The sequence below is a fragment of the Ancylobacter sp. IITR112 genome (assembly GCF_041415945.1).
Classification (GTDB): domain Bacteria; phylum Pseudomonadota; class Alphaproteobacteria; order Rhizobiales; family Xanthobacteraceae; genus Ancylobacter.
In genome coordinates this window covers 1,301,909-1,410,485 of sequence record NZ_JBGCUS010000001.1, presented here as the reverse complement: position 1 = coordinate 1,410,485, position 108,577 = coordinate 1,301,909, and the positions used below count along the sequence as shown (strand labels likewise).

General features: G+C 67.6%; 122 protein-coding genes and 1 tRNA gene (2 of these 123 cut by a window edge). 89 read left to right on the top strand and 34 right to left on the bottom strand.

The genetic code is table 11. The features are described from left to right. The 7 genes in view from AAC979_RS06545 to soxA are tightly spaced (at most 4 nt apart) and all read left to right on the top strand, a layout consistent with a single transcriptional unit that may run on beyond the window. On the top strand, positions 1-160 hold the 3' end of the coding sequence (locus tag AAC979_RS06545) for a molybdopterin cofactor-binding domain-containing protein (protein ID WP_371346015.1). Its footprint begins 2,033 nt before the window's first position; the window shows 160 of its 2,193 coding nt (coding positions 2,034-2,193); the start codon falls outside the window, past its left edge; the stop codon is at positions 158-160. Continuing rightward, a complete protein-coding gene (locus AAC979_RS06540; RefSeq protein WP_371346014.1) occupies positions 160-474 on the top strand; it encodes a cytochrome c in 315 nt (104 codons plus the stop codon). The genes AAC979_RS06545 and AAC979_RS06540 overlap by 1 nt, the downstream gene beginning before the upstream one ends. 4 nt (positions 475-478) lie before the next feature. After that, entirely contained in the window at positions 479-1,723 is a 1,245-nt protein-coding gene (locus AAC979_RS06535; RefSeq protein WP_371346013.1) for an FCSD flavin-binding domain-containing protein, read from the top strand. Next, the gene (gene soxX / locus AAC979_RS06530; RefSeq protein ID WP_371346012.1) at positions 1,720-2,187 is read left to right on the top strand and encodes a sulfur oxidation c-type cytochrome SoxX; all 468 of its coding nucleotides are present in this window, start codon (positions 1,720-1,722) and stop codon (positions 2,185-2,187) included. The genes AAC979_RS06535 and soxX overlap by 4 nt, the downstream gene beginning before the upstream one ends. Before the next feature lie 4 nt (positions 2,188-2,191). Beyond that, entirely contained in the window at positions 2,192-2,677 is a 486-nt protein-coding gene (locus tag AAC979_RS06525; protein WP_371346011.1) for a SoxY-related AACIE arm protein, read from the top strand. Continuing rightward, positions 2,674-2,994: a thiosulfate oxidation carrier complex protein SoxZ gene (gene soxZ / locus AAC979_RS06520; protein ID WP_371346010.1), complete on the top strand. Its 321-nt coding sequence runs from the start codon at positions 2,674-2,676 to the stop codon at positions 2,992-2,994. The genes AAC979_RS06525 and soxZ overlap by 4 nt, the downstream gene beginning before the upstream one ends. Further along, positions 2,994-3,767 (top strand): sulfur oxidation c-type cytochrome SoxA, encoded by a 774-nt coding sequence (gene soxA, locus AAC979_RS06515; RefSeq protein ID WP_371346009.1) that lies wholly within the window; start codon positions 2,994-2,996, stop codon positions 3,765-3,767. The genes soxZ and soxA overlap by 1 nt, the downstream gene beginning before the upstream one ends. Before the next feature lie 15 nt (positions 3,768-3,782). Here the strand turns inward: soxA and AAC979_RS06510 are convergent, their stop codons facing one another. Then, positions 3,783-5,339: a sensor histidine kinase gene (locus AAC979_RS06510; RefSeq protein WP_371346008.1), complete on the bottom strand. Its 1,557-nt coding sequence runs from the start codon at positions 5,337-5,339 to the stop codon at positions 3,783-3,785. After that, entirely contained in the window at positions 5,336-6,055 is a 720-nt protein-coding gene (locus AAC979_RS06505) for a response regulator (protein ID WP_371346007.1), read from the bottom strand. The genes AAC979_RS06510 and AAC979_RS06505 overlap by 4 nt, the downstream gene beginning before the upstream one ends. Before the next feature lie 282 nt (positions 6,056-6,337). Between AAC979_RS06505 and AAC979_RS06500 the strand changes: the two genes are divergently transcribed. From AAC979_RS06500 to AAC979_RS06470, 7 genes are all read left to right on the top strand, one after another. Beyond that, positions 6,338-6,613: a hypothetical protein gene (locus AAC979_RS06500; protein ID WP_371346006.1), complete on the top strand. Its 276-nt coding sequence runs from the start codon at positions 6,338-6,340 to the stop codon at positions 6,611-6,613. Positions 6,614-6,781: 168 nt separating this feature from the next. Next, complete coding sequence (locus tag AAC979_RS06495) at positions 6,782-7,084, top strand: hypothetical protein (protein ID WP_371346005.1); 303 nt, start codon at positions 6,782-6,784, stop codon at positions 7,082-7,084. Between the two features lie 82 nt (positions 7,085-7,166). Next, positions 7,167-8,612, top strand: a complete 1,446-nt coding sequence (locus AAC979_RS06490) for an amidase (RefSeq protein ID WP_371346004.1) — start codon at positions 7,167-7,169, stop codon at positions 8,610-8,612. 141 nt (positions 8,613-8,753) lie between these two features. Then, positions 8,754-9,860, top strand: a complete 1,107-nt coding sequence (locus tag AAC979_RS06485; RefSeq protein WP_371346003.1) for an ABC transporter ATP-binding protein — start codon at positions 8,754-8,756, stop codon at positions 9,858-9,860. A gap of 3 nt (positions 9,861-9,863) precedes the next feature. Next, positions 9,864-10,787 (top strand): ABC transporter permease, encoded by a 924-nt coding sequence (locus AAC979_RS06480; protein WP_371346002.1) that lies wholly within the window; start codon positions 9,864-9,866, stop codon positions 10,785-10,787. Continuing rightward, positions 10,780-11,583, top strand: a complete 804-nt coding sequence (locus AAC979_RS06475) for an ABC transporter permease (protein WP_371346001.1) — start codon at positions 10,780-10,782, stop codon at positions 11,581-11,583. The genes AAC979_RS06480 and AAC979_RS06475 overlap by 8 nt, the downstream gene beginning before the upstream one ends. A gap of 41 nt (positions 11,584-11,624) precedes the next feature. Then, positions 11,625-12,659, top strand: coding sequence for an extracellular solute-binding protein (locus AAC979_RS06470; RefSeq protein WP_371346000.1), 1,035 nt, complete (start codon positions 11,625-11,627; stop codon positions 12,657-12,659). Between the two features lie 245 nt (positions 12,660-12,904). On the opposite strand, the gene AAC979_RS06465 is transcribed toward AAC979_RS06470, so the two are convergent. The 4 genes from AAC979_RS06465 to AAC979_RS06450 form a co-directional block, all read right to left on the bottom strand. Further along, positions 12,905-13,792, bottom strand: coding sequence for a proline iminopeptidase-family hydrolase (locus AAC979_RS06465; RefSeq protein ID WP_371345999.1), 888 nt, complete (start codon positions 13,790-13,792; stop codon positions 12,905-12,907). A 63-nt stretch (positions 13,793-13,855) separates the two neighbouring features. After that, positions 13,856-14,665 (bottom strand): phosphonoacetaldehyde hydrolase, encoded by an 810-nt coding sequence (gene phnX / locus AAC979_RS06460; protein ID WP_371345998.1) that lies wholly within the window; start codon positions 14,663-14,665, stop codon positions 13,856-13,858. Between the two features lie 333 nt (positions 14,666-14,998). Next, a complete protein-coding gene (locus AAC979_RS06455) occupies positions 14,999-15,691 on the bottom strand; it encodes a response regulator transcription factor (protein WP_371345997.1) in 693 nt (230 codons plus the stop codon). Then, positions 15,684-16,877 (bottom strand): sensor histidine kinase, encoded by a 1,194-nt coding sequence (locus AAC979_RS06450; RefSeq protein WP_371345996.1) that lies wholly within the window; start codon positions 16,875-16,877, stop codon positions 15,684-15,686. The genes AAC979_RS06455 and AAC979_RS06450 overlap by 8 nt, the downstream gene beginning before the upstream one ends. Before the next feature lie 540 nt (positions 16,878-17,417). Between AAC979_RS06450 and gvpA the strand changes: the two genes are divergently transcribed. From gvpA to AAC979_RS06350, 20 genes are all read left to right on the top strand, one after another. Further along, positions 17,418-17,630: a gas vesicle structural protein GvpA gene (gene gvpA / locus AAC979_RS06445; protein ID WP_018390783.1), complete on the top strand. Its 213-nt coding sequence runs from the start codon at positions 17,418-17,420 to the stop codon at positions 17,628-17,630. A gap of 228 nt (positions 17,631-17,858) precedes the next feature. Further along, complete coding sequence (locus AAC979_RS06440) at positions 17,859-18,698, top strand: hypothetical protein (RefSeq protein ID WP_371345995.1); 840 nt, start codon at positions 17,859-17,861, stop codon at positions 18,696-18,698. 100 nt (positions 18,699-18,798) lie between these two features. Beyond that, positions 18,799-19,857, top strand: a complete 1,059-nt coding sequence (gene gvpN, locus AAC979_RS06435; RefSeq protein ID WP_371345994.1) for a gas vesicle protein GvpN — start codon at positions 18,799-18,801, stop codon at positions 19,855-19,857. Next, positions 19,854-20,207 carry a hypothetical protein gene (locus tag AAC979_RS06430; RefSeq protein WP_371345993.1) on the top strand — a complete coding sequence of 118 codons (354 nt, stop codon included), beginning with the start codon at positions 19,854-19,856 and terminating at the stop codon, positions 20,205-20,207. Before gvpN ends, AAC979_RS06430 begins: the two co-directional genes overlap by 4 nt. 28 nt (positions 20,208-20,235) lie before the next feature. After that, positions 20,236-20,835, top strand: coding sequence for an Hsp20/alpha crystallin family protein (locus AAC979_RS06425; protein ID WP_371345992.1), 600 nt, complete (start codon positions 20,236-20,238; stop codon positions 20,833-20,835). A 4-nt stretch (positions 20,836-20,839) separates the two neighbouring features. Then, complete coding sequence (locus AAC979_RS06420; RefSeq protein ID WP_371345991.1) at positions 20,840-21,853, top strand: hypothetical protein; 1,014 nt, start codon at positions 20,840-20,842, stop codon at positions 21,851-21,853. Continuing rightward, the gene (locus AAC979_RS06415) at positions 21,850-22,650 is read left to right on the top strand and encodes a GvpL/GvpF family gas vesicle protein (protein WP_371345990.1); all 801 of its coding nucleotides are present in this window, start codon (positions 21,850-21,852) and stop codon (positions 22,648-22,650) included. Before AAC979_RS06420 ends, AAC979_RS06415 begins: the two co-directional genes overlap by 4 nt. Before the next feature lie 11 nt (positions 22,651-22,661). Beyond that, a complete protein-coding gene (locus tag AAC979_RS06410) occupies positions 22,662-22,913 on the top strand; it encodes a gas vesicle protein GvpG (RefSeq protein WP_371345989.1) in 252 nt (83 codons plus the stop codon). A 96-nt stretch (positions 22,914-23,009) separates the two neighbouring features. Next, on the top strand, positions 23,010-23,273 hold the full coding sequence (locus AAC979_RS06405; RefSeq protein ID WP_371345988.1) for a gas vesicle protein: 264 nt from the start codon (positions 23,010-23,012) through the stop codon (positions 23,271-23,273). 31 nt (positions 23,274-23,304) lie between these two features. Then, positions 23,305-23,646: a gas vesicle protein gene (locus AAC979_RS06400; RefSeq protein ID WP_371345987.1), complete on the top strand. Its 342-nt coding sequence runs from the start codon at positions 23,305-23,307 to the stop codon at positions 23,644-23,646. Continuing rightward, the gene (locus AAC979_RS06395) at positions 23,636-25,762 is read left to right on the top strand and encodes a CDC48 family AAA ATPase (protein ID WP_371345986.1); all 2,127 of its coding nucleotides are present in this window, start codon (positions 23,636-23,638) and stop codon (positions 25,760-25,762) included. Before AAC979_RS06400 ends, AAC979_RS06395 begins: the two co-directional genes overlap by 11 nt. Further along, the gene (locus tag AAC979_RS06390; RefSeq protein WP_371345985.1) at positions 25,759-26,772 is read left to right on the top strand and encodes a GvpL/GvpF family gas vesicle protein; all 1,014 of its coding nucleotides are present in this window, start codon (positions 25,759-25,761) and stop codon (positions 26,770-26,772) included. Before AAC979_RS06395 ends, AAC979_RS06390 begins: the two co-directional genes overlap by 4 nt. A 114-nt stretch (positions 26,773-26,886) precedes the next feature. Continuing rightward, on the top strand, positions 26,887-27,684 hold the full coding sequence (locus AAC979_RS06385) for a GvpL/GvpF family gas vesicle protein (RefSeq protein WP_371345984.1): 798 nt from the start codon (positions 26,887-26,889) through the stop codon (positions 27,682-27,684). Then, entirely contained in the window at positions 27,677-27,913 is a 237-nt protein-coding gene (locus tag AAC979_RS06380) for a gas vesicle protein (RefSeq protein WP_371345983.1), read from the top strand. Before AAC979_RS06385 ends, AAC979_RS06380 begins: the two co-directional genes overlap by 8 nt. A 10-nt stretch (positions 27,914-27,923) precedes the next feature. Continuing rightward, positions 27,924-28,619 (top strand): GvpL/GvpF family gas vesicle protein, encoded by a 696-nt coding sequence (locus AAC979_RS06375; protein ID WP_371345982.1) that lies wholly within the window; start codon positions 27,924-27,926, stop codon positions 28,617-28,619. Beyond that, positions 28,616-28,921, top strand: a complete 306-nt coding sequence (locus AAC979_RS06370; RefSeq protein WP_371345981.1) for a gas vesicle protein K — start codon at positions 28,616-28,618, stop codon at positions 28,919-28,921. Before AAC979_RS06375 ends, AAC979_RS06370 begins: the two co-directional genes overlap by 4 nt. 158 nt (positions 28,922-29,079) lie before the next feature. Then, positions 29,080-29,355, top strand: coding sequence for a metal/formaldehyde-sensitive transcriptional repressor (locus AAC979_RS06365; protein WP_371345980.1), 276 nt, complete (start codon positions 29,080-29,082; stop codon positions 29,353-29,355). An 8-nt stretch (positions 29,356-29,363) separates the two neighbouring features. Then, a complete protein-coding gene (gene dmeF / locus AAC979_RS06360; protein WP_371345979.1) occupies positions 29,364-30,317 on the top strand; it encodes a CDF family Co(II)/Ni(II) efflux transporter DmeF in 954 nt (317 codons plus the stop codon). A 146-nt stretch (positions 30,318-30,463) separates the two neighbouring features. Further along, positions 30,464-31,492: a L,D-transpeptidase family protein gene (locus AAC979_RS06355; RefSeq protein ID WP_371345978.1), complete on the top strand. Its 1,029-nt coding sequence runs from the start codon at positions 30,464-30,466 to the stop codon at positions 31,490-31,492. 68 nt (positions 31,493-31,560) lie between these two features. Further along, complete coding sequence (locus tag AAC979_RS06350) at positions 31,561-31,944, top strand: hypothetical protein (RefSeq protein ID WP_371345977.1); 384 nt, start codon at positions 31,561-31,563, stop codon at positions 31,942-31,944. A 3-nt stretch (positions 31,945-31,947) separates the two neighbouring features. Here AAC979_RS06350 and eutC read toward each other — a convergent pair whose 3' ends face one another. Continuing rightward, positions 31,948-32,751, bottom strand: a complete 804-nt coding sequence (eutC, locus tag AAC979_RS06345; protein ID WP_371349010.1) for an ethanolamine ammonia-lyase subunit EutC — start codon at positions 32,749-32,751, stop codon at positions 31,948-31,950. Between the two features lie 32 nt (positions 32,752-32,783). Next, positions 32,784-34,172 carry an ethanolamine ammonia-lyase subunit EutB gene (locus AAC979_RS06340; protein ID WP_371345976.1) on the bottom strand — a complete coding sequence of 463 codons (1,389 nt, stop codon included), beginning with the start codon at positions 34,170-34,172 and terminating at the stop codon, positions 32,784-32,786. Positions 34,173-34,344: 172 nt separating this feature from the next. Between AAC979_RS06340 and AAC979_RS06335 the strand changes: the two genes are divergently transcribed. From AAC979_RS06335 to AAC979_RS06325, 3 genes are all read left to right on the top strand, one after another. After that, on the top strand, positions 34,345-35,088 hold the full coding sequence (locus AAC979_RS06335) for an alpha/beta fold hydrolase (protein ID WP_371345975.1): 744 nt from the start codon (positions 34,345-34,347) through the stop codon (positions 35,086-35,088). A 123-nt stretch (positions 35,089-35,211) separates the two neighbouring features. Next, entirely contained in the window at positions 35,212-36,267 is a 1,056-nt protein-coding gene (speB, locus tag AAC979_RS06330) for an agmatinase (protein WP_371345974.1), read from the top strand. Further along, entirely contained in the window at positions 36,267-37,067 is an 801-nt protein-coding gene (locus tag AAC979_RS06325; RefSeq protein ID WP_371345973.1) for a carbon-nitrogen hydrolase family protein, read from the top strand. The genes speB and AAC979_RS06325 overlap by 1 nt, the downstream gene beginning before the upstream one ends. 113 nt (positions 37,068-37,180) lie before the next feature. On the opposite strand, the gene oxlT is transcribed toward AAC979_RS06325, so the two are convergent. Beyond that, on the bottom strand, positions 37,181-38,488 hold the full coding sequence (gene oxlT / locus AAC979_RS06320; RefSeq protein ID WP_371345972.1) for an oxalate/formate MFS antiporter: 1,308 nt from the start codon (positions 38,486-38,488) through the stop codon (positions 37,181-37,183). Between the two features lie 659 nt (positions 38,489-39,147). Here oxlT and AAC979_RS06315 point away from each other — a divergent pair. The 3 genes from AAC979_RS06315 (at position 39,148) to zigA (ending at position 42,172) form a co-directional block, all read left to right on the top strand. Continuing rightward, positions 39,148-39,291 carry a hypothetical protein gene (locus AAC979_RS06315; RefSeq protein WP_371345971.1) on the top strand — a complete coding sequence of 48 codons (144 nt, stop codon included), beginning with the start codon at positions 39,148-39,150 and terminating at the stop codon, positions 39,289-39,291. Between the two features lie 235 nt (positions 39,292-39,526). Then, a complete protein-coding gene (locus tag AAC979_RS06310) occupies positions 39,527-40,876 on the top strand; it encodes an MFS transporter (protein ID WP_371345970.1) in 1,350 nt (449 codons plus the stop codon). A gap of 81 nt (positions 40,877-40,957) precedes the next feature. Further along, on the top strand, positions 40,958-42,172 hold the full coding sequence (zigA, locus tag AAC979_RS06305; protein WP_371345969.1) for a zinc metallochaperone GTPase ZigA: 1,215 nt from the start codon (positions 40,958-40,960) through the stop codon (positions 42,170-42,172). Positions 42,173-42,481: 309 nt separating this feature from the next. Here zigA and AAC979_RS06300 read toward each other — a convergent pair whose 3' ends face one another. The 3 genes from AAC979_RS06300 to AAC979_RS06290 all read right to left on the bottom strand — a co-directional run bounded on the left by AAC979_RS06300 (position 42,482) and on the right by AAC979_RS06290 (position 45,020). Beyond that, a complete protein-coding gene (locus AAC979_RS06300; RefSeq protein WP_371345968.1) occupies positions 42,482-43,402 on the bottom strand; it encodes a beta-1,6-N-acetylglucosaminyltransferase in 921 nt (306 codons plus the stop codon). Next, on the bottom strand, positions 43,395-44,081 hold the full coding sequence (locus tag AAC979_RS06295; protein ID WP_371345967.1) for an FkbM family methyltransferase: 687 nt from the start codon (positions 44,079-44,081) through the stop codon (positions 43,395-43,397). The genes AAC979_RS06300 and AAC979_RS06295 overlap by 8 nt, the downstream gene beginning before the upstream one ends. A 573-nt stretch (positions 44,082-44,654) precedes the next feature. Next, positions 44,655-45,020 (bottom strand): response regulator, encoded by a 366-nt coding sequence (locus tag AAC979_RS06290; RefSeq protein WP_371345966.1) that lies wholly within the window; start codon positions 45,018-45,020, stop codon positions 44,655-44,657. Between the two features lie 302 nt (positions 45,021-45,322). Here AAC979_RS06290 and rpsU point away from each other — a divergent pair, with 302 nt between their 5' ends. The 7 genes from rpsU (at position 45,323) to AAC979_RS06255 (ending at position 48,691) form a co-directional block, all read left to right on the top strand. Next, positions 45,323-45,604, top strand: coding sequence for a 30S ribosomal protein S21 (gene rpsU, locus AAC979_RS06285; RefSeq protein WP_371345965.1), 282 nt, complete (start codon positions 45,323-45,325; stop codon positions 45,602-45,604). A gap of 184 nt (positions 45,605-45,788) precedes the next feature. Continuing rightward, positions 45,789-45,998 carry a cold-shock protein gene (locus AAC979_RS06280; RefSeq protein WP_244376800.1) on the top strand — a complete coding sequence of 70 codons (210 nt, stop codon included), beginning with the start codon at positions 45,789-45,791 and terminating at the stop codon, positions 45,996-45,998. Between the two features lie 111 nt (positions 45,999-46,109). Further along, the gene (locus AAC979_RS06275; protein WP_371345964.1) at positions 46,110-46,328 is read left to right on the top strand and encodes a hypothetical protein; all 219 of its coding nucleotides are present in this window, start codon (positions 46,110-46,112) and stop codon (positions 46,326-46,328) included. Positions 46,329-46,344: 16 nt separating this feature from the next. After that, the gene (locus AAC979_RS06270; protein WP_371345963.1) at positions 46,345-46,557 is read left to right on the top strand and encodes a hypothetical protein; all 213 of its coding nucleotides are present in this window, start codon (positions 46,345-46,347) and stop codon (positions 46,555-46,557) included. Positions 46,558-46,662: 105 nt separating this feature from the next. Beyond that, positions 46,663-46,944, top strand: a complete 282-nt coding sequence (locus AAC979_RS06265) for a PqqD family protein (RefSeq protein ID WP_371345962.1) — start codon at positions 46,663-46,665, stop codon at positions 46,942-46,944. A 14-nt stretch (positions 46,945-46,958) separates the two neighbouring features. Then, positions 46,959-47,858, top strand: coding sequence for an HPr kinase/phosphorylase (locus tag AAC979_RS06260; RefSeq protein WP_371345961.1), 900 nt, complete (start codon positions 46,959-46,961; stop codon positions 47,856-47,858). Continuing rightward, complete coding sequence (locus AAC979_RS06255) at positions 47,855-48,691, top strand: sulfotransferase domain-containing protein (protein ID WP_371345960.1); 837 nt, start codon at positions 47,855-47,857, stop codon at positions 48,689-48,691. The genes AAC979_RS06260 and AAC979_RS06255 overlap by 4 nt, the downstream gene beginning before the upstream one ends. Positions 48,692-48,796: 105 nt before the next feature. Here AAC979_RS06255 and AAC979_RS06250 read toward each other — a convergent pair whose 3' ends face one another. Both AAC979_RS06250 and AAC979_RS06245 read right to left on the bottom strand, forming a co-directional pair. Then, entirely contained in the window at positions 48,797-50,617 is a 1,821-nt protein-coding gene (locus AAC979_RS06250; RefSeq protein WP_371345959.1) for an asparagine synthetase B, read from the bottom strand. Between the two features lie 183 nt (positions 50,618-50,800). After that, complete coding sequence (locus tag AAC979_RS06245) at positions 50,801-50,959, bottom strand: hypothetical protein (protein WP_371345958.1); 159 nt, start codon at positions 50,957-50,959, stop codon at positions 50,801-50,803. Positions 50,960-50,997: 38 nt separating this feature from the next. On the opposite strand from AAC979_RS06245, the gene AAC979_RS06240 reads away from it, so the two are divergent. The 5 genes from AAC979_RS06240 (at position 50,998) to AAC979_RS06220 (ending at position 53,773) form a co-directional block, all read left to right on the top strand. Next, a complete protein-coding gene (locus tag AAC979_RS06240; RefSeq protein ID WP_371345957.1) occupies positions 50,998-51,690 on the top strand; it encodes a phage tail protein in 693 nt (230 codons plus the stop codon). A 10-nt stretch (positions 51,691-51,700) separates the two neighbouring features. Continuing rightward, positions 51,701-52,282 carry a phage tail protein gene (locus tag AAC979_RS06235; RefSeq protein WP_371345956.1) on the top strand — a complete coding sequence of 194 codons (582 nt, stop codon included), beginning with the start codon at positions 51,701-51,703 and terminating at the stop codon, positions 52,280-52,282. A 9-nt stretch (positions 52,283-52,291) separates the two neighbouring features. Then, positions 52,292-52,831 carry a phage tail protein gene (locus AAC979_RS06230; protein ID WP_371345955.1) on the top strand — a complete coding sequence of 180 codons (540 nt, stop codon included), beginning with the start codon at positions 52,292-52,294 and terminating at the stop codon, positions 52,829-52,831. Between the two features lie 8 nt (positions 52,832-52,839). Beyond that, the gene (locus AAC979_RS06225; protein WP_371345954.1) at positions 52,840-53,382 is read left to right on the top strand and encodes an N-acetyltransferase family protein; all 543 of its coding nucleotides are present in this window, start codon (positions 52,840-52,842) and stop codon (positions 53,380-53,382) included. Between the two features lie 133 nt (positions 53,383-53,515). Beyond that, entirely contained in the window at positions 53,516-53,773 is a 258-nt protein-coding gene (locus AAC979_RS06220; RefSeq protein ID WP_371345953.1) for a hypothetical protein, read from the top strand. Between the two features lie 13 nt (positions 53,774-53,786). Here AAC979_RS06220 and AAC979_RS06215 read toward each other — a convergent pair whose 3' ends face one another. Further along, positions 53,787-55,805, bottom strand: coding sequence for a sigma-54-dependent Fis family transcriptional regulator (locus AAC979_RS06215; protein WP_371345952.1), 2,019 nt, complete (start codon positions 55,803-55,805; stop codon positions 53,787-53,789). A 339-nt stretch (positions 55,806-56,144) separates the two neighbouring features. Between AAC979_RS06215 and AAC979_RS06210 the strand changes: the two genes are divergently transcribed. The 7 genes from AAC979_RS06210 (at position 56,145) to AAC979_RS06180 (ending at position 62,781) form a co-directional block, all read left to right on the top strand. Further along, complete coding sequence (locus tag AAC979_RS06210) at positions 56,145-57,233, top strand: ATP-NAD kinase family protein (RefSeq protein WP_371345951.1); 1,089 nt, start codon at positions 56,145-56,147, stop codon at positions 57,231-57,233. A gap of 64 nt (positions 57,234-57,297) precedes the next feature. After that, complete coding sequence (locus AAC979_RS06205) at positions 57,298-58,281, top strand: thiamine pyrophosphate-dependent dehydrogenase E1 component subunit alpha (RefSeq protein WP_371345950.1); 984 nt, start codon at positions 57,298-57,300, stop codon at positions 58,279-58,281. Positions 58,282-58,311: 30 nt separating this feature from the next. After that, entirely contained in the window at positions 58,312-59,334 is a 1,023-nt protein-coding gene (locus AAC979_RS06200; RefSeq protein ID WP_307017173.1) for an alpha-ketoacid dehydrogenase subunit beta, read from the top strand. A 12-nt stretch (positions 59,335-59,346) separates the two neighbouring features. Further along, complete coding sequence (locus tag AAC979_RS06195) at positions 59,347-60,456, top strand: acetoin dehydrogenase dihydrolipoyllysine-residue acetyltransferase subunit (protein ID WP_371345949.1); 1,110 nt, start codon at positions 59,347-59,349, stop codon at positions 60,454-60,456. Positions 60,457-60,513: 57 nt separating this feature from the next. After that, the gene (locus tag AAC979_RS06190; protein ID WP_371345948.1) at positions 60,514-61,311 is read left to right on the top strand and encodes a glucose 1-dehydrogenase; all 798 of its coding nucleotides are present in this window, start codon (positions 60,514-60,516) and stop codon (positions 61,309-61,311) included. Positions 61,312-61,320: 9 nt separating this feature from the next. Next, entirely contained in the window at positions 61,321-61,677 is a 357-nt protein-coding gene (locus tag AAC979_RS06185; RefSeq protein WP_371345947.1) for a carboxymuconolactone decarboxylase family protein, read from the top strand. A gap of 30 nt (positions 61,678-61,707) precedes the next feature. Further along, positions 61,708-62,781, top strand: coding sequence for a 2,3-butanediol dehydrogenase (locus AAC979_RS06180; protein WP_371345946.1), 1,074 nt, complete (start codon positions 61,708-61,710; stop codon positions 62,779-62,781). Between the two features lie 201 nt (positions 62,782-62,982). Here AAC979_RS06180 and AAC979_RS06175 read toward each other — a convergent pair whose 3' ends face one another. Then, the gene (locus tag AAC979_RS06175) at positions 62,983-63,384 is read right to left on the bottom strand and encodes a hypothetical protein (RefSeq protein ID WP_371345945.1); all 402 of its coding nucleotides are present in this window, start codon (positions 63,382-63,384) and stop codon (positions 62,983-62,985) included. Between the two features lie 112 nt (positions 63,385-63,496). On the opposite strand from AAC979_RS06175, the gene AAC979_RS06170 reads away from it, so the two are divergent. The 3 genes from AAC979_RS06170 to AAC979_RS06160 all read left to right on the top strand — a co-directional run bounded on the left by AAC979_RS06170 (position 63,497) and on the right by AAC979_RS06160 (position 65,513). Further along, the gene (locus tag AAC979_RS06170; protein ID WP_371345944.1) at positions 63,497-64,030 is read left to right on the top strand and encodes a hypothetical protein; all 534 of its coding nucleotides are present in this window, start codon (positions 63,497-63,499) and stop codon (positions 64,028-64,030) included. A 5-nt stretch (positions 64,031-64,035) separates the two neighbouring features. Beyond that, a complete protein-coding gene (locus AAC979_RS06165) occupies positions 64,036-64,281 on the top strand; it encodes a helix-turn-helix domain-containing protein (protein WP_371345943.1) in 246 nt (81 codons plus the stop codon). Between the two features lie 557 nt (positions 64,282-64,838). Continuing rightward, positions 64,839-65,513, top strand: a complete 675-nt coding sequence (locus tag AAC979_RS06160) for an SH3 domain-containing protein (protein ID WP_371345942.1) — start codon at positions 64,839-64,841, stop codon at positions 65,511-65,513. Positions 65,514-65,582: 69 nt separating this feature from the next. Here AAC979_RS06160 and AAC979_RS06155 read toward each other — a convergent pair whose 3' ends face one another. The 4 genes from AAC979_RS06155 to AAC979_RS06140 form a co-directional block, all read right to left on the bottom strand. Further along, the gene (locus tag AAC979_RS06155) at positions 65,583-66,140 is read right to left on the bottom strand and encodes a hypothetical protein (protein ID WP_371345941.1); all 558 of its coding nucleotides are present in this window, start codon (positions 66,138-66,140) and stop codon (positions 65,583-65,585) included. A gap of 84 nt (positions 66,141-66,224) precedes the next feature. Beyond that, a complete protein-coding gene (locus tag AAC979_RS06150) occupies positions 66,225-67,550 on the bottom strand; it encodes an ATP-binding protein (RefSeq protein ID WP_371345940.1) in 1,326 nt (441 codons plus the stop codon). An 11-nt stretch (positions 67,551-67,561) separates the two neighbouring features. Continuing rightward, entirely contained in the window at positions 67,562-68,281 is a 720-nt protein-coding gene (locus AAC979_RS06145) for a response regulator (RefSeq protein ID WP_371345939.1), read from the bottom strand. Positions 68,282-68,324: 43 nt separating this feature from the next. Next, complete coding sequence (locus tag AAC979_RS06140) at positions 68,325-68,480, bottom strand: hypothetical protein (RefSeq protein ID WP_371345938.1); 156 nt, start codon at positions 68,478-68,480, stop codon at positions 68,325-68,327. 61 nt (positions 68,481-68,541) lie between these two features. Between AAC979_RS06140 and AAC979_RS06135 the strand changes: the two genes are divergently transcribed. From AAC979_RS06135 to AAC979_RS06120, 4 genes are read left to right on the top strand one after another with little or no spacing between them, the layout of a single operon-like run. Then, positions 68,542-68,814, top strand: a complete 273-nt coding sequence (locus AAC979_RS06135; protein WP_371345937.1) for a hypothetical protein — start codon at positions 68,542-68,544, stop codon at positions 68,812-68,814. A gap of 34 nt (positions 68,815-68,848) precedes the next feature. Continuing rightward, positions 68,849-70,051: an efflux RND transporter periplasmic adaptor subunit gene (locus tag AAC979_RS06130; protein ID WP_371345936.1), complete on the top strand. Its 1,203-nt coding sequence runs from the start codon at positions 68,849-68,851 to the stop codon at positions 70,049-70,051. Continuing rightward, positions 70,048-71,211 (top strand): ABC transporter permease, encoded by a 1,164-nt coding sequence (locus tag AAC979_RS06125; RefSeq protein WP_371345935.1) that lies wholly within the window; start codon positions 70,048-70,050, stop codon positions 71,209-71,211. The genes AAC979_RS06130 and AAC979_RS06125 overlap by 4 nt, the downstream gene beginning before the upstream one ends. After that, complete coding sequence (locus AAC979_RS06120; protein WP_371345934.1) at positions 71,208-71,912, top strand: ABC transporter ATP-binding protein; 705 nt, start codon at positions 71,208-71,210, stop codon at positions 71,910-71,912. The genes AAC979_RS06125 and AAC979_RS06120 overlap by 4 nt, the downstream gene beginning before the upstream one ends. Positions 71,913-72,423: 511 nt before the next feature. Here the strand turns inward: AAC979_RS06120 and AAC979_RS06115 are convergent. Continuing rightward, positions 72,424-72,615, bottom strand: a complete 192-nt coding sequence (locus AAC979_RS06115; protein ID WP_371345933.1) for a hypothetical protein — start codon at positions 72,613-72,615, stop codon at positions 72,424-72,426. 95 nt (positions 72,616-72,710) lie between these two features. Here AAC979_RS06115 and AAC979_RS06110 point away from each other — a divergent pair, with 95 nt between their 5' ends. The 4 genes from AAC979_RS06110 (at position 72,711) to AAC979_RS06095 (ending at position 78,022) form a co-directional block, all read left to right on the top strand. After that, positions 72,711-74,342, top strand: a complete 1,632-nt coding sequence (locus AAC979_RS06110) for a DUF3363 domain-containing protein (RefSeq protein WP_371345932.1) — start codon at positions 72,711-72,713, stop codon at positions 74,340-74,342. A 428-nt stretch (positions 74,343-74,770) separates the two neighbouring features. Beyond that, positions 74,771-75,712 carry an aminotransferase class IV gene (locus tag AAC979_RS06105; protein ID WP_371345931.1) on the top strand — a complete coding sequence of 314 codons (942 nt, stop codon included), beginning with the start codon at positions 74,771-74,773 and terminating at the stop codon, positions 75,710-75,712. Between the two features lie 118 nt (positions 75,713-75,830). Then, the gene (locus tag AAC979_RS06100; RefSeq protein WP_371345930.1) at positions 75,831-76,823 is read left to right on the top strand and encodes a PotD/PotF family extracellular solute-binding protein; all 993 of its coding nucleotides are present in this window, start codon (positions 75,831-75,833) and stop codon (positions 76,821-76,823) included. A 63-nt stretch (positions 76,824-76,886) separates the two neighbouring features. Then, positions 76,887-78,022 (top strand): IS3 family transposase gene (locus tag AAC979_RS06095; RefSeq protein ID WP_371345425.1). Its coding sequence is split into 2 segments (ribosomal slippage): positions 76,887-77,142 and positions 77,142-78,022, totalling 1,137 coding nucleotides; the frame shifts between segments, so codons are not numbered across the junction. An 896-nt stretch (positions 78,023-78,918) separates the two neighbouring features. Here AAC979_RS06095 and AAC979_RS06090 read toward each other — a convergent pair. Next, a tRNA-Ser gene (locus AAC979_RS06090) sits at positions 78,919-79,010 on the bottom strand. A gap of 114 nt (positions 79,011-79,124) precedes the next feature. Then, positions 79,125-79,838: a glutathione S-transferase N-terminal domain-containing protein gene (locus AAC979_RS06085; RefSeq protein WP_371345929.1), complete on the bottom strand. Its 714-nt coding sequence runs from the start codon at positions 79,836-79,838 to the stop codon at positions 79,125-79,127. A 198-nt stretch (positions 79,839-80,036) separates the two neighbouring features. Between AAC979_RS06085 and AAC979_RS06080 the strand changes: the two genes are divergently transcribed. After that, positions 80,037-80,723: a hypothetical protein gene (locus AAC979_RS06080; RefSeq protein WP_371345928.1), complete on the top strand. Its 687-nt coding sequence runs from the start codon at positions 80,037-80,039 to the stop codon at positions 80,721-80,723. A 15-nt stretch (positions 80,724-80,738) separates the two neighbouring features. Here the strand turns inward: AAC979_RS06080 and AAC979_RS06075 are convergent, their stop codons facing one another. Next, positions 80,739-81,236: an N-acetyltransferase family protein gene (locus tag AAC979_RS06075; protein WP_371345927.1), complete on the bottom strand. Its 498-nt coding sequence runs from the start codon at positions 81,234-81,236 to the stop codon at positions 80,739-80,741. Next, positions 81,233-82,726, bottom strand: coding sequence for an Asp-tRNA(Asn)/Glu-tRNA(Gln) amidotransferase subunit GatB (gene gatB / locus AAC979_RS06070; protein WP_371345926.1), 1,494 nt, complete (start codon positions 82,724-82,726; stop codon positions 81,233-81,235). The genes AAC979_RS06075 and gatB overlap by 4 nt, the downstream gene beginning before the upstream one ends. Before the next feature lie 355 nt (positions 82,727-83,081). On the opposite strand from gatB, the gene AAC979_RS06065 reads away from it, so the two are divergent. The 3 genes from AAC979_RS06065 to AAC979_RS06055 all read left to right on the top strand — a co-directional run bounded on the left by AAC979_RS06065 (position 83,082) and on the right by AAC979_RS06055 (position 86,407). Further along, positions 83,082-84,776, top strand: coding sequence for an L-lactate permease (locus tag AAC979_RS06065; RefSeq protein ID WP_371345925.1), 1,695 nt, complete (start codon positions 83,082-83,084; stop codon positions 84,774-84,776). Between the two features lie 112 nt (positions 84,777-84,888). Further along, on the top strand, positions 84,889-85,182 hold the full coding sequence (locus tag AAC979_RS06060) for a DUF6455 family protein (RefSeq protein WP_371345924.1): 294 nt from the start codon (positions 84,889-84,891) through the stop codon (positions 85,180-85,182). 82 nt (positions 85,183-85,264) lie between these two features. Then, positions 85,265-86,407, top strand: coding sequence for a glycosyltransferase family 2 protein (locus AAC979_RS06055; RefSeq protein WP_371345923.1), 1,143 nt, complete (start codon positions 85,265-85,267; stop codon positions 86,405-86,407). Between the two features lie 57 nt (positions 86,408-86,464). On the opposite strand, the gene AAC979_RS06050 is transcribed toward AAC979_RS06055, so the two are convergent. From AAC979_RS06050 to AAC979_RS06030, 5 genes are all read right to left on the bottom strand, one after another. Then, positions 86,465-86,758, bottom strand: a complete 294-nt coding sequence (locus tag AAC979_RS06050) for a chorismate mutase (protein ID WP_371345922.1) — start codon at positions 86,756-86,758, stop codon at positions 86,465-86,467. 3 nt (positions 86,759-86,761) lie between these two features. Then, the gene (gene gatA / locus AAC979_RS06045) at positions 86,762-88,243 is read right to left on the bottom strand and encodes an Asp-tRNA(Asn)/Glu-tRNA(Gln) amidotransferase subunit GatA (RefSeq protein ID WP_371345921.1); all 1,482 of its coding nucleotides are present in this window, start codon (positions 88,241-88,243) and stop codon (positions 86,762-86,764) included. A 5-nt stretch (positions 88,244-88,248) separates the two neighbouring features. After that, a complete protein-coding gene (gatC, locus tag AAC979_RS06040; protein ID WP_371345920.1) occupies positions 88,249-88,536 on the bottom strand; it encodes an Asp-tRNA(Asn)/Glu-tRNA(Gln) amidotransferase subunit GatC in 288 nt (95 codons plus the stop codon). Between the two features lie 229 nt (positions 88,537-88,765). Next, the gene (locus tag AAC979_RS06035) at positions 88,766-89,068 is read right to left on the bottom strand and encodes a hypothetical protein (RefSeq protein WP_371345919.1); all 303 of its coding nucleotides are present in this window, start codon (positions 89,066-89,068) and stop codon (positions 88,766-88,768) included. A gap of 25 nt (positions 89,069-89,093) precedes the next feature. Then, positions 89,094-89,420: a hypothetical protein gene (locus AAC979_RS06030; RefSeq protein ID WP_371345918.1), complete on the bottom strand. Its 327-nt coding sequence runs from the start codon at positions 89,418-89,420 to the stop codon at positions 89,094-89,096. 177 nt (positions 89,421-89,597) lie between these two features. Here AAC979_RS06030 and AAC979_RS06025 point away from each other — a divergent pair, with 177 nt between their 5' ends. Further along, entirely contained in the window at positions 89,598-90,455 is an 858-nt protein-coding gene (locus tag AAC979_RS06025; protein WP_371345917.1) for a hypothetical protein, read from the top strand. Positions 90,456-90,636: 181 nt separating this feature from the next. Here AAC979_RS06025 and AAC979_RS06020 read toward each other — a convergent pair whose 3' ends face one another. Beyond that, on the bottom strand, positions 90,637-91,341 hold the full coding sequence (locus AAC979_RS06020) for a metal-dependent hydrolase (protein WP_371345916.1): 705 nt from the start codon (positions 91,339-91,341) through the stop codon (positions 90,637-90,639). A gap of 119 nt (positions 91,342-91,460) precedes the next feature. Here AAC979_RS06020 and ruvX point away from each other — a divergent pair, with 119 nt between their 5' ends. The 6 genes from ruvX to dprA all read left to right on the top strand — a co-directional run bounded on the left by ruvX (position 91,461) and on the right by dprA (position 97,007). After that, on the top strand, positions 91,461-91,943 hold the full coding sequence (gene ruvX, locus AAC979_RS06015) for a Holliday junction resolvase RuvX (protein ID WP_371345915.1): 483 nt from the start codon (positions 91,461-91,463) through the stop codon (positions 91,941-91,943). 22 nt (positions 91,944-91,965) lie between these two features. Continuing rightward, complete coding sequence (locus tag AAC979_RS06010) at positions 91,966-92,898, top strand: AEC family transporter (protein ID WP_371345914.1); 933 nt, start codon at positions 91,966-91,968, stop codon at positions 92,896-92,898. 71 nt (positions 92,899-92,969) lie between these two features. Then, a complete protein-coding gene (locus AAC979_RS06005) occupies positions 92,970-93,923 on the top strand; it encodes an aspartate carbamoyltransferase catalytic subunit (protein ID WP_371345913.1) in 954 nt (317 codons plus the stop codon). After that, positions 93,916-95,223, top strand: a complete 1,308-nt coding sequence (locus tag AAC979_RS06000) for a dihydroorotase (protein ID WP_371345912.1) — start codon at positions 93,916-93,918, stop codon at positions 95,221-95,223. The genes AAC979_RS06005 and AAC979_RS06000 overlap by 8 nt, the downstream gene beginning before the upstream one ends. Positions 95,224-95,285: 62 nt before the next feature. Continuing rightward, on the top strand, positions 95,286-95,891 hold the full coding sequence (gene plsY, locus AAC979_RS05995; RefSeq protein ID WP_371345911.1) for a glycerol-3-phosphate 1-O-acyltransferase PlsY: 606 nt from the start codon (positions 95,286-95,288) through the stop codon (positions 95,889-95,891). Positions 95,892-95,894: 3 nt separating this feature from the next. Further along, positions 95,895-97,007: a DNA-processing protein DprA gene (dprA, locus tag AAC979_RS05990; protein ID WP_371345910.1), complete on the top strand. Its 1,113-nt coding sequence runs from the start codon at positions 95,895-95,897 to the stop codon at positions 97,005-97,007. Between the two features lie 155 nt (positions 97,008-97,162). Here dprA and AAC979_RS05985 read toward each other — a convergent pair whose 3' ends face one another. Continuing rightward, on the bottom strand, positions 97,163-97,378 hold the full coding sequence (locus AAC979_RS05985; protein WP_371345909.1) for a hypothetical protein: 216 nt from the start codon (positions 97,376-97,378) through the stop codon (positions 97,163-97,165). A 276-nt stretch (positions 97,379-97,654) separates the two neighbouring features. On the opposite strand from AAC979_RS05985, the gene topA reads away from it, so the two are divergent. Continuing rightward, the gene (topA, locus tag AAC979_RS05980; protein ID WP_371345908.1) at positions 97,655-100,315 is read left to right on the top strand and encodes a type I DNA topoisomerase; all 2,661 of its coding nucleotides are present in this window, start codon (positions 97,655-97,657) and stop codon (positions 100,313-100,315) included. Between the two features lie 10 nt (positions 100,316-100,325). Here the strand turns inward: topA and AAC979_RS05975 are convergent, their stop codons facing one another. Next, complete coding sequence (locus tag AAC979_RS05975) at positions 100,326-101,804, bottom strand: MDR family MFS transporter (RefSeq protein ID WP_371345907.1); 1,479 nt, start codon at positions 101,802-101,804, stop codon at positions 100,326-100,328. 267 nt (positions 101,805-102,071) lie between these two features. Here AAC979_RS05975 and rnr point away from each other — a divergent pair, with 267 nt between their 5' ends. From rnr to rpmG, 5 genes are all read left to right on the top strand, one after another. After that, entirely contained in the window at positions 102,072-104,315 is a 2,244-nt protein-coding gene (gene rnr, locus AAC979_RS05970; protein ID WP_371349009.1) for a ribonuclease R, read from the top strand. 65 nt (positions 104,316-104,380) lie between these two features. Next, on the top strand, positions 104,381-104,830 hold the full coding sequence (locus AAC979_RS05965; protein ID WP_371345906.1) for a DUF983 domain-containing protein: 450 nt from the start codon (positions 104,381-104,383) through the stop codon (positions 104,828-104,830). Positions 104,831-104,939: 109 nt separating this feature from the next. Next, positions 104,940-105,680, top strand: coding sequence for an NUDIX hydrolase (locus AAC979_RS05960; RefSeq protein WP_371345905.1), 741 nt, complete (start codon positions 104,940-104,942; stop codon positions 105,678-105,680). Between the two features lie 117 nt (positions 105,681-105,797). Continuing rightward, complete coding sequence (locus AAC979_RS05955) at positions 105,798-106,958, top strand: MFS transporter (protein ID WP_371345904.1); 1,161 nt, start codon at positions 105,798-105,800, stop codon at positions 106,956-106,958. Positions 106,959-107,089: 131 nt separating this feature from the next. Then, complete coding sequence (rpmG, locus tag AAC979_RS05950) at positions 107,090-107,257, top strand: 50S ribosomal protein L33 (protein WP_018390658.1); 168 nt, start codon at positions 107,090-107,092, stop codon at positions 107,255-107,257. 405 nt (positions 107,258-107,662) lie between these two features. Here the strand turns inward: rpmG and AAC979_RS05945 are convergent, their stop codons facing one another. Beyond that, positions 107,663-108,034 carry a response regulator gene (locus AAC979_RS05945; protein ID WP_371345903.1) on the bottom strand — a complete coding sequence of 124 codons (372 nt, stop codon included), beginning with the start codon at positions 108,032-108,034 and terminating at the stop codon, positions 107,663-107,665. A 103-nt stretch (positions 108,035-108,137) separates the two neighbouring features. Here AAC979_RS05945 and AAC979_RS05940 point away from each other — a divergent pair, with 103 nt between their 5' ends. Both AAC979_RS05940 and AAC979_RS05935 read left to right on the top strand, forming a co-directional pair. Then, the gene (locus AAC979_RS05940) at positions 108,138-108,440 is read left to right on the top strand and encodes a DUF3572 domain-containing protein (protein ID WP_371345902.1); all 303 of its coding nucleotides are present in this window, start codon (positions 108,138-108,140) and stop codon (positions 108,438-108,440) included. Positions 108,441-108,458: 18 nt separating this feature from the next. Next, positions 108,459-108,577, top strand: partial view of a DNA polymerase IV gene (locus AAC979_RS05935; RefSeq protein WP_371345901.1) — the 5' portion only. It continues 1,252 nt past the right edge of the window; 119 of the gene's 1,371 nt are visible here — the first part of the coding sequence; its start codon is at positions 108,459-108,461; its stop codon lies off the right edge, out of view.

The following is a 108,577-nucleotide window of genomic DNA, read 5'->3' as shown; positions in this document are numbered from 1 at the left end:
GCCGGCCGTGGAGACCATCATGCTGCCTTCCGGCGGCTTCTGGGGCGGGGTGGGCGAGCCTACCATCGCGGTCGCCGCGCCGGCGGTGCTCAACGCCCTGTTCGCGGCCACCGGCAAGCGCTACCGCACCATGCCGCTGAAGAACCACGAGCTGGCCTGATGCGGCGGGCTCATGTGATATTGCCGGCGCTGGCGCTGCTCCATGCAGCGCCAGCGGCTGCCGCGCCGCCGCCCGGGGCGGCGTCCTGCACCGGCTGCCATCCGCGCAGCGCCACCAATGGACCCGTGCCGAGCCTGGACGGGCAGCCGGCCGGCCAGATCGTCGCGGCAATGTTGGCGTTCCGTTCCGGCGAGCGGCCCTCCACCGTCATGACGCGCATCGCCAAGGGTTTCACCGATGAGGAAACACGGGCCATTGCCGAATACTTTGCCGCCCATTTCGCCGCAGCCGGCAACGCCCCGGCTCAGCCGTAGGCGGGTGCTTGCCGCCTTCGCGGCGGGAGCCTGCGCCCTCGCCTGCCCGGCCGTGCGGGCGCAGGCGGCGCCGCGGGTGGTGGTGATCGGCGGCGGCTTCGGCGGCGCCAGCCTTGCCCGCACGCTCAAGCGCGAGGATCCGGGCATTGCGGTCGCGCTGGTCGAGCCGAACGGACACTACACTGCCTGCCCGCTCAGCAATGCCGTGATCGCCGGGCTGCGCGACATGGCGCAACAGCATTTCGGCTATGCCGGGCTGGCGGCGGAGGGCATCACCCATGTGCCGCAACGGGCGGTGCGGATCGAGGCGGAACAGCGGCGCGTCGTCCTCGCCGACGAGGTGCGGCTCAGCTATGACCGGCTCGTCGTCGCGCCGGGTATCGACCTCAACGTCGACGCCCTGCCCGGCTATGACAACGCGGCGGCCGAACTGATGCCGCATGCCTGGAAGGCCGGCGAGCAGACGCGGCTGCTGCGCCGGCAATTGGAGGCGATGGAGGATGGCGGGCTGGTGGTCATCGCCGCGCCGGCCAATCCGTTCCGCTGCCCGCCGGGACCTTATGAACGCGCCAGCCTGATCGCCCATTATCTCAAGGCGCACAAGCCGCGCTCGAAAATCCTGATCCTCGATTCCAAGGACGCTTTCTCCAAGCAGCGCCTGTTCGAGGCCGGCTGGGCGGCGCTCTATCCCGGCATGATCGAATGGGTCGGCCTGTCCTTCGGCGGCCGGGTGACAGAAGTCGACGCGGCGACCCGCACCTTGCGCACCGAGTTCGGCGAGCATCGCGCGGCGGTGGCCAATGTCATCCCGCCGCAGCGGGCCGGCGCCATCGCGGCGCTGGCCGGCGTCGCCGACCGCACCGGCTGGTGCCCGATCGACCCCGTCACCTTCGAATCCCGCCTGGTGCCGCATGTCCATGTCATCGGCGATGCCGCGATTGGCGGGGCGATGCCGAAATCCGCCTTCACCGCCAATGCTCAGGCGAAGGCCGGCGCCAGCGCAATCATCGCCTTGCTGCGCGGGCGCGAACCCGCGGAGCCAAAGCTGATCAACACCTGCTACAGCCTGCTGGCGCCGGATTACGGCATCTCGATCGCCGGCGTGTACACGCCGCAGAACGGCCTTCTCGCCGAGGTGGAAGGCGCCGGCGGCACCTCGCCGCTCGACGCGCCGGCGGGGGTGCGGGCCGAGGAAGCCGCCTATGGCGAGGCGTGGTTCGCCACCATCACCGGCGAGGCGTTCGGGTGAGCCCGGCGCGGGCATTCGGCATGGGCGCGCTGGCGCTCCTCGCCGCGCCCGCTCCGGCCGCGCGGGCGCAGACGCAGGAGGCGGGTTTCGTGCCCTATGTCGTCCGCGGCGACGCCATCGTCGCGCCGCTCGGCGGCGTGCGCGGCGACCCGGCGCGGGGGCGGGAGCTGATCGGCGAGCGTCACCGCAGCCTGTGCATCCTCTGCCACGCGGTCCCCGATGGCGCGCCCGCCTTGCAGGGCACGCTGGCGCCCGGCCTCGCCGGCATCGGCGCGCGGCTCACCGAGGGGCAGATCCGCCTGCGCGTTGTCGACATGAAGCGGCTCAACCCGGAAAGCATCATGCCGAGCTATCACGCCCCCTCCGCCGGCGCCCGGATCGCTCCCGCCTGGCAGGGCCGGCCGGTGCTCGGCGCGGCGGAGATCGAACATCTCGTCGCCTATCTCGTGACCTTGAAGGAGTGAGCCGATGACCGCGCCTCACCATGACGCACCCTGCCCCGCGCCAGTCCTCGGCCGCCGCGCGGTGCTCGCGGCCGGCGTCGGGCTCGTGGTGATGAGCCTGCCGCTGCGCGCGCTCGCGCGCCCTTCGCTCAGCGAGGCGGTCGCCGGCTTTACCGGCGGGAAGCCGGTCGAGGCCGGTCGCGTCACTCTTACCGTGCCGCCGCTGGTGGAGAACGGCAATGCGGTCGGCGTCACGGTGGAGGTGGACAGCCCGATGAGCCCGGCCGACCATGTCCGCCGCATCGGCCTGTTCAACGAGAAGAACCCGCAGGCCGATATCGCGGTGTTCCATCTCGGCCCGCGCAATGGTCGCGCCCGCCTCGCCACCCGCATCCGTCTCGCCACCTCCCAGACCGTTGTCGCCGTCGCGGAACTGAGCGACGGCACCTACTGGTCGAGCGAGGCCAGCGTCATCGTCACCCTCGCCGCCTGCATCGAGGATCTGTCATGAGCCGTTCCCTGATCAGCGTGCCGAAGACGGCGAAGACGGGCGAGGTCGTCGACATCCGCGCCATGACCGCCCACCCCATGGAAACCGGCCACCGCATGGGGCCGAACGGCGTGGCGATCCCGCGCAACATCCTCACCCGCCTCACCTGCAGCTATAATGGCGAGGAGGTCTTCGCCGCCGATTTCTTCCCCGCCATCTCGGCCAATCCGTTCGTGTCGTTCAGCCTGGTCGCGACCGAAAGCGGCACTCTCACCTTCGAATGGACCGGCGACGGTGGCCAGAGCGAGACCGCCAGCGCCGAGATCGTGGTGAGCTGATGCCGCGCCCGGCTGCGGGACTCCTCGCCCTCGCCCTGCTCACCGCCCCCGCCGCGGCGCAGGACATCCCGCCCGCCGAGCGTCGCTCCGGGCGCGACTTCATGGCGCCGGCGACGCAGGCCATGCAGGCGGACGACACCAGCAATCCCGGCATGCTCTGGGTGCTGCAGGGCGAGGCGCTGTGGCAGGAGAAGACCGGCGCGGCCGGCCGGTCCTGCGCCGATTGCCACGGCGCGCCGGCAAGCCTGCGCGGCGTCGCCGCCCGCTATCCCGCCTTCGACACGGCCAGCGGCCGGCCGATCGACCTCGCCGGCCGCATCAATCAATGCCGCAGCGTCCGCCAGCGTGCACCCGCGCTTGAGCGCGAGAGCGACGACCTGCTCGCCCTCACCACCTTGGTCGCGCATCAGTCGCGCGGCCTGCCCATCACGCCGCCGGACGATCCGCGCCTCGCGCCCGCCCGTGACGAGGGCCGGCGGATCTTCACCACCCGCCTCGGCCAGCTCGACCTGTCCTGCGCCAATTGCCATGACCAGAACTGGCAGGGGCGTCTCGCCGGCAGCGCGGTGACACAGGCGCACCCGACCGGCTACCCTCTCTACCGGCTGGAATGGCAGGGCGTGGGCTCGCTGCAGCGCCGCCTGCGCAACTGCATGGTCGGCGTGCGGGCCGACCCCTTCGCGCCGGGTTCAGCCGAGTTCATCGCGCTGGAACTCTATCTCATGCAGCGCGCCGCCGGCATGGCGCTGGAGACCCCCGCCATTCGCCCCTGAGACGGCGCGGACGCCTCATTCCGCCGGCGTCCGGGCCAGGCCGGCAGATCCCGCCCGCGCCGGGGCCCGCCCCGGCCCCTTCGCCTCCGCGCCCGGCAGCGCGGCATGGGGCAGGCTGATGGTGGCGCGCAGGCCATGGCCGGTATTGGCGAGGATGATGTCGCCGCCATGATGGCGCACCATGTTGCGCGAGATGGACAGCCCGAGCCCGATGCCGCCGGTCTCGCGGTTGCGCGAATGCTCCATGCGGAAGAACGGCTCGAACACCTTTTCGGCGATGTCGGGCGGAATGCCCGGCCCGTCATCCTCGATCACGATCTCGATCGCCTGCGGCGTGGCGTTCAGGCGGACGCGGGCGCGCTCGCCATAGCGCACCGCGTTCTCCACGAGATTGCGCACCGCCCTTTTGAGCGCATCAGGCCGGCAGCGATAGCTGATCTTCGGCCCCTCGGCGCAGTCCACATCATGGCCGAGTTCCACCAGGTCGTCGCACAGGCTGCCCACCAGCGCGGTGAGGTCGACATTGCGCGTGACCTCCTCGGTCGCCTGCTCGCGCGAGAAGGCCAGCGTCGCCTCGGTCATGGCGCGCAGCTCGTCCAGCGTGTCGAGCATCTTCTCGCGCGTCTCGTCATCGGCGACGAATTCCGCCCGCAGCCGCAGCGAGGTGATCGGCGTGCGCAGGTCATGGCCGATCGCCGCCAGCAGGCGGGTGCGGTCCTCGACAAAGCGCTGCAGCCGCGACTGCATCAGGTTGAACGCCACCGCGGTGTGGCGCAGATCGTCCGGGCCCTTTTCCTCCAGCGGCGGCACGCTTTCGCCTCGGCCCAGCGCTTCCGCCGCCGCCGCCAGCCGCCGCATCGGCTTGGTCATGGTGCGGGCGATGAAGGCCGCGCAGAGCGAGAGCACGAGAGCCGTCACCGCCAGCGAGATGAGCGAGCGGGCGCTCCACATGCTGTTCGCCATCTTCTTCGAGAAGGCGCTGTTGAGCCAGGAGCCGTCTTTCAGTTGCACCGCGAGGCCCATGCCGCCGGCATCGCCCCAATACATGAACTTGGCCGCCCGCGAGAGCGGCCAGGCATGGGCGGGAAGCTCCAGCCAGGTGGTGTAGGGCGCGCCCGCCGCCGCCGGCGTGGCGGCGGTGCCGGCCGTGCTCACCGGCTGCGGCGCGAGCAGCGGCGCGGGCGGGGCCGCCGCCTGCCGCGCGCCAGCCTCCGCGCTCCCGGATTCCGTGCCGGCGAGATTGGCGAGCGTCGGCAGCGGCTCGGCGAGGCGCTGCTTGGCCTCGCGGCGCCAGCCATCGACATCGCCGGGAAAGCTCGGCGTCACCCAGAAGCGTGTATAGCTGGTGCCGCTGGCCTGCAGGATGTCCGCCTGCACCCCGGGCGGGGTGGTCTCCAGCACCTGCGCCACCGAGGCGCTGCGGCTGAGGAATTCGGCCTTGGCCGCGCGCAGCAGCACGCCGCCCATCTCGTCGGTGAACAGCAGGAAGCTGATGCCCTGCGAAATCGCGAGCGCCATCAGCACCACCGCGACGAAGCGGGCCGTGAGGCTGCGATTCCATATCCCGATCATTGGCCCTCGACCTCCGCCGAGAAGCTGTAGCCGCCGCCCCAATGCGTCTTGATCAGCACGGGCGATTTCGGATCGGTCTCGATCTTCTTGCGCAGCCGGCTCACCTGATTGTCGATGGCGCGGTCGAAGGGCTCGGCGCTGCGGCCGACGGTGAGATCGAGCAACTGGTCGCGGCTCAGAACCAGCCCGGCATGATCGAGAAACACGCTCAGCAGCCGGAACTCCGCCGTGCTCAGCGGCACGGTGAGGCCGTCCTGGTCGATCAGTTCGCGCCGGCCGACATTGAGCGCCCAGCGGTCGAAGCGCAGCTCTTTCGCCTTAAGCTGGCCGCGCTGCGGCGGCAGACTCTGCACCCGGCGCAGCACCGCCTTTATGCGGGCGAGCAGTTCGCGCGGGTTGAACGGCTTGGAGAGATAATCGTCGGCGCCGAGTTCGAGCCCGACGATGCGGTCGGTCTCCTCCGCCATGGCGGTCAGCATGATGATGGGCAGTTGCGTCGATTCACGCAGATAGCGGCAGAGCGACAGCCCGTCCTCGCCCGGCATCATGACATCGAGCACCACCAGATCGAAGGCGTTGCGCTCCATCAGCCGGCGGAACGCGGCCGCGTTTTCCGCCAGCGAGGTGCGGTAGCCGTGGCGGTGCAGATATTTGCCGACGAGATCGCGAATATCGCGATGATCGTCGACGATGGCGATGTGCGGTACGGCGTCCATAGGCATGCTCCACGCCTTTTACATACTGCCATCGTGCTTTCCGCGCTGGGAAAAATTGTAACAAAGCGTATAGCCGGGTTCCGGTTGCGACAGGCAGAGACAATCCGGCCGCTTGGCTGAAGAATATCTGCGACAACTTCCCCCTATCTTGGCTTCATCGGACGACGGCAACCCCGCGCCGCGCCGGACAGATGAGTAAAGCGAATTATTCGCGATCTTTAACGTCGTTCCAAAGCCTTCCGGCGGCGCCGGAAGCACGACAGCCAAACAGGAGAGACTATCATGACCGCTTTCAACTGGAAGATGCTCTGCACCGCGACCATCCTTTCCCTGTCGGCCGCCGGCCTGGTCAATACCGCTGTGGCGGATGGCCGCGACGCGCAGGAAAAGGCCGGCTATGACGCCGCCGTGCGCAGCGCCGGCGAGGCCCGTGCCAATGGCGGGTACGATGCCCGCATCGTCGAGGGCCGCAACGCCTATGTCGGCACCCCCTCGACGCAGAATGTCGAGCCCTACATCCAGCGTTCGATCGAGCAGAACGCCCGTTCAACCCGCTGACGAGCTTCCATCACCAGTTGCATGGGCGCGGACCGTCGGGTCCGCGCCCTTCCGCGCATGCGCACATCTGTCGCGCCCCGCCAACAGATGCGCACCCACCCCTTGCCGGCGAGTCCGGGCCTCCTACATCTGCCGCGCGGGCCGCAAATGGCCGCTTGGGGAATGAGTATGTCGTCGCGTCATCTTCGCCTTGATCCGGAAACCGTCCGCCTGCTCGACCGCTGTATCGCCCAGGCCCAGGACGCCGCCACACGGCTCAACCGCGACGGGGTCGACGAGGTCATGCGGATGCGCCTCGCCTCGGCCCTGATGGAGGCGATCGGCCTGGGCGAACGGGACGAGACGAAGCTCGTCGCCTTCGCGCTGCAGGTGCTGCCGGCCTATCGCGAGCGGCTGGCCAGAGACGGCGCGCCTCTCCCGGAAGTTGCGGCCGGTCATCGCGCCGGGCCCGCCGCGCCGCCCCTGCGCTAGCGACGGCGCGGAGCGCCGGCCCCTTGCGCGTCGCCGGGCCGGGGGGTGATACATGCCTCCCCCTCGGAAGCGGACACGCCTCATGGATATCAGCGAACTCTACGATTCGAGCGACGCCGTCGCCCTGGCCGAACATGTCGCCCGGCGCGACGTGACCCCCGGCGAATTGCTGGACGAGGCGCTGGCGCGCGTCGCCGCCCGCAATCCCCGGATCAACGCCGTGACGATGCTGCGCGAGGACGTGGCGCGCCGGCTGATCGAGGAGGGACTGCCGGAAGGGCCGCTGCGCGGCGTGCCATTCCTGCTCAAGGATCTCGGCGCCGAGGCGGTGGATTTCCCCTCCAATAATGGCTCGCGCCTCTTCGCCGATACGCGCTACGGCCAGGATTCGGCGATCTATGCCCGGCTGCGCGCCGCCGGCCTTGTCACCTTCGGCCGCACCACCTCGCCGGAAGGCGGTGTCGGCCCGACCACCGAGGCGGCGGTCTATGGCGGGCCGACGCGCAATCCGTGGAATCTCGACCATACGCCCGGCGGCTCCTCCGGCGGCGCGGCGGCGGCGGTGGCCGCGGGCATCCTGCCGGCGGCGCATGGGTCGGATGGCGGCGGCTCGGTGCGGATTCCCGCCTCCTCCTGCGGGCTGTTCGGCTTCAAGGCGACCCGCGCCCGTACCCCGGACGGACCCTATGTCGGCGAAGGCTGGGCCGGCATGGCGATCGACGGCTTCCTCACCCGTTCGGTGCGCGACACGGCGGCGCTGCTCGACATCACCCAGGGCCCGGACCTCGGCGCCCCCTATGTCGCCCCGCCGCTGGAAGCCTCCTTCACCACGGCGCTGGCGCGGCGCGACGGGCCGTTCACCATCGCCTTCACCCTCACTACCCTCACTGGCGCTCCCATCGCACCGGAATGCCGGGCGGCGGTGGAGGCGGCGGCGCGGCTGCTGGAGAGCCTCGGCCATCATCTGGTGGAGGCGCGCCCCGAGGCCGATACCGCCGGCATGATGGAGGCCTGGACCAAGATTGTCGGCTGCGGCACGGCGCTGACGGTGGAAAGCGCGGTTCGCCGGCGCGGCCGTCCGCTGGGCGACGACGAGATCGAAAGCGTCGCCCGTTCGGCGGTGGAGTATGCGCGCGGCATCAGCGGCGCCGATTATCTCAACGCGGTCAACAAGGTGCACGCTTATGGCCGGGAAATGGCCGCGTTCTTCCAGCGCGCCGACTTCCTGCTGACCGCCACCCTGGCCGAGCCGCCGGCCAAGCTCGGGCGCTTCGACCATGCCGGCCGCGACTATCTCGCCTACCGCATGGGGCCGGACGGGGTGTTCGCCTATTCGCCCTTCACCGCCGCCTTCAACGCTTCCGGCCAGCCCGCCGCCTCGCTGCCGCTGCACTGGACGGCGGACGGGCTGCCGGTCGGTATCCACCTCGCCGCTCCCTTCGGCCACGACGAAGCCCTCCTCGGCCTCTGCGCCCGCCTCGAGGAAGCCTCTCCCTGGGCCGGTCGCCGCCCGCCGATTGCCTGTTAACAGGACCGGCCAAAAATTTGATCACATTGCACCGGCCCCGCTTGCCGGATGCCGAACCCTCACTTAGGCTGGCGGCGAATGACACCTAGCTTGGTGTGTTCGCCGCCCTCCACGGGGCCTGTATCTAGCAACGGGTGAATAATGCCGGAGCCTGCCGCTGTACCGGACGCCCGCATCGCTGTCGAATGCACGGGTATCGTCAAGCAATTTGGCGAGGGTCCGCGCGCCCTTCGGGCACTCGACAATGTTTCGGTCGCTATTCGCGAAAATGAATTCTTTACATTGCTAGGGCCTTCCGGCTGCGGCAAGACGACCTTGCTGCGGATGATCGCCGGGTTCGAATACCCAACCGAAGGGTCGATCCGGCTGCATGGCGAGGACATTGCTGGCCTGCCGCCGTTCAAGCGGCCCATCAATACGGTGTTCCAGAGCTATGCGCTCTTCCCGCACCTCACCGTGTCGGAGAACGTGGCGTTCGGGCTGCAGATGCTTGGGCGGCCCAAGGCGGCGATAGAGGCGCGCGTGGCCGAGATGCTCAAGCTCGTCCATATGGAGGAGCTGGCGCGGCGCCGCACCGACCAGATTTCCGGCGGCCAGGCCCAGCGCGTCGCCCTCGCCCGTGCACTTGCCCCGGCTCCCAAGGTGCTGCTGCTGGACGAGCCGCTCTCCGCGCTCGACTACAAGCTGCGCAAGGAGATGCAGATCGAGCTCAAGCGCATGCAGAGCGAGACCGGCATCACCTTCATCTTCGTCACCCACGACCAGGAAGAAGCGCTCACCATGTCCGACCGCATCGCGGTCATGTCGAAGGGCCGGGTGCTGCAGATCGGCACGCCCTGGGACATTTACGACAAGCCGGCCGAGCGCTTCGTCGCCGACTTCATCGGCGAGACCAATTTCCTTCCCGCCGCCATGGTCGGTATCGAGGCCGGGCTGGCGCGGGTGCGGCTGCCCTCCGGCATCGAGATTTCCGCCAGCCTCGCCGAGGATTACCGGCCGGCCGGCGACGCCACCATCGTGGTGCGGCCGGAACATGCGCGCCTCGTCGCCAGCGGCGGGCACCTCGCCGGCGTGGTTGAGAATGTCGTCTATTTCGGCACGGACACGCATATTCATGTGAAGCTAGACCAGGGCCTCAGCTTCATGGTGCGCCAGCAGAATTCGCGCAGCCAGTCCTGCGGCGCCAGTGTCGGCGAACGGGTTGGCATCGACATCGCGCCGGACGCGGCGCAAGTGCTGCGGGACTGAGCCATGGCGAGCGCGGCCGAGATCGCCCGACGCGACGAACAGTCGAAAACCCGCACCCGCTGGCTGCTTTCGGCGCCGGCCCTGTTCATCGTGTTCATCGCCGCCATCGGCCCGCTCTTCGTCATGCTGGCCTATTCCTTCATGGCCAAGGGCGATTATGGCGATGTGAAGCCGGACCAGTTCTCGCTCGACGGCTGGTTCTCGGTGTTCCTTCAGCGCGATATTTTCGACGACACCATCACCCTCGCCGACGCACATCTGTCGATTCTGTGGCGTTCGGTGCGGCTGTCGATCATCACCACGCTGGCGACGCTGGCGCTCGGCTTTCCCACCGCCTATTTCATCGCCACGCGCCCGCGCCAGACCCGCGAGGTCTGGGTGTTCCTCATCACCATCCCGTTCTGGACCAATCTGCTGATCCGTACCTTCGCCATGCAGCAGGTGATCCGCAATGAGGGCGTGCTGAACACGCTGCTGATGTGGCTCGGCGTGATCAACGAGCCGATCCCGATCATGTACACGGACTGGGCCATCCTGTTCGGCATGGTCTATGTCTACCTGCCGCTGATGGTGCTGCCGCTCTATGCCAGTATGGAAAAGCTCGATTTTCGCCTGGTCGAGGCCGGCTACGACCTCTATGCCGGCCGGCTCGCCGTGCTCCGGCGCATCATCCTGCCGCTGGTGAAGCCCGGCATCGTCGCCGGCTCCATCCTCGTCTTCATCCCCTCGCTCGGCGCCTATGTCATTCCGCGTGTGCTCGGCGGCGGCAAGAATCTGATGCTCGCCAATCTTATCGAGCTGCAGTTCGGCGCCGGTCGCAACTGGCCGCTCGGCGCGGCCCTGTCGATCGCGCTGATGCTGCTGGTTCTGGTCGCCATGCTGGTTTATGTGCGCAACGCGACACGCTCGGGATCCGGCCATGGCTAGGGCACGCTTCGACATACGTTCGCAGCCGGGCTTCGGCATCGTCGCGCTGTTCACCTTCGCCCTGCTCTACCTGCCGATCGTCACGCTGGTGGCCTACGCCTTCAACGCCAGCGACTCGCTGTCGGACTGGGGCGGATTCTCGCTGCGCTGGTTCTACGAGGCGGCGGAGAACAGGTCTGTGCAGGATGCGGCCTGGCGCTCGCTCATCATCGCCCTGAGCGCGGCGAGCATGGCGACCATAGCCGCCACCATGGCCGCCATCGCCACCACGCGCACCGCGCCCTATCGCGGCCTGTCGTTCAAATACGCCTTCATCAACCTGCCGCTGATGGTGCCGGAAATCGTCACCGCGGTGGCGCTGCTCATCGTCTTCGCCAAGGTCAAGGTGTGGACCGGCTATAACGGGCTTGGCTATCTCATCCTGGCCCACACCGCCTTCTGCATCCCCTTCGCCTATCTGCCCATCCGGGCGCGGCTGGAAGGGATGGACGAATCGCTGGAGCGCGCGGCGGCGGATCTCTACGCCCCGCCCTGGCAGGTGTTCCGGCGGGTGACGCTGCCGCTGCTGCGGCCCGGCATCATCGCCGGCTTCATGCTGGCTTTCGTCATCTCGCTGGACGATGTGGTGATCTCCGAATTCGTCAAGTCAGGCGGACAGGACACGCTGCCGACCTACATGCTGGGCCAGTTGCGCCGCGCCGTGACGCCGGAGATCAACGCCATCGCCGCCGCCTTCCTGGTGCTGTCGGTTGCTCTGGTAACCGTGTTCTTCTTTATCAACCGCAAGAAGTCCTAACCCGACACGCCTGAACCAAACGGACCGGACGGAGTGGAACCATGACACTGAAATCGACGACGCTGGCGGCGGCGCTCGCCCTTCTCGTCAGCGCGGGCGCGGCCTGCGCCGAAGGGCAGCTCAACATTTATAACTGGGGCGACTATACCAGCCCCGAACTGATCAAGAAGTTCGAGGAGACCCATAAGGTCAAGGTGACCGTCACCGACTACGATTCCAATGACACCGCGCTGGCCAAGATCCGCGCGGGCGGCCATGGCTTCGACATCGTGGTGCCCTCCGCCAATTACATGCCGATCTGGATCAAGGAAGGGCTGCTGCTGGAAGCCCGCCCCGACCAGATGCCGAATTTCAAGAATGTCGATGAGCGCTGGGTGAATGTGCCGTGGGATCCGGGCCGGCACTATTCGGTGCCGTGGCAGTGGGGCCTCAGCGGCATCGGCGTCAACACCAAGGTCTATGGCGGCGACATCAACACCTCGGCGATCTTCCTCGATCCGCCGAAGGAACTGGTCGGCAAGATCAATGTCGAGCCGGAAATGAATGACGTGCTCTACGCTACCATCAAATATCTCGGAGGCGACTGGTGCACCACCGACAAGGCGCTGCTGAAGCAGGTGCGCGACAAGCTGCTGGAAGCCAAGCCGAAATGGCTGGCGATGGACTATTCCGTCACCGAGAAGCTGCCCTCGGGCGATTATGCCGGCGTCTACTACTGGAACGGCGCCATCCTGCGCGCGCGGCTGAAGAACCCGGATGTCGCCTTCGGCTATCCCAAGGAAGGCTATCCGCTGTTCATGGACAGCGTGGCGATCCTCAAGGACGCCAAGAATCCCGAGAACGCCAAGGCGTTCATGAACTTCATCATGGAGCCGGAAAACGCCGCGATGATCTCGGCCTTCGCCAAATACGCGAACGGCATCAAGGGTTCGGAAGCCTTCTTCCCCGCCGACATGAAGGGTGCACCGGAACTCAACGTGCCGCCGCAGTTCGAGAAGGCCGGCCAGTTCCTGGAAACCTGCTCGCCGGAGGTCTCCCAGCTCTATGCCCGCATCTGGACCGACATCAACAAGTAAGACCGGCGGTCACCAAACGAGGGGGAGGGCCAGCCGGCCCTCCCCTTTTCGAGCGGGCGTCAACGACAGCGTTTTCGAACGAAACAGACACCAGTTCGCGTGAAGACAACGCGATGAAACAAAGAATTAGATCATGTCATTGTTTACGTGAAACAGTGCCATGATGTAGAGCACGAAATGCTCTAACTCTGTGATTATACGCAATTCCTGCCGCAAAACCGCTACGCACTTTTGCGGAAATGGCTCTAGCCTGCAGTGCGGGCGAGAAAATCCAGCAGCGGCGGGTAATAGCCGGCCGGATTCTCGTAGAACGGCATGTGGCTCGCATTGGCGACCACGTTGATGCCGGCATCGGGCAGCGCGTGTTTCATCCGCATCGCGCAGGCCGGGGTGAGTTCGTCGCGCTCGCCCACCACGATGAAGCTGGGAACGGTGATGCGCGGCAGGTCCGGAATGCGGTTCCAGTCCTTGAGATTGCCGATATAGAGAAACTCATTAGGCCCCTGCATGGTCATGTAGGGGCCCATGTTCCAGTCGCCGAGCGAGCGCAGCACCGGCGCCGGCCATTCCGGCAGGCGGCAGACATGGCGGTAGTTCAGCAGGGTGATCGCCGCCTGATATTCAGGGTGATCGAACGTGCCGGCGGCCTCGTGCTTCTGCATCATCGCCACCGTTTCCGGCCCCAGCGCGGCGCGCAGCTTTTCCAGCTCGCTCGCCAGATGCGGCATGTCGGCGACCGTGTCGGCGAGAATGAGGCTCTTCAACGCCTCGGGATAGGTCAGCGCATAGTCGATGGCGAGCCAGCCGCCCCAGCTATGGCCGAGCAGATGCACCTTGCCGAGCCCCAGCGCGGTGCGCACCGCCTCGGTTTCCTCGACATAGCGCGCGATGGTCCACAATGCCGGATCGGTCGGCCGGTCCGAGGCGCCAGTGCCCAGTTGGTCGAAGGCGACCACGCGGTAGCCATGGTCGATCAGGCAGGAATGCGCCTCGCGCAGATAGTCGCAGGGCAGGCCCGGCCCGCCATTGAGCAGGAACACCGTCTCCTCGCCCTCGCCGAAGAGATAGGCGACGACACGGTGCGTGCCGACCTGTATGTCCCGCCGCTCCCGCGGCTCGATCTCCCGCCACATATGCTCCATCCCTCCTCTGCACCGGTCACGCCATGCCCCCGCCGGGCCCGCCGGCACGGCTCCTCAGGGCATCTCGCCGCGCGCGAGGCGGCCATTGATGGCGGCCAGCACCGGCAGCAGGTCGGCGACGCCGTCGATCACATAATGCGCCCCGGCGGCGGTGAGTTTGTCGGCCGCGGCCGCGCGCCGCGCCGCGAATTCGGCCGGCGACAGCGCCTCGGTATCGGCTTTGGACAGGCCGAACACATTGCCGGTCACAGCGACGCCCACCGTCCAGGCGCCGCCATTCAGCCCCTCCGCGATACCGACCTCGGTGTCGTCGACCTTGACCACGGCGGAGGGCGGGTAGACCTGCAGCTCGGTGAGCACCTTCCAAATCAGGAAGGGTGTCGGCCGCCCGTCCGGCACATCCCCGGTGCAGGCCATGGCGTCAGCGACGAAGCCCTGCGCGGCGGCAATCGGCGTGATCCGGGCCATAATCTCGCGGGTGTAGCCGGTGGTGCTGCCGATCTTCAGCCCCTGCGCCCGCAGCGCCGCCGCCGTCTCGGCCGCACCGGGGATGAGGTCGGCATAGTCCGCCGCGACCGCGATATTCTTCGGCACGAACACCTCATAGACCGCGTCGATATCCCCCTCGCCCGGCGCATGGCCATGCACGCGCTCCCATTCGGCGGCGATGCGCGGCATGGCCAGCAGCGCGGCGACATGCGGGCGCTTGGCCATGCCCATCGGCACCCGCGCCTCGTCGATGCTGATCGCGACATCGAAAGCGGCGAAGGCGTCGACAAAGGCGCCCATCGGCGCCAGTGAGCCGAAGTCGACAACGGTGCCGGCCCAGTCGAAGACGACGGCCTTGAGGCGGGAAAGTGACATGGCGTTGATCCAGTTGGAGGCATCCGGCGCCGCCTACAGGTCGGACGGTGCGCGCGTAACGCTATCCCGCCGTTTCATGTCGCGCGCAAGACCGTGCCGCCGGCACCCTGGGCGGCACCAACGCACGTCTGGATCATCTCACCGCTTCCGCGAAACGGTGAAGAGAGCGCTCCAATTTTTTCATCGCGTTTTCTCCACGCGAACCGCTATCCACTCAGAGCAATTCCCGCAAAAGTGCATGGCGGTTTTGCGATAGGAATTGCGTATGATCAGAGGGCTAGAGCAATTCCGGTGAATGTGAATTCACCGGAAATGCTCTAGCTCCAAAGCGCTCTACCGGGGTTTGCGCAGCAGCGGACAACCATATTCAGCCCCGCCCCGCCCGCCATGGTCGCGCGAACAGCGCATCGGGTTGTAGGTCGCCTTCGGGCAGGAACTCACCATGCGCACCAGTTCGACCGGCGATTGCACGCCCATCTTGTGCAGCAGGTTGATGCGATGCCCCTCGACGGCCTTGACACTGAGGCTCAGCGCATGCGCCGCCACCTTGTTGGGCTGGCCGCGCAGCATGCATTGCAGCACCGAATATTCGCGCTCCGTCAGCGTCGCCAGCTTGGCGCGGATGTTGTCGCAGATCAGTTCGCAGGAATAGTTCTGCGAGTCCCAGCGTATCCAGTGCTGCACCAGTTGAAGCAGGACCGTGTCGTTGACCGGCTTCTCCAGGAAGTCGCGCGCGCCCGCATGCAGCGCCCTCACCGCCATCACCACATCCGCATGGCCGCTGATCATCACCACCGGCATGGTCCAGCCGATCCGCCCGACCTGTTCCAGCACGTCGATGCCGTTGATGCCGGGCAGCCGCACATCGAGCAGCAGGCAGGAAGGCCGGCTGACATGGGCGAGTTCCAGAAAGGGCTGGGGATGCTGAAACAGCTCGGTTCGCAGGCCGACGGACCGGAAAAGCGCCGCGAGAGAAGCATTGAGACCGGGATCGTCGTCGACGATGTAAACCGCCGCCTCACGCATCGGTCATCTCGTCGTCGCCACGGCACGGCAGGCGAATGGTGAAGCGGCTGCCCTCCCCGGCCTCCGCTGCCGCCTCGATGCTACCGCCGAGGCGCTGGGCCAGCGTGCGGGCGATGGACAGGCCCAGGCCGGAACCATTGACCTTGGTGGTGATGAAGGGCTCGAATATCCGCTCCCCGAGTTCCGCCGGCAGGCCGATGCCGGTGTCGCGCACATCGACCCGGACCTTTGTGGTGCCCTCGCGCAGCGTGCGTATGTCGAGCCGGCGCCGGCCGAGGGGCTGGCTCCCCATCGCCTGTATGGCGTTGGTGACCAGATTGAGGATGATCTGCTGAAGAATGATCTGGTCGCCTCGCACCGCTGGCAGTTCCGTTGCCAGATGCAGCCTGAAGTCGATGCACTGTTCGCGCATCGCCGGCTCGGCGAAACCGAGCACTACTTTCACCGCCGCATTGACACAGGCATCGCTGGAGGGTTGCGGCGCGCCCTTGAGGAAGGAGCGCAGGCTCTTGACCACGTCGCCCGCGCGGGCCGCCTCGGCGCCGATGTTGATCAGCACCTCGTCCAGTTCGCCGGCCCGCACCGACCGGCCGTTCAGGGAACGGCGGGCAGCCCCGGCGAAATTGACGATGGCGCCCAGCGGCTGGTTGATCTCATGTGCCAGCGCCATCGCCATCTCGCCGAGCGCGGCCTGGCGATCGGCACGCAACAGCTCTTCCACCAGAACCTCGGTCGCGCGCTGGGAGCTCCGCCACGAGGTCTCGTCGATGAAGGCCAGCGCCCGCAGTGCGCCTTGACCCTCGCCCTCAATGGCGAAGCGCCGGACGCGGAGGTCCTGCGGCGGCCGGCCGGGCGCGCCTCGCACGAGATCGACATCGTCGGCTTGGCCGGGTGCCTCCGCCAGCAGCGCCGCAATGTCGACGGGCGCAAAGGAGAGGCGGGCCAGCACAGCCTGCGCCGAGCGCCCGACCACCTGGGCGCGGGCCAGCCCGAACAGCCGGCAAAAAGCGATGTTGGCCGACCGTATGGCGCCGCGCCGGAAACTGATCACCGCTTCCGGGAAATTGGCCAGCACCGCGTCGACCGCACTATCCTGCGTCAGCCTTCTCGCCCGCAATCGCCCATGGCATTTCGCCGGAGAAGAGGCTGAGTCCACTTCTCCGCTGCGTAGTACATAAGCTTTCATTTCAATTTTCCCAATAAACTCTCGCCCCCGAGACCGTTTATCGCTAGACGTTTGGGTAATTAAGATGACCGATCAGCCAATTCGGTACAACTGCATTCGAATTTATGCAAATGATTCTTTAGCGCATGCGACATGATGGCAGGGCGAATACCGTGAAATGAGGGAAAGTCGGGTCACATCGCGAGTGGCGGGGGCAGTTTAACCACCCTCCGTCGGTGTGGAATACGGCTGCGAGGCCGCAGAGTACTACCTAATGATACCACCTCCTGTTGCAGGCGAAAGCGGTTCTTGGTCGGTTGCACATGGCGTTCCCCCACTGCCGGCAAGGTTTTCCCTAAGCAGGTAGGGGATCACCCTCAGCGGTATTCTGCTCTCCCGCCGAAACGGCCGGGTTTGCCGCATGAGACAGCGGGATCAGGCGCCTTTCGTTCCGGGGGGTGTCCATCGCAGTGTGGCGCCGCTCGAAGGCTCCGTTGGAAGCTCTGCGGAGCTCGTTCGGACATTCGGGGAATATCCAGCTTTCATTCTGAGGAGGTTCAAATGGCCGTAGAGAAGATCAACGCCTCGAGCAGCCTGGCCGAAGTCGTGGATCGCATCCTCGACAAGGGCGTGGTGGTCGATGCCTGGGTGCGCGTTTCGCTGGTCGGTATCGAACTGCTGGCCGTCGAGGCCCGCGTCGTCGTCGCCGGCGTCGACACCTACCTGAAGTACGCCGAGGCCGTCGGGCTCACCGCGAGCGCCCAGGCGGCGTGAGGCGCGGCCGGGCGGACGCCTTCGCCCCGCTCGGCACCGCCTCCCGGACTGGACCTGCCTGCCGACGGGGCTCGTCGCCGGCAGGATCCGCAAGCCGGGCACCGATCAGCTTGCCCGCCGGGCTGATCGGTGACTTCGGCACTCTCCGCCGGCCGACATGGCCGCAGCGCCGTTCGCTGCCCGGCGGCGATGACAGCAACCGTCAACGAGGGCAAGGAGCATCCGAGCATGTCTTTGGCTGGCCAGATTTCAGATACCGTCGCGACCCTTGCCGCCACGCGCGACGCGCGCCACGGGGCGCTCGGTCGCATTCGCAAGGATACCGCCCGCCACCTCAGCGAGGCCCAGGCCGCGCGGCGGCGGATGGCCTCGGAACAGCAGCAGCGCCTCGACGAGGCCCTGCGCAGCATCAAGCTGGGCACCGCCATTCTGCTCGGCGAGGCGGATGAGCGGATTGACCGCTACCGCAAGGCCCGCGCCCAGGAAGCCGCGCGGCTCGACCGCGCCCTCGCCGATGGCTTCGCCGCGCTGCGTGGCACCACGCGCAAATGGCTCGGCACCCAGTCCGCGCTGCGCGGCGCGGAGGCTGCCAAGGCGCTGCGCCAGCGCCAGCAGGACCGTGCCGCCCTCGGCCGCGAGGTGCAGGAACTGACGGCGGACAATCTCGCCTTCCTGGCGGCGCTCACCAAGGACCGCCAGCAGGCCGCCAGCCTGTGGCTCGGGCGCGCCTCGTCGGTCGTCGCCGCGAGCACCCCTGTTAAGGCCGAGCCTCCCAAGGTCGAGCCGGCAAAGGCCGAAACTGAGAAGACCGCGGCCCCGACGGAAGTCGTGGCGGCCGTCGAGGAGCCGGCCAAGCCCGTACCGGCAGCCGCCGTCCCCGCCGAACCGGCCAAGGCTGAGATCGCCAAGAGCGAAACCGCCAAGGCCGAGCCGGTCAAGGTCGAAACCGCCAAGGTTGAACCCGCCAAGGTCGAACCCGCCAAGGTCGATGTCGCGAAGGCTGACACCGGCAAGTCGGGCGGTTCCAAGCCGGCGGGCGACAAGGGCCCCTCCGCCAAGTCCATGTGACCGGCCCGGGGCGATCAAGAGCGAGCGCCGGCGTCGTCACCACGCCGGCGCCGGGTCACTGGCGGCAATGGCGCGTTCGGCAAGGACAAGGAGTTTCGGCATGGTTGAGGCCACATCGAAGGAGCCGATTTCGGTTCTTCCCGGGTTTGGGGCGGGAGAAGGTTCGGGCCAGCCAAAGGCCGGCGGACGCTCCGCCCCATCCGCGCTGACTCCACGGCCGCGCAGCGGGTTCGTCGAGACCGAACAGGTGCGTGACCTCACCCGGCGCGGGCTTGCCTTCCTCAATGCCGGCTACCCCCTGCATTTCCGCGGGCCTGCGGGCACCGGCAAGACCACATTGGCGCTTCATGTGGCGGCGCAGATGGGCCGGCCGGTCATCATCATCACCGGCGACAACGAACTCGGCACCGCCGATCTCGTCGGCTCGCAGCGCGGCTATCATTACCGCAAGGTGGTGGACCAGTTCATTCACAACGTCACCAAGCTGGAAGAGACGGCCAACCAGCACTGGACCGACCACCGGCTGACCACCGCCTGCCGCGAGGGCTTCACGCTGGTCTATGACGAGTTCACCCGCTCGCGGCCCGAGACCCACAACGTGCTGCTCGGCGTGTTCGAGGAACGGATGCTGTTCCTCCCCGCCCAGGCGCGCGAGGAATGCTACATCAAGGTTCACCCCGAGTTCCGGGCGATCTTCACCAGCAACCCGCAGGAATATGCCGGCGTGCATGCGAGCCAGGACGCGCTCGCCGACCGCCTCGCCACCATCGACGTGGACTATCCCGACCGGGCGATGGAACTGGCGGTCGCCGCCGCCCGCACCGGACTGCCCGAGAAGAGCGCCGCCCGGATCATTGATCTGGTACGGGCGTTCCGGGCTTCCGGCGACTACCAGCAGACGCCGACCTTGCGCGCCAGCCTGATGATCGCCCGGGTGGCGGCGCAGGAGGGCTTTGAGGTGTCGGTCGACGATCCCCGCTTCGTTCAGCTCTGCTCCGACGCGCTGGAATCGCGCATCTTCTCCGGCCAGCGCGCCGAGACGGAGGCGCGCGACCAGCGGCGCGCCGCGCTCTACGCGCTGATCCAGACGCATTGCCCCTCCCTGGCCCGCCCGGGCCGCGCCGGCGCCAAGCCCGCAGCGCAGGGGACGCCGGCATGAACAGCGACAAGAAAACCGCCCGCACACGCGGCCTGCGCGACGTGGCGACGGTGCAGACCCGGCTGACCCGCTCCGCCCCGGCCAACCGGACGCAGGCGGTCAGCCGATTCGCGCGGCTGGAGAACGAACGCACCCGCCTGCTGCGCGAGTTGGAAGCGTGGAGCGCCCGGCAGGCCGAGGCCGAGCGGATGCTGGCGAAGGTGGATGAGGAACTCGCCTCGATGCGGGTGCTTCTCCTCGACGCTCCGCCCTCCCCGCAGCCCCAGACGCCGGCACCGCGCCGGTCCCGGCAAAGACAGAAGCCCGCCGCCGCCCCGGCGGCGCCGTCGCATGCGCTCATCGAATACTAGGTCTCAGGCCCAGCAGAGGGACGCCACCATGACCGGCCAGGACGACAGCAGGGACGGCAGCAAGGACGAGGGGGGCCAGGACGCCGGCGGCAAGGATGGGGCCGCGCACCGTAAGCCGGGCGCCCGGCCGGAAGGCGCGCCGCGTTCCGAGGCGATGGCCGATCTCGGCGCTGCCTTTCGCGGCCTTGGCGGGCTGGTCGAAATGCTCGGCTCGCTGGTGGAGAAGGCCGAAGAGGTTCAGCGCGAAGGCGAGTTCAGGGTCAAGGGCCTCGGCGATCAGGCCCGTGGCGTCTATGGCTTCAGCCTGCGCACCGGGATTGGCGGCGTTCCGCAGGTGCGGCGCTTCGGCAATCTCAACCCGACCGCCAAGGGTCCGGTGGTCGAGGATGTGCGCGAGCCGCTGGTCGATGTGTTTGACGAGGACGAGCAGGTGATCGTCACCGCCGAAATACCGGGCGTGGCGGAAAGCGAAATCTCGCTGTCGCTGGACGGCGACCGGCTCGCTCTGGCGACGACCGGCCGGCATCTCTACGCCAAGACGGTGACGCTGCCCGCCCCCGTCGACCCGGCCTCGCTGGAGCGCAGCCACCGCAACGGCATCCTCCAGGTCAAGCTGCGGAAGGTCTGAGCCGATGAGCGGTGTCGCGGAGGGCATCGGCACGTTCCATGTCGGGAGCACCCGCATCCGGGTCGTCACCGACTGCGCGGTCGACATATCGACCGTGGTGCAGGCGGAGGAACGTGTCGTGCGCCGTCTTGCGGAGCAGGGCGTGTGGCCGCACGGGACGGTGACGCTGTTCGTGCTCGACGATCTGGCGCCGCTGGTCGGGCAGTTGGCGCGCACGCAGCGTCTGCTGGCCGACGATCTGATGCGGCTGCCGCAGCGGCCGATGGTCAATCTCTACGATCCGCGTCACGCCGATGAGTGCTTCGTCTTCGTCAACCGGCCGATCATGGTGGCGGAAGGCTTCTGGGACGATGGCCTCGCCGCCGAGGCGCTGCTGGCGCATGAGCATGCCCATCCGCTGTCGGAGGCCCCGGCGACGACGGCGGCGCGCGTGCTGACGGTGGAAGCCGACGGGCCGGCGGCGCTGGCCCCGCTGGCGGCGGAACTCGGCCGCACGCTGTCGACCGGCGCGGTGACGGAACTGCTCGCCAACGGCTTCTGCATCGCCCATGGCTTCGCCGATGCGCTGCGCCACCTCGACCGCATCACCCTGGCGCGGGCGGTGAACAACCTGCCGCAGCGTGCCGAGCTGGAACGGCGGGCGGACGCCGCGCTGGCCGCGGGGACGCTGCCGAAGGACCAGCTCCGCCCGCTGCTGCGCCTCGCCGACGCGCAGATCGCGCTCCCCTTCGCTCTGGAGGTGGCGCCCTTCGTCCAGGCCGGCCGGTCGACGGAGGCGGCCGAACTGGATGGGCTGCTGGTCGACGGGCTGATGGCGCGCATGGCGGGCGAAATCACCGGCATTTACCGCGATCTGCACGCCTGTTTTCTCCACCTGCGGCCGGAATGGAGCGGCGAGGCCATTGCAGCCTGGTGCACCCGCATCCTGCGGCGCCTGTCCGACTTCCTTTCCGCCGGCGGCACGCCGCTGAGCCTGCGGCTGGCCGCTGTGCCGCTCAACGCTGAAAGCCCGCCATGAGCGCCACTCTCTCCGCCCCCGGCACCGCCCAATCCGCCGACGCAGCGACCGGCGACGGCAAATATCTCTATGGCATCATCGAGGCGCCGGCACCGGACAGCTTCGATGTCCCGGCGATCGGCGGGCGCGGTGACGAGGTGCACACGATCACCCTCGGCCGGCTGGCGGCGGTGGTGAGCAACTCACCGCGCATCGAATATGACAATAGCCGGCGCAACATGCTCGCCCATACACGGGTGCTGGAAACAGTGATGGCGCGGCATACGCTGCTTCCCGTCTGCTTCGGCACGGTGGGCTCGGATGCGGAGACGATCGTCGAGAAGATCCTGCGGGCGCGCCGGGACGAGCTCGCCGGCCTGCTCGGCCAGATGCACGGGCGGATGGAGCTCGGGCTGAAAGTATCGTGGCGCGAGGAGACGATCTTCGACGAGGTGCTGGCGGAAAATCCCGCCATTCGCCGGCTGCGCGATTCGCTGGTCGGCCGCTCGCCGGAACAGAGCCATTACGAGCGTGTCCAGCTCGGCGAACTGATCGGCCAGGCGCTGCAGCGCAAGCGGCAGGAGGACGAGGAGCGCATTCTGGAGCGGGTGCGCCCCTTCGTGCACAAGACGCGCCTCAACAAGGTGATCGGCGACCGGATGATCGTCAACGCCGCCTTTCTGGTCGACGAGGCGGTCGAAGCCCGGCTCGATGCCGCCATCCGCGCCATGGATGAGGAGTGGGGCCACCGGCTCACCTTCAAATATGTCGGCCCGGTACCGCCCTACAATTTCGTGACCATCACCATTCACTGGTAGGGGCAATCACCATGGGCGTACTGACCGATGTCGTGTTCGCGCCGGCCGTGGGGCCGCTCAAGGGCGTGCTCTGGCTCGCCCGCCTCATCGCCGACCAGGCCGAACGCACCCTCTATGACGAGAGCAATATCCGCGCCGCGCTGCTGGATCTCGAACAGCGGCTGGAAGCCGGCGCGATCGACGAGGACACCTATGAGGCGCAGGAAACCGTCCTGCTGCAGCGGCTCAAGATCGCCCGGGAACGCATGCGCAGCGGGCTCTAGCGACCCAGCCGTCCGCGTGGGGCGCCGCTCCGCCGGGCGCGGCGATCCACGGCACAGGCGACACAAGCGGTTTGGCCGCGGAGCAGGAGACGAGGCATGGCGACGACATTGGAACTGATCCGCAAGGTGAAGACGCAGGTTCAGGAACTGACGGGCTTTTCCGCCGACAGCGTCTCCGAATTCAATGCCACCGACGGAGGCTGGGAGATGACGGTCAACCTGCTGGAACTGAAGCGCATCCCCTCCTCCACCGACCTGCTGGCTGCCTACCGCATCACGCTCGATCCGGACGGCAATGTGACCAGCTATCACCGTATGCGCCGCTATCTGCGCGACCAGGTGATGGAGGACGCGCCGTGAGCCGCTGCGGCGCCGGCCGGAGTGCACCGGAATGAACGAACAGCGCATGGAGCATTCCCTCCAGGCCGTCGGACTGGCGGATATTCTCGAGCGCGTGCTGGACAAGGGCATCGTGATCGCGGGCGACATCACCATTTCGCTGGTCGAGGTGGAACTGCTCAACATCCGCCTGCGGCTGGTGGTCGCCTCCGTCGACCGGGCGATGTCGATGGGCATCAACTGGTGGCAGAGCGACCCGCATCTCAATTCCCAGGCGCGCCAGCTTGCGGAGGAGAACCGGCTGCTGCGCGAGCGGCTGGACCGGCTTGAAGCCAGCGTCCTGCCGCCGGGCGAGGAAGCGGTCGCGGCGCCGGGAGACCATCATGGCCGATGACCCTGCCGCCGCCAGTTTTCGCGTCTGCGAGGCCCCGACCCGCGATGTCGGCCGGGGACTGGTCCGTCTCGATCCCGAAGACATGGCACGGCTGGGCGTGGAGACGGGCGACGTGGTGTCCATCATCGGCCGCCGCACCACCGTCGCCCGGGTGATGCCGGCCCATGCCGGCATGCGGCGCCAGAACCTGGTGCAGATGGACGGGCTCGCCCGCGTCAATGCCGGCGCGAGCCTCGACGAGCAGGTCACGCTGCACCCGGCCCTTGTGGCGCCGGCGCGCGCCGTCAGCCTGACGCAGGTTGGCAGCGGCGCCCGCGCGCCGGATACGCGCACCTTGCGGCGCCTGCTCGACGGCATTCCCATGCTGGCCGGCGACCGGGTCCGCGCCTCGCTGATCGGAGCCCAGACCCGCGAATTCACCGTCGAAAGCTCCGATCCGCCGGGCCCGGTGATGATCGGCCCGGACACCCAGCTTCGCTGCCTCGTCAGCGGCAGCGAAGGCAACGCGGTCACCTATGAGGATGTCGGCGGGCTCTCCAACGAGGTGCGCCGCATCCGCGAGATGATCGAACTGCCGCTGAAGCACCCGGAAGTGTTCCAGCATCTCGGCATCGACCCGCCCAAGGGGGTGCTGCTGTGCGGCCCGCCCGGCACCGGCAAGACGCTGATCGCCCGCGCCGTGGCGCGCGAGGCCAATGTCCATTTCATCCATGTCAACGGCCCCGAGATCATCGACAAGATGTACGGAGCCAGCGAGGCGCAGCTACGCCGCCTGTTCGACGAGGCGGAGAAGAACGCCCCGTCGATCATCTTCGTCGACGAGCTCGACGCCATCGCTCCCAAGCGCGAGGAGATGAGCGGCGACCGCCAGGTCGAGCGCCGCGTCGTCGCCCAGCTTCTGGGACTGATGGACGGGCTGCAGTCGCGCGGCCAGGTCATCGTCATCGCCGCCACCAATATTCCCAACGCCATCGACCCCGCCCTGCGCCGGCCGGGCCGGTTCGACCGCGAGATCCTGGTCGGTGTGCCGGATGAGGGCGGGCGCCGCGAGATACTGGAGATCCACACGCGCGGCATGCCGCTGGCCGGGGATGTCGACCTCGCCCGTCTCGCCTTCCGCACGCCGGGCTTCGTCGGTGCCGACCTCGCGGCGCTGTGCCGGGAAGCGGCGATGAGCGCCCTGCGCCGGCTGATCCCCGACATAAATTTCGCCGATGGCCGCGTCCCGGACGAAAAGCTCGCCGCGCTGGTGGTCACGGCGGAGGATTTCATCGCCGCCCAGGCCGGCACCCAGCCGAGCGCGCTGCGCGAGATCGTCACCCAGCCCTCGCACAAGCGATGGTCGGATGTGGGCGGGCTCGACGCCATCAAGCAATTGCTGGTCGAGGCAGTGCAATGGCCGACCCGCCATGGCGCGCTCTACGCCGCGGCCGGCATCCAGCCGCCCAAGGGCATCCTGTTCTATGGCGCTCCCGGCACCGGCAAGACGCTGCTCGCCAAGGCGCTGGCCGGCGAGAGCGGCGCCAATTTCATCGCGGTGAAGGGCCCGCAGCTCCTGTCCATGTGGGCCGGCGAATCCGAGCGCGGCGTGCGCGAGGTGTTCCGCAAGGCGCGCCAGACCGCGCCCTGCATCATCTTCTTTGACGAGATCGACACGCTCACCCCCAATCGCGGCGGCACTGGCGGCGCCCTCACCGACCGCGTGGTGGCGCAGTTGCTGACCGAAATCGACGGTGTCGAAGAGCTGCGCGGCGTCACCGTGCTCGCCGCCACCAACCGGCTCGACCAGATCGACGCCGCGCTGCTGCGGCCCGGGCGCTTCGACTTTCTGGTCGAGTTCCACGCGCCGGACCATACCAGCCGCCGGGCCATCCTCGACGTTCACGCCGGGCGCATGCCGCTCGCGCCGGATGTCGACCTCGACGCGCTCGCGGGAGCGACCGAGGGCATGGTGGGCGCCGAGATCGAGGCGCTGTGCCGGCAGGCCGGCGTCGCCGCCATCCGCGCGCTGGTGACGACAGGTTCGGGCTCCGCCCCCGAGCCCGCCAGCCTCGCGGTGACGGCGGAGCATTTCACCGGCGCGCTATTGGCCATGAAGCGGGAGCCCGCGGCATGAACGGTCTTCTCGTTTTCGCCGTCGTGCCGGCCCACCGGCTCGACCCGGCCCTGCTCGACGAGGGCGAAGGGCTGCCGCCGGGGCTGCGCGCCATCGCCGCCGGCGCGCTCGCCGCCGTGGTCGGTGCGGCACCGGAAGGCGGGCTGAAAGGGCGGGAGCGCAGCGCGCTGCTGCCGTGGCTGCTGGCGAGCCAGAAGGTGATGGAGCGGCTGCTGGCGCGGGCGCCGGTGCTTCCGGTCGCCCTGGGCACGGTGATCGAGGATGAAAGCCGCGTGCGCCATCTGCTGGAAGCGGGCGGCGCCGTGCTGGCAGGGGGCCTGCAGGAGGTGGGCGACAGCATCGAGATGAGCCTGTCCGTCACCTGGCAGCTCGACACGGTGGTGGCGCGGCTGCTTCCCGGCGTCTCCGCCGAGCTGGTGCGCGCGGCGGCGGAGGGGGGTGAGAGCGAGCGCAAGGCGCTGGGCGCCCTCCTCGCCGGGCTCGTCGCGGCCGAACGGAGCCGGCTGCGGAGCCGGGTGATCGACCGGCTGCGCCGGGCGACACGGGATATCACGGTGCGCGAACCGGCCGATCCCGCTGGCGTGGTCGAAATGGCGCTGCTGGTCGATCGGGCGGCGGAGGCGGAACTGGGCGCGGCGCTGGAGTCGCTCGACGCCGACGGCGCCGGCGCCCTCACCTTCCGCCTCGTCGGCCCCCTGCCGCCCTACAGCTTCGCCTCGGTGCAGGTTGATCTCGCCCCGAGAGCGCGTGTCGCCGAGGCGCGCACGATGCTCGGCGTGCCGGCTGGCGCGGACGCCGCGACGGTACGCGCGGCCTATCGCCGGGCCGCGCGCGAGACACATCCCGATCTGGTGCCCATGGGGGGTGCGGGACGCGACGATGCCGAGCCGGGGGGCGGATCGGACACGGAAGCGACGCGCTTCATCGCGCTGTCCGAGGCGTTGCGTGTGCTGGAGAGCGAAGGCGCGCCGGTGTCGCTGCGCCGGCAGGAGACGCTCCCGCTCGACTGACGGGCCGTCGCCCGACGGCAGCGGCCGGGCGAGCAGAAAGAGAGCCGTCGCAAGCGGCCGCAGCAGGCGCGGAGTGACGACGAAGGGCCTTGCGAAGGCGCGAAGGGGGCAAGCATGCTCTATGTCTATGCCATCACGGCCGACCACACGGCGGAGGCCGAACGCTTTCTGCCGCCGGAAGGCATCCTGCCCGGCATATCGGTCGCGCAACTCCCGGCGGCGGCGCTCGGCGAACCCGCGTTGGCGGATTGCAGCCTGGCGGTGCTGGCGAGCGCGGTGCCGGAGAACGTCTTCGGCCAGGAGCCGCTGCGCGCGCATCTTGCCGATGCCACCTGGAGCCGCGCCTGCGTGCTCGCCCATCAGCACGTCGTATCGGCGCTGCTGCCGGTGGCGACCGTGCTGCCGCTGAAATTCTGCACCCTGTTCGCGTCGCCCGTGTCCGTGGCCAAGGCGCTGCTGGCGCGGCGGGAGGAGCTGGAGGCAAGCGTCGCCCGGCTGCGCGGCGCCCGGGAATGGGGGGTGAAGCTGTTCCTCGACCCTGCCCCGCGCACCGCCCGCACCGCCGAACCGATCGGGGCAGGTGCGGGTCTGGCGTTCTTCCGCCGCAAGAAGGAGGAACAGGAAGCCCGCGCCGCCGCCGAGGCCGCGCTCGACCACTGCGTCAGCCTCAGCCATCAACGTCTCGCCGCCGGGGCACGGGCGGCGGTCGCAAATCCGCTGCAGCCGCCGGAGCTGCACGGGCAGGCCGCGACGATGGCGCTCAACGGCGCCTACCTCGTCGCGACGGAGGACGACGCGGCATGGCGGGCCAGTCTGGCGGAACTGGAGCGGGCGCATGCCCATCTGGGCGCCCGCTACGTGCTGACCGGCCCCTGGGCGCCCTATCATTTCACTGGAGGCGGGCTTGTCTGAACTTCCCCCCATGCCGTCGCGCCATTCCGGCGAGATCGCCGTCGCCGATCTGCTCGATCGCGCCCTGCACAAGGGGCTGGTGATCTGGGGCGAGGCGACGATCTCGGTGGCCGGCATCGATCTGGTCTATCTCGGCCTCAAGCTGCTTCTCACCTCGACCGATACGGTCAATCGGATGCGCGAGGCGGCCCTTTCTCCGCCGGACGCGCGGGACCTTAACGCCGATTAGGGCAACGCCCATGCTGTACCTCTACGCCATCCTCGAATCTCCGCCGCCGAAGATACCGCTTCCGCCGGGCATTGGCGGGGCGGCACCGTTCTTTGAGGAAACCAACGGCCTCGCCTGCGCCGCGAGCGAAGCGGCGGATGCGACGGTGGCGCCGGAGCCCTCGCAGATATGGCGTCATCAGGAGGTGGTGGCCGCGCTGTCGGACGGGCGGCCGGTGCTTCCGCTGCGCTTCGGGACGGTGGTGGAGGACAGCGCCGCCTGCCTGCGCCTGCTGGCGCGCTATCACACCGAGTTGCGGGCCCAGATCGACCGGGTGCGGCACTGCGTCGAATTTGCGCTGCGCGTGGCCGGTCTGGCCGAAGGGGACGATCCCAGCCCGGTGCCCGCCGCCGGAGCGCCCGGGCTCGGTCCCGGCGCCTCGCATCTGCGCACGCTGGTCCGGCGCGAGCGTGGCTGGCCACCGTCCAGCGCCGCCTTCCCGCATGACGCCCTGGCCGCCCATGCCCGCTCCCGGCTGCTGTGGGCGCGCTCGCCCTCGCAGCCGGACCTGCGCGCTTCCTTCCTCGTCCCGCGCGGCAGCGCCTCGGCCTTTCTCGATGATGTCACCGCGCTGCAGCGCCTGCGGCCGGATCTCGGCATCACCGTCACCGGCCCGTGGCCGCCCTATTCCTTTTCCGATCCCGATCTGTCCGGAGGCCCCGAATGACCGCGCCCCTGTCCGCCGAAGCCCTGGAGAAGGCGCTGCGCGGCCGGATCGACATCGACCCGGAGAAAGTCGAGCAGGGCCTCGTCAAGCTGGTGCTGATGCTGGTGGAGACGCTGCGCCAGGTTATCGAGCGGCAGGCGATCCGTCGGGTGGAGGGTGGCACGTTGTCCGAGGACGAAACCGAGCGCCTCGGGCTCGCCTTGCTGCGGCTGGAAGAAAAGATGGCCGAGTTGCGCCAGCATTTCGGCCTTGAGGATGCCGACCTCGACCTGAAACTGCAGCTTCCGCTCAGCGAGCTTTAGGCTGCCCGCCAACAGTGCCGCCGACAGTGCCGTCGAACCGGCCGGCGGTGGCAGCGCCGTGCCGCCTGACGCTCATGCCGAGGCTGCCGGCAGAGCCCTACGCATGAGGGCGAGGCGCCTCTTGCACGCCCGCGCCCCATAGGGTACCCCCCTATCCTATGTCGCACCTATCCACACCCAATCCCGCCCTGCTCGCCCGCGTCCAGCGCATTGCCGGGCAGGTGGCCGCCATCGAGCGCAGCCTTGCCGGCGGCGCCGATTGCGCCGACCTGCTTCATCTCGTGGCGGCCACCAAAGGGGCGATCAGCGGCCTGATGGAGAAGATCGTCGAGGAGCATCTCCATGCCCATGTCGCCGATCCGGATCTCACCCCCGCCGCCCGGGCCGAGGGCGCGCGCGACCTGATGGACGCCATCCGCCGCTACACCCGCTAGGTGCCGCCATGAACCCGCCGCCGGACATTTCGACCTTCACCCATCCCCATGATTTCCTAAGCGCCGGCCATGACGAGAATTCGCGGCGCACCCGCCTCGTCGTGCTGCTGACGGCGGTGATGATGGTCGGAGAGATCGCCGCCGGGTTCACCACCGGCTCCATGGCCCTGCTGGCCGACGGGTTTCACATGGCGACCCATGCCGGCGCGCTCGGCATCGCCGCCCTCGCCTATGGCTATGCGCGCCGGCATGCGGCGGATGCCCGCTACAGTTTCGGCACCGGCAAGGTCGGCGACCTCGCCGGATTCGCCTCGGCGGCGATCCTCGCCATCGTCGCCGCCGTTATGGCGTTCGAATCGCTGCTGCGGCTTTACCAGCCGGAGGAGGTGGCGTTCGGCGAGGCCACGCTGGTGGCGGTGCTGGGGCTGATCGTCAATCTGGTCAGCGCCTTCCTGCTCGGCGGCGGCCACGCTCACGCACACGGTCACTCTCATGGCCATGCGCACGACCACGATCACCCGCATCATCACGCGGTCGGCGGCGGCGACAATAATCTGCGCGGCGCCTATCTGCATGTGCTGGCCGACGCGCTGACTTCGGTACTGGCCATCATCGCCCTGATCGCCGGCGGCAGCCTGGGCTGGGTGTGGCTCGATCCCGCCATGGGCGTCATCGGCGGGCTGGTGATCGCCCGCTGGGCGTGGAACCTGATGCGCGACACCGCCTCGGTGCTACTCGACGAGACCGATGCCGGCCTCGCCGCCGAGGTGACGCAGGCGGTCGAAGGTCCGGGCGATGCCCGCATCTGCGATCTGCATGTCTGGCGTGTCGGCCCGCAGGCGCATGCCGCCATCGTCAGCGTGATCGCCCCGCCGGGCGTATCCGGCGAAGCCATCCGCGCGCGGCTGGCGCCGGTGCATGAGCTGCAGCATGTGACGGTGGAGTGCCGCCCGCCGGCCTGAGCCGGTCGGCCACAGCGTCGCGACGGCCTGGCGGACTAACGTTCTGGAAACCATAAACGCGTTAATCCGACCGCATCGGCGGTGGAAAGCCGCGCTGCAGCGCCGCTGCCGTCGAACCGCCTTGTTGCCCCGCTAGCCGAGCTGCCATGAACCTGTTGCGCACCGTCTTTCTGCTCGGTTTCGCCCTCCTTCTCGCCGGCTGCGCGAGCATGGACGGCGACGATCGCGGCTCGATTCCCATTCCGCAGAAGCTGATGCAGGAGATGGCGGCCAAGGGCATGACGCCCGACGACCCGATCATGGTGCGCATCTACAAGCAGGAGAGCGAGCTGGAGGTGTGGAAGCGCACCCGCTCCGGCCGCTACGCGCTGCTCAAGACCTATCCGCTGTGCCGCTGGTCGGGCAAGCTCGGGCCGAAGACTCGCGAGGGCGACCGGCAGGCGCCGGAAGGCTTCTACACCGTCACGCGCGGCCAGTTGAATCCGCGCTCGCAATATTACCTCTCCTTCAATCTCGGCTACCCCAACGCGCTGGAACAGGCGCTCGGCTACAGTGGTAGCGCGCTGATGGTGCACGGCGCCTGCACCTCCGCCGGCTGCTACGCCATGACCAATGACGGCGTCGGCGAGGTCTATGCGCTGGCGCGCGACGCGCTCGCCGCCGGCCAGCCGGGCTTCCAGGTGCAGTCCCTGCCCTTCCGCATGACGCCAGCCAATCTTGCCCGGCACCGCGGCAATCCGAACATGCCTTATTGGCGCAATCTGAAGGAAGGCACGGACCTGTTCGCCGTCACCCGCGTGCCGCCGAATGTCGCGGCCTGTGGCGGGCGCTACCGTTTCACCCCGGGCAATGAGCCGGCGCCGGTGGTGGCGAATCCGCTCGCCCCCTGCCCGCCGCTGGCGCCCGATGCGGCTCTGATCGCTGCCGCCAGCAAGCAGGCGCAGGACGAGCAGGCCGTCGCCGCGCTCGCCGCCACCCGCCCGCCGGCCGAAGCGTCCTATGTCGATGGCGGCATGCATGCGAGCTTCCGCGACATTCTGCGCCGCTCGGGCCCGCAGAAGCTGGCGGCGATGACCTCGGGCGGCAAGGTCCCGGTCAGCGAGCCCACCGCCGCCCTCGCCGATCCCTATCCCGGCTCCGCGCCGGAGGTGGAAGAGGGCGACAGCGCCAACTGAGCGCCGCCGTCTTCCCCCTGCCGCCGCTTTGCGGCAGATAGGCGTCTCATCCATTTGCATGAGGCGACATGGCGACCCGAATGACCCCGAACGAGATGCTGGCCACCGCCCGCCATCTCAAGCGCCTGCCCTTCACCGAGGCGGAACTCGCGCTCATCCGCTCCGGCACGCCGGCCGTGGCGCCGAAGCTGTCGGCGAAATACGAGCCTGCCGAGGGTCTGTACTATCTCGCCGCGCCCTCGCTCCATATGGAGTTCGTGGTGGTGAAGGAGGTACGGCTGCGCCTGCCCTTCCTCACCCTGCCGCGCTACGTGATCCTTATGGGGTTCGAGCATGGAGAGACATGGGAAATCGGGCCGACGGTGAAGCGCCTGCGCGCCGTGCCCTACATCTTCCAGCGCATGGCGGCGACCGATAGCTGGCTCGACAGCGAATACGGCCGCAAGAAATAGCGCTCAGCCGATCCGTGGTCGCGGCGGCTGCCCGTCCACCAGCAGAAGGTCGCTCTCGTCCTTCAGCGTCACGCCGGTGAGGCGCCGCGCCAGCGCCTCCTTGAGCAGCCAGGCCAGCTTGAAGGCGGCGTGTTCGTGCGAGAGCCCCTCGCCGCGCACATTGGAAATGCAGTTGCGTTCGGCATCCGAGCGGCCGGCGCGCGGGGCGAAGGTGAGGTAGAGGCCGAGACTGTCCGGCGAGGACAGGCCCGGCCGCTCGCCGATCAGCACCACGCAGGCGCTGGCGTTGAGCGCCTCGCCGACCTCGTCGCCGAGCGCCACCCGCGCCTGGCTGGCGACGCAGACCGGCGCGAGGCTCCATCCCGCCTCCGCGATCCGCGCTTTGAACGCCGCGAGGAACGGCACCGCCTGCGCGTGAATGGCGGTAGAAGACAGGCCGTCCGCCACCACGAGGGCGAGGTCGACCGGCGCGCCCGCCCGCGCCGCCAGCCGCGCCCGGCTCTCATCCGACAGCCGCCGGCCGAGATCGGGGCGGCGCAGATAGGCGTCGCGCGCCGGGGCGGCGGAGGTCACTTCCACCGTCTCGAAGCCAAGCCCCGCGATTTCCCTCGCCATGCGTGCGGCCTCGAAGGGAAGATGCACCGCATCGCGCGCCTGCGCATGGGCCAGCGCGAAGCGCAGCACCTCGCGGGTCGGCAGGCCGGTGCCCGCGCGCCCGAGGGCAATGCGCGCCGGGGTGACGCCGGCAAGCCGCCGCCAGCCATCCTCGATCACCGTCTCCTCGATCACCGTCTCCTCGATCGGCATATCGGCCGGCGCGGCCGCGTCCCGGGCCTCGCTCATGCCGCGAGATCCTTGGCGGCGGCGAGCAGCGGGTGCGGGCCGTGCTGCCGGCGCAGCCTTCCGTTCGGCTCGGTGATGCCCATGCGCTGCAGCCACGCCTCGAATTCCGGCGCCCGCTTCAGCCCCAGCACCTCGCGCAGATAGAGCTGGTCGTGAAACGAAGTGGACTGGTAGTTCAGCATCACGTCGTCCGAGCCGGGAATACCCATGATATAGGTGACGCCCGCCGCGCCGAGCAGCGTCATCAGCGTGTCCATGTCGTCCTGGTCGGCCTCGGCATGGTTGGTGTAGCAGACATCGCAGCCGAGCGGCACGCCCATCAGCTTGCCGCAGAAATGATCCTCCAGCCCGGCGCGGATGATCTGCTTGCCGTCATAGAGATATTCCGGCCCGATGAAGCCGACCACCGTGTTCACCAGAAGCGGCTTGAACGGCCGGCACACCGCATAGGCGCGCGCTTCCAGCGTCTGCTGGTCGACGCCGTGATGGGCGTTGGCGGACAGCGCCGAGCCCTGCCCGGTCTCGAAATACATCACATTGTCGCCGAGCGTGCCGCGATTGAGCGACAGCGCCGCCTCGCGCCCCTCCGCCAGCGTGGCGAGGTCGATGCCGAAGGAGGCGTTGGCCTTCTGCGTGCCCGCCACCGACTGGAACACCAGATCGACCGGCACGCCGCGATTGATCACCTCGGTGGAGGTGGTGACATGGGTGAGCACGCAGGCCTGCGTGGGTATCTCGAAGCGCTGGATGATGCCGTCGATCAACTTCAGCAGTTCGCTCAGCACAGGCACGCTGTCGGAGGCCGGATTGATGCCGATCACCGCATCGCCGCAGCCATAGAGCAGCCCGTCGAGGATGGAGGCGGTGACGCCCGCCGGGTCGTCGGTCGGATGGTTGGGCTGCAGCCGCACCGCCATGGTGCCGGGCAGGCCGATCGTGTTGCGGAACCGCGTCACCACCCGGCACTTCTTGGCAACCGCGATCAGGTCCTGGTTGCGCATCAGCTTGGACACTGCCGCCGCCATTTCCGGCGTCACCGCCGGCGCCAGCGCGGCCAAAACCTCGCTGGTGGCGCCATCCGACAGCAGGAAATCGCGGAACGCGCCCACCGTCATATGCGCGATCGGGCGGAACGCGGCGGCATCATGGGTGTCGATGATGAGGCGGGTAACCTCGTCCTCCTCATAAGGCACCAGCACCTCGGTGAGGAAGGTGGCGAGCGGCACATCGGCGAGGCACATGCGCGCGGCGACATTCTCCTCCGCCGTGGCGGCGGCGATGCCGGCCAGCATGTCGCCGGAGCGCGGCGGCGTCGCCTTCGCCATCAAGTCCTTCAGATCCGCGAAGGCGTAGCTGTGCGATCCGGCAGTGGTGCGATAGGCCATGGGCAGAATCCCTGCGGCGCCCTGCTCAACGCGGCGCCATGGTGAAAATGTACCCGCTCGCCACCGGGCGGCAAGGGCCACCTCGCCCGCTCCCTCCCCGGCCTGGCATGCCAGGCTGGACGCGGCCCGCGCCGGTCGTTACCACGCGCCGGAAATTCTCGGAGGAAACGCCATGGCAACCTTCATTCTCATCCACGGCTCCTGGCATTGGGGCGGCTGCTTCCAGAAGGTGGCGAACCTGCTCGGCGCCGCCGGCCATGCGGTGATCGCACCCGATCTCGCCAGCCACGGCTTCGACCCCACCCCCACCGCCGCCGTCACCGATCTATCGGTCTATGCCGCCCCGGTGCGGGCGGCGCTGGAAGCGATCGAGGGCAAGGCGATCCTCGTCGGCCATTCCGTCGGCGGCGCCACCTGCACCTGGCTCGGCGAAGAGATGCCGGAGCGCATCGAGGCGCTGGTCTATCTCACCGGCTTCATGGCGCCCAACGGCAAGAGCGCGCGCGACTTCGTGATGACGCCGACCTATCTCAAGGACCCGGCGATCGTGGAGACGCAGGGCATGCTGCGGCTGGGCAAGGACGGGCTCGGCCTCGACCTGTCGCGACGCGACCTCATCGCCCGTTCGCTCTATTCGGACTGCAGCGCGCATGACATCGACCGCGCGCTGCCCAATCTCGTGCGCCTCACCCCGCACGCCCCCTTCGCGACGGTCTCGACCATCACCCCGCATCGGTTCGGCCGCCTGCGCCGCCATTACATCGAGTGCCTGCAGGATCGCGGCCTGCCCCTCGCCGTGCAGCGGGAGATGCAGGCGGCGGTGCCGGGGGCGAAGGTGCATGCGCTCGACACCGGCCATTCGCCCTTCTTCAGCGCGCCGGAGGCGGTGGCGGAGCTGCTATTGAACATCCGCTGAGCCCGCCGGGCCACACCCGGCCCGCATCCGGCGGGGAAAGGCGCGTGCCCCCTTTCCCCCCGGCGCCGGCAGCCGCTAGCCTGAGCGGACTTCCAGAAGCCACAAGGCTCACAAGAGGCACGAATGTCCGATCAGGAAAAGCTCGCCGCGCTGCGGGCGAAATATGCCGGCGTTGGCGGCGGCGTCGTCTATGACGAAACCTTCAAGCGCGTCGCCGAACTGCAGTTCAAGGATGGCGAGAAGCGCGTCTGGCCCTGGGCCGGCGCCGCCACCCTGCTCGACGCGCCCTACCGCCCGGACGCGCAGGAGCACGCCGATTTCGCAGGTCTCGACATGGCGCTGATCGGCGTGCCGATGGATCTCGGCGTCACCAACCGCGCCGGCGCCCGCCTCGGCCCGCGCGCGGTCCGCGCCATCGAGCGGGTCGGGCCTTATGAGCATGTGCTGAACATGGTTCCCGCCGCCGAGGTGAAGGTGGCGGACATTGGCGACGTGCCGTTCCGCTCGCGCTTCAGCCTCGATTCCTGCCATGAGGATATTGAGGCCTTCTACAGGAAGATCGTCGCCGCCGGGGTGATTCCGCTCTCGGTCGGGGGCGATCATTCGATCACCGGCTCGATCCTGCGCGCCTTGGGTGAGAAGCGCCCGGTCGGCATGCTGCACATCGACGCCCATTGCGACACGTCCGGCACCTATGAGGGCGCCAAGTTCCATCATGGCGGCCCGTTCCGCAACGCGGTGCTCGACGGCGTTCTGGACCCCCAACGCACCATCCAGATCGGCATTCGCGGCGGCGCCGAATTCCTGTGGGAGTTCTCTTATGAAAGCGGGATGACGGTCATCCACGCCGAGGAGGTCACCGGCATGGGCGTGCCCGCCATCATTGCCAAGGCGAAAGCGGTGCTGGGCGACGGGCCGGTCTATGTCTCCTTCGATGTCGACAGCCTCGACCCCGCCTTCGCCCCCGGCACCGGCACGCCGGAGATCGGCGGCCTCACCTCGCGCGAGGTGCTGGAACTGCTGCGCGGCCTCAACGGGCTCGACGTGATCGGCGGCGACGTGGTGGAGATCGCCCCGCAATATGACGCCACCTCCAACACCGCCCATGCGGCGGCGCAGGTGCTGTTCGAAATCTTCTGCATGTCGGTGACGGCGCACAAGGCGCGCAAGGGGGCGTAATGCGTCTGGCTCTGCTGCAGACCGCGGGCGATCCCTTCAACGCGCCCGCCGCCAATCTCGCCCGGCTCGACGCCGCCGCCGCGCAGGCCGCGGCGGGCGGGGCGGACCTCCTTCTGGCGCCGGAGATGTTCCTCACCGGCTACAATATCGGCCACGAGGCGGCGCAGGCGACGGCCGAACCGGCCGACGGCCCCAGCGCCCGGCGCGCCGCGGCCATCGCCCGCGCCCATAATATCGGCCTGTGCTACGGCTATCCCGAGCGCGGGGCGGACGGCGCGGTCTATAATTCCTGCCTGCTGCTGGACAAGGATGGCGGCACGCTGCTCAATTTCCGCAAGACACATCTGTTCGGCGATCTCGACCGGGCGATGTTCGCGCCCGGCGAGGGCACGGCGGAACTGGTGCGCTTCGCCGGCTACAGTATCGGCATGCTGATCTGCTACGACGTGGAATTCCCCGAAGCGGTGCGGGCTCTCGCCCTGGCCGGCGCCGACCTCGTTCTGGTGCCGACCGCCAATATGAAGCCCTATGACGCCGTCTCGCTCTATGTCGTGCCGGCCCGCGCCTTCGAGAATGAGCTCTTCATCGCCTATGCCAATCGCTGCGGCGTCGAGGGCGAACTCGACTATATGGGCCTGAGCTGCGTTGGTGATCCCATGGGCGGCAATCTGGTTTTGGCGGGCGATGGCGAGGAACTCGTCTTCGCCGATCTCGATCCGGCGCGGCTCAACGAGGCCCGCCGTCTCAGCACCCATCTCGGCGACCGGCGGCCGGAAGTCTACGGGCGGTCGAGCCGTTAGGCGCATCCCGGCCGACGGCGAAACGGTCGCGCCGGGATCGCTCTCCCTTCACACAACAATCCCGGAGCGGCCCAGGGGCCGTCCGGGATGACGTTCGTTCTTGCCTGTCAGCGTCAGTGCGCCGGTTGCTCACGGCCGACCGCGACCGGCGCCGCTTCCGCCTCCACCGCGCTGCGGGCGATCAGCCGGGCCCGTAGAGGCTTCAGCACGAACAGGGCCAGCAGCGCGGCCGTGGCGTTGAGCCCGACCGCGATGGCGAACACCGCGTACCAGCCATAGATCGAGGCCACCACACTGGCGAGCGGCACCAGCAACGCCGCCGTGCCCTTGGCGGTGTAGAGCATGCCGGCATTGGTCGCGGCGAATTTCGAGCCGAACGTGTCGCCGCAGGTCGCGGGAAACAGCGAGTAGATCTCGCCGAACACGCCGAAGAAGCAGGCCGTGGCGACCACGAACACCACCGGGTTAGACCCGTGGAACACCATCACCAGCAGCATCGCCGCCGCCGTGCCGAAGGCGATGAACATGGTGTTCTCGCGGCCGATGCGGTCGGAGACATAGCCGAAGATCGGGCGGCCGAAGCCGTCGAAGATGCGGTCGAGCGAGATGGCGAGCGTCAGCGCGGCGGCCGAGATACCGAAGATGCTCACCGGCGTATCGGCGACGCCGAGGTCATGCGCGATGGGGCCGATCTGCGCCGCCGCCATCAGGCCGCCGGAGGCCACCATGACGAACATGAGGTAGAGCAGCCAGAACACCGGCTTGCCGAGCGTCTGCGACGGCGGATAGTCGACCTTGCTCTGCGGAATGCGCAGCGCCTTCTTCGGCGGCGCGATCTTGAACGCCGGGGGGTAGAGGAACTGGGCCGCGATCAGCACGACCAGCCCCTGCCCGAGACCGAACCAGAAGAACGCCGTCTGGTAGCCATGCGCGGCGATGGTATTGGCGATCGGCACCACGGTGAGCGCGGCGCCGGCGCCAAAGCCGGCCGCCGTCGCCCCGGCGGCGAGGCCGCGCCGATAGGGGAACCATTTCAGCGCATTGCCGACGCAGGTGCCATAGACCGAGCCCGCGCCGATGCCGCCGCACACGGCGCCGACATAGAGCATGGTGAGCGAGCCGGCATAGGAATTGATCACCCAGGCCAGCGCGATCATCACCGCGCCAAAGCTCAGCACCACGCGCGGGCCGTAGCGGTCGACGAACCAGGCCTCGACCGGCACCAGCCAGGTTTCGGTCAGCACGAACAGCGTGAACGCGGTCTGGATCGCCGCTCGGCCCCAGCCATGCGCCTGGTCGATCGGATCGACGAACAGGGTCCAGCCATATTGAAGATTGGCGATCATCGCCATGCAGAGAATGCCGCAGCCGAGCTGGAACCAGGGCTCCCACGGCCGAACCGCCGTCGTCTTGCTGTCCATTGACGTTTCCTCAACCTGATGAATGCCGCGCAGCTCTTCGCGGCTGCTTCGTGCCTGCCGGTTCGGTCGGCCGCGCCGCCCTCGCCGCCTTCCGGCGCAAGAGCCGCTGCGTCATCCCCAAGATAAACGCGCGCGATCGACTGTTACCGAACGTAATCTCTTGACGCACGGTCACTAACATCGGCGTCAGCGCACGCTGTCATGAGATTGATATGATAGATATCATTCTCACAACTGGATTCAACATGAAATATACCAAGGTATATTGACGTAACGCCAAGGAGTGAAACAGTGACAACACGATCAATAACACGCAAATAAAGATGGAATACGCGAAACGTCGCGCCGGCTCAGCCAGGATGACGACCGAAGAGCCACGCCGTCGCCCGGGCATAACCGCCTCTCTGCCGTAACGTCTTCGTGCTGTAAGGCCGGCTTTCTTCAGCCGATCCGCTGGCGCCGGGCCGTGGGGCGCGCCTTCCGCCAGGACTTCGCGGCCGACGCCGCAGAGGAAGGCCGCGCCGCCGCCCGTCCCGGCGGAGGCGTGCTCCGGCGGAGGCGTGAACCTGCGGCGCGGAACCGGAGGGCGGGCTGCCGCGTTCCGTTACCGCCCCGCCTGTCGGTCCCTTGCCGGCAGGGCGGGACCAACGGGGAAAATCATGAACCGAACTGTGCTGATCGTCGCCGTCATCGTGCTCGCCTGCGTGGCCGGCTTCTTCGCCTATCGCGCCTATGAGCGCGACCAGAACTCGCTGCAGATCGAAGTCGGGCCGCAGGGCGTGAAGGTCGACCCGCCGGGCTGAGCCGCCCGCCCACGGGGCGCATGGCACCTCTGCCGGCGCCCCGCCGCTTTTCACCGGCCGATGCTCCCGATCATTTCCCCGTTTCGCGGAAACAGCGAAATGATCCAATTGTCCGTTTGTCACGTTTTCTTCACGCGAACCGGTCCACTTCGCCCGAAAACGCTCTACAAGCGCCTCCGACATCCCCCCAGCCGCGCCGGTCCCGGCGCTTCACGCTGCCGTTCGGAGTGCCGTCATGTCGTCCACCCTTGCCGCCGGGCCCGCCGGCGCGGTCGCCAATCCCCGCTCGCGCGTCATTCTCGCCAGCCTGATCGGTACCACCATCGAGTTCTATGATTTCTACGTTTACGCCACGGCGGCGGTGCTGGTGTTTCCGCACCTGTTTTTCCCGGCCGGCAACGAGACGACGGCGCTGCTTGCCTCCTTCGCCATTTTCGGCGCCGCCATGGTGGCGCGCCCGCTCGGGGCGATCTTCTTCGGCCATCTCGGCGACAGGCGCGGGCGCAAGGTGACGCTGGTCGGCGCCCTGCTCACCATGGGCGTCGCCACCTTCCTCATCGGCCTGCTGCCCACCTTCCACCAGGCCGGCTGGTTCGCCCCGGCGCTGCTGGTGGTGATGCGCCTCGCCCAGGGCTTCGCCATTGGCGGGGAATGGAGCGGCGCCGCGCTGGTGGCAACGGAGAACGCGCCGCCCGGCAAGCGTGCGGTCTATGGCACCTTCCCCCAGCTCGGCGCGCCGCTCGGCTTCATCCTCGCCAACGGGCTGTTCCTCATCATCGCCGCGCTGATGCCCTCGGAGGACCCGACGCGCCCGTCCGACGCCTTCCTCGACTGGGGCTGGCGCATCCCCTTCCTGTTCTCCATCGTCATGGTGGCGGTCGGGCTGTGGGTGCGGCTGCACCTCGTGGAAAGCACTGCCTTCACCAAGACGGTAAGCGCCGGCAAGGTGCACAAGCTGCCGCTCGCCTCAGTGTTCCGCACGCATTTCCGCCAATTGGTGCTCGGCACCTTCTACATGCTGGCGACCTATGTGCTGTTTTACCTGATGACCACTTTCTCGCTGAGCTATGGCCGCGCCGGCACCGGCGCGTCCCTGCCCGGCCTCGGTTATGACTACACCACCTTCGTGCTGATGATGATCATCGGCGTGGTGTTCTTCGGCGTCTTCACCATGGTGTCGGGCCCGTGGGCGGAGCGCTGGGGCCGCCGCCGCACGCTCATCGGGGTGACGCTGGCCATCATGGTGTTCGGCCTTCTCTGGGTGCCGATGCTCGCCGGCGGCACGTTCGGGGTGATGGCGTGGCTCATCCTCGGCTTCAGCCTGATGGGCATGACCTTCGGCCCGATGGGGGCGCTCCTGCCGGAGCTGTTCCCGGCCAATATGCGCTACACCGGCTCGGGCATCGCCTACAACGTCTCCTCCATCCTCGGCGCGGCAGTCGCGCCCTTTATCGCCGTCACGCTATGGGCGTGGGGCGGCGGCAGCCCGTTCTGGGTCGGCGTCTATCTCACCGCGATGGCGAGCCTGACCTTGCTGGCGCTGCTGCTCGGTAAAGAGACGCGCGATATCGACATCGAGGCGTAGACCCACGCCTCGACCGGGCTTGCTCCGCAGCGCTCCACATGCAAATGATACATTGTATCAGTTTGTATGTGGAGCCTAGCCATGTCCGACACCCGCCTTCCGGTCACGGTCCTTTCCGGCTTTCTCGGCGCCGGCAAGACCACCCTGCTCAATCATGTGCTGGCGAATCGCGAGGGGATGCGCGTCGCGGTGATCGTCAACGACATGTCGGAGGTGAACATCGACGCCGAGCTGGTGCGGGCGGGCGACGCCAATCTCTCGCACACGCAGGAAAAGCTGGTCGAAATGACCAATGGCTGCATCTGCTGCACCCTGCGCGACGATCTCCTCGCCGAGGTGAAGCGCCTCGCCGACGAAGGCCGGTTCGATTATCTCCTCATCGAATCGACCGGCATCGCCGAGCCGCTCCCCGTCGCCGCCACCTTCGAGTTCCGCGACGAGGATGGCTTCTCACTCTCGGATGTCGCCCGGCTCGACACCATGGTGACGGTGGTGGACGCGGCGAACCTCCTGAGGGATTTCGGCTCGCGCGACTTCCTGCGCGACCGGGGCGAGGTCGCCGGCGACGAGGACAGCCGCACGCTGGTCGACCTGCTCACCGACCAGATCGAATTTGCCGATGTGATCGTGCTCAACAAGGTGTCCGATGTCGCGCCCGCCCGCCGCAAGGAGGTTCGCGCCGTGGTCAAGGCGCTGAATCCGGACGCGCTGATCATCGAAACCGATCAGGCGAATGTGCCGCTGAAGCACATCCTCGGCACCGGCCGCTTCGATTTCGAGCGGGCGCATGAGCACCCGACCTGGTTCAAGGAGCTGAACGGCTTCAAGGACCATGTGCCGGAAACCGAGGAATACGGCATCTCCAGCTTCGTCTACCGCGCCCGCCGGCCGTTCCACCCCGAGAAATTCAACGCCTTCCTCGCCCGCACCTGGCCGGGGCTGGTGCGCGCCAAGGGCCTGTTCTGGCTGGCGACCCGCCCGCGCCGCGTCGGCGAGATGTCGCTTGCCGGCGCCATCTGCCGCACCGGCTCCATCGGCCAATGGTGGGCGGCGATCCCGACCGAGCACTGGCCGACACAGCCCGACTGGCGCTCCTGGCTGCGCCAGCACTGGACGCCCGGCTATGGCGACCGGCGGCAGGAACTCGTGTTCATCGGCGTCAATCTGGATGAGGCCGCCATCCGCGCGGCGCTGGACGACTGCCTCGTCGGCCCGCTGCGGCCGACCCTGTTCGATCCCGAACCGCTCAAGCATCTGCCGGACCCCTTCCCGGCCTGGGAGCGCGTGCCGGCCTGACCCGGCCGACTCACTGCGGCCCCGCCAGCAGCCCTTGCATCGAGCGGGCGATGGCGGCGGGGCTTTAACAAATGCCGTCTTGGTTGTTCCAAATCTCAGATCAATCATGCGCGGCGCGCGCGCCGCGTTGCACCTAAAGCAACCCGGAATGCCGCCGGTCGAGGATCGAAGGGCGTTTCCCGGCGCCGTGCAACTCAAGCGTGGTGCGGATGGAATGCGCGCCCGCCTTGCGGACCGGTCAGCCATCGTTGGCGTCCGCGGAACCGCAAGGGTATCGGCAGCCACATTCCTATTCACCCAAGAAACAACCTAACTCTGTTGAACACGATTCCCCGATAAGGACTCTCCAATTTTAATAATTATATTTATATCTACTTTTTCATCAAATTTTCGAGCAAACATATAATCATCCGACAGCCCCATAAGAAAATCATAATCCTCAATTTTAAATGTCTTAGGCGAATTTCCTATCCCATTCCTCCAGTCGATAAATCTCAGATTTCTATTTTCATTATCAACCACTATGTTTTTCTCTGACTGTATCCTTTTTATTTCTGTCTGCAAAAATACCTCATCACAAGCCAACGTTAGCCAGTACTTATTAAAAATATAACTCCGCGCTCTCACCAGCATTTTCGCGGTGGCATCAGTTATAGAAAAAAGCGCAGATCCAAGATAATGAAAATCATCGCTTCTCTTAAGTCGAAAAAACTTCTGCAATTTAGCGAACGCATGATTCGCGTATCTAAGAAACCTGCTTCTTCTATAATTTTTAAGTGCGGTAAATATATGAAAGTAATTCGCCTTATAATCAGCAAAATTTCGCGCGTGATCTTTTATTTCCACAAACTCCACGCCACAATTATTCTGAAAAAATGCGTGGATTGCATCTTGATTCTTTATTGGAAGATCAGCCCCTTGCAAAAAATGATAGTATTCGTAGTCCCCCTTCATGATCGCTGCATCTAGGAGATTCAATGTCACTTTTATTTGACTATGATGCCCCCACCTAACTGAAATGCGCTCGATAAAATATAAATTCGAAAAAATTGGAATAGATAAAAATTCCGAACCATCAAAATTATCTGAATCCGCGTCTATATGTATAAATATGTCATTACGAGGGTCATCAATTATCTTGATTGCCGCCCTTACACATGAATAGTTATCATGCGCAGCAATAAGATAAGCATGCCTCTTCATGCCTCCTTCCTCCAGAACGTCAGCCATTAAACAAATTAAGCTTATCTATTGAGCTGTTCATATGTCTCCTGTTGTGCATAAAGCAGTTTAATTCAAGCAAACTATTTATATCCGTTCGATTCACGACGGACAAATTGTAAAGAGCAAATCCAGCAGACTCGTAAACATCAAGAGACTCCCTGTAGTCTGGCATATTCTTATACAATGGAAATACAGACAGCTCACTTTGGAGACCAAATATCCTACTCATACACCCAGCAGCGCCCTTAAAAACCTCAACATCGAAGCCTTGTGTATCCATTTTCAAAAAAATTCGCGATCCGTCATTTATTTTTCCTATTTTATTAATGATTTCATCAAGCCTTACAATTTCAACACTTTCAGTTTCATACTTAACTTTATTCACCACCGGCTCCAACAAGGAGCTCATGACGGTCAGCTTTGGAATATTAATTGATCTTGTTTCGTTTAAACTGCCGAGCGCGACGTTATAACCGATCCAGTTGGAGTCATTCTTAAATGCCGCCTCTAAATTACTAAATTCTCGAGCTAACGGCTCAAATGATACTATAAGCCCTTTGTAACCGATCGCCCGCAATTCTTTAGCATATTGTCCCTGGTTGGCACCGACATCGAGTACGCAGTTAATTTTAAGATCAAAAATAAGATCTCTTAAATAAATTAGCTCAACCGTTCTGGAGATCATGCTTTGTGGTAGTCTTAAACCCTTAGAAATGGACCTAAGGGTGAGATATTTTGTAATTTTCCTGATCATAATAGGCACACTTGTCCTTCTGAGCGACCCGATTTGCCTCAATCACCCGAGCATAATCCTGATGCATTCAAACGCAGCATGAAACTATGAGTTGATGTTCGAGGTGGCCCGTTACTCAAACTCGCCAGGCAACATTGCATTCGCACGCCGACGATACCCCGCTGTCGTTCTCGTTTCCAGCTGTCGCCGGCACGGAAGTCAAAGCTGCCTGTGATAGGGGCGTGATGCGGATATGCTGGATGCCCGACCTCCGCTGCCCCCCTTGCCGAACAGCCTGGCGATATAGCCGGCCCATTGTCGGTCATCACCCGCTCGACACGGCTCGACCAAGTGGCGTCATTCGCGCATTCCGATGCTGGTTGTTGATCCTCGTGCCCTGCGATCGGTCGGGTCGCACAGCCACCTTCGGGCGCTCGCGGGCGATCAACAACATCTCCAGAAGACACAGCCAAGCACACCCCGCCCCCCGGGGGCCTTGGCACATCCCGGCCTGACCCGGCCGACTCACTGCGGCCCCGCCAGCAGCCCTTGCATCGAGCGGGCGATGGCGGCGGGGCTGTAGGGCTTGGCGACGAACAGGCTTCCATCGGGCATGTCCGCCGCGTCGGCGAGGCGGTTGCCTGACGTAACGATGATCCGCACCGGCGGCCAGCGCTTGCGCACGGCGGCCGAGAGTTTCAGCCCGTCCATGCTGCCGGGCATGTCGATATCGGTGAACACCAGCCGGATGCCGGGGACGGATTCCAGTACCGCCAGCGCCTGGTCGGCATTGGCGGCTTCGTGCACGTCGAAGCCCTGCTCGGCCAGATAGTCGGCGATGTCGAAGCGCACCAGGGCCTCGTCCTCCACCACCAGCACTGCGATTGACATAGTCTCGACCCCGGTACCCCCAAGGGCATAGTGCCTTGGTGAGCGGCAACGCGGCATGGCTAAAAATGATCCCATCGCCGCCGTACCACATTTTCGTGACACGGCGGCCCGCCTGCCGGCGCCGAGACTGGGGCGATGATCGCGCTTGTCGGGCCGGGTCCGATGGGGCTATGTAGGCTGATTCAATCCCGCGCCCCTTCGGGGCCGCGTGTTCCCGCGCCCGTCGTTCCACGACAGGCGACCGCGCCGGTTCTCCCGAACCGCCCAACCAGCAGCCCCGGCTGCATGTGATCGGACAAGAATTGCAGGTCCTCGTTCGCGACAACAATGTCGAACAAGCCATGCGCGTGCTGAAGAAGAAGATGCAGCGCGAAGGCATCTTCCGCGAGATGAAAGCCCGCCGCTCCTATGAGAAGCCGTCCGAGCGCCGCGTGCGCGAGGATGCCGAGGCGGTGCGCCGCAGCAAGAAGGCCGCGCGCAAGCAGGCGATCCGCGAGGGTCTCATCGCCGCCCCGAAGAAGAAGCCGATCGTCGGCCGCGGCGCCCCCCGCCCCGGCGCTCCGGCCGCTCCGGCTGCCGAGTAAAAATAGATCGGCCGGGGGTTGTGAGATGTCCACAACCCCGGTACGATAAGATATCGATCTTGGACGTTGAACTTTGTTTTGCGCAGTCTTGCGCCGTAGCGAACTTCCTCTCAAATCGATGTCAACCTGATGCGTGCGCCCCGGCGCACCATCAAATCTCTATGTCGACTGAAAGGATTTAGTCATGGCGACAGGTACTGTGAAGTGGTTCAACGGCCAGAAGGGCTTTGGTTTCATTCAGCCGGACAATGGCGGCCCGGATGTGTTCGTGCACATCTCGGCGGTTGAGCGCGCGGGCATGATGGGCCTCAATGAGGGCCAGAAGATCTCCTACGAGCTCGAGACCGACCGCCGCAGCGGCAAGAGCTCGGCCGGCAGCCTCAAGGCTGCGTGACGAGACGGCTTCCGGTCGGCGACCACGGATGTACTGGCGCGGACCGTTGAGGCGAACGTGGGAAGGCCGGGGCGACCCGGCCTTTTTCGCGTTTACACTGGGACGTTGATCATGCCGAGAAAAGCCCCGGAATCCCCCTTCGTCCCCAAGCTGTCGCAATCCGAGAGCAAGGCCGAGACGGTCTCGCGTATCGCCATGTCGATGATCGAGAGCGATACGCTGGCCCGCGACGCCAAGATCGCCCGGCTGCGTGCCGCGCGCCTCGCCCAGGAAGCCGCTGCCGACGCCGCGCCCGCCGCCAAACCCGCCCGCCGCCTCCCCAAGCGTTAGCCTGCTGAAAGCCGCCATGCCCGCCGCCGCCACCGATTCCCTCGCCACCAAGCTGAAGACCCTGCGCAACCGGCTGCTGGCCGAGCAGCGCGAGCTCATCACCCGCGCCGCCGACATCGACGCCCTCCCCTCCGACAAGACGCTGCAGAAGATCGCCACGCTGGAAGTGGCGATCGGCGCGGTGGAATCGCTGATGGACGAGGAGAATGGCGTCCAGCGGACGGCATAAAGACACGGTCGCCTGACCTTAGGTCGCCTATCTCGGGTGGCGACTGGACGCTGTTCACGCCGAGGTTTAAACCTAGACGCCGGGAAAGCAATCCAGGCGGGCTCCATGGTTGTTTCGGCGGCATCCGAAGTCGTTCGACGTTCACACCCGCTGGCGGCCGATGTCGGCGACACGCAGGTTCTGCTCGATATCGAGCAGGGCCTGTATTTCGGGCTTAACGCCATCGCTTCCAGCATCTGGCGGCGGCTGGAACAGCCGGTGCGCGTCGACGCGCTCTGCCGCGCCCTGGAGGCCGATTACGCGGCCGATGCCGGGCGGCTGGAAGCCGATGTGCTCGCCTTTCTGGCGCAGCTCGAAGCGCAGAACCTCATCGACGTGCGCGGCTGACGGGGCTCGCCTCCATGACCGACGGTCTTCTGTGCGGCTGGCGCATCGTCTCCGAACTCCCCCTGCCCGAACTCGTCGCCTGGGAGGGCGAGGACCGCCCCGCCGATCTCACCGTCCGCCTCGGCGCCGTCGACGATCTGCCGGGAATGCGGGAGATCAGCCCACTGCTCCATATAGGGGAGGATGGCTGCATTCGGCTCGACGTGCCCGCCCTGGCGCGATTCCGCGTCGATCCCACGGGCGAAATCGTCATCGCGCCGGAGCCGGCAGCGGACGAGGCGGATCTGCGCCTGTTCCTTCTCGGCTCCGTGCTCGGCATTGTCTGCCACCAGCGCGCCCTGCTGCCGTTGCATGCGTCCAGCGTCGAGATCGACGGCGGCGCGGTGGCGTTCTGCGGGGCCTCGGGGATGGGCAAGTCGACGCTGGCGCTGCACTTCACCCGGCGCGGCCACGCGCTGGTGGCAGATGATGTGTGCGTGGTCGAAGGGGGGTCGCCGGCCCGGGTGCGGCCGGCCTTCCCCCGGCTGAAGCTCTGGCGCGACGCGCTCGAGGGCGTGGATCTTTCGACGGAAGGGCTGGAGCGCAACCGGCGCAGGCTGGACAAGTTCCACCTCCCGGCCCCGCATTCCGCCGCCCGGCACACATTGCCGCTCAAGGCCATCTTTCTGCTCCGGCGGCCCGAGTATGGCGGGGAGGAGCGGATCGAACGTCTCGCGGGCCCGCTCGACATCCTCGCCGAGCTGGAGACCGAGACCTACCGTCCGCAGGTGGGCCGCGCGCTCGGGCGGGACGCCACTCTGTTCCGGCTTCGCGCCCTGGTGGCGGGGGGAACGCCGGTCTATCGGCTGATGCGCCAGCGCGAGGCGCCGCCGGAGCGCTGGCTCGATGCCATCGTCGCGACGGTGCGGGGATGAGCGGCCTCACCCTCCTCGCCTCCTACCCGAAATCGGGCAATACCTGGCTGCGCGCCTTTCTCACCAGCCACCGCCGGCGCGGACAGGCCATTGACGTGAATCGCGACCTCGCGCGGATCATGAATCTGACATCGCGTCAGTTGCAGGATCGTCATGCCGGCCTCGAACATGAGGATCTGACGCCGGAACAGGTCGCCCTCCTGCGCCCTCTTACCAGCCGATGCATCGCGCGGGACCGGCCCGGCCTCTACAAGACGCATGATTCCCATCTCGTGCCGCCCGGCGCGCGCGAGCCGGCCGTTCCGGCGGATGTGATCGACCGCGTGGTCTATATCGTGCGCGACCCGCGCGACGTGGCAGTCTCCGCCGCGCATCATTTCGGACAGCCGCTGGCGACCAGCGTCGCGAACATCGCCGACCCCACCCGTATCCTCGGCCGGTCGGAGACGGGGCTGAACGACAATGTCGAGCATTTCGTCTCCTCCTGGAGCGCGCATGCGGCGAGCTGGATCGACGCCGAGGCGGTGAACCGGCTGGTCCTGCGCTATGAGGATCTCGTGGCCCAGCCGGACCAAGGCTTCGCACGCCTGTGCCGCTTCCTCGATCTCGACGACACGCCGGACGCGGTGGCGCGGTCACTGAACGCCAGCGCCTTCGCCACGCTGGCGGCGCAGGAGGCCCGCGCCGGCTTTCGTGAGCGGCTCGCGCGCGCCAGCGCCCCGTTCTTCCGCTCCGGCCGCGCCGGGGACTGGCGCCGCGCGCTGCCGCCCGCGCTTGCCGGGCGCATCGCCGAGACGCAGGGACCGATGATGGCCCGCCTCGGTTATCTCTGATCCCTGCCCAGATGCGTTTTCGAGCGATGTGGATACCGGTCGGCGTGAGAACACGCCCCGAAACAACCAATTAGATCACTGTTTCCGTGAAACAGCGAAATGAGTCTAGAAATTGCCGCCCTCGACGCGGCGGATGAAGCGGCCGGCGGTGAGAGCCCGGCTGAAGGCGCAGAGATAATCGACATTCGTCCGCTCGCTGTGGTCATCGCTGCCCGGCCAGGCGTCGAGCAGAGCGTCCATGCGGTCGAGATCGAGGCATTCGCGCGCCGTGTCACTGCCGCGCAGCCGCGCCACCTCATCCCGCAGCCCGGGCAGGGCCTCTTGGAAGCCCACGCGCCAGTCGGCGGCCTGCAGACCCTTGCGCCGCTCATCGAGGATGGTATCGGGCACGAGGCCGCGCATCGCCCGCCGGATCAGCGAGCGTGGCACGCCGCCGCGCGCGAACTGTTCCTCGGGAATGGAAAGACAGAGTTCGACCACGCGCCGATCGCTGGTCGGGTCGCGCACATCGAGGCCGAACAGACGGCGCGTCGTCATGGCGTGGTGGCCACGATGATCGCTGCGGTCCAGTACGGCGAGGCGCAAGCGACGGCCGTCGCCGCGCGCCGCGTTGCGCAGGCTGCCCGCCATCTCGACCGCACGCTCCTCGAGGCCCGAGCGCCGCAGGAAGGCAGGGTGTATGGCGGTATAGTCGAACAGCCCCACCGGATTCTGCCCCAGTGCCGCGCGCAGGCGCCGGCTGAGCCGTGGCGGCAGCAACGAGTCGGCGGCTTCGCCGGCGAGGCCCAGCCAGGAGCGCCCCCCGCCGCGCCGCAGATCGGCGATCGTGCGCCAGGTGCCGCCAATATCGGCCCGGCGCAGATGGCCCGCCAGCCTCTCGCCGCCGGAATAGCTGATGGTCATGTTTCCCATCGCGCCCACCAGCAGCACGGCGAGCCGCCGCCGCTTCGCCTCGCGGTGAATGGCGTCGATCCACACCGCGTTGGTCGCGTTCAGCACCGGCCAGTCGCTGGCCATGTCGCGCCGGTCCAGCGCGTCGAGCAGCGGCTCGTCATCATTGTCGATCCGCACATGGGTGATGTTGGGGTAGAGCGCCGCGACCTCGGCGGCATAGGGCCATTCATCGGTGAAGCGGTTGCGGCGGGCGGGCTGCGGGTGTCGCGGGGCGGCGGTGAAGGAGGTCAGTTCCCGCCCCTCCGTCGCCAGGTGCCCCGCCGCCAGCGCGGTGACGCTGGAGCTGTCCAGCCCGCCCGACAGATTGCTGCCGATGCGCTCGCCCGGTCGGATGCGGGCGCGCACCGCCTCGGTCAGCGCCGCGCGCAGCGCTTCCTCATAGTCCTCGTCGCGCGGCAGATGCAGCGCCGGCACATCCTCCGGTCGCCACCAGCGTTCCAGCGTGAAGCTGCCGCCCGCCCAGCGCACGCAATGGCCCGGCGGCACACGGTTGATGCCGCGAAAGAAGGTACGCAGCGGCTCGCGCGGCAGCATGCAGAGCCAGGCGGCCATCTGGTCGCGGTCGATCTCGCGCGGCATTTCAGGACAGGCGAACAGGCCGCGCTGCTCGGTGGCGAACAGCAATTGCCCCCGCTCCGCCCAGAAGAACAGGGTGCGCAAGGCACCGGGATCGGTGGCGAGGTAGAAGACGCGCGCGGCGCGGTCCCACACCGCGCAGGCATAATCGCCGATCAGATGGGTGAAGCAGTCCGCCCCCCAGCGGTGAAAGGCCGCGAGCAGCACGCCCCCCACATCGCCGGGCGGCAGGCCGAGCCGCCTTTCCAGTTCCGGCTGATTGTCCAGCCGCCCGTCAAAGGCGATGGCGGCCCGTGCATCGCTGAGACACAATGCGCCGTCGCCGGCACGCAGAACGACCTCGTCGCCCTGCCAGCCCGCGACCCGGCCGGTCGCCTGCTGCAGCGCCCGCGCCATGCGCTCCGCCAGTGGTGGGGCGGGATGTCCGACGCCGCAAAAGCCCATTCAGCCGTGCCCTACTGCCCATAATGGCAGCATTACACCGCCAGGCACCGGAATCGAAAGATCTGAAGCCGTCATTACGCGCCGAAACGGGCCAGCCTTCAACCGCTCCGGGCCGCGAGCGCCGCCCCCACATCTTCAGGAAGACTGGCCGTCCTCGGTCGTGGCCGAATTCTCCACCTCGGCCGCGGCGAGTGGCCTGATGTCGAGCGTCGGCACTTCCCAGGGTCGTTTGCCGAGCGCGAGCGGACCCGCCTCTGCATCGTCGACCAACGCGCCCGCCTCACCCTTGTCCATACCGCCCCCCAGGCCGTGCTTTACAACCTGAGGCAAGAATGAGGCGGACCAGCAACCGCGTCAACGCCCCGGCGCAGCATCCTCGCTCGAACAAAGCGCTTTACATCTTAAGCGAGCGCATTCTAACATCAATGCAACCTATAGATGTTCTGCTTCGTGCAGGCTGGGAGGCGTGGCTCATGGACAGCGGATACACCGGGGAGATTCGCCTGTTCCCCTATGATCGTATTCCGGAGGGATGGCTTGCTGCGGATGGACGGCAGATGCCCGTCAACAGGTATACGGCTCTGTTCGCCCTGCTGGGCGATGTCTATGGCGGCGACGGCAAAACCACTTTTGCGCTCCCGGATCTGCGGGGTCGCGTGGCCATCGGCCGGGGCAAGGATGTCGAGGGAAACGATTATCCGATCGGGTTACAGGGCGGTCTGGAAACCGTCACGCTGACGGTCGGCCAGCTTCCCATTCACAACCACCGTTTCCAGGCCAGCGCAGCCATCGGCACGGCCAAGAGGAGCGGCAAGGCGAAGGGAGCCCACATCGCCAGCGTGGGCCTCGATGACGATGGCAAGAAGCGCTTCCTGTACAAGAATGACGGAACACCCAACGTCCAGTTGCATCCGGGATCGCTCACGGCAGCCGGCGGCAGCCAGCCCCACACCAACATGCAGCCCTCTGCCGTCATGCATTACTGCATCTGCATCAGCGGCATTTTCCCCCCACGCGGCGATTAAGGGCAGATAAATGGACGCATATCTTGGAGAACTCCGGATTTTCGCCGGCGATTACGCACCGCGCGGCTGGGCCTTCTGCCATGGCCAGACGCTGCCCATTAGCCAGAATCAGGCATTGTATGCGCTGCTGGGAACGATATGGGGAGGTGACGGGATCAACAGTTTCGCGCTTCCCGATCTGCGGGGACGTCTCGTCGTCGGCAGCGGTCACGGCCCCGGTCTCACCGCGCGCACGCTCGGCGAGGTCGTGGGCGAGTCAACCGTCCTTCTCGGCAAGCAACAGCTGCCGGCTCACACCCATCATCTGGCCGCCAGTGACCAGAACGCCACCTCCGACACGCCGACGAACGAGAGCGCCCTATTCGCAACCGCCTTTTCGCCCGATGCCGCCAGCGACAAGGAGGGCCTGCCCTATCTGAATGATACCAGCTATGTCGATCCCCAGGATGGAAAGACGAAGCAGCGCGAACCGCAAGTGCTCGCCATCGACACTGTCACGGAAGCGGGCGGCGCATCTCCTCACAACAATGCAATGCCCACCCTTTCCATCAACTACATCATAGCGCTTACCGGCAATTTCCCCTCACAGTGAGGCGACGACATGGAACCGTTCACCGGTGAGATCCGGCTATTTTCCATCGCCAATTATGTTCCCCAATATTGGAAGGAATGCGATGGCAGCCTTCTGCCCGTGGCAGAGTATCAGGCTCTCTTCAACATTATCGGCATCACTTATGGGGGCGACGGCGTCAACACCTTCGCTGTGCCGGATCTTCGCGGACGCGCGATACTCGGCTCCAGCAAGCAGGTTCCGCTGGGGGCCGTCTCCGGCGCATCCGCCCACACGCTCACATCGAGCGAGATGCCCTATCATCATCACGACGTGAACGTCTATGTCTCGCCGGACGACACCAAACTGACTTCGACTCCCGCACCGAACGCATTTCTCAGTCGCTACGATGTGAAGAACAGCGGTAATGTCGCGGAGCACTTCGTCGAGCCGAGTGTGCCGCTGGATGTCAAGCTTTCTTACCATACCATCGGCACGGAGGGCGGCTCGCAGCCGCATGAGAACCGCCAGCCCTTCCTGGCGCTGCGCTACGCCATCGCCCTTTTTGGCATCTATCCTGAAAAATCCTGACGGATTCAATGTCCCTGCAGCCCTGTCATAGCGTCACGATACCACGAGCCTCACCGCCCGGCGGCTTCGCCCTGCGCCCCGAGACGCCGGCGGACACCCCCTTCCTCGCCGCGCTGTTCGCCAGCGTGCGCGGGCCGGAATTCGCGGGCAATGGCTGGCCGGAGGAGGCGTTACGCGCTTTCCTCGCCGATCAGTTCCGCCTGCAGACCCTGCATTATGCCCGCTACCATGCCGGCGCCGCCTTTTTCATCGTCGAGCGCCGCGGCACGCCGGTCGGCCGGTTCTGCCTGCACCGGGGTGAGCGCGATCACCGCATCGTCGACATCAGCCTGCTCGCCGAGGCGCGCAACCAGGGCATGGGCGGCGCGCTGCTCGACTGGGCCTGCGCCGAAGCGGCCGCCCTCGGCCGCAGCGTCTCGCTGCAGGTCGAGGCGCACAACCCCGCTTGCCGTCTCTATGCCCGCAAGGGCTTCGTCCCAACGGACGAGACCGGTCCCTTCTGGCAGATGACCCGCGCCGCGCCGGCCGCCGTTTCGGCCGGAATGCTCTAATTCTTTGTTTTGTCGCGTCTTCACGCGAACCGGTATCCACGTCGCGCGAAAACGCTCTAGGAACGGCCCCTCCCCCCGGCTATAGCGGGCGGATGCACTCTTCCCCAGCGTCATCTCTCGCGGAGCCCTCGGCATGATCGACCTGTTCGCCCTGGTCTCCGGCTTCGCCATCCTCTGCGCCTCCGGCCTCATCGCCTTCACGGCGCGCCGGCTGCTGCCGGCCGTGCTGGCGATCGCGGTTCTGGCGGTGCTGGCGGCCGTGACGGCGGTGCATCTCGGCCTGTTCGCATCGGTGACGCCGCTGCTGGTGATCTATGCCAATGGCGCGCTGATGGGCGGGCTGTGCGGCGCGCTCTATGCCCGCAAGCGCGCCGAGGAGCGCCGGTCCTGAGCGGCCGGCGCGCTCAGGACATCTGGCTCGCCCCCTGCCGCAGCGTGACGAGGCCGTAGCGGCGCATGCGCCGGTGCACCGTGGTGCGGTCGAGCCCGAGGTCACGCGCGGCGGCGGAGACGTTCCAGCCATGGGCGGCCAGCGCGGCGATCAGTTCCTCGCGCCCGCCGGAAGGTCCGTTCAGCGCACAGGGGCGCTCGGGCGACCACAGACTCGGCCCGGCCGGCGCCCAGGGTGCCCCCGTCGCCCGCGGCGCCGCCGGGGCGGTGGCACCGGAGGCGCCTGCCTGCAGCCGGTCCGGCAGGTCATCGAGGCCGATCAGCCCGGTTTCCGCCACCGCGCAGGCATAGTCGAGCGTGTTGGCGAGTTCGCGGATATTGCCCGGCCAGTCATGAGCTGTCAGCGCCGCCATCGCCGCATCCGAAAGGCTGAAGCGCGCCCCGCTGGCATGGCAGCGGCCGGCGATCAGCCGCGCCACCAGCCAGTCGAGATCGCGCCGCTCGCGCAGCGGCGGCAGCACCAGCACCGCGCCGGACAGGCGGAAATAAAGGTCTTCGCGGAAGCGTCCGGCCTTCACCTCGGCCACGAGGTCGCGATGGCTGGCGGCGATGACGCGGATATTCACCGGCACCGGTCTGGAGCGCCCGAGCGGCGTCACCTCGCGCTCCGCCAGCACGCGCAGCAGGCGGGTTTGCAGCGGCAGCGGCATGTCGCCGATCTCGTCGAGGAACAGCGTGCCGCCATCGGCTTCCAGCACCAGCCCCTTCTTGCCGCGCGCCGCGGCGCCGGTGAAGGCGCCGGCCTCGTAGCCGAAGAGTTCGCCTTCCACCAGCGATTCCGGCAGCGCGGCGCAATTGACAGGCACGAAGGGTCGCGCGGCGCGGGCGCTGGCAGCGTGGATCGCCTTGGCAAGATATTCCTTGCCCGAGCCGGTCTCGCCGCTGATCAGGAGGCTCATCTGGGTGTTCACCAGCTTGGCCGCCCGCGTCGCCACCAGCCGCATCGCCGGGTCGTCGCGGAACAGTCCGGCGAGCGGCGCCGGCAAAGCGGGCGCCGGCGGCTCCAGCACCGGCCGCCCCGGTCGGCTGGGCGGGGCCAGCGTCGCGGCAAAAAGCGGCGTGCCGGAATGGGCGAGCCGCACCAGCCGCTGCCCCGCCGGCAGTGCGTGAGTGTAGCGCGGCAGGTCGTCCAGCTCCAATTCGAAGAACTCGCCGAGCCGCCGCCCCACCAGCCCACGCGGAGCGCCCGCCCCCTCCGCCCCGGCCTCGCGCAGCAGCAACTGACGGGCGGCGTTGTTGAAGCCGAGCAGCCGGCCCGAACCGTCCACCGCCAGCACATAGCTCGGCTCGACATCGACGAATTCGGGCGAGGCGGCGAGTTTGATGATCCATTCCCGCCGGAAGCGGTTCACCAGATTGGCCGTCTCGATCTTGTTGGCGACGCCCTTGACGAATTGCAGCGCGAGGAACTGGCTCTCCTTCGGCTCCGGCGAGCGCAGGGCGGAGATATCGAGCACGGCCGCCAGCGCGCCGGAAGGGTCATAGACCGGGGCCGCCGTGCAGGTGAGCGGAATATGGGTGGCGTCGAAATGGTCGGTCTGGTGCACCACCAGCGCCTCACCGGTGTGGATGCAGGTGCCCACCGCGCAGGTGCCGGCATGCTGCTCGTTCCAGTCGGCGCCGAGATAGAGCCCGGCGCGCATCAAATTGTTGTCGAAGGTCGGGTCGCCGATGAAATCCACCGTGATGCCCTTGGCGTCGGTCAGCAGCAGCACATAGCCGAGCCCGGCCACCTGCCGGTACAGCGTCTCCACCCCGAAGCGCGCGGTATGGGTAAACTCCTCCATCGCGTCCTGATGCTCGCGCAACCGCGTCGGAGTGAGGATGCAGGGTTGGCGCAGCACTTCCGGATCGAGCTGGTGCTCGCTGACGCAGCGGCGCCAGGAATCCTGGATCACCGCGTCGCGGCGGGTCGTCGCCCCGCTGGCGGCGCGCACGAGCTCGTCGATATGAGCGGCCTGTTCCCGTCTCATCGGCGTCCTCCCGGAATGTTGGCGCCGGAACGTGCCGGCATCGGGATGTGACCTCCCGTTTGCCGGCAGTGTCATCCCCTTGGCGGACGGGCGCAAGCGCCGGCGTCGCGCCGGCCATCACGAAGTGCACGCGGCGCCACACCTGTGGCAGCCGCCGCCACAGATGCGGCGCCCGTGCCGCACCGCTCCGCACAGGCGCGCGGCACCGATCTTCAATACAATCAATGCGTTAGCGCTTTAACCCCACTTGGCCCGCCACTTGCGGAGAGACACGGCACGAACGAGGCCCGCCGGCAAAGGTGAGGCCCGCAGGGACGAACGCCACGGGAAGGACGCCGGATGACGTCATCGACGCCGCCGAAGGTCGGCATCATCGCCAATCCGATCTCGGCGCGGGACATTCGCCGCGTCGTCGCCAGCGCCAACAGCGTGCAGGTCGCCGACCGCGCCAACATCGTGCTGCGGGCGCTGGCCGCGCTCGCCGCCTGCGGCATCGAGGAGGTGATGATGATGCCCGAGCGCGGCGGCATCGCCACCCATGTGCGGCGCGGCATGGAGCGCTCCAACGCGCAGGGCGAGGCGCGCTTTCCCCGGCTGACCCATCTCGCCATGCCGGTCACCGGCACGGTGGACGACACACGCCGCGCCGCGCGGATGATGCGCGAGGCCGGCGACATCGCCGCCATCATCGTGCTGGGCGGCGACGGCACCCACCGCGCCGTGGTGGCGGAATGCGGGCAGGTGCCCATCGCCGGCATCTCCACCGGCACCAACAACGCCTTTCCCGAGCACCGCGAACCCACCATCACCGGGCTCGCCACCGGCCTCGCCGCCATGGGGCTTGTGCCGGCCGCCCTCGCCTTCGCCGCCAACAAGCTGATCGAGGTCCGCATCGACGGCGGCGCGCCGGACATCGCGCTGGTCGATGTCGCCCTCGTCACCGACCGCTTCGTCGGCGCCCGCGCGCTGTGGCGGGCGGAGACGTTCCGCGAGCTTTATGTCGCCTTCGCCGACCCGGAAGTGATCGGCATGGCCGCCATTGCCGGGCTGATCGAGCCGGTGAGCCGCCGCGAGCCGGGCGGGCTCGCCCTCACCCTTGCCCCGGCGGCGACGGCTCCGATGGTGGTGCACGCGCCCATCGCGCCCGGCCTCGTCACGCCCGTCGGCGTGGAGAGCTGGCGCCGCATGCCGTCGGGGACCGTGTTCTCACCCGATATCGCCGCCGGCTCGGTGGCGCTCGACGGCGAGCGGGAACTGTTCTTCGACGGGCATCAGGAGGTGACGATCTGCCTGCGCGACGCCGCCTTCCGCACCGTCGATGTCGCCGCCGTCATGGGCTTCGCCGCCCGCGAGAAGCTGCTGCTGCGCCACGCTGTCCCGGCCACGCACCCTGCCCCGCACCATGCCCCTCTGCTGGCGGGCGCCTGACGCCCGCACGCTCCGACAATAACCGCCGGCAACGCCCGGCATCCCAAGGAGGAATGACGACGCCATGACCAACAATCCCTTTCCCCTCTCCCGGGACGAGTTGCTGACCGCCTACCGCACCATGCGCACCATCCGCGATTTCGAGGAGCGGCTGCATGTGGAGTTCGCCAAGGGCGACATTCCCGGCTTCGTCCACCTCTATGCCGGCGAGGAAGCCTGCGCGACCGGCATCATGATGCACCTCACCGACATTGACCGCATCGCCTCCACCCATCGCGGCCATGGCCACTGCATCGCCAAGGGCGTCGATGTGCATGAGATGATGGGCGAGATCTACGGCAAGGCGACGGGCTGCTGCCGGGGCAAGGGCGGCTCCATGCACATTGCCGACCTGTCCAAGGGCATGATGGGCGCCAACGGCATTCTCGGCGCCGGCGCGCCGCTGATCTGCGGCGCCGGCCTCGCCGCCAAGTTCCGCGGCGATGGCGGGGTCGGCCTCACCTTCTTCGGCGACGGCGCGGCCAATCAGGGCACCGTGCTGGAGAGCATGAACCTCGCCGCCATCTGGAACCTGCCGGTCGTTTTCGTGGTCGAGAACAATGGCTATGCGGAATCGACCTCGGTCGAATACGCCACCGCCGTCGATTCCTATGTCGACCGCGCCGCCGGCTTCGGCCTGCCCGGCGTGACGGTGGACGGCACCGATTTCTTCGCCGTCTATGAGGCGGCGGGCGAGATCATCAAGCGCGCCCGTGAGGGCGGCGGGCCGGCGCTGCTGGAGTGCAAGACCGTGCGCTTCTTCGGCCATTTCGAGGGCGACGCCCAGACCTACAAGGCCAAGGGCGAGAACGACCACAACCGCACCCACCGCGACTGCCTGAAGCTGTTCGGCGCCCGCGTCACCGCCGCCGGGGTGGTGAGCGAGGCCGACCTCGCCCTCATCGACCGCGAAGTGGCGGCGCTGATCAACGATGCGGTGGAGACCGCCAAGGGCGCGCCGCTGCCCGGCGCCCGCGACCTCACCACCGACGTCTATGTCGCCTACTGAGCACAACAACCAAGAACCGGAGGAAAACCCATGGCCCGCATGATCAGCTACAAGCAGGCGATCAACGAGGCGCTCGACCTCGAAATGCGCCGCGATCCCACCGTCATCCTGCTCGGCGAAGATATCGTCGGCGGCGCCGGCGCGCCCGGCGAGATGGATGCCTGGGGCGGCGTGCTCGGCGTCACCAAGGGGCTGCACGCCAAGCACGGCAACCGGCTGATGGACACCCCGCTGTCGGAGAGCGCCTATATCGGCGCCGCCATCGGTGCCGCCGCCTGCGGCATGCGCCCGGTGGCGGAACTCATGTTCCTCGACTTCATGGGCGTGTGCTTCGACCAGATCTTCAACCAGGCCGCCAAGTTCAAATACATGTTCGGCGGCAAGGCGAAGACCCCGGTGGTCATCCGCGCCATGGTCGGCGCCGGCTTCCGCGCCGCCGCCCAGCACTCGCAGATGCTCACCCCGCTGTTCACCCATATTCCGGGCCTGAAGGTGGTGTGCCCGTCCAACGCCTATGACGCCAAGGGCCTCTTGATCCAGGCGATCCGCGACGACGACCCGGTGATCTTCTGCGAGCACAAGGCGTTGTACGGCTCCGAGGCCGACGTGCCGGAGGAGAGCTACGCCATCCCCTTCGGCGAGGCCAACATCGTCCGCGACGGCCGGGACGTGACCCTCGTCGGCTACGGCCTCACCGTCCCGCGCGCCCTCACTGCGGCCGACACACTCGCCCGTTCCGGCGTCTCGGCGGAGGTGATCGACCTGCGCACCCTCTCGCCCATCGACTGGGACACGGTGATCGAGAGCGTGGAGAACACCGGCCGTCTTGTGGTGATAGACGAGGCCAATCCGCGCTGCTCCATCGCCACCGATGTCGCCGCCTATGTCGCGCAGAACGCCTTCGGCGCGCTGAAGGCGGCGCCGCAGATGGTCACCGCGCCGCACACGCCGGTGCCGTTCTCACCCGTGCTGGAAGACCTCTACATCCCCTCGGCCGACGCCATCGTCGCGGCGGTCCACAAGACCACCGGCCCCGTGAAGTCGGCGGCGTAAGGAGCCTTCTCGATGAATGAACGCATCAAGCCGATCGTCATGCCCAAATGGGGCCTGTCGATGTCGGAAGGCAAGGTGACCGGCTGGCTCAAGCCCGCCGGTTCTCCGGTCGCGCCGGGCGACGAGATCGTCGAGGTGGAAACCGACAAGATCGCCGGCGTGGTCGAGGCGCATGAAACCGGCACGCTGCGCCGGGTGATCGGCGAGCCGGACACGATCTATCCGGTCAAGGCGCTGATCGGCGTCATCGCCGATGACGAGGTGCCGGACGCCGAGATCGACGCCTATGTCGCGGAATATGCGACGCAGGCGGCGGCCGAGGCGGCGGAAGAAGAAGCCCCGCGCACCCACTTCATCGACACCCCGGCCGGGCGCCTGCGCTACGCCAAGCGCGGCGAGGGAGCCGAAAACGTCATCCTCATCCACGGCTTTGGCGGCGATCTCGACAATTGGCTGTTCAACATCGACGCGCTGGCGGAGGCCGCCACCGTCTACGCGCTGGACCTGCCCGGCCACGGGCAATCCGACAAGAAGCTGGGCGCCCCCTCGCTCGGCGGCCTGTCCGCCGCGCTTCTCGGCTTCATGGACGCGCTCGACATTCCGCGCGCCCATCTCGTCGGCCATTCCATGGGCGGCGCGATTGCCGCCCGCACGGCGCTGGACGCGCCCGAGCGCGTCGCCTCGGTGACGCTGATCGGCTCGGCCGGCCTCGGGCCTGAGATCAATGCCGGCTACACCGACGGCTTCGTGCAGGCGAGTTCCCGCCGCGACCTCAAGCCCGTGCTGGAACAGCTTTTCCACGACCCGGACACGGTCACGCGGCAACTGGTCGACGACCTCCTGAAATACAAGCGCCTCGACGGGGTGGCGGAAGCGCTCACCGCCCTTTCCGCCGCGCTGTTCGCCGGCGGAAGGCAGGCCGAGCAGGTGGCGGAGGCGCTCGCCGCCACCGACATGCCGGCGCTGGTGATTTTCGGCGCCAGCGACAGGATCATCCCCGCCGCCCATGCCGACGCCCTCGCCGGGGGGGCAACGGTGGAGGTGATCCCCGAGGCCGGCCATATGGTGCAGATGGAAAAAGCCGCGCGGGTCAATGAACTGATCCTCGCCCACATCGCCTGACGCCCGCCCGTTTCAACCCCGAACGCCGCCGCGCACGCGGAGGGCGAAGGAGGAATCATGTCCAAACTCAGCGACAAGAGCATCGTCATCACCGGCGCCACCGGCGGCATCGGCGCCGCCATCGCCCGGGCGCTCGCCGCCGACGGTGCCGCCATCACCGTCGCCGATCTCGCGCAGGAGGCCGCCGACCGGCTGGCGGGCGAGATCACGGCGGCCGGCGGCAAGGCCATCGGCGTGGCGGTGGATGTGCGCCAGCGCGCGCAGGTCCGCGCCATGCTGGACAAGGCGGCGGGGGCCTTCGGCCGCGTCGACGTGCTGTTCAACAATGCCGGCGTCGCCCAGACCCGCCCCTTCCTCGACATCACCGAGGAAGACTGGCGCTTCGTCACCGATGTCAACGCGCTCGGCGTGCTGATCGGCATGCAGGAGGCAGTGAAGACGTTCCGCCGACAGGCAGAGGCCGGCCACCCCGGCGGCAAGATCATCAATACCGCCTCCATCGCCGCCAAGCAGGGCTATGAGCCGCTGGCGCATTACTGCGCCTCCAAATTCGCCGTGGTGGCGATGACACAGGCGGCGGCGCGCGCCTTCGGCAAGGAGGGCATCACCGCCAATTGCTTCTGCCCCGGCGTTGTCGCCACCCCGATGTGGGACGTGATCGACAAGGGTTTTCGCGATAACGGGCTGACACAGAAGGAGAACGAAGCCTTCGACAGCTTCGCCGCCACCGCCGTGCTCGGGCGCGCCTCGCAGCCGGCGGACCTTGTGGGCGTCGCCCGCTACCTCGCCTCGTCCGATTCCGACTTCATGACCGGCCAGTCCCTGATGGTGGACGGCGGCATGGTCTTCATCTGAGGAACGGCCATGGCCGGCAATGAAAACATCCACGACCAGCTCAAGGACATGAACCGGCGCTTCGGCGCGCTGGCCAAGGCGGCGCCCGGCCCGATGGGCGCCTTCCGCACGCTGATGGGCGAGGCCTCGCGCCCCGGCGCGCTCAGCGCGGCGACAAAGGAACTGATCGCCGTCGCCCTCGCCGTGCATCAGGGCTGCGCCGACTGCATCCTGTTCCACGTCGCCAATGCCGCCAGCCACGGTGCCCGCCGCGAGGAGCTCATCGAGGTGCTCGCCGTCGCGCTGGAAATGGGCGGCGGGCCCTCCGCCGTCTATGCCAGCCGGGCGCTGGAAGCCTTCGACGCCCTCGCCCCCGGCAAAGCCTGACGTCCCTTTTCCCGCTTTGAGGACACTCCCATGAAAGCCGCCCGCTTCCACGGCAAGCGCGATGTGCGCATCGAGAATGTGCCGGAGCCCGACCGCGCCCGGCTCGGCCCGCGCGACGTGCTGGTCAAGAACCGCTTCTGCGGCATCTGCGGCACCGATCTGCACGAATATGCCGCCGGCCCGATCTTCATCCCCACCGCGCCGCATCCCTACACCGGCGCCAAGCTGCCGCAGACGCTGGGCCATGAATATGGCGGCACCGTCGTCGCCATCGGCGCCGAGGTGACGAATGTGAAGCCCGGCGACCGCGTCTCGATCCAGCCGCTGGTCTCGCCACGCGACGATCATTACGGAAAGCGCGGCCTCTACCAGCTCTCCGACAAGCTCGGCATCATCGGCCTCATGTGGCCCTGGGGCGGCATGGCGGAATATTCCGTTGTCAATGATTACAACGTCTTCGCCATGCCAGATAACGTAACAGACGAGCAGGCGGCGCTCATCGAGCCCACCGCCGTCGTCGTCTATGCCGCCGAGCGCGGCGGAGTGCGGCCGGGCTCCTCCGTGCTCGTCACCGGCGCCGGGCCGATCGGCCAATTGCAGGTTCTCGCCGCGCGGGCCGCGGGCGCGACGACGATCTTCCTGTCCGACACCAATGACAACCGGCTGGCCATGGCCCGCGCGGTCCTGCCCGACGTGATCACCCTCAACCCGAAAACCGACAAGGTGGTCGAGGCGATCCGCGACCAGACGGAGGGCCACGTCGGGGTGGATGTGGCGCTGGAATGCGTCGGCGCGGAAGCCGCCACCGCCACCTGCATCGAGGCGGTGCGGCGCCAGGGCGTGGTGGTGCAGGTGGGTCTGCATGTCGGCAAGCCGGCGGTGGACGGCTTCACCCTCACCTTCAAGGACATCGATCTGCGCGGCTCGTGGTGCTACTCGACCCTGATGTGGCCGCGCGTCGCCGCGCTCATCGGCTCCGGCCTGCTGCCGGCGGAAAAGGTCGTCACAAGCCGCGTCCGGCTGGACGATGTGGTGGCGGAGGGCTTCGAGGCCTTGCTGAGCCCCGCCGGCACCGAGCTGAAAATCCTGATCGACCTCGCCTGAACACGCGACCTTCCGGCGCGGCGGCAGCCGCGCCCGCGCAGCCGCGACAGCGAGCGAGCCGAGCCTGCTCTCGGCCCGCTCGGCATCATTCCGGCGCCCTCCAGCCCGACGACGCGGCGGAGCGGGACGTGGTGAAACCGGCGCGCGGGGATGTGCGCGCGCCTCCCGCGCCCGCCGCGCGGGAGGCTCCTCGTCCATCCCCTAATGGCAGCCCGCACGGCCCAGCATGTCGTCAACCAGGATGGGAGTCGCAGCGGTTTGGCTCCATCTGCCCTTGTCGATGCGGGACAAGGCGGCGAGCGCGGCCGCGCTGGACATGCCGAGCGGCCGGGCACAGGTGAGACCGATGGCGGCACGGCGCCCGGCTTCAGCCACCAGCACGCCGGTGGCCTCGCCGACGCCGGCGAGATAGGCCGTCGCTGCGTTCCGCGCGGCATTGTCGTTGGGCGCGCGCTGAATCAGGTCGACGACCTGGGCGATCGAGATCGCGCCGGTCGATGTCGAAGGGATGGATGTCGTGGGGGTGGACCTCGTGGGGGTGGCATAAGCGGGCAGGCAGACGCCTAGCGCGAGCGCCAGCAGAGCGGCGGGCAGAGGGTTCATGGTCAGGCTCCATTATCGCAAAACAATAATTTTTCCTTTGCCGCGCCGTGTTATTATTGTCAAACAATAATTTTCGCGTCATAACTCCCGCCAGACCGCAGGGAGAACGACCATGAAGAGCCACAGCGTCGCAACCCTATGGGGGTCGTCGGCGGCCCTGGCACTGTCGCCGCGGGCCCGCTTCGCTTTCAGCGCGCTGGCAGCGGTGGCGCTGGGGCTGGCGGTTCTGCTGCCGACCCTCGCGATCGGCTATTGGCTGGCCGGGCCGCATCCCGCCATGCCCGGCGCCGCCCTGCCATGGGTCGGCATCGCCACCGCAATGCTGCATCTCGCGCCGCTGAGCTGGGGCTTGATACGGTTGCGCATCTGCCTCGCCCAGTTCGCGTCCGGCCACCCCTTCGCCGCCGAGGGCATTGCCGGTCTGCGCGACTTCGCGCTGGGTACCGGCGTCAGCGCCTTGATGAAGCCTCTGTCGGGCCTGCTGTTCACGCTGGCGCTGGGCTGGCAGGGTGGCCCGAAGCGGATCACCATCGACATAAGCTCCGATGTGATGATCCTTGCGCTTTTTGCCGGCGTGGTCGCTTCACTGGCCTGGGCGATGGAAAGAGCCGCTCTGCTTGCCGAAGAAAACAGCCAGTTCGTCTGATCGCCATGCCCATCACCGTGACCCTCGCTGCCGTACTCGCCCGGCGCAACGTCAAGTCGAAGCAGCTTGCCGAGCGGATAGGCATCACCGAAGCGAATCTCAGCCTGCTGCGGCAAGGCAAGGTCAAAGGCATCCGGTTCGACACATTGGAGGCCATCTGCCGCCAACTCGACTGCCAGCCGGGCGATATTCTCACCTATGCGGCCGACAGCGAAACGACCGCAGCGCCGGAGCCGGCGGCCGAAGACTGACACTCTCCGGCGCTGTTCGGCCGACGGGCTCAGAGACGGCGGAAGCAACGCCAAGCGGCGAAAAATGGGAATGGCGGGCCGCGAGCGACCAAGTAGAGAACTATGCGTACGCTATAGCGCTATGACGTATAATGTCCCGTCGAGTCCGTTCGCCTGATGGGGCTGAATATGCGAAACCGCCCCCTCGGTGCGTCCGCCGTCAAAGAAAAGGTCCGGTCTCCTCCGGTCTCTGCCGCAAATGCTGTGTCCATGATGCCCGCGTGTCCGCGCCGAAGGCCCGTTTCGGCGGATGGGATGGCAGACGCCAACGGCCTTCGCGGCCCCGTCCCGCGGCGGTAGCAGACCCGCCGCACCGTGTAGGTTGCGCGTCTTCCCAGGAGGCTCAGCCCGCCCGAGAGGGCAAATCCAACCGTCTAGAGGCATGGCCACCCCGCTCGCGCCGCTTTCGCTGTCACAAACTGAAACAGGGGCGAGACATGCGGGCCAGGTCAGGCGCCTATGGAGGTCGGCGGACAAACAGACGCCCGCCTCCGGGCGGCTCGCATCGGGGTTCCGCCATGCTCAGAACGTTTCTCTTCGCTGCCGCGCTCACCGTCGTCACCGTATCGGCGGCCAGCGCCGCGACCACTTCTGTCGCCGTCACCAATGTCAATCTGCGCGCCGGCCCGTCGACGGTCTATCCCGCCATAACCGTGGTGCCGACGGGCGCCGCCATCACCACCTTCGGCTGCGTTGCCGGCTATAGCTGGTGCGACATCGGCTTCGGACCTTATCGCGGCTGGGTGGCGGCGCATTACATCCAAGTGGTCTATCGCGGAGCGCCGGTCGTGCTGACCGCACCTCTGGCGCCGACGGTAGGCATTACCGTGGTGTCGTTCAACCGCGCCTATTGGGACCGCTACTATGTCGCCTATCCCTGGCACAGGCACTGGGCGGCCTATCCGCCCTATGTCGCGCCGCGGGTCACTTCGGCCAGTCGCTCGGTCACCTGCGCGGGCGGCGCCTGCGTCGGCGTTCGTGGCGCCACGGGGGTCTATGGCGGCTCGACCGCCCAGACCCGCCTCTGCACCGGCGGGGCGTGCACCTCGACCCGCGTCACGGAAGGCCCCAATGGCGGCATGGCGGCGCGCACACGAAACTGCGCCGCCGGACAGGGCTGCACGACCAATCGCGCGGTCGTCGGCCCGGGCGGCGGTGTGCACACCGGTTCGCGCAGCTTCCAGCGCTGGTGATCGGGCGTCACTCGATAAAGGAAGGCCGGAAGCCTGCGCTCCCGGCCCTTTTCATTCCGGCTCGATCTGTCACAGCGGCATGCCAGGCCCCTCGCTGCGGCGCCATTCCAGGAAATGGGCGATCCGCTCTACCAGCCTCTCCTGCATCTGCTTGGCCATGCTCATCTGTTCGGGCGTCAGCGCTGCCTTGAGTGTGGAGACCGCGTCCTGCAATGCACGGGCCTTTTCCGCCCGCTCGATGGCGGCGTTGGCGATGTCTTGCGCGAGGTCGAAGGCCTGTGCCTCGGCGCGCTTCTCCTCGTCCGTCCAGCGCCCGAGCCTCTCGCCCGAGGGCAGAAGAGCGATGAGCGCCGTTGTATAGCCGCGCCAGGCATCCATCTGGTCGGTCCGGATGCCGAGCGCGGTCTCCTGTGCCGAGAGCAGCAGGCCGGCAATGAGCCGAACGGCGGTCGGATCGAAGGCCGGCCCCGGTTCGCTCGCGAAGGGCTCCTGCTCGCATGCCCAGGGCCCGATGGGTCCGGTCAGGTCCTGCGCGCTCCCGAGCGTGGGTATGGTGGCGGCGAGGCCGAGGACGGCCGCTCCACCGGCGATTCGTGTGGTCAGCCTGATCGGGAATGTGGCTTTCATGGCATCCGGTCCTTTGCCGTTGATGAGGCGGCAAGGGTGAGTGGCAAAGGTATCGCCGCTCGAACCGCGACATGTCGATTTGTATCAGCCCGCGGGTTCCGCCCGCGGCAGCCGGACCCGGACGGCGAGCCCCCCGCGCCGGCTGGTGTCCAGCGCGACACTGCCACCATGCCGCTCGACCAGCCGGCGGACGATGGTCAGGCCGAGCCCCGTGCCGCCGCTGTCGCGGTTACGCGAGCCGTCCAGCCGGTGGAACGGCTCGAAGACGCGCTCGCGCTCGGCGGCGGGGATGCCGGGGCCTGCATCCTCTATGACCAGAACGACACGCGCACCGTCCGCCTCGATGCCGGCGAAGGCGCGCTCGCCATAGCGCAGCGCATTGCCGACGAGATTGGCGATGACGCGCCCGAGCGCCTTGTCGCCCATCGCAACCCATGCCGGGCCGTCCGGCATGTCGAGGACGAGGCGCGCGTCGTTCTGCTCGGTAGCATAGCGGCGCAGCGCGGCCGCGACGTCGGCGGAGGCCGGCTCTGTCGGGACGAACGACTCCTGCGCGAAGTCGAGCGTGTCTTCCACCAGCGACTGCATGGCTTCGACATCGGCGATGGCGCCGGCGCGGTGGCGACTCTCCGGCAACATCTCCACTCGCAGGCGCAGGCGGGTCAGGTAGGTGCGCAAGTCATGAGAAATCGCGCCGAGTGTCAGCGTACGGTTGCGCACCAAAGCGGCGATACGCTCCTGCATCGCGTTCACCGCGCGGATCAGCTTGCGCAGTTCCGGCGCGCCGTGCTCGGCTATCGTGACCGGGGCGATGTTCTCGCCGACCCTGTCGACCTCGCGGGCGAGGCGGGTGATCGGCCGCATCTCGCGCGCGACTGCGGCAAGCGCGGCCAGAGCGACAAGCACACCGAACAGGCCGGCGAAGAAGCCGATCGGCACGCCGAGCAGCCGGACGGTGACGCGGTCCTGGATATCGAGCCAGAGATAGCCGCCCCCGGCCAGTCCGACGTAGACGCTAAGCATGTCGCCGCGCCCGTCTTCGCTGGGCCCGTCGAGGCGCACGACCACGTGCCGCCCCGGCGCACCGCGCAGCGCCAGGGCCGTTCGGATGGAACGCTCGATACGTCCGATGCCTTTCGTGGGGTCGAGATCATCGGGTAGAGCGGGAATGATCGTCGCGGTGCGGCCATTCTCGCTGAAGGCCTCCAGCAAAGCAGGCCGGAGATCGGCCGGAACCTTGTCGACCAGTAGGACCATGGACGCGATCTGCCGCGGCAGCGAAGGCGGCGCCTCGCCGAGTGTGCGGCGCCCCTCGCCCGCGCCGAAATAGAAGGCCAGCGCCACCAGCTGGATGGCGAACAGCGCCACCGCGACAATCAGGATGATGCGGGCGAGCAGGCCGAGACGCATGGCGATCCGCCTCAGACCTCGTGCACATCGGCCGAGAACAGGTAGCCGACATTGCGCACGGTGGTGATAGGCTGCTCGGCCTCGCCGAGGCCGCGGGCCAGCTTGCTGCGCAGCCGCGAGACGGTGACGTCGATGGTTCGGTCGAACGGGTCGCCACCGGCGCGCCCGCGCGTCCAGTCCAGCAACTGGTCGCGCGAGAGCACGCGGCCGGGCCGTTCGAGGAAACAGGTCAGCAGGTCGAACTCGGCGGTGGTGAGATTCACCCGCTGCCCGCTCTCGTCCGCCACCGTACGTGCGTCGAGATCGGCGATGAGCCCCGCAAAACGCCGCCGCCGCCGCTCCGGCAAGCCCGCGGATAACGGACCGCTGGCTCGACGCAGCAGGGCGCGGATGCGCGCCAGCAATTCGCGCGGGTTGAACGGCTTGCCGAGATAATCGTCGGCGCCAATCTCCAGCCCGACGATGCGGTCGATGTCGTCATGCTTGGCCGTAAGCATGAGGATCGGCACCCGGCTTCTGGTCCTGAGCCGCCGGCAGATCGACAGCCCGTCCTCGCCGGGCAGCATGATGTCGAGGATGACGAGGTCGGGCACGCCGCGCGCCAGCGCCCGGTCCATCAGGCCGCCGCTTCCGACCGCCTCGACGTCATAGCCCTCGCCGCCGAGGAAATCGACGAGCAGGCTGCGAATGTCGCGGTCGTCCTCGACCAGAAGCACTCTTGCGGCGGTCATGGCGTTGGCATGACATCGAGGAGGGACCCGCGCAAGCCGGGCGTCAGGCGCCGATACAAACTGCAATAAAAATCCCGGGCGCCGAGACACGGCCGCAAAACGCCTCGGCGATGATCTTCACCGCCGCCGGATGCGCCGCATCCGTTCCCGGCGGCGCAGCGGGCACGTGCCTGCTCGCCATGGAACCCGTCAGGGTCATCCGCCCCCCGGCCGGACGGGCTCCATGGTCCTGCCCCCAAATCCCTAAAGGAGCCGACAATATGGATCGTGCGTTCTTCCGTCGCGCCGGCCTCGTGCTGGCTTTCGCCACCCTGCTCGGCGCCGCCTTTTCCGGAGCCGCCTCGGCACAGAATCTCTCGCGCGCGCAGATGCAGGCTGTGCGTGCCGCCTGCGAGGCGGATATCCGCGCCACCTGCCCCGGCGTGCAGCCGGGCGGCGGGCGCATCCTCCAGTGCATCAAGGCTAATCCCGACAAGATTTCCCAGCCCTGCAAGGACGCTCTGGTCGCTGCCAAGGCCGCGTCCGCCCAGTGACCGTGCCTGTCGCACCGCCTTCGGATGTCCTGCGATGAACGTCCAGCCCGGCCTTGACCCGTTCCTGTCGCTTGAGCCGCCGCTGCCGCGCCCGCGTCGTCGCCATGGGCTTCGGTTAGCCGTCCTCGCGGCGGTGGTTCTGGGGATCGGATTTGTCGGCCTGCGCTATTTCTATCCGCATGCGGTCGAGGGTGAGGTTCTGCGCCCAGGCATGCTGGATGTGGAGCTTCAGGGGCCCGGCACGTTGTCGGCCTTGATCGAGGCCAGTGTCGGCAGCCGCATCCAGGCCCGCATCGAGGAACTCGCCGTTGACCGGAACAACGTGGTCGACAAGGGCGAGATACTCGCCCGCCTCGCCTTTGATGACCTCCGCGGTGAACTCGACGCCGCCGAAGCGAGCGCCCATGCCGCCGAGCGCGGGGTGGGCGCCGCGCATGCCGAGCGCGACCACGCCGTCGCAACGCTGGAAAAAGCGCGCGCGACGCATGAACGGCAGGTCGCGCTGCTCGCCAACGGCGTCGCCAGCGAAGCCGGGCTGGAAGACGCGCTCGCCGCCCGCCGTCAAGCCGAAGCCGACCTCGCGCGCGCGGGTCGCGCCATCGAGCAGGCCGAGGCGGAGCGCGATGCCGCAACGGCGCGCATCGCGGTCGCCCGCGCGCAACTCGACGATAGTGTTCTGCGCGCGCCGATTTCCGGTGTGGTGGTTTCGCGCACGCGCCATGTCGGCGAGATGCTGACGCCGGGCAGCGAACTGCTGCACCTCGTCGATCCGGGCAGCCTCGTGCTGACCGCGCGGCTAGACGAGAGCGCCATATCCGCTGTTCAGCCGGGACAAGCCGCGCAGGTCACCTTTTCCCGCGCTGAGAGCCCGGTTCCCGGCCATGTCCTCAGGCTCGCACGCGAGGTCGACCAGGAGACGAGGGAATTCGAGATCGATATCGCGCTCGATACGCTTCCGGCCAACTGGGCGATCGGCCAGCGCGCCATGGCGCGCATCATCATCGAGCGGCGCGGCCCTGTGCTGACCGTGCCAACGTCGTTTCTTGTCTGGCGCGACGGGCGCCCAGGCGTGTGGGTCGCGTCCCGCGGCCGCGCGCGATGGTGCGAGGTAAAGCTGGGCGAGGCCGGCGCGCGGCGCGTCGAGATCCAGCACGGCCTCGACGCCGGCCAGAGCATCCTGAAGCCCGGCGACTTCTACCCGTTCATGCGCGTACGCCTGGCCGGAGCTGCCACGTGAATCTGGCGCTGAAAGATACGCTCCACGCCCCGACGCGCTTCGTGCTTACCGCGGTCGGCGTCGCCTTCCTCGTCATGGCGGTGATCGGCATGACCGGCCTCTATCGCGGCATCGTCGAAGATGCGCTCCTCATCATCGACCGGATCGATGCCGATCTCTGGGTCGTGCAAGGCGAGCGCGCCGGGCCTTTCGCCGAAGGGTCCGCCGTGGCCACCGACATGGACCGGCGGGTGGAGGGCGTGCCGGGTGTCGCGGATGTGCGGCGCTTCACCCAGTTCAGTCAGCAGTTCAGCTTCGCCGGTGCCCCACGCCGCGCCACCGTGACGGGCGTCGACGTGCCCCGCGACGATGGGCGCTGGTTGCCGCTGGCCGAAGGCCGCTGGCTTGGCGGCAGCCGCTATGAGGCCGTGGCAGATGCGAGCACCAAGCTGAAGGTCGGCGACCGGATACAGCTCGCGCGCGACGTCTATACGGTCGTTGGCCTCACGCGGCAGATGGTCGATTCGGCCGGCGACGGACTGCTTTTCGTCGGGATCAATGACGCGGCCGTCATCGCGCGACGCCGGACATCGGAAGAAATCCATCTGGCGCGCGCCGCCGGGACCGGCGCTGGCGCCGTGAGCGCCGATGCAAGCTCGGTGGCGCAGGACAGCAAGATCTCCGCTGTGCTCGTCCGGCTCGATCGCGCCGCCGACACCGCACGCGTGATCGCCGCCATTCAGCGCTGGGGCGACGTGCGGGTCATGACCACGGGCGAGCAGCGTGACCTGATGCTCAATGCCCGACTCTGGAAGCTGCGCCTCCAGATCCTGACCTTCACCGGGATGATACTCGTCATCACCGCCATCGTGGTGTCGCTCATCGTCTACACCATGACCCTCGAGAAGCTGCACGAGATCGCGCTGCTCAAGCTTATGGGCGCGCGCGAGAGCGTGGTGGTCAGCCTCATCGGCCAGCAGGCCGCGCTGATCGGCATCGCCGGCTACGCGCTCGCCGTCGTCCTGGCCTGGATGATCTTCCCGCTCTTCCCGCGCCGCGTGGTGATGCTGCCGCTCGATCTCGCGCAGATCGCGCTCGCGCTGGCCCTGGTCTGCCTCACCGCGGCGTGGATTGGCATCGCCCGCGCCTCTCGGGTCGGGGCGCGGGAGGTGCTGTCGTGAGCGGTGTGCCTGTGCTTTCAGTGCGCGCGCTTTCGCGGCACTATGCGACCGGCGGAGATGTTGTGCGCGCGCTCGACGGCGTGTCACTCGACATTGCCGCCGGCGAGCTGGTCGGCATCTTCGGGCCCAGCGGGTCGGGCAAGAGCACGTTCCTCATGCTGGCGGGGCTTCTGGAGAATCCGACCTCCGGCGAGGTCTGGCTGGCGGGCGAGCGGGTCTCCCATGCCGATGCCGACCTCGACGCGCTGCGAGAGATTCGCCGCAAGCGCATCGGCTTCGTGTTCCAGAAGGCGAATCTGATTCCCTTCCTGTCGGCCGTGGAAAATGTCGCGCTGAGCCTCGAACTCGCCGACGTCGCCCCTGCCGACGCCCGCGCCCATGGAAGGCGCCTGCTCGCCGCGCTCGATCTCGCGCATCGCGCCGACAGCCCTCCCGCGAAGCTATCGGGTGGCGAGCAGCAGCGCGTGGCGGTGGCGCGGGCGCTTGCCAATACGCCGCCGCTCATCCTCGCCGACGAGCCCACGGCGGCGCTGGACCGCGTACGCGGCCGTCACGTGATGGAGATCTTCCGCCGCATCGCCGGCATGCGGGGAGCCGCCGTGGTGGTCATCACGCATGATCCGCGCGCGACCGACCTGTTCGACCGCATCATTCACTTCGAGGACGGGCGGATATGTGCGGGGACGGTGGAGCGGTACTGATGCTCGACACGCCGTTCATTGCGCCCAGTACTGAGACGCCAGCCACGGACCGACCGGGTGGTAAAGATAGCAAAACGTCCGTCGTTTCAACCGATTGGCAGAAAATAGCCGAGATGATGGACGAAACCAGCTGCACGGGCGTGAAACCGCATCGACGGCGGCAGGCGCGGCGTGCCGCCGGAGTCGGGGTGGAGCCGACACGTCCTTGGCGTCGTCGCTGTCCAGCGCTCTCCTAACCGAATAACGCAGTGGCGGCGGGGGTGTCGAGAAGCGGGCAGCCGCTGGCTATGACGTGCGATAGGCGCCTGCTGCCGATACACGTATTAGCCAAAGTCACCTTGGGTCCACAGACATGTCGTCCGCGAGGCTAACGGGGGCGTTTGGGCGGCAATCTCGCAAATTATCGCAAACGGCATAAAATCCGGCGAGAAATGGCGGGCCGCGAGCGATCAAGAAGAGAACTATGTGTTCGCCATGGCCGTATGACGCAAGCTGACCCAACGATCGTGAGCTAGTGGCGCAACCTCCGCCGGACACCTGCTTCCGTGTCGTGCCGGTTCGCCTCCCATTCATAGGTCTTCGCCATCTCCATCAGCAGCGAAGACGAAAGCATCGGGTGCGAGAACTGCAAGGCATCGGCCCAGCCACGATACCTTGCGGCAAGCTCGCGCTCTTGCTCGCCGCCCTGGCCTCGCGAATGCATGCCCCGCAGATTGTACGCATCTGCGCTATCTGCAGCGCGACGGGGTTACGCCCGACCGGCAGAAGGGGCGCTGCTATTCGGCATTCGAGGATGAGGTGGACGGCAAGGCGTTCCTGGAGCGCGGCCGCGAAGACCGCCACCAGTTCCGGTTCATCGTCGCGCCGGAAGACGGATTGGAGCTCGGCGACCTCAAAGGCTTCACCCGCGAGCTCATGGAGCAGATGGAGAGCGATCTCGGCACAAAGCTCGATTGGATCGCGGTCGATCACCACAACACCGGTCATCCCCACACTCATGTGCTGGTGCGCGGCGTCACCGATGAAGGACGTAACCTCACCATCGCGGGCGACTATATCGCCCATGGCATACGCCACAGAGCCAGCGACATCGTTACCCGAGAGCTCGGTCCGCAGAGCGAGATCGAGCTGCAGCAGAAGCTGGCCTCCGAGGTCGAGGCCGAGCGCCTTACCCGGCTGGATCGTCTCTTGATCCAGGAGCAGGAGCGCGAGGGTTTTGTCGATCTCTTCACCAGCGGCAACCGGCTGGTCGAAGAGAACCGTGACGTTCTCATCGGCCGGCTGCGCAAGCTGGAGGGCTATGGTCTCGCCACGGAGGAGTTCCCCGGTGAGTGGATCGTCGCGTCACGTACCGAAGCGACCCTCAACGAGATGGAAGCCCGCAACGAAGTCATCCGCTCCATGCACCAGGCCATAGAAGACAACGGCCTCGGGGACGAGCGCGGCACCAGCCAGTTTGTTCGGCATGGGCAGGACCCGGAGCAGACGCTCACCGGCCGGGTGCTGGGCAAGGGACTGGCCGGCGACGGTCTGAGCGAAACCACCTATCTCGTGGTCGATGGCATCGACGCGCGCGTCCACCATGTCGAATTCCCGGATGCGGTTAAGCTCGACGGCGTCCAGCGCGGCATGATCGTCGAGGTCACGCCGCCAATCATCCAGCCGCGCATCGTCGATCTCAACATCCTTGAGAACGCCAATGCCCAAGGCATTTACAGACCGAGCACACACCTTGCCCGCATCCGCGACAAGTTCATCGAACAGGGTAATGACCCTGAGGCTTATATCCGCTCCCACGTCAGGCGACTGGAGAGCCTACGGCGCGCGGGCCATGTTGAGCGCGTTCATGCAGAGCACTGGACCATCCCGAAGGATCTCGCCGAGCGGGGGCTCGCCTATGACCGCTCGCTTGTCGGCGAAGGTCCCAACATTCGCATCACCTCGCAGCTCTCGCTCGACCGGCAGATCGGCGCTGAGGGCGTCACCTGGCTTGACCGCGAGATCGTCGCGCCCACACCGCGCTCACCCGACGGCTTCGGCAGGGATGTAAGCCTCGCCATTGATCAACGACGGAACACCCTCGTCGACATGGGGCTCGCAACGCGACAGCCCGGAGGTGGCATTGAGGCACCCGACCTGCTCAACCGTCTTGGGCGCCGCGAGTTGGAGCGTGTCGCTGCCGACATCGCGAAATCTACGGGCTTGGCCTACCAGCCCTCCACACGCGGCGAGTATGTCTCCGGCACCGTCACCCGCCAGCTTCAGCTGGTCTCCGGCCGCTTCGTCATGCTGGAGGACGGGCTCGGCTTCCAGCTAGTGCCCTGGCAGCCCGTTCTCGATAAGCAGATCGGCAGGCACCTCTCCGGCGTCAGGCGCGGCGATGGCGGGATTGAATGGGATCTAGGCCGGCAGAGGGGGCTGGGGTTGTGAGGGCCCATCACACAGCGTGACACTTAACGGTCAACTACTGACAGTGCCTCACAGCCATGATGTTGTAGCTCGGAAGCCGCTCACATCAGGGTAAGAAACCCTGATGCCGCTCGAGCGGATGAAGGCTTGTCTCGCAAAGTTTCCCGATCTCATCCACGTCGCTCTCGGTCACAATAGGCGGCGGTGAGAAGCTCAGCATGTCGCCCATTCAGCGGGCCACGCGGCCGTTGCCAGAGGCTATACGGTAGAAGATCCGGACATATTTCCCGCATCCGTTGCGCTAACGGGTATCTGATTGAGAGAGGTAGCCAGACGGATCATTTGCAAATTGGCTCTGCGGTTTTCCCCGAAAGCGGCTCTTTTTGACGGGGCCATTTCCAGGAAAGCTCCTCCCGCCCGCCTGGCGCGGGTTTGTGCAGGAGGAAAATATGAGCGACCCGAGCCTCGATTACTCGAAAGGCGCCGCGTACATGAATGGCATCTACGTGCCGATCGCCGAGGCCAGGATTCCAGTTGGGGATTGGGGCTTCACCCATTCGGACGTCACGTATGACGTGGTTCATGTAACCGATGGCGGGTTCTTCCGGCTGGAAGACCACCTCGACCGTTTTCATCGTTCGTTGGAAGGCTACCGTCTCGATCCCGGCGTCACCCGCGACGATATGCGCACCATCCTTGGCAAGGTGGTGGCGCTGAGCGGTCTGAAGGACGCCTTCGTCGCGATGCTCTCCACGCGCGGCGTACCGCGGGTCTACGGCTCGCGCGATCCGGACGACTGCGACAACACCTTCATCGCCTATGCGGTGCCGTGGATCGACGTCATCAAGCCGGAGGTGCAGGAGCGCGGCGCTCACCTGCTCGTGGCACAGGTTCCCCGCATCTCGCAGAACTCGCTCGATCCCACCCTCAAGAACTATATGTGGCGGGACTTCACCCGCGGCATGTTCGAGGCCAAGGACAAGGGCTTCGACACGGCTATCCTGCTCGACAGCGAGGGCTACCTGACCGAGGGCGCCGGCTTCAACGTCTTCATCGTCAAGGACAACAAGGTCATCACCCCCGATCGCGGCGCGCTGCGCGGCATCACCCGACTCGCCGTCCTCGACCTGTGCCCCGAGCTCGGGCTTGAGCCGATCGTTGGCCCGATCACCTTCGAAGACCTGATGGACGCCGACGAGGTGTTCACCACTACCACCGCCGGTGGCGTGATGCCCTGCGCCCGGGTCAACGAGCGCATCTATGGCAATGACCGGCCGGGGCCGATCAGCGCTAAGCTGAAGGAGACCTATTGGCGCAAGCACAAGGAGGGCTGGCACATGACGCCGGTCAACTATGCCGACGCCGACAACCCCTTCAAGGTCGCGGCCTGACACCGCCTCCCTGTGTCGGCTCAAGGGCGGCGTTCAGACTGCCCTGAGGGGGAAACGCACAAGGCAAGGGCCCCGCAAGGACCGATCGCACCGATTTCAAAAACCAGAGGGCGTGGCCATGACCAAATCGACGTTCAATTCTTCCGACGCTCCGGCACTGTCAGTCGCGTCCGTCAACCGCCGTACCGTGTTGAAGACACTCGCGGCGGGCACGGCCGGCGCGCTTGCCGCGCCTTACATCCGGCCCGCTTCGGCCGCCCCCACCCAGCTGCGCGCGCTGATGTGGGAAGTCTATGCGGTTCCCGATATCGTCGGTGCCTTCGAAGAGAAGCACAAGATCAAGTTTTCCCCGACCTTCTTCGACGGCAATTCCGAGGCCTACAACAAGCTGCGCGTCGGCGGCACTCGCGACTTCGATTTGGTGCAGGCCGACGGCTTCTGGCCGGGCCTGTACTTCCGCGAAAAACTGATCCGTGACATCGACTACGCCAAGATCCCCAACACCGCCAATGTCTACCCGGTGTTCAAGCCGGATCGGTTCAAGCTGCTGACCGACGAAGCCAGCGGCAAGCACTTCGGTGTCACCTGGTGCTGGGGCAGCTACGGCACCACCTACAGCACCGCTGACGTTCCGAAGGAGAAGGTCGAGAGCATCGAGGTGTTGTTCGATCCCGCCTTTGCCGGACGGCTTGCGACCAGCGCCCGGTTCGAGGAGAACATCGCGCTGACCGGCATCCTGGCGGCGACCCGCATGGGCACCAAGGACAAGCCGCGCCCCGACGGCAAGCCCTTCAACCCCTATGTCCTCACCGATGAAGAACTGGCGGAGGTCGAGAAGCTGCTTATCCAGCAGAAGTCGCTGCTGCTCACGCGCTACCAAGACAACACCACCCTGCAGCAGTTGCTGGAAAGCGGGGCGATCGTCGCCGCGCCGGAATTCGCGCAGGTCTATCGCATCCTCGTGCAGAAAAAGGAGAAGGGCGACATCTCCGCCGACTTCGCGCATCAGCTCGTGCCCAAGGAGGGCGGCCTCGGCTGGGTCGATACCTGGCTCGTGACATCGGGCGTGACCGATCCGGCGGCGCTCGATCTCTGCTATGACTTCATGTGAGGTGGTCCCCGAAATCCGGACAGGGAGTTAAGCTTGGTTCGGCCTGACGGAAGGACGAGCCCGATGACCGGGAAGAGGAAGCGATATTCATCGGATTTCAAGGCGAAGGTGGCCCTGGAGGCACTGCGCGGGGAACAGACGGTGGCCCAGTTGGCGGCGAAGCATGGTCTCCACCAGACCATGATCAACGCTTGGAAGAAGCAGGCCATCGAGGGGATGGCCGCAGTGTTCTCCGGCAAGGCGGAAGCGGCCGACGCCGCCCGCGAGAGCGAGATCGACCAGCTCCATGCCAAGATCGGCCAACTGGTGGTGGAACGGGATTTTTTGCGTCGGGCCTCCGGGCGATGAGCGTGGGGGCAAAACGCGACATGATCGAACCGGATCACCCCCGACTACCGATCACGCGCCAGTGCGCCCTGGTCGGCATCAGCCGGTCGGCTTTCTACGGCGGGCCGCGGATCGAAAGCCCCGAGACTCTTGCCATTATGCGGGCGATCGACGGCCAGTTTCTCGAGACGCCGTGGTACGGCTCGCGGCAAATGGTGCGCCATCTGCGCCGGCAGGGGCACGAGGTTGGGCGCAAGCGTGTGCGGCGCCTCATGGCCCGCATGGGGCTGGCCACCATCTACCAGCGGCCGAAGACCACGGTGCGCCACCCGCAGCACCGCATCTTCCCCTATCTCTTGCGCACCATGGCGATCGAGGAGCCCGACCAGGTCTGGTGCGCCGACATCACTTACATCCCGATGCGGCGCGGATTCCTGTATCTGGTCGCCATCATGGACTGGCACAGCCGCAGGGTTCTCTCCTGGCGGCTCTCCAACACCATGGAGGCCGACTTCTGCATCGAGGCACTGGAGGAGGCCTTGTCCCGGTTCGGGCGGCCGAGCATCTTCAACACCGACCAGGGAAGCCAGTTCACCAGCCCGCGCTTCGCAAAGGTGCTGCTGGACGCTGGCGTGCGGATCTCCATGGATGGCCGCGGCCGGTGGATGGACAACGTGTTCATCGAGCGCCTCTGGCGGTCCCTGAAATACGAGTGCATCTACCTCAACGCCTTCGAGACCGGGTCCGAGGCCCGCGCCGGGATCGGCCGATGGATCACCTACTACAACCGCACGAGGCCCCACTCGGCTCTCGGCGGCAGAACGCCGGAGGAGGTCCACATGGCCTGCGACGGCATCAACAAGGCGGCGTGACACACACCAGAACCAAGCTTAGCGAAGCCGCCAAAATGTCCGGCGAATGGGGACCACCTCACTTCTCAAATTCAACGACAAACTGACCTATCAAAATGTAGTAGTCGTCAAAGTTTATATTTTCATGCCTGTGCATGTAGCGACCCACCAAGTTGGGAGCGTCACTCCCCCTCCACGACCCCGCCTGCGTGCCGCTGAAAGGCCACTGCATCGGCCCTGTCAGCAAAGCATATGAGCACCTCCCGCACACCCTTCCTCGTGCGCCCCACGCTCCGCACGGCATGTGAGCGATAGAACCCCGCGCCCCGCATATGGTCGTGGTTCACCTCTGCCTCGGGGAACACCACGCGCCACGGATGCTCCCTGAGGATCATGCCGGGGCTCAGCTCACCCTTCCGGCGCATCCTTCGTCCACCGCGAAGGACGCCCCCTCACATAGCCCCAAGACGCCTCCTTGCGGGCCTCTTCAAGCGCCGCCTCTAGGAACTGCTGGCCTATCAGAAGCGCGCGTATGGCCGCCCTAGGGTCGCCTGAGCAGGCTGCTATCACCTCGTCTACGTCCGCCTCGGTGATGTCGAAGGTGGGCGCCTCCGGGGGCGTCAGGTTGGTTTTCGGGGGCGGTGTCGGGTTTCGTCTGCATAGCCGTCTCTCCTCGTGCCCCGGATCGAAGCATGAGAACGAAAAGAGAACAAGCTGCGGTGTGGAAAACGGACAGAGGCCCGGCGACTCGCTTGTGTGCCATCAAGAGAGAGCCGCGACGCCACGCCGCACTCGATGCCCTGCACCTCAAGCGCGAACGTGTGGGGTAGAGCGTGTGGGGTAACGTGTGGGGCAACCCAAGCTGGCGTAACTGCCAATCTATTGATTTTACTTGCTTATTTCACTTGAAAAATAGATGGCGGAGACGGAGGGATTCGAACCCTCGAGGCCCTTTTGGGGGCCTGCTCATTTAGCAAACGAGTGCCTTCAGCCTCTCGGCCACGTCTCCAGCCGGCCTCGCGGGGCGCCTTGGCGCGCCGCAGGTTCGGGCCGGCGACCTGTCTAGGTTTCCACCGCCCCCCGGTCAAGGCCGAATACGCATCTGGTCCACTGCCGGCTTCATTCAGCCGGCCGGGCGCTGGCCGAACAGCACGCTTTGCGCCTGCGCGTCGGTGGCAAAGTCGATCTTCGCGCGGTCCTCGGCGTTCAGCGCCAGGCCCCGCTTCACCGCCGGCCGCGCCAGCACCCGCTCCAGCCAGCCGGCGACATGCGGGAATTCCTTGATGTCCTGCCCCTGCCGCTCCCACAGCTTGGCCCAGCCGATGCAGGCAATGTCGGCGATGGAATAGTCGCCGGCGAGGAAGGGCCGATCGGCGAGGCGCCGGTCCATCACCCCATAGAGCCGGTGCACCTCCTTGGTGTAGCGCTCGATGGCGTAGGGGATCTTCTCCGGCGCATAGATGCGGAAATGGTGCGCCTGCCCGGCCATCGGTCCCAGCCCGGCCATCTGCCAGAACAGCCACTGCTCCACCTCCACCCGGCCGCGCTCATCGGCGGGGTAGAACAGCCCGGTCTTGCGGCCGAGATATTGCAGGATGGCCCCCGATTCGAAGACCGAGATCGGCGCGCCGCCCGGCCCTTCGGGGTCGAGAATCGCCGGCATCTTGTTGTTGGGCGAGAGCGCGAGGAATTCCGGCTTGAACTGCTCGCCCCGGCCGATATTGACCGGGATCACCTCATAGGGGAGCCCGCATTCCTCCAGCATGATGGAAATCTTCCAGCCATTGGGCGTCGGCCAGTAATGAAGCTGGATCGGGCGGGACTGAGGCTGGGACATGGCGCGCTCCCCTTCGCCCTCCACGGGGCGGACACCCTCAGAACTAGAGCCGCGCCCGGGGGCTGGCAAGCGGAAGGCGCGGCGCGGGCGGGCGCGGCTATCGCGGCCGCACGGCCGCCCTGCTCGCCTCGCCCGGCGGAAGCGGCTAGTTTCACCCCGCCCGGCGCCCCGCGCCCCCCACTGAGCGAGACCGTGCGCGTGAAACCTGTCGTCCTGCTCAGCCTGCTCGGCACGCTCATTCTCGCCGGCCCGTTCGCCGGCCTGGCGCGCGGGCAGGCCCCCGCGCCGCCCTCGCCGGCGAAGATCTGCGCCGAGCGCTGGAATGCGCTCAAGGCCAGCGGCCAGACCGGGGAACAGTCCTTCCGCGATTTCTCCGCCCAGTGCCTGAAGGACGCGGGCGCGGCCGGGCCGGGCGAGTCGACGCCGACACAGGAGCCGGCACCCCGGCGCAGTACCACCCCCACCGGCGCCTCGGCCGCCGCCGCCCAGCCCTCGATGAAGCAGTGCGCCGATCTGTGGAACGAGATGAAGGCGAAGAACCAGACCGGCACCCAGACCTATCGCGACTTCGCGCAGGACTGCCTCGCCGGCACCGGCGTGCTGGACGGCGCGCCGGCGCCGCCGCCGCCCGCCCCCGCCGCGAATGCGACGCCGCCAAACGCCGCCCCCCCGAACGCCGCGCCGCCGAAAAGCTCCGTGCCCTCGGTGCCCCGCCCCGTGGCGACGCCCGCGCCCGATCCCGCGCCCTCGCTCACCCGCCCGCCGGACGAGAATGACCGCGCGGCGGTCAATCGCTGCAACAGCGAGTGGCAGGCCTACAAGGCGCGGCACAACCTCACCGGCGCCAAGGCGTGGCACGTGTTCATGGCCCGCTGCCTGCCGTGAGGCGGCCCGCCCGGCTCAGGGCCCGGCGAGGTCGATCTTGAAGCCGTCGAGCCGCTTCTCGAAGCCGGCGCGCTCATAGAAGCGGTGCGCGTCGAGCCGCTGCTTGTTGGAGGCGAGCTGCAGCGAGCCCGCGCCCCGGCGCCGAGCCTCGGCGATGGCGAACTCCATCATCGCCGCGCCGACGCCCCGTCCGCGCACTTCCGGGTCCACCTGCACCGCCTCGGCATGGGCGAGCAGCATGCCGTGGCGCAGCAGCGCGCGGAAGAAGACGAGCTGGAAAGTGCCGACCACCCGCCCGTCCAGCCGCGCGACATAGAGCGTGGCGCGCGGATCGGCGGCGATCTCGTCGAAAGCGCGCGCGTAATCGGCGAAATCGGCGGGGTCGGCGCTGTCGCGCACCCCTAGCAGGGTCTCGCGGGCGAGAATGGCGACGATCGCCGGCAGGTCGGCGCGGGCGGCGGGTTCGATGAGGACGGCGCCCGCCTCGGGAGCGTCGGACGCCGCGGCGCTCATATGCCGAGCTTGCCCTTCAGCAGGTCGTTCACCACCTGCGGCGCCGCCTTGCCACCGGTCTGCTTCATCACCTGGCCGACGAACCAGCCGAGCATGGTCGGCTTGGCCTGCACCTGCGCCACCTTGTCCGGGTTGGCCGCGATGATGGCGTCCACCGCCGCCTCGATGGCGCCGGTGTCGGTCACCTGCTTCATGCCGCGGGTCTCGACGATGGCGCGGGGATCGCCATCCTTTTCTTCAGTGATGATGATCGCCAGCACGTCCTTGGCGATCTTGCCGGAAATGGTGCCGTCGGCGATCAGGTCGACCAGCCCGGCGATCTGCGCCGGGGTGATGTGGGTCTCGTGCACCGAGAGGCCGGAGGCGTTGGCGAAGGCGGAAACGTCGCCCATCACCCAGTTGGCCACCGCCTTGGCGTCGCGCGCCGTGCCGCCATGGGCCACCGCCGCCTCGTAATAGGCCGCCGTCTCCTTCTCGGCGACAAGCACGTCGGCGTCATAGGCGGAAAGCCCATAGTCGGCGACGAAGCGGGCCTTCTTCTCGTCGGGGAGTTCCGGCAGATGCGCCTTCAACTCGGCGACGAAGGCGTCGTCAAATTCCAGCGGCAACAGGTCCGGGTCGGGGAAGTAGCGGTAGTCATGCGCCTCCTCCTTGGAGCGCATGGAGCGCGTCTCGCCCCGGTTGGGGTCGAACAGCCGGGTTTCCTGGTCGATCTTGCCGCCATCCTCCAGAATGCCGATCTGACGGCGCGCCTCGGTCTCGATCGCCTGGCCGATGAAACGGATGGAGTTGACGTTCTTGATCTCGCAGCGCGTGCCGAAATCATCGCCCGGCTTGCGCACCGAGACATTCACGTCCGCGCGTAGCGAACCCTTCTCCATGTCGCCGTCGCACGTGCCGAGATAGCGCAGAATGGTGCGCAGCTTGGTCACATAGGCCTTGGCTTCCTCGGAGGAGCGCAGGTCCGGCTTGGAGACGATCTCCATCAAGGCGACGCCGGAACGGTTGAGGTCGACCAGGGAGAGGGTGGGATGCTGGTCGTGGATCGACTTGCCCGCGTCCTGTTCCAGATGCAGGCGCTCGATGCCGACCTCGATCGGCCCGTCGGCGGTGTCGACCAGCACCACGCCCTCGCCGACGATCGGGCTCTTATACTGGCTGATCTGGTAGCCCTGCGGCAGGTCCGGGTAGAAGTAGTTCTTGCGGTCGAACACCGAGCGGTTGTTGATCTGCGCCTTCAGGCCGAGCCCGGTGCGCACCGCCTGCTTCACGCATTCGGCGTTGATGACCGGCAGCATGCCCGGCATCGCCGCATCGACCAGCGAGACATGGCTGTTGGGCTCGCCGCCGAACTCGGTGGAGGAGCCGGAGAACAGCTTGGAGTTCGACGTGACCTGCGCATGGATTTCCATGCCGATCACCACCTCCCAGTCGCCGGTGGCACCCTTGATCAGCTTCTTCGGGTCGGCGGGGCGGGCATGCATGTTCATCGGGCGGACCTGTTCTGGCGTGCGCAGGCACGAAAGCGCGGGAGTGACGTTTCCCTACCCCGCCCCCGCCGGTCCTGACAACCATTTCGCGCGCGGCGCCCCGCGCGAAGGGCCCGGGGCGGGCGCGCCCCCGCCTGGCCAGCCCCGCCTGCCAGCGGCCGGATGGCGCCGGTGCTAGACCATTGGACAAGGCGACACGCCATTTTGTCTCGCGTATTCATCGGCCCAATGCGAAGCTGGTCAGAAGATATTACCAACTCGCAGGCTCTCGGGAGGAGCGTCCACAGCAATCAACGTCGCCGCTCCGCCCGGGCTCCAGGCGGAACAGGCCGGCGACGCAGGAGGAAACAACGGGATGTCGACAGGTCTGCTCGCCTTCCTTGCCTTTTTGCCGATCCTATCGGCCGGGGTCTTGCTCATCGGCTTCCGCATCCCCGCGCGCATCGTCATGCCGATCACCTATGTGATGGCGGTGGCGATCGCCCTCATGTTCTGGGGCGTCAGCGCCAACCGCGTCATGGCCTCGACCCTGCAGGGACTGCTGCAGACCGCCGGGCTCTTGTGGATCATCTTCGGCGCCATCCTGCTGCTCAACACGCTGAAGCATTCCGGCGCCATCTCCACCATCCGCGCCGGCTTCACCTCCATCAGCCCGGACCGCCGCGTGCAGGTGATCCTCATCGCCTGGCTGTTCGGCTCCTTCATTGAAGGCGCCTCCGGCTTCGGCACCCCGGCGGCGGTGGCCGCGCCGCTGATGGTGGCGGTCGGCTTCCCCGCCATGGCGGCGGTGGTGTTCGGCATGATGATCCAGTCGACGCCGGTGTCCTTCGGCGCGGTCGGCACCCCGCTGATCGTCGGCGTGCAGACCGGGCTCGACCAGGCGGCGATCACCACCCAGCTCACCCAGGCCGGCTCGACCTGGGCGACCTTCTTCCATCTCATCACCACGGAAGTCGCGATCATCCACGCCATTTGCGGCACGCTGATGCCGCTGTTCCTCATCATGGTGATGACCCGCTTCTTCGGCCGCAACAAATCCTGGACCGAGGGCCTTTCCGCCCTGCCCTTCGCGCTGCTCGGCGCCTTCGCCATGACGGTGCCCTATGTGCTGGCGGCGACCTTCCTCGGCGCGGAATTCCCCTCGCTGCTCGGCGGCCTCATCGGCCTCGCCATCATGACGCTGGCGGCGCGCTCGGGCTTCCTGGTGCCGAAGACGGCGTGGGACTTCGCGCCGGCCTCGGAATGGCCGAAGGAGTGGTTCGGCCAGCTCGACATCACCCTCGACAGCCTCGCCAAGCGCACCATCCCGCTGGCGCTGGCCTGGGCGCCCTATGTGCTGCTGGCGCTGGTGCTGGTGGTCAGCCGCATGGTGCCGGCGGTCGGCGCGTCGCTGAAGTCGGCGACGGTGGCGTTCTCAGGCATTCTCGGCGAGCGCGGCATCAATGGCGACTTCCCGCTGCTGTTCTCGCCGGGCGGGCTGCTGGTCATCATCTGCCTGCTCACCGTGCTGCTGCACCGCATGTCGTTCGCCGGCTTCGCCGCCGCGGTGCGCGAGAGCAGCGGCACGCTGATCGGCGCCGGCTTCGTGCTGATCTTCACCGTGCCCATGGTGCGGGTGATGATCAATTCCGGCGTCAACGCCAATGATCTCGACAGCATGCCCGTGCTGGTCGCCGAATGGGTGTCGCAGCAGGTGGGCGGGATCTACCCGTTCTTCGCCCCGACCATCGGCGCGCTCGGCGCCTTCCTCGCCGGTTCGAACACAGTCAGCAACCTCATGCTGAGCCAGTTCCAGTTCTCGGTGGCGCAGGGGCTGGGCATTTCCTCGGTGCTGATGGTGGCGGGCCAGTCGGTCGGCGCGGCCGCCGGCAACATGATCGCCATCCACAATGTCGTCGCCGCCTCGGCGACCGTCGGCCTCTTGGGCCGCGAGGGCGCGACGCTGCGCATCACCATCCTGCCGACGATCTACTATCTCATCGTCGCCGGCACGCTGCTGCTGCTCGGCTTCTATGTGTTCGGCCTCACCGACCCGCTGGTCGGCCGCTGACCGCCTCTGCCGGGGCCGCCTGCGCGCGGCTCCGGCACCCATCCTTGCGCCAGATCAAGGCCGGCTGGCGCGCGGGCCGGCACGCTCATCCTTCGCTGCGAGGGAGAGAGCCATGGAAGTCGATACGATAGACGAGCGCCTCGCGCTGTTCCGCGCCATGGCCGGCCATGCCGGCGTCGACCTCGCCGCGCTGGCCGCCACCGTGCCGCAGGAGGTGCGGGCCGCCGCCCAGCGCTGCCTCGGCTGCCGCGATTCGGAAGCCTGCCACCACTGGTTCGCCGAGCAGGCCGCCGCCCCCGCCGCCGACGCACCCGTTCCCGGCTTCTGCCGCAACGCCGCCCAGTTCGCCGACTGGCACGCGCTCGCGCCCGCCGAGGACGAGCCGCAGTCCGTGCCTCCCGCCTGAGCCGGCCGGCCCGTCGACCGCGCGGCGTGGCTTTGCTATCCTGACGGCGTCGGCCCTGTCGTCGTCGCCCGAGGTTCCAAGAGTGCGTATTGCGTCCATCTCGCTGGTCAAGGACGAAGCCGACATCATCGAAGGGTTCGTCCGCCACAATCTGCACTTCGTCGACCGGATGTTCATTGTCGACGACCATTCCAACGACCATACCAGCGAGATCCTGCGCCGCCTGGCGGCGGAAACCCCGGCGGTCGTGCTCGTCGACGATGGCTGGACCGGCGCCTTCCACCAGAGCCGCCGCACCACCGCGCTACTGCGGCAGGCCGCCGGCCTCGGCGACTGGGACTTCATCGTCCCGCTCGACGCCGACGAGCTGATCTGCGCTCCGGACCGCGAGAGCTTCGAGGCGAGTCTCGCCGCAGTTCCGCATGGCGTCGCCGCCGGCGTCGGCGCGCTGTTCTATTGCTGGGCGCCGGGCGACGACATGACGATCCGCGACCCGCTGACCCGCCTCACCACCGCGCTGGAGCCGCCGGCCGGGCACATCTTCAAGGCCATCGCCCCCGCCGCCCTGTTCGCCGATCCCGACCTCACCTATGTCGAGGGCAATCACGCCCTCACCGTCAGCGGCGGGCGCGTGCCGGTGCAGCGGCTGGCGGGGGTGGAGCTCGCCCATTTCGCCGTGCGCTCACCCGACCAGATCGTCAGCAAATGCCTCAAGCATTATGTCGGCTGGCGCAGCCGCAGCGACTACAAGGAGCACATGGCCTGCCAGGCGGTGGCGGCGGTCAATGCGCTGAAGCAGGAAAGCGGCTTCGCCGTCGCGGCCGATGCGGGGGTCGTGCGCGCCTATCTGCCGCCCGCCATGGCGGCCAACAGCCGGCACCGCCCCTTCATCGAGCGGCGCGGTACGCTGAAATGGCCGGAACTCGCCACTCCCCAGCCCTATGCGGAACTGGCCGGCCTGCTCGACGGCCTGATCGACCGCGCCGCGCTGAGCGACCAGATCGTCGCCGGCGCCACGGCGGCGGGCGGGGAGATGTCGGTGGCGACGCTGCGCGCGCTGATGGACGAGCGCAACGCGCTGGAGGCCGAGCTGACGCGGCTGCGCAATTCCAGTTCAGCGCTGACCCGCAGCTACATGAAGCTGCTGCGCCAGCGCTTCACCGCCTCGCTGCGCAAGCGCCGCATGAGCGGCCGGGCGCTGCTGCGACGCCTGTTCGCGGCTTAGGACCCGCTCGCCACTTGGTACCGGGGGAGCGGCCTCCCCCGCCGCGGCACAGCCGGGTCAGCCCAGCCGCTCATTCTCATAGGCGATCACCCAGTCGATAAGCTGCCGCCACAGCTTTTCCACCAGTTCGGGCGGCACGCCGCGGGTCTCGGCATGGCCACTGACCTTGTCGATCACGTCTTCCACCCGCTCGGGCAGGAAGGCGGCGAGACCTTCCGCCTTCTTCACCGCAATGACCTGTTCCACCACTTCGAGGCGCCGGGCGAGCAGCGCGACCATCTCCCGGTCGATGGCGTCGATCTCGGCGCGGAAGGGGGCGAGGGAGCGCTCGCTGGCGGGCAGGTGCGGCATGGCTCACTCCCACCAGCGGTCGTTGACCTCGAAGCGGCCCGCCGCCTCCTCGATCACCTGGCCGAGCGCGAACAGCGCTTCCTCGCCGAAGGGCCGGCCGATGAGCTGCAGGCCGAGCGGCAGCCCCTCGGAGGAGAGCCCGGCCGGCACGGCGATGCCCGGCAGGCCGGCCATGTTCAGCGTCACCGTGAACACGTCCTGCAGATACATCTCCACCGGATCGGCACCGGATTTCTCGCCGATGCCGAAGGCCGGCGACGGGGTGGCCGGGGCCAGCACGGCGTCGATGCCGTCGGTGAAGGCGGTCTCGAAGTCGCGCTTGATCAGGGTGCGGACCTTCTGCGCCTTGAGGTAATAGGCATCGTAATAGCCGGCGGAGAGCACATAGGTGCCGATCATGATGCGCCGGCGCACTTCCGCGCCGAAGCCGCTGGCGCGGGTCTTCTCATACATCTCGACAATGTCGCGGCCGGGCACGCGCTCGCCATAGCGCACGCCGTCATAGCGCGCGAGGTTGGAGGACGCCTCCGCCAGCGCGACGATGTAATAGGAGGGCAGCGCGTATTTGGTGTGCGGCAGGCTGATGTCGACGATCTCCGCGCCGGCATCGCGCAGCATGTCGGCGCCCTTGTCCCACAGCGCCACGATTTCCGGCGACATGCCGTCGACCCGGTATTCGCGGGGAATGCCGATGCGCTTGCCCTTCACCGAGGCGCCCACCGCCGCCTCATAGTCCGGCACCGGCAGGTCGACGCTGGTGGAATCCTTCGCGTCATGCCCGGCCATGGAGCGCAGCAGCAGCGCCGCGTCGTTCACCGAGCGGGCGATCGGCCCTGCCTGGTCGAGCGAGGAGGCATAGGCGACGATGCCCCAGCGCGAGCAGCGGCCATAGGTCGGCTTGATGCCCACCGTGCCGGTGAACGCCGCCGGCTGGCGGATCGAGCCGCCGGTGTCGGTGCCGGCCGCACCGGCGCACAGATGCGCCGCCACCGCCGCCGCCGAACCGCCGGAGGAACCGCCCGGCACCAGCTTCTGTGTCGAGCCGCTGCGCCGCCACGGGTTCACCGTCGGGCCGAAGGCGCTCGATTCGGTGGACGAGCCCATGGCGAACTCGTCCTGGTTCAGCTTGCCCAGCAGCACCGCGCCATCCGCCCACAGGCGGGAGGTGACGGTCGATTCATAGGGCGGCACGAAATTCTTCAGGATGTTGGAGCCGGCGGTGGTGCGCACCCCGTCCACGGCGTAATTGTCCTTCACGCCGAGGGGAATGCCCTCCAGCGGGCCGGCCTCGCCGGCGGCGTAGCGCGCATCGCTGGCCTTGGCCCTCTCCAGCGCCTGTTCCGGCGTGGTCAGCACATAGGCATTCAGCGCGCCCGCCGCCTCGATGGCGTTGAGATAGGCCCGGGTCAGTTCGGTGGCGGTGAAATGCCCCTCGCCCAGCCCTTCGCGGGCGGCGGTGAGCGACAGGCGGGTGAGATCGGTCATCGTGCTCACTCCACCACTTTCGGAACGGCGAAGAAGCCATCCTCGGCCGCCGGGGCGTTGGCGAGCACGCGCTCGGCATAGAAGCCGTCGCTCACCACATCGGCGCGCAGCGGCAGGGTCATCGGGATCACGCTGGTCATCGGCTCGACGCCGTCGGTGTCGACCTCGCCGAGCTGTTCCACGAAGGCGAGGATGGCGTTGAGCTCGCCCTGCAGGTGGGCCACCTCGTCCTCTGTCACGGCGATGCGCGCGAGATGCGCCACCCGCCGGACCGTCGCCTGATCGACCGACATCCGAAATCCCAATCCACTGAAACCGATGCGCGCCCTATAGCAGGCGCGCCCGGCGCCCCGCAACGCGCCGCGCGCCGCGCGTCCGATTTCGCGCGGGATTCGCCCGGCGCGGCGGGCACCGTTCGGACCGCCGAAAGAAACAGCTCGCCAAAAGAAAAGGCCCGCCGGAACCGGCGGGCCGTGTCGCGAGATCCGGGTCCGGCCGCCAGGGCGCGGCCGGGGCGAGGGATCAGGAGCGCGCCTGCTCCAGGCACTGCGCCGCCGCCTGGGCATTGGAGCGGGCATTGCCGCGGTCGATCTGGCCGGACATGGCGAGCGACTTGGTGGTGTCGGTGACGATGGTGCGGATGTCGCCGCTGTCGCCGGCGGCCATCACGGCGGAATAGATCGCCTTGCCGTCCGGGGTCAGCGAGGCGGCGCAGGCATTGCCCGCGGCCTGATCGGCATGGGCCACGCCGCCGGCGAGCGAGAGCAGCGCGGCGGCAGCCGCGAACGAAAGAAGATTCTTGCGACCAAAAGTTGCGAGATTCATGACAGTCTCCATGGTATGCAAATGACTATCGCACGCCGGCTCGGTTGACGCCGCCATTGACGTTGACACCGGGACCCGGACGGGCGACGGCGCGGGCATTGACATTCGGCCCGGCGGTGCAGCCGACGGGATAGCCGGGGCGCGTGCAGGCGACGGCCGCGCGCGCCGCCGGCGCGGCATAGGGAGTCGGACGAACCACGCATCCCACCGGAATACCCGGTGAGGTGCAGTAGATCACGGCTGCGTCGGCGGGGGCGGGGGCGCCCACAGCGAGAGCGACCAGCAACCCGCCGCAGAAGGCAGCCGGCACAAGGCGGCGCGCAGGCGGGATGAAGCGAGAGGGGAGGCTCATTGATCACATCCTGTTCAGGATCTCGCTGAGAGACCCGGATGGTAAATTGAGCGATTTGAGCCGACCCGCAATGTCGATTATTGGTCGCAACGTAAGGTCCACGGGGAAAGAATGGGTGCGCGTGATTCCGCTCTGCTTCGCATCGACAATGATCTCTCCACCCGATGGGAGGCACTGATGCCCGGTGAGGCCCAGGAGCGCGCGCGGCTGCGCGCGCGGCCGGATTTCCCGTGGATCGCCCGGCAGGCGGCGATCAGCCTGAGCGACGCCTATCGCGGCAATCTTCTGCTCACCCGGCTGCTCAATGACCGCGGCCGATTCGTGCTCGCTTTGCTCATTCTCGACATGCATCTGGAGCAGCCGGACTCCCCCGGCCTCACCACCGGGCGGCTGAAGGCGGAAGCGGTGGCGCTCGACGTGTGCAGCCCCGGCCGTGTCAGCGCCATTCTGGCCGCTTTCCGCGTGTTCGGCATGATCGCTCCCGCGCCCGACACGGACGGGCGCCGCCGGCGGCTGGTGGTGACCGACAAGCTGATGGCGATCCATCGCGAACGCTGGCGGACCATGCTGAAAACCCTGGCCCTCGTCATGCCGGAAGACGGCGAGCGTGGCCTGCGCCATCTCGATGATCCGGTCTTCATCACCCCCTTCGTCCACACCCTGCTGGAACCGCTGCGCGGCGGCTGGCGCCCGGCCATGGACATTCCGGCCATCGGCCATTTCGCCGAGCGCGATGGCGGGCTGCTGATCGCCCTCGCTTTGTTCGGGGTCGGGCTGAACGGCCAGCCGGTGTCGATTTCGCAGCTTGCGCGCTCCTTCCGCATTTCCCGCTCGCATGTCGTCGGTATCGTGCAGGAGGCCACCGGGCTGGGGCTGGTGCGCCGAGTGGACGAAGCGGGCGAGCGCGGGCCGGGCGTGCTGCCCGAACCCGCGCTGATCGACGCCATGGAAGAGTTCATCGCCGTCGCGCTGGTGCGCCAGATGGTGGCGGTGCGCGCGGGCATCGCCGCCCTCAACGCCCGCGCCGCCGCCTAGAGCAATTCCCGCAAAGCTGCATAGCGGTTTTGCGAAGGGAATTGCGTATAATCAGAGGGTTAGATCATGTCACCGTTTCACCGAAACAGTGACATGATCTCGGTCTTTGTCGGGTCGCGTTTTCCTCGCGCAAACCGGTATCGTCTTCGCTCGAAAGCGCTCTGACGCGGCGCCGTGCGGTTCAGCCGCGCGACATCTCCACCGCCACGCCCTTCTCCGGGACCACCACCGTCGCCTCCTCGCCCACCAGCGAGACGAAGCGCTCGGCGCCCGGCTCCAGCAGCCCGAAGGTGGCGTAATGCGCGGGAATGATGGTGAGCCCGCCGAGATAGCGCGACACCGCCACCGCAGCGAGTTCCGGCCCCATGGTGAAGCGGTCGCCGATCGGCACGATCACCACATCCGGCCTGTGCAGCTCGGCAATGAGGCCCATGTCGGAGAAGATGTCGGTGTCGCCCATGTGCCAGACGGTCGGCTCGCCCGGCGCCTTGACGATGATCCCGTTGGCATTGCCGAGATAGACCGTGCGCCCGTCTTCCATCATACCGGAGGAATGGTCGGCCCGCACCATGGAGACGGTGAAGCCGTCCTGATGGATCGTGCCGCCGGTGTTCATCGGCTCCAGCTTGGCGACGCCCTGATGGCCGAGCCAGCCGGCGAGGTCCGCGTTCGCCACCACGGTCGCCTCATTGGCGCGGGCGATCGCCACCGTGTCGCCGACATGGTCGCCATGGCCATGGGTCAGCAGCACATGCGACACGCCCGCCGTGGCCGCGCCGAAGTCGCCTGAAAACGCGGGATTGCCGGTCAGGAAGGGGTCGATCAGAACCGAGGTGCCGGCGAAATCGAGTCGAAACGCCGCGTGGCCGAACCAGGTGATCTTCATCGCCGTGCCTCTTTCATTGCAGGGGAGCGCGGGGAAGATAGGGCAGGAACCCGCTCGCACAAGCCCGGGCCACCCGCCGCGATGGCGCGGCGCGCGCGGCCATGCTAGGCGATGCCGCCATGGCCGCCCCGATCCTCAGCATCACCGACGCCGCCCCGCTGCTACCGCCCCGTGGCGGGCTGATCGGGCTCGACCTCGGCACCAAGACCATCGGCGTCGCCTCGTCCGATCCCGACCGGCGCCTCGCCGCCCCGGTGGAGACCATCGCCCGCAAGCAGTTCACGCCGGATGCCGCGCGGATTCTCTCGCTTGGTGCCGCGCGCGGCGCGGTCGGCTTCGTGCTCGGCCTGCCGGTCAACATGGACGGCAGCGAGGGCCCGCGCGCGCAATCCTCCCGCGCCTTCGCCCGCAATCTCGCCCGGCTGACCGAGCTGCCGATCATCCTGTGGGATGAGCGCCTCTCCACCGCCGCCGTCGAGCGCGACATGATCGCCATGGATATGAGCCGTGCCCGCCGCGCCGAAGTGGTGGACCAGCAGGCCGCCGCCTTCATCCTGCAGGGGGCGCTGGACCGGCTGCGCTTCCTCGCCGGTCCGGGCTGAACGGTTCAGGGGAGCCGGCCGAATGTCCGCTGTGCTCGGCGCGCTGGTGCCGGTGTTCCTCATCATCGCGCTCGGCGCGGTGCTCAAGCGCCGGCTGCTGCCCGAGGCCTCGCACTGGATCGCGCTGGAACGGCTGACCTATTTCATCCTGTTCCCGGCGCTGCTGGTGGTCAGCATCGCCCGGGCCAATCTGAGCGAAGTCGCGGTAGTCGAGGTGTCGACCGCGCTGCTCGGCGCAATCGCCCTGGCCGGCCTCGGCCTCAGCCTCGCCCGCCCGGCGCTGTGCCGCGCCTTCCATCTGCCGGGGCCCGGCTATACCTCGGTGTTCCAGGGCGCGCTGCGCTGGAACACCTATATCGCCCTCGCCGTCTCCGGCGCCCTCGCCGGCCCGCGCGGGCTCGCGGTGGCGGCGGTGGGGCTGGCGGTGATGATCCCGGTGCTCAACACACTCAGCGTCATCGTGCTGGCGCGCCATGGCGAGAATCCCGCCACCAGCAACCGGCTGCTGCTGCAGCAGATCCTGCGCAATCCCTTCATCTGGTCCTGCGCGGCGGGGGCGGCGATCAACGCGCTGCACCTCCCTGTGCCGCCGGTGCTGCTGACCTTCGGCGACATTCTCGGCCGCTCCTCGCTGGCGCTCGGCCTGCTGGTGGTCGGCGCCGGGCTGCGACTGGAGGATCTGCGCCGCCCCCGCGCCGCCACCTGGTTCACCTGCCTCGTCAAGCTCGCCGTGCTGCCCGCCCTCGCGGTGGGAATCGGCGTCGCGCTCGGCCTGCGCGAGGTCGACCTGCTGATCGTCGCGGTGGGCGCGGCCGTGCCCTCCGCGCCGAATGGCTATGTACTGGCGCGGCAGATGGGCGGCGACGCGCCGCTGCTGGCGGAAATCCTCACCGTCGAGACGGTTCTCGCCGCCATCAGCATGCCGCTGGTCATCGCCGCCGTCGCACTTCTCTGAGGGGAAATCCGCGCGCGGGCGCTAAACTTCTTGCCGTCCGCCCTCGCGGCCTCTATCCAGCCGACTTCGATATGACATCGAACCCGACCGCCAGCTTCACCCTCCCGCGCCGCGACCTTCTCGGCATTGAGGGCCTGTCTCCGCAGGAGATCATCGGCCTTCTCGACCTCGCGGAAGAATTCGTGCTGCTCAACCGCCAGGTCGAGAAGAAGCGCGCAACCCTGCGCGGGCGCACGCAGATCAACCTGTTCTTCGAGGCCTCGACCCGCACCCAGGCCTCGTTCGAAATCGCCGGCAAGCGCCTCGGCGCCGATGTGATGAACATGTCGGTCTCCACCTCCTCGGTGAAGAAGGGCGAAACGCTCATCGACACCGCCGCGACGCTCAACGCCATGCACCCGGATGTGCTGATCGTCCGCCACAGCGCCTCGGGCGCGGTGGAACTGCTCGCCCGCAAGGTCGACTGCGCCGTGGTCAACGCCGGCGACGGCGCGCATGAGCACCCGACGCAAGCACTGCTCGACGCGCTCACCATCCGCCGCAACAAGGGCCGCATCGAAGGGCTCACCGTCGCCATTTGCGGCGACATCACCCATTCGCGCGTCGCCCGTTCCAACATGCTGCTGCTGCAGGCGCTGGGCGCGCAGGTGCGCGTCATCGCCCCGCCGACCCTGCTGCCCAAGGACATCGACCGCTTCGGCGTCACCGTCTATGGCGACATGCGCGAGGGGCTGGCGGATGTGGACATCGTGATGATGCTGCGCCTCCAGCGCGAACGCATGAACGGCTCCTATGTGCCCTCAGTGAAAGAATATTTCCATTTCTGGGGGCTGGACGAGGCCAAGCTGCGCTATGCTAGGCCCGACGCGCTGGTGATGCATCCCGGCCCGATGAATCGCGGCGTCGAGATCGATTCGGCGGTGGCCGACGGCGCGCAGTCGCTCATCCGCGAACAGGTCGAGATGGGCGTCGCCGTTCGCATGGCCGTGCTCGACGCTCTCTCGCGGAATCTCCCCAATGCATGAGCCCCGCCCCGCTCCCCACCCGACCCTGCTCGCCAAGGCGCGCATCCTCGATCCCTCGCGCGACCTCGACATTCACGGCGACATCCTCGTCGCCGACGGCGTGATCAAGGACATCGCGCCCAACCTCGCCGACGGCCTGCCGCCCGACACCGAGATCGTCGATTGCCGCCGGCTGGTCGCCGTGCCGGGCCTTGTCGACATGCGCGCCTTCATCGGCGAGCCGGGGGCCGAGCACCGCGAGACGCTGGCCTCCGCCAGCCAGGCGGCGGCGGCGGGCGGCGTCACCACCATCATCTGCCAGCCTGACACCGACCCGGTCATCGACGATCCCGCCATTGTCGACTTCATCCTGCGCCGGGCGCGCGACACCGCCATCGTCCATGTCCACCCCATGGCCGCCCTCACCAAGGGGCTGGAAGGGCGGGAAATGACGGAGATCGGCCTGCTCGGCGCCGCCGGGGCGGTCGCCTTCACCGACGGCACCCGCTCCATCGGCTCGGCGCAGGTGCTGCGCCGGGCGCTGACCTATGGCCGCGATTTCGGCGCGCTCATCGTCCACCACACCCAGGATGCGAGCCTCGCCGGCGAAGGCGTTATGAATGAAGGCGAACTTGCCTCGCGCCTCGGCCTCGCCGGCCTGTCGAAAGCGGCGGAAACCATCGTGTTCGAGCGCGATGTGCGGCTCGCCGCCATCACCGGCGGGCGCTACCACGCCGCCTCGCTCACCTGCGCCGATTCGCTCGACGTGCTGCGCCGGGCGAAAGACGCGGGCATCGACGTCACCGCCTCGGCCTCGATCAACCATCTCACGCTCAATGAGCGCGACGTGGTCGGCTACCGCACCTTCTTCAAGCTGACCCCGCCGCTGCGGGCGGAGGATGACCGCGTCGCGCTGGTCGAGGCGGTGGCGGAGGGGCTGATCGACATCATCGTCTCCGACCACAACCCGCAGGATGTGGAGGTGAAGCGCCTGCCCTTCTCCGAAGCCGCTTTCGGCGCGGTGGGGCTGGAGACCATGCTCGCCGCCGGCCTGCGCCTCGTCACCGCGGGCGCGCTCGACCTGATGACGCTGATCCGCGCCATGTCGACCCGGCCGGCGGAACGCCTCGGCCTGCCGGCCGGCACGCTGCGCCCCGGCGCGCGGGCGGATATCGCGCTGCTCGCGCTGGACGAAGCGTGGATCCTCGACCCGCTCACCCTCAAGTCGCGCTGCCGCAACACCCCCTTCGACGAAGCCCGGTTCGAGGGCCGGGTGGTGCGCACGCTGGTCGCCGGCCGCACGGTCTATGAATATGTGTGACCGGGCCGGCGGCGCGCCGCGCGGCCCTGTGCAACCGCCCGGAAGTCTGTAAGGTCGCAGGCATGAACGCATCCCTGCCCGCTCTGTCGAACATCGCCGCGCTGCTGCTGGGCTATGTGCTCGGCTCGATCCCGTTCGGCCTCCTCCTCACCCGGATGGCCGGCACGCAGGATATTCGCAGCATCGGCTCCGGCAATATCGGCGCCACCAATGTGCTGCGCACCGGCCGCAAGGGCCTCGCCGCCGCGACACTGCTGGGCGACGCGCTGAAGGGCACCGTGGCCGTGCTGCTGGCGCTGGCATGGCTCGGGCCCGAGGCGGCACTGGTGGCGGCGCTGGGCGCCTTTCTCGGCCATCTCTTCCCGGTCTGGCTCGGTTTCAAGGGCGGCAAGGGCGTCGCCACCTTTCTCGGCGTCACGCTGGCGCTGGCCTGGCCGGCGGCGCTGGTGTTCGCGGCCGCCTGGCTCGGCGTCGCCTTTCTCACCCGCTATTCCTCCCTCGCCGCGCTGGTGGCCAGCGTCGCCACCGCGCTTTCGGCCTTCTTCCTCGCCTCGACCCCTGTCGGCCTGCTGCTGAGCCTGCTCGCCGCGCTGCTGTGGTTCATGCACCGCGCCAATATACGCCGCCTTCTCGACGGCACCGAAGGGCGGATCGGCAAGAAGGGATAGCGCGTGAGCGGGCGCGGCGTTCATCTCGATCACGAACAGCGCCGCGACTGGCTCCGCCTCATCCGCACCGAGCATGTCGGCCCCCGCTCCTTTCGCGGGCTGATCAACCGCTTCGGCGGCGCCGCCGCCGCGCTCGAGGCGCTGCCCGAGCTCGCCCGTCGCGGCGGCGGGCTGCTCGCCCCGCGCGTGCCCTCGATCGCCGAGGCCGAGGCCGAGATGGCGGCGCTGGCGCGGCTCGGCGGCCGCTTCATCGCGCTGGGCGAGCCGGACTATCCCGCCCTGCTGCGCGCCATCGACGACGCCCCGCCGCTGCTCGCTTTGCGCGGCCGGGCGGAACTGCTGGCCCGCCCCACCGTCGCCATTGTCGGCGCCCGCGACGCTTCCGGCGCCGGGCGCACCATCACCCAGCGCCTCGCGCGCGGCCTCGGCGCGGCGGGCTGGGTCGTGGCCTCGGGTCTGGCGCGCGGCATCGACGCCGCCGCCCATGAGGCGAGCCTTGCCACCGGCACCATCGCCGTCATCGCCGGCGGGCATGACCGGCCCTATCCGCGCGAGAACGAACCGCTGCTGGCGCGCATCGCCGAGACCGGCGCGGTGCTGTCGGAAATGCCGATGGGCTGGGAGCCGCGCGCCCGCGATTTTCCCCGCCGCAACCGGCTGGTGTCGGGCCTCTCGCTGGGTGTCGTGGTGGTGGAGGCGGCCGAGCGCTCCGGCTCGCTCATCACCGCCCGCCTCGCCGCCGAACAGGGGCGCGAGGTGCTGGCGGTGCCCGGCTCGCCGCTCGATCCGCGCGCTGGCGGAACCAATGCGCTGATCAAGCAGGGCGCCGCGTTGGTCACGGGGGCGGAAGATGTGCTGGAAGCCCTCGCCGCCCTGCGTGACCGCCCGCCGGCGCTCGATATGGAGGAAGACACGCCGGGCATGGAAGCCGCCGAGCCGAGCGACGATATGCGCGCGCGCCTGCTCGCCTTGCTCGGGCCCTCGCCGCTGCCGGTGGACGAATTGGTCGCGCTCTCGGCCGCCACGGTCAGCGAGGTGCAGATCCTGCTGCTGGAGCTGGAACTGGCGGGCCGGCTGGAGCGCCACCGCGACGGCAGCGTCTCGCTGCTCGCCTGAGCGCGGCGGACCGCGCCACGGATCAGTCTCTAAGTTATGGATAGAGAACGTTTTAACGATCTGATTGCGGTGCAATCAGATCGGAACGTGCTCTAGCTCTCTGATTATACGCAATTCCTGTCGCAAAACCGCCCTGCACCTTTGCGGGAATTGCTCTAGGGCGCCTCGACCGAGCGCGCACCCCGCCGCCAGCGGCGCGGTTCGCTCTCCCGGCTCGCCACATCGCGCGCCTCCATGCAGGCCATTTCGAGCAGATAGCTCAGAATTTCCAGCCTGTTGCGCGCGGCGAGCGTCGCGAGTTCCTCGGTCAGGCTGGCGATATAGTCCGCCGCTTCCCTCACCGGCGTTCGCTCGGGATCATCGTCGGTCACGTCGGGGCGTCCGTTGCTGATGGCGGCGGAAACGAGCGTATCACAGCGCTGGCGCTTGTCACGCCAAATGCGTGTATCTGAGCAAGTTACACAACCTAACCGCGCAGCCCTCCGCCGCCCCGCGGCGGCCGGCATCCGCATGAGCGCAAACACCGCGAGCACGCGCTCGGCGTCCCCTTGCGCGGCACGGTGCGTGCTTGGCATTTGACACACCGGGGCCTCTACCCCATTTTCCCGGCCTCCCGGGCTGGACCCCTCAACGGACGTGGCGCGCACATGCAGGTCGTCATCGTCGAATCGCCTGCCAAGGCGAAGACGATCAACAAATATCTCGGATCGGGCTACGAGGTCTTCGCCTCGTATGGGCACGTACGCGACCTTCCGGCGAAGGATGGCTCGGTCAACCCGGAAGACGATTTCCGCATGCTGTGGGATGTCGATCCCAAGGCGCAGAAGCGGCTGTCCGACATTGCCCGCGCGGTGAAGGAGGCGGACGGCCTCATCCTCGCCACCGACCCGGATCGCGAAGGCGAGGCGATTTCCTGGCACGTGCTGGAAGTGCTGAAGGAAAAGCGTGCGCTCAAGGCCCAGCCGGTCTCCCGCGTCGTGTTCAACGCCATCACCAAGCAGGCGGTGCTGGACGCGATGAAGCACCCTCGCGTCATCGACGCCGCGCTGGTCGATGCCTATCTCGCCCGCCGCGCGCTGGATTATCTCGTCGGCTTCACCCTCTCGCCGGTGCTGTGGCGCAAGCTGCCCGGCGCCCGTTCGGCCGGGAGGGTGCAGTCGGTGGCGCTGCGCCTCGTCTGCGACCGCGAGCGCGAGATCGAAACCTTCGTCAAGCGCGAATACTGGTCGATCGCCGCCCAGTTGGCGACGCCGCGGCAGGAGAGCTTCGAGGCCCGCCTCGTCGGCGCCGATGGCAAGAAGATCACCCGTCTGGATGTCGGCACCGAGGCCGAGGCGGCCGATTTCCGCGCCGCGCTGGAAAAGGCGGATTTCAAGGTGCGCTCGGTCGAGGCCAAGCCGGCGCGGCGCAACCCCTCCCCGCCCTTCACCACCTCGACGCTGCAGCAGGAAGCGAGCCGCAAGCTCGGCTTCGCCCCGGCCATCACCATGCGCATCGCCCAGCGGCTCTATGAGGGCATTGATGTCGGCGGCGAGACGGTCGGCCTCATCACCTATATGCGGACCGACGGCGTCGACATGGCGCCGGAAGCGGTGGCTGGCGCCCGCTCGGTGATCGCCCGCGACTATGGCGATCGCTACGTCCCGTCCGCCCCGCGCAAATATTCCGCCAAGGCGAAGAACGCGCAGGAAGCGCATGAGGCGATCCGTCCGACTGACCTGTCGCGCCGGCCGAAGGACGTGATCCGCCAGTTGGAGCCCGACCAGGCCAAGCTCTATGAGCTGATCTGGCTGCGCACCATCGCCAGCCAGATGGAATCGGCCGAGCTGGAACGCACCACCGTCGATATCGACGCCAAGGCCGGCGGCCGGGCGCTGGAGCTGCGCGCCACCGGCACCGTCATCAAGTTCGACGGCTTCCTCACCCTCTACCGCGAGGGCAGCGACGACGACGAGGACGACGAGGAGAGCCGCCGCCTGCCGTCCATGGCAGCGGGCGAAGCGCTTGCCAACAAGGGCATCAAGGCCGACCAGCACTTCACCGAGCCGCCGCCGCGCTATTCCGAGGCGTCGCTGGTCAAGCGCATGGAAGAACTGGGCATCGGCCGGCCCTCGACCTATGCCTCCGTGCTCGCCGTGCTGCGCGACCGCGAATATGTGAAGCTCGACAAGCGCCGTCTGGTGCCCGAGGACAAGGGGCGTCTCGTCACCGCCTTCCTGGAAAGCTTCTTCGACCGCTATGTCGAATATGACTTCACGGCCGATCTTGAGGAGAAGCTCGACCGCATTTCCAATGGTGAGCTGCAGTGGAAGGACGTGCTGCGGGACTTCTGGCGCGACTTCATGGCCGCCGTTGGCGAGACCAAGGAGCTGCGCGTCTCCGATGTCATCTCCGCGCTCGACGGCATGCTCACCGCCCACATCTTCCCGCCCAAGGAAGACGGTTCGGACCCGCGCATCTGCCCGACCTGCGGCACCGGCCGGCTGTCGCTGAAGGTGGGCAAATTCGGCGCCTTCATCGGCTGCTCGAACTATCCCGAGTGCAAATACACCCGCCCGCTCGCGGCGCAGGGCGCGGACGAGGCCAATGGCGGCGACGCCAACGGCACCCGCGTGCTCGGCACCGATCCGGTGAGCGGGCTGGAAGTGACCATCCGCGCCGGCCGCTTCGGCACCTATCTCCAGCTCGGCGAGGGCAAGGACGGCGAGAAGCCCAAGCGCTCCAGCCTGCCCAAGGGCCTTGCGCCCGCCGATGTCGATCTCGACACCGCGCTGGCGCTGCTGTCCCTGCCGCGCGAGATCGGCCTTCATCCCGAGACCGGCGAGCCGATCCTCGCCGGCATTGGCCGCTTCGGCCCCTATGTCCAGACCGGCAAGACCTACGCCAATATCGAGCCGGGCGACGACATCCTCGCCATCGGCCTCAACCGGGCGGTGGCGCTGATCGCCGACAAGCAGAGCAAGGGCCCCGGCCGGCGCGGCGCGGTCGGCGGGCGCGAGCTGGGCGAGCATCCCACCCTCGGCGGGGCGATCACCGTGCGCCCGGGCCGCTTCGGCGCCTATGTCAACCATGGCAAGGTGAACGCCACCCTGCCCAAGGACATGGACCCGGAAGCGGTGACGCTGGAACAGGCGGTGGAGCTCATCACCGCCAAGGCCGGCTCCGCCCCGGCCAAGCCGGCGCGCCGCGCGGCGGCGAAACCCGCATCCGAGAAGGCACCGGCGAAGAAGACCGCCACCACCAAGAAGCCGGCAGCGAAAAAGGCTCCCGCGAAAAAGGCGGCGGCGAAGAAGACGGCGGCCGGCTGAGCGCCGGCGCCTATTCCGGCAGCGGCGCGGGGGGATGGCCGGAGCGCAGCGGGCGCTCCTCCATCGCCAGCATGGCGAGCAGCGACACGCCGAGCGCGCCCGCCGCCGCCACGAACACAAAGCGGAAGGCCCCGGCGAGCGGCGCCACCTGCGCGCGGCCTTCCAAGAGCCGCTCCAGCAGCGCGCTGCTCTCAAGGCCGGACAGGCCGATGACGATGGCGCCGAAGCCGGCGGTGAGCACCGCGCTGCCCAGCGAGCGGAACAGGTTCACCACCCCGGTCGCCGTGCCCATCTGCGGCAGCGGCACGGCGTTCTGCACCGCCACCGTGGTCACCGGCAGCACGGTGCCGAGCCCCATGCCGGTAATGGCCATGGCCACCCCGACCACCGCGATCGGCAGGCCGAGCGGCCACAGCGCCAGCGCGCCGAGCGCGGCGATGCCGGCGAGCAGGCCGAGGATCGGCAGCCGCTTGTAATGGGCGATGTGGCCCATCACCCGCCCGGCACCGGTCGCCCCCACCACCACGCCGGCCATGAGCGGGATCAGCGCCAGCCCGGATTCGGAAGCGGTGAGCCCCATCACCCCTTCGAGATAGAGCGGCATCTGGATCGAGAGGCCCACCAGCGTGCCCATGGCGAGGGCGGCGGCGGGCACGCCCGTGCGCACCACCTTGTTGGACAGCACGGCGAGCGGCACCAGCGGCTCGGCCGCGGTGGCGACCCTCATGGCGAAGCCGACCCAGAGCAGCACCGCCAGCGCCAGCAGGCCGAGAATGGGCAGCGAGAACCAGCGGAACTCGGTGCCGCCCCAGCTCAGCGCCATCAGCAGCGCCACCGTGCCGGCGCACATGAGGAAGGCGCCGAGAATATCGAGCCGGTGCGGGTGATGATGCGCCGGCAGGCGCCGCAGCGAGCGGTCGCTCATCAGCGCCGCGATGAGGCCGAGCGGCACGTTGATCCAGAAGATCAGCGACCAGTGCAGATGTTCGGCGAAGAAGCCGCCGAGGATCGGCCCGGCAATGCTCGACGTGATGAAGACGATGGCGAAATAGCCCTGGTAGCGCCCGCGTTCACGCGGGGCGATGAGCAGGCCGATAATGGTCTGCGCCAGCGCGATCAGCCCGCCGCCGCCCAGCCCCTGCACGGCGCGCGCCACGATCAGCCATGGCATGTTCTGCGCCGTCGCGCACAGCACCGAGCCGATGAGGAAGGTGCCGATGGAAGCCAGCAGCACCGGGCGCGGCCCGTGAATATCGGCGAACTTGCCGACCAGCGGCGTGATCGCCGTGCCGGTGAGCAGATAGGCCGTCACCACCCAGGTGAGGTTTTCCAGATCGCCGAAGCTACCGCCAATGGTCGGCAGAGCGGTGGCGATGATGGTCTGGTCGAGGGCGCTAAGGAACATCGCCACCATCACGCCGGTGACGATGACGCGAATCTCACTATGGGACAGCGACGCTTCGGTCGCCTCCGGCGTGCGGGCATCCATGATACGAATCCAGATCGGCGGCAGCGACGCGCCGGGAAAGCCCGGCAAATTCGGCCTGTTACGCGCCGATTGCAAGCGAGGCGCGTGCCCTGTCCCAGCGGCAGCGCCCTCGCCCGGTCGACGCGGCGCGCCGGAGACGATAGCGTCGGGTCAGCCCTCCAATCGCGGTGAATCGTGCGTAAACCCATTAAGCCGAAAGGGCGCAAGCCCGCCCGCCCCGTCCTTCCCGCTGGCCTGACCAAGGGCCTGCCCGGTCGCGAGGAATTGATCGCCTTCATCGCCGCCCATGGCGGGGATGTCGGCAAGCGGGAAATTTCGCGCGCCTTCGGCCTCGACGGCAGCGACCGTATCGCGCTGAAGGAACTGCTGCGCGAACTGGCGGATGAGGGCCTCATCGGCCGCAAGCGGCGCAAGCTGCATCTTCCCGGCGCGCTGCCCGCCGTCGTGCTGTCGGAAGTGGTGGAGCGCGACGAGGATGGCGAACTCATCGCCACGCCGGTGGACTGGGACGAGGAGGAGAGCGGGGAAGCGCCGCGCATTCTCGTGCGTCTCGCCCGTCGCGGCCGCCTCGCCGGCCCGGCGCCGACGGTTGGCGACCGGGTGCTGCTGAAGACCGAGGAGATTCCCGAGGCTGACGGGCGCATCCGCCACAACGGCACTGTGCTCAAGGTGATCGAGAAGGCGCGCGCGCTCACGCTCGGCATTTTCCGCCGCGACGCGCAGACCGGCGGCGGACGGCTCACACCCGTCGACAAGCGCAATATGGGGCGCGAACTCGCCATCCCGCCGGACTTCACCGGCGAGGCGCAGGAAGGCGACCTCGTCTCGGTCGAGATCATCCGCCATCACGCCTATGGCCTGCCCACCGCCAAGGTGAAGGAACGCCTTGGATCGGTGGCGACGGAGAAGGCGATCAGCCTCATCGCCATCCACGCCCATGGCATTCCCAGCGTGTTCCGGCGCGAGGCGCTGGCGGAAGCGGAAGAGACCCGGCCCGCCACGCTGCGCGGGCGCGAGGACTGGCGCGACCTGCCGCTCGTCACCATCGACCCGCCGGACGCCAAGGACCATGACGACGCGGTGCACGCGACGCCGGACCTCGACCCCGACAATGAGGGCGGCTTCATCCTCACCGTCGCCATCGCCGATGTCGCCGCCTATGTCCGCCCGAACTCGGCGCTGGACCGCGAGGCGCTGGCGCGCGGCAATTCGGTGTATTTCCCCGACCGGGTGGTGCCGATGCTGCCCGAGCGCATTTCCAACGATCTGTGCTCGCTGCGCCCGCTGGAAGACCGGCCGGCACTCGCCGTGCGCATGGTGGTGGGCGCCAATGGCCGCAAGAAGCGCCACAGCTTCCACCGGGTCATGATGCGCTCGGCCGCCAAGCTCGCCTATGCGCAGGCTCAGGCGGCGATCGACGGGCGGGTGGACGATGTCACCGATCCGCTGCTCGACGGCGTCCTGCGCCCGCTCTGGGCCGCCTATGGCGCGGTGAAAAAGGCGCGCGATGCCCGCGCCCCGCTCGACCTCGATCTGCCCGAGCGCAAGATCCTGCTGAAGCCCGACGGCACCGTCGACAAGGTCGTGGTGCCGGAGCGGCTCGACGCGCACCGGCTGATCGAGGAATTCATGATCCTCGCCAATGTCGCCGCCGCCGAGACGCTGGAGGAAAAGCGTATCCCGCTGATCTACCGCGTCCACGACCAGCCCTCGCTGGAGAAGATGTCGGCTTTGCGCGAATTTTTGCAGACGCTCGACATCAAGCTGCCGAAGACGGAGAGCGTGCGCCCGGCGCAGTTCAACGACATCCTCGCCCGCGTCGAGGGCACGGAGATGGCGCCGCTGGTCAATCAGGTGATCCTGCGCAGCCAGGCGCAGGCGGAATATGCCAATGAGAATTATGGCCATTTCGGCCTGCATCTGCGCCGCTACGCGCATTTCACCTCGCCCATCCGCCGCTATGCCGATCTGATCGTGCACCGGGCGCTGGTGCGGGGATTGGGTTTCGGCGCCGACGGACTGCCGGAGACGACGACGCCCGAGCAGCTTGCCGAGATCGCCGCCCGCATTTCCGCCAGCGAGCGCCGCGCCATGGCCGCCGAGCGCGAGACCATCGACCGGCTGATCGCCCACCACATGGCGCTGCAGATCGGCGCCAGCTTCCGGGCGCGGGTTTCCGGCGTCACCAAGGCCGGGCTGTTCGTCGCCCTCGACGAGACAGGGGCGGACGGCTTCATTCCCGCGGTGACGCTGGGGCAAGATTATTACCGCTATGACGAGGCCCGCCACGCGCTGGTCGGCGAGCGCAGCGGCGAGATGCACCGGCTCGGCGACCGCGTCGAAGTGAAGCTTGTCGAAGCCGCGCCCGTGGCTGGCGCGCTGCGCTTCGAGCTACTATCTGAAGGCAGTTATGTCGCGCCCGACCGGCGCCGCCCCGGCGGTGCGCGCGGGCGTCAGGGCCGACCCGCCGAGCGTCCGCACGGACCCAAGCGCTTCGGCAAGCGGCGATAGCGCCGAGAGGCGCATCAGAGATAGCGCCAGAGGCGCCTCAGAGACAGCGCCGGAGGCGCAGCGCGATGCAGACACAGAAGTCCCAGCCCGACCGTCCGATTGGCCCCGCCATCATGAACGGTTTCCGCATGCGCTGCCCCGCCTGCGGCAAGGGCGCGATGTTCGGATCCTATCTCAAGGTGAACGAGCACTGCCCGGACTGCGGCGAGGAGCTGTGGCACCACCGCGCCGACGACGCGCCACCCTATATGGTCATCACCATTGTCGGGCACATCGTCGTGCCGGCGCTGCTGGCGGTGGAAATGGCGCTGCACCCGGCGGTGTGGATCCACCTCGTGCTGTGGCTGCCGCTGACGCTGATCCTCTCACTGGTGCTGCTGCCGCCGGTGAAGGGGGCGCTGATCGGATTCCAGTGGGCGGTGCGTATGCACGGATTCGATCCGAACGATTCCGAGCGCGAGGCGCTGCCCCCGAGCCACCGGACGGACGCGCTGCCGGCGGCCAAGGGATCCTGACCGGCCGTAGCTCCTGACCGGCCGCATCAGCCATTTCGGCCTCACACTCCACCTCATCGTCCTCATCGGTCAGTCGCTTCGGCCGGCCCCACCGCTCCGCATCGCCCTCATGAGCCTGACCGACGTTTCCCCGCATTTCCCCCGCGAAAGGCTCGACGCCACGCACCCGGTCATCCGCCCGGTGGACGCGGCGGCGCTGATTCTGGTGGACCTCTCAAAGAAGACGCCGCGGCTTCTGCTCGGTCGCCGCAACCCGGCACTGCGCTTCATGCCGGGCAAATTCGTCTTTCCCGGCGGGCGCGTGGACGCGGTGGATCGGCGCGTGCCGGTCTATGGCATGCTGGATTCCGAAAGCGAACGCAGGCTGTTAGCCCGCGTCACCCGCCCCAGCGTGGCCCGCGCGCGGGCGCTGGCACTCGCCGCCATCCGCGAGACGGCGGAGGAAGTCGGGCTGCTCATCGGCACGCAGGAGGCCGGCGATCCAGGGCCCCTTCCCGGCGCCTGGGCGCCCTTCGGCGCGGCGGGACTGTTTCCCAATCTGGAGGCGCTCACCTTCGTCGCCCGCGCCGTCACCCCGCCCCGCCTGGCCCGCCGTTTCGATACACGTTTCTTCATGGCCGAGCTGTCGCAGGTCGCCCACCGGCACGAGGGCGTCGTCGGCCCCGACGCGGAAATCGTTGAGATGCAATGGTTTACGCTGGACGAGGCCCGCCGCGCCGACGTGCCGGAGATCACCCGGGCGATCCTTGAGGAGATCGCCCCCCGCCTTGACGGAGGCCATCGCCCCTGGCAGCCGGTGCCGTTCTATTTCTCCCGTGGCCGCAAGGTCTTGCGCGAGGCGCTGGCCTGAAGATCGGCGGGGTCACAAATCCCGCGCATGAATTCATTGCCAAAAGTCATTCGACTTTTGCCATCCATGGGCTAGAGCGGGCGGTCCGGGAGACGCCTCCCGGTGTCAGGTGTCCCCATGCATGCCCCCGCCGCCGCTCGCCCGGTCAATATCGCCTCCATCGCCGCCGCCATTGCCGCCATCTCCGCCGTCGGCCTCGGCCTCGCTTTGTCGATTCCGCTCCTCGCCTTCGAATTGCACGACCGGGGCGCCGCCTCCACCTGGATCGGCCTGAACACGGCAGTCGGCGGGCTCGCAACCATAGCATTGGCGCCGTTTCTGCCGGATCTGGTGCGCCGTTTCGGCGCCGGACCGCTGCTGCTCGCGGCAATTCTGAGCGCGGCGCTGAGCCTGCTCGCCTTCAAGATCACCCCCTCCTTCGCGCTCTGGTTTCCGCTGCGCTTCATCTATGGCGCGGCCTTGTGCGTGCTGTTCGTGGTCAGCGAGTTCTGGATCAACGCCGCCGCCCCGAGCGACCGGCGCGGGCTGGTGATCGGTATCTATGGCACCGTGCTGTCCATAGGCTTCGCCGGCGGGCCCGCCATACTAAGCCTTGTCGGCACGCAGGGCTGGGCCCCCTATCTGTGCGGCGCGGCGTTCTTCATCGTCGCCGGCATTCCCGTGCTGATAGGCGCCGCCGGCGCCCCCGCCATCGAGAAGGAAAGCACGTCCGGCGGGGTGTGGACGCTCATGCGCATCGCGCCGGCGGCGACGCTCGCCGCCTTCATCTTCGGCGCGGTGGAAACCGGCATCATCAATTTTCTCCCGCTTTACGGGCTCACCCGCGGGCTCGATGCCGGAGAGGCCGCCCTGCTGCTCACCGTCGCCGAGCTGGGCAATGTGGCGCTGCAACTGCCGCTCGGCCTGCTCAGCGACAAGGTCGACCGGCGCCGGCTGCTGCTCGGCTGCGGCATTGTCAGCCTCGCCGGGGCGCTGCTCATCCCCTCCCTCGCCATTGATGGCTGGGCCTTGTGGATCGTCGCCTTCCTGACCACGGGAATCGTTGCCGGCCTTTACACGGTTGGGCTCGCCCTGCTCGGCGCCCGCTTCGACGGCGCGGCGCTCGCCACCGCCAATGCCGCCTTCGTCATGCTGTACTCGATCGGCCTCACCGTCGGCCCGACTGCCGTTGGCGGCGGCATGCAACTCGTTGAGCCAAATGGTTTCGCCTGGGCGATTGCTGGTTTTCTCGTGCTCTATGTCGTGGTGGTGGCCGGACAGATTTGGCGCGATCGCTGACCGCGCTTCCTTGACATTCGCGCGCCGATCACGGATACGGACGCGCAACGAGCGGCGGTTCTGCCGCGCGAACCCCATTTCTTCGGCGTGGCGCCCCCACGTTCGAGAGCCACGCTCCAGGAGACCCGGTCATGGCCAAGGCAACGACCATCAAGATCAAGCTCGTGTCGAGCGCCGACACCGGCTTCTTTTACGTGACCAAGAAGAATTCGCGCACCATGACCGACAAGCTGGTCGTGAAGAAGTACGATCCCGTGGCGCGCAAGCATGTCGAATTCCGCGAAGGCAAGATCAAGTGATCTGAGCCGACAGGCTGCAGACCAAAAAGGCGCCGGTCGGCGCCTTTTTCTTTGCCTTTTTGGCGTGGTGGGGCCGGCACAGGCGTCATCGCCGCGTGCACCACCTCATCGCGCGCTCCACTCATCGCACAAAGCGCAAGCGGGCGCCGCGCGAATTGAGCAGCACTGATGGCGCGGCTGGGCGGACCGGCAGGTTATTGGCGGAAAGGCGGGAATCGGCGAGCGGTGAACGGAGAGGCCATCCGTAGACACCGCCCGCCGACCAGACCCCACGGACCCAGGAGATGCGGCGGACCCGAGCACTCCGCAGGGCAAACGGATACCTGGGGAAAGCTAGCGCAAACGCGGCCAAATGCAACGGGGATTCGCCCATCGACAGCAGGGTTGAAAGTGCGCGTGCCGCGATCAGGGCACCGGCACGAATTGACGCACCGTCTCCAGGAATTTCGCCACCGAGATCGGCTTGGACAAATAGGCCTCGCAGCCGCCTTCACGAATCCGCTCCTCATCGCCCTTCATGGCGAAGGCGGTGACGGCGATAACAGGAATTGCCTTGAGTTCCGGATCGGCCTTCAGGGCGCGGGTGACATCGAGGCCTGAAACCTCAGGGAGCTGGATGTCCATCAGGATGAGATCGGGACGATGGCGACGCGCAAGGTCCAGCGCCTCCACGCCATTTCGCGTGCCGACCGTGATATAGCCATGGGCTTCGAGCAGATCGTTGAAGAGCTTCATATTGAGCTCATTGTCTTCAACGATCAGAACAGTCTTTGGCATCGCGCCGGTCCCTGCAACGACGGCACTTCGGCAAGCTGGAATCACTCACCCTTCCGCCGGTCGATGCGCTAGCTTTACCCACCCATTCCTTACGGAACCGGAAATGAAACGCCGCAACTCCCGCCCCCCCTCTCAGATCGACGCGGCCCGGCAGGTGGCCCTCGGCGCCCTCGGCTTCCTCGCCGGCGACCCCGAGCGCATCGGCCCCTTTCTGGCGGAAAGCGGGCTGTCGCCGGCCGATCTACGCGGCGTCGCGGGCTCGTCCGCCTTCCATGTCGCGCTGCTCGACTATCTCATCAACCGCCAGGATCTACTGGTCGCACACGCCGCCGAGGCGGAGATCGACCCCGGCCATGTCGTGGCGGCGCGGGAAATTCTCTTTCACGCCGATATGGCCGACGACTGAACGGGGGAAGGACCGGCCATGGCACGCGCGCCGGCCTTCTGTCGCGACTGCCTCGCGGATGCCGGCGAGGAGCGACGCTGCACACGGTGCGGCAGCCCGCGCCTGCTGCGCCACGCCGAGCTCGACACGCTACATGT

Coding starts and splice junctions, on each gene's coding strand:
- AAC979_RS06340 (WP_371345976.1), bottom strand. CDS start 34,172: ATGGCCTATCGCACCACTGCCGGATCGCACAGCTACGCCTTCGCGGAT.
- AAC979_RS06440 (WP_371345995.1), top strand. CDS start 17,859: ATGTCTTTGGCTGGCCAGATTTCAGATACCGTCGCGACCCTTGCCGCC.
- AAC979_RS06100 (WP_371345930.1), top strand. CDS start 75,831: ATGACCAAATCGACGTTCAATTCTTCCGACGCTCCGGCACTGTCAGTC.
- AAC979_RS06260 (WP_371345961.1), top strand. CDS start 46,959: ATGACCGACGGTCTTCTGTGCGGCTGGCGCATCGTCTCCGAACTCCCC.
- AAC979_RS06265 (WP_371345962.1), top strand. CDS start 46,663: ATGGTTGTTTCGGCGGCATCCGAAGTCGTTCGACGTTCACACCCGCTG.
- AAC979_RS06470 (WP_371346000.1), top strand. CDS start 11,625: ATGACACTGAAATCGACGACGCTGGCGGCGGCGCTCGCCCTTCTCGTC.
- oxlT (WP_371345972.1), bottom strand. CDS start 38,488: ATGGACAGCAAGACGACGGCGGTTCGGCCGTGGGAGCCCTGGTTCCAG.
- AAC979_RS06035 (WP_371345919.1), bottom strand. CDS start 89,068: ATGAATCTCGCAACTTTTGGTCGCAAGAATCTTCTTTCGTTCGCGGCT.
- AAC979_RS06105 (WP_371345931.1), top strand. CDS start 74,771: ATGAGCGACCCGAGCCTCGATTACTCGAAAGGCGCCGCGTACATGAAT.
- AAC979_RS06510 (WP_371346008.1), bottom strand. CDS start 5,339: ATGATCGGGATATGGAATCGCAGCCTCACGGCCCGCTTCGTCGCGGTG.
- gatB (WP_371345926.1), bottom strand. CDS start 82,726: ATGAACATGCATGCCCGCCCCGCCGACCCGAAGAAGCTGATCAAGGGT.
- gatC (WP_371345920.1), bottom strand. CDS start 88,536: ATGTCGGTCGATCAGGCGACGGTCCGGCGGGTGGCGCATCTCGCGCGC.
- AAC979_RS06480 (WP_371346002.1), top strand. CDS start 9,864: ATGGCGAGCGCGGCCGAGATCGCCCGACGCGACGAACAGTCGAAAACC.
- AAC979_RS06365 (WP_371345980.1), top strand. CDS start 29,080: ATGTCGCACCTATCCACACCCAATCCCGCCCTGCTCGCCCGCGTCCAG.
- AAC979_RS06135 (WP_371345937.1), top strand. CDS start 68,542: ATGGATCGTGCGTTCTTCCGTCGCGCCGGCCTCGTGCTGGCTTTCGCC.
- AAC979_RS06195 (WP_371345949.1), top strand. CDS start 59,347: ATGAATGAACGCATCAAGCCGATCGTCATGCCCAAATGGGGCCTGTCG.
- AAC979_RS06085 (WP_371345929.1), bottom strand. CDS start 79,838: ATGTCCCAGCCTCAGTCCCGCCCGATCCAGCTTCATTACTGGCCGACG.
- AAC979_RS06430 (WP_371345993.1), top strand. CDS start 19,854: ATGAACAGCGACAAGAAAACCGCCCGCACACGCGGCCTGCGCGACGTG.
- AAC979_RS06315 (WP_371345971.1), top strand. CDS start 39,148: ATGAACCGAACTGTGCTGATCGTCGCCGTCATCGTGCTCGCCTGCGTG.
- AAC979_RS06225 (WP_371345954.1), top strand. CDS start 52,840: ATGTCCCTGCAGCCCTGTCATAGCGTCACGATACCACGAGCCTCACCG.
- AAC979_RS06140 (WP_371345938.1), bottom strand. CDS start 68,480: ATGACCCTGACGGGTTCCATGGCGAGCAGGCACGTGCCCGCTGCGCCG.
- AAC979_RS06150 (WP_371345940.1), bottom strand. CDS start 67,550: ATGCGTCTCGGCCTGCTCGCCCGCATCATCCTGATTGTCGCGGTGGCG.
- topA (WP_371345908.1), top strand. CDS start 97,655: ATGCAGGTCGTCATCGTCGAATCGCCTGCCAAGGCGAAGACGATCAAC.
- soxZ (WP_371346010.1), top strand. CDS start 2,674: ATGAGCCGTTCCCTGATCAGCGTGCCGAAGACGGCGAAGACGGGCGAG.
- gvpN (WP_371345994.1), top strand. CDS start 18,799: ATGGTTGAGGCCACATCGAAGGAGCCGATTTCGGTTCTTCCCGGGTTT.
- AAC979_RS06425 (WP_371345992.1), top strand. CDS start 20,236: ATGACCGGCCAGGACGACAGCAGGGACGGCAGCAAGGACGAGGGGGGC.
- AAC979_RS06230 (WP_371345955.1), top strand. CDS start 52,292: ATGGAACCGTTCACCGGTGAGATCCGGCTATTTTCCATCGCCAATTAT.
- eutC (WP_371349010.1), bottom strand. CDS start 32,751: ATGCCGATCGAGGAGACGGTGATCGAGGAGACGGTGATCGAGGATGGC.
- speB (WP_371345974.1), top strand. CDS start 35,212: ATGTCCGATCAGGAAAAGCTCGCCGCGCTGCGGGCGAAATATGCCGGC.
- AAC979_RS06010 (WP_371345914.1), top strand. CDS start 91,966: ATGTCCGCTGTGCTCGGCGCGCTGGTGCCGGTGTTCCTCATCATCGCG.
- plsY (WP_371345911.1), top strand. CDS start 95,286: ATGAACGCATCCCTGCCCGCTCTGTCGAACATCGCCGCGCTGCTGCTG.
- AAC979_RS06275 (WP_371345964.1), top strand. CDS start 46,110: ATGCCGAGAAAAGCCCCGGAATCCCCCTTCGTCCCCAAGCTGTCGCAA.
- AAC979_RS06020 (WP_371345916.1), bottom strand. CDS start 91,341: ATGAAGATCACCTGGTTCGGCCACGCGGCGTTTCGACTCGATTTCGCC.
- AAC979_RS06395 (WP_371345986.1), top strand. CDS start 23,636: ATGGCCGATGACCCTGCCGCCGCCAGTTTTCGCGTCTGCGAGGCCCCG.
- AAC979_RS06005 (WP_371345913.1), top strand. CDS start 92,970: ATGACATCGAACCCGACCGCCAGCTTCACCCTCCCGCGCCGCGACCTT.
- AAC979_RS06175 (WP_371345945.1), bottom strand. CDS start 63,384: ATGAACCCTCTGCCCGCCGCTCTGCTGGCGCTCGCGCTAGGCGTCTGC.
- AAC979_RS06295 (WP_371345967.1), bottom strand. CDS start 44,081: ATGATCTCCAGAACGGTTGAGCTAATTTATTTAAGAGATCTTATTTTT.
- AAC979_RS06255 (WP_371345960.1), top strand. CDS start 47,855: ATGAGCGGCCTCACCCTCCTCGCCTCCTACCCGAAATCGGGCAATACC.
- AAC979_RS06500 (WP_371346006.1), top strand. CDS start 6,338: ATGACCGCTTTCAACTGGAAGATGCTCTGCACCGCGACCATCCTTTCC.
- AAC979_RS06370 (WP_371345981.1), top strand. CDS start 28,616: ATGACCGCGCCCCTGTCCGCCGAAGCCCTGGAGAAGGCGCTGCGCGGC.
- AAC979_RS06335 (WP_371345975.1), top strand. CDS start 34,345: ATGGCAACCTTCATTCTCATCCACGGCTCCTGGCATTGGGGCGGCTGC.
- AAC979_RS06200 (WP_307017173.1), top strand. CDS start 58,312: ATGGCCCGCATGATCAGCTACAAGCAGGCGATCAACGAGGCGCTCGAC.
- AAC979_RS06270 (WP_371345963.1), top strand. CDS start 46,345: ATGCCCGCCGCCGCCACCGATTCCCTCGCCACCAAGCTGAAGACCCTG.
- AAC979_RS06170 (WP_371345944.1), top strand. CDS start 63,497: ATGAAGAGCCACAGCGTCGCAACCCTATGGGGGTCGTCGGCGGCCCTG.
- AAC979_RS06215 (WP_371345952.1), bottom strand. CDS start 55,805: ATGAGACGGGAACAGGCCGCTCATATCGACGAGCTCGTGCGCGCCGCC.
- AAC979_RS06145 (WP_371345939.1), bottom strand. CDS start 68,281: ATGACCGCCGCAAGAGTGCTTCTGGTCGAGGACGACCGCGACATTCGC.
- AAC979_RS06130 (WP_371345936.1), top strand. CDS start 68,849: ATGAACGTCCAGCCCGGCCTTGACCCGTTCCTGTCGCTTGAGCCGCCG.
- AAC979_RS06495 (WP_371346005.1), top strand. CDS start 6,782: ATGTCGTCGCGTCATCTTCGCCTTGATCCGGAAACCGTCCGCCTGCTC.
- AAC979_RS06300 (WP_371345968.1), bottom strand. CDS start 43,402: ATGGCTGACGTTCTGGAGGAAGGAGGCATGAAGAGGCATGCTTATCTT.
- AAC979_RS06210 (WP_371345951.1), top strand. CDS start 56,145: ATGACGTCATCGACGCCGCCGAAGGTCGGCATCATCGCCAATCCGATC.
- AAC979_RS06180 (WP_371345946.1), top strand. CDS start 61,708: ATGAAAGCCGCCCGCTTCCACGGCAAGCGCGATGTGCGCATCGAGAAT.
- phnX (WP_371345998.1), bottom strand. CDS start 14,665: ATGTCACTTTCCCGCCTCAAGGCCGTCGTCTTCGACTGGGCCGGCACC.
- AAC979_RS06025 (WP_371345917.1), top strand. CDS start 89,598: ATGCCCGGTGAGGCCCAGGAGCGCGCGCGGCTGCGCGCGCGGCCGGAT.
- ruvX (WP_371345915.1), top strand. CDS start 91,461: ATGGCCGCCCCGATCCTCAGCATCACCGACGCCGCCCCGCTGCTACCG.
- AAC979_RS06415 (WP_371345990.1), top strand. CDS start 21,850: ATGAGCGCCACTCTCTCCGCCCCCGGCACCGCCCAATCCGCCGACGCA.
- AAC979_RS06000 (WP_371345912.1), top strand. CDS start 93,916: ATGCATGAGCCCCGCCCCGCTCCCCACCCGACCCTGCTCGCCAAGGCG.
- AAC979_RS06385 (WP_371345984.1), top strand. CDS start 26,887: ATGCTCTATGTCTATGCCATCACGGCCGACCACACGGCGGAGGCCGAA.
- gatA (WP_371345921.1), bottom strand. CDS start 88,243: ATGACCGATCTCACCCGCCTGTCGCTCACCGCCGCCCGCGAAGGGCTG.
- AAC979_RS05955 (WP_371345904.1), top strand. CDS start 105,798: ATGCATGCCCCCGCCGCCGCTCGCCCGGTCAATATCGCCTCCATCGCC.
- AAC979_RS05940 (WP_371345902.1), top strand. CDS start 108,138: ATGAAACGCCGCAACTCCCGCCCCCCCTCTCAGATCGACGCGGCCCGG.
- AAC979_RS06205 (WP_371345950.1), top strand. CDS start 57,298: ATGACCAACAATCCCTTTCCCCTCTCCCGGGACGAGTTGCTGACCGCC.
- AAC979_RS06405 (WP_371345988.1), top strand. CDS start 23,010: ATGGCGACGACATTGGAACTGATCCGCAAGGTGAAGACGCAGGTTCAG.
- AAC979_RS06490 (WP_371346004.1), top strand. CDS start 7,167: ATGGATATCAGCGAACTCTACGATTCGAGCGACGCCGTCGCCCTGGCC.
- AAC979_RS05960 (WP_371345905.1), top strand. CDS start 104,940: ATGAGCCTGACCGACGTTTCCCCGCATTTCCCCCGCGAAAGGCTCGAC.
- AAC979_RS06310 (WP_371345970.1), top strand. CDS start 39,527: ATGTCGTCCACCCTTGCCGCCGGGCCCGCCGGCGCGGTCGCCAATCCC.
- AAC979_RS06375 (WP_371345982.1), top strand. CDS start 27,924: ATGCTGTACCTCTACGCCATCCTCGAATCTCCGCCGCCGAAGATACCG.
- AAC979_RS06050 (WP_371345922.1), bottom strand. CDS start 86,758: ATGCCGCACCTGCCCGCCAGCGAGCGCTCCCTCGCCCCCTTCCGCGCC.
- AAC979_RS06065 (WP_371345925.1), top strand. CDS start 83,082: ATGTCGACAGGTCTGCTCGCCTTCCTTGCCTTTTTGCCGATCCTATCG.
- AAC979_RS06290 (WP_371345966.1), bottom strand. CDS start 45,020: ATGTCAATCGCAGTGCTGGTGGTGGAGGACGAGGCCCTGGTGCGCTTC.
- AAC979_RS05965 (WP_371345906.1), top strand. CDS start 104,381: ATGCAGACACAGAAGTCCCAGCCCGACCGTCCGATTGGCCCCGCCATC.
- AAC979_RS05945 (WP_371345903.1), bottom strand. CDS start 108,034: ATGCCAAAGACTGTTCTGATCGTTGAAGACAATGAGCTCAATATGAAG.
- AAC979_RS06075 (WP_371345927.1), bottom strand. CDS start 81,236: ATGAGCGCCGCGGCGTCCGACGCTCCCGAGGCGGGCGCCGTCCTCATC.
- AAC979_RS06160 (WP_371345942.1), top strand. CDS start 64,839: ATGCTCAGAACGTTTCTCTTCGCTGCCGCGCTCACCGTCGTCACCGTA.
- AAC979_RS06185 (WP_371345947.1), top strand. CDS start 61,321: ATGGCCGGCAATGAAAACATCCACGACCAGCTCAAGGACATGAACCGG.
- gvpA (WP_018390783.1), top strand. CDS start 17,418: ATGGCCGTAGAGAAGATCAACGCCTCGAGCAGCCTGGCCGAAGTCGTG.
- AAC979_RS06155 (WP_371345941.1), bottom strand. CDS start 66,140: ATGAAAGCCACATTCCCGATCAGGCTGACCACACGAATCGCCGGTGGA.
- AAC979_RS06540 (WP_371346014.1), top strand. CDS start 160: ATGCGGCGGGCTCATGTGATATTGCCGGCGCTGGCGCTGCTCCATGCA.
- AAC979_RS06475 (WP_371346001.1), top strand. CDS start 10,780: ATGGCTAGGGCACGCTTCGACATACGTTCGCAGCCGGGCTTCGGCATC.
- AAC979_RS06220 (WP_371345953.1), top strand. CDS start 53,516: ATGATCGACCTGTTCGCCCTGGTCTCCGGCTTCGCCATCCTCTGCGCC.
- AAC979_RS06525 (WP_371346011.1), top strand. CDS start 2,192: ATGACCGCGCCTCACCATGACGCACCCTGCCCCGCGCCAGTCCTCGGC.
- AAC979_RS06235 (WP_371345956.1), top strand. CDS start 51,701: ATGGACGCATATCTTGGAGAACTCCGGATTTTCGCCGGCGATTACGCA.
- soxA (WP_371346009.1), top strand. CDS start 2,994: ATGCCGCGCCCGGCTGCGGGACTCCTCGCCCTCGCCCTGCTCACCGCC.
- AAC979_RS06355 (WP_371345978.1), top strand. CDS start 30,464: ATGAACCTGTTGCGCACCGTCTTTCTGCTCGGTTTCGCCCTCCTTCTC.
- AAC979_RS06115 (WP_371345933.1), bottom strand. CDS start 72,615: ATGCATTCGCGAGGCCAGGGCGGCGAGCAAGAGCGCGAGCTTGCCGCA.
- AAC979_RS06505 (WP_371346007.1), bottom strand. CDS start 6,055: ATGGACGCCGTACCGCACATCGCCATCGTCGACGATCATCGCGATATT.
- AAC979_RS06245 (WP_371345958.1), bottom strand. CDS start 50,959: ATGGACAAGGGTGAGGCGGGCGCGTTGGTCGACGATGCAGAGGCGGGT.
- AAC979_RS06240 (WP_371345957.1), top strand. CDS start 50,998: ATGAGGCGGACCAGCAACCGCGTCAACGCCCCGGCGCAGCATCCTCGC.
- AAC979_RS06465 (WP_371345999.1), bottom strand. CDS start 13,792: ATGTGGCGGGAGATCGAGCCGCGGGAGCGGCGGGACATACAGGTCGGC.
- AAC979_RS06250 (WP_371345959.1), bottom strand. CDS start 50,617: ATGGCGCGGGCGCTGCAGCAGGCGACCGGCCGGGTCGCGGGCTGGCAG.
- AAC979_RS06165 (WP_371345943.1), top strand. CDS start 64,036: ATGCCCATCACCGTGACCCTCGCTGCCGTACTCGCCCGGCGCAACGTC.
- AAC979_RS06485 (WP_371346003.1), top strand. CDS start 8,754: ATGCCGGAGCCTGCCGCTGTACCGGACGCCCGCATCGCTGTCGAATGC.
- AAC979_RS06390 (WP_371345985.1), top strand. CDS start 25,759: ATGAACGGTCTTCTCGTTTTCGCCGTCGTGCCGGCCCACCGGCTCGAC.
- AAC979_RS06350 (WP_371345977.1), top strand. CDS start 31,561: ATGGCGACCCGAATGACCCCGAACGAGATGCTGGCCACCGCCCGCCAT.
- zigA (WP_371345969.1), top strand. CDS start 40,958: ATGTCCGACACCCGCCTTCCGGTCACGGTCCTTTCCGGCTTTCTCGGC.
- AAC979_RS06190 (WP_371345948.1), top strand. CDS start 60,514: ATGTCCAAACTCAGCGACAAGAGCATCGTCATCACCGGCGCCACCGGC.
- AAC979_RS06420 (WP_371345991.1), top strand. CDS start 20,840: ATGAGCGGTGTCGCGGAGGGCATCGGCACGTTCCATGTCGGGAGCACC.
- AAC979_RS06455 (WP_371345997.1), bottom strand. CDS start 15,691: ATGCGTGAGGCGGCGGTTTACATCGTCGACGACGATCCCGGTCTCAAT.
- AAC979_RS06325 (WP_371345973.1), top strand. CDS start 36,267: ATGCGTCTGGCTCTGCTGCAGACCGCGGGCGATCCCTTCAACGCGCCC.
- dmeF (WP_371345979.1), top strand. CDS start 29,364: ATGAACCCGCCGCCGGACATTTCGACCTTCACCCATCCCCATGATTTC.
- AAC979_RS06030 (WP_371345918.1), bottom strand. CDS start 89,420: ATGAGCCTCCCCTCTCGCTTCATCCCGCCTGCGCGCCGCCTTGTGCCG.
- AAC979_RS06410 (WP_371345989.1), top strand. CDS start 22,662: ATGGGCGTACTGACCGATGTCGTGTTCGCGCCGGCCGTGGGGCCGCTC.
- AAC979_RS06060 (WP_371345924.1), top strand. CDS start 84,889: ATGGAAGTCGATACGATAGACGAGCGCCTCGCGCTGTTCCGCGCCATG.
- AAC979_RS06280 (WP_244376800.1), top strand. CDS start 45,789: ATGGCGACAGGTACTGTGAAGTGGTTCAACGGCCAGAAGGGCTTTGGT.
- rpmG (WP_018390658.1), top strand. CDS start 107,090: ATGGCCAAGGCAACGACCATCAAGATCAAGCTCGTGTCGAGCGCCGAC.
- AAC979_RS05975 (WP_371345907.1), bottom strand. CDS start 101,804: ATGGATGCCCGCACGCCGGAGGCGACCGAAGCGTCGCTGTCCCATAGT.
- AAC979_RS06450 (WP_371345996.1), bottom strand. CDS start 16,877: ATGAAAGCTTATGTACTACGCAGCGGAGAAGTGGACTCAGCCTCTTCT.
- AAC979_RS06400 (WP_371345987.1), top strand. CDS start 23,305: ATGAACGAACAGCGCATGGAGCATTCCCTCCAGGCCGTCGGACTGGCG.